Raw genomic sequence first — 111,460 nt, 5'->3', positions numbered from 1 at the left:
AGATCAAGCGCCGCAGCGGGCGCAAACAAATGACGCTGCCTAACGGGCAATCAGGGCAGCCGGGCAAACTGCTGAGGCCATGGGACGTGGCGGCCACACCGCTGCAACTGGCGCTGGCTAGGGGCCACCGGTGGCTGGCCATGCTTGAGTCCTGCAAGGTAAAGAACCTAACTGAAATTGCAGCGCTGGAGGGTGTCGACAACAGCTACGTGAGCAGGATGGTGAACCTGACAACGCTGGCACCTGACATCGTCGAGCCGATTCTGGAGGACGCGCTGCCGGACCACCTGACGCTGTTTGATCTTGCGGTGGATCCGCCTGCGCTGTGGGAGGAGCAGCGGTTACGGATTTCGTAAGACTGTAAAAGGATAGTGATGGCGACTGACTCAAAGGCAGCGAGAACCGTCTTTACTTTTGCCGCTCAACCGACTGCCCTCGGCCAAGTGCAGACATTTACGAAAGACTGCTCATAAGACTTGAATTTTGTGAACCCCCACAGCAGCTGGCTTCGAATTAAATAACTGTCCATGGCGCTGCTTTGAGCCTCTCATCAAGAAACTCAATGAGAGCCCTCACCTTTGGCAGCACAAACTTTCGTGTGGGATAGACCGCGTAAATCCCCAGCGTTGCTGCCTGGTACTGTGGCAGGACTTCCACAAGCGCACCGCGTCGCAGCTCTTCGTCAATCAAAAATGTCGGCTGAAGCTGGATGCCTGCTCCCTGCACACAAGCGGCGATGCAGCTGTCGCCGTTGTTTGACCAAAACCGAGGGCGTACCTTCACGCTCACTGGCCCATCAGGTCCTTCAAACTGCCACTGATCACCTGTGGCCAGGAGGCTGTAGCCCACCACATCGTGTGTAGCTAAATCAGAGGGATGCGCAGGCACACCTCTGCGCTCTAAATACGAGGGCGCCGCACACAGCACCAGCCGCGTAGCTGCGATCTGGCGCGAGATCAAGCTGGAGTCTTCTAAGCGCGCGATACGAATAGCTAGATCAAAACCTTCATCAACCAGATCAATCAATCGATCGGCGAGCTGGACGTCCAGGTTGAGCTGAGGGTGAAGGTCTAAAAAATCTGGCCACAAGGGCGCCATGTGCCGGATACCGAAGCTGACAGGCACGCTCACTTTCAGCAAGCCGCTGACAGAAACGCTGCGTGTGGTGATCTCGACCTCGGAGGCTTCAATGCTTGAAAGGATTTCGCGACAGCGAGCCAAAAAAACCTCCCCCTCGGGCGTCAGCGAGAGCCTGCGGGTGGTGCGATGCAGAAGTCGCACACCCAGTCGCTGCTCAAGTTCGGAGACATACCGCGAGACAGCGGCTTTGGACATATCTAGGCTGTCAGCCGCTCCAACAAAGCTGGAGGCTTCGACCACGGCCGAGAAGACGCGCATTTCCTGATATTTATCCATTGTTCCGATATTTTAGACAGTTCATTAATTTATCGCATGTTTATCTTTAATTCCGAACTCAATACAGTTGAGTCCATGCCCGCAGTGCGGGTCCAACCCAGAAAGGAAACATCATGAAAGTTCTCGTTATCGGTAGCGGCAACATGGCCGCAGGCTTCGTCAAACAACTCAGCGCCGCAGGCCATCAGGTCCGTGTTGCAGGTCGCGATCAGGCCAAAGCCCAGGCGCTGGCCAAAGAGCATGGCGCTAGCGCCGTGGATTTGGCGGTTGCGGCCCAAGGCATGGACGCTGTCGTGGTTGCAACCCCTTATGAACAAGCCGTTGCTGCCTTGCACAGCGTGGGCAACCTGTCGGGTCAAGTGGTCATTGACATCACGAACCCGCTGACGGCCGATTACATGGGCTTGACCCTGGGTCACAGCACCTCCGCAGCCGAAGAAATCGCCCGCGCTGTGCCTGAAATCGAAGTCGTCAAAGCCTTCAACACTGTCTTTGCCCAAGTGATGGCTGAAGGCGCCGATTTCCGCACAGGCCAGAAGGTCTCGGTGTTTGTCGCCAGCGATAGCGCACGCGCCAAGCAGACCGCATCTTCGCTGGCTGAAAGCATGGGCTTTCAGGTGGTCGACGCGGGTGGCCTGAAAAACGCTCGCTATCTGGAACCCTTGGCGGGACTGAACATTTATTTGGGCTATGGCGCAGGCCTTGGTACCAGCATCGCACCCACTTGGATTCGCAAGGCCTAAAAACTGTCACTTCAAACCATACCCAACCAAATTAAAGGAAACATCATGACCACTAATCTCAACATCACTTCACCTGTCTCGATCGTGCAGCGCGTGCTCTCGACCGATGACAGCCTGGCTCCCTTGGCCTTGCGCCTTGCAGGCGGTGCCATCTTTGTTGCCCATGGCGCACAAAAACTCTTTGGTGCTTTTGGCGGCTACGGCTTAGAAGGCACGGGCCAGTTTTTTGACTCCGTTGGCCTGAGCCCAGGTTACCTGATGGCCTTGCTGGCTGGCGCAGCCGAATTCTTTGGCGGCCTAGCGCTCATCATTGGATTGCTGGTGCGCCCGGCTGCTGCTGCGCTAGCTTTCGCCATGCTGATTGCCATTTTTGCGGTGCACTTCAGCAAGGGTTTCTTCCTTGACAAAGGTGGCTATGAATACGCCTTGGCGCTGTTCGCTCTGAGTGTTTCGCTGCTTGCCTCTGGTGGCGGTCGCGTATCCGTCGATCGTGTCTTGAGCACCAAGAGCGAATGAGAGCGAAAAAGAACGAGCCGACACATTGATCCATCTTGAACTGGAGTCTGAACATGAGCACGATGCCTTCTTTGTTTATCTCGCACGGTGCGCCTACCTTTGCCATGGAGCCAGGTCTGGCGGGTGCCCAGTTGCGTGCCTTGGGCCTGGCTCTTGGTAAGCCCAAAGCCGTGGTGGTGGTTTCGCCGCACTGGATGACACCAGGTGTTCAGATCACGGCCACTGAGAAGCCCCAGACGGTTCACGACTTCGGAGGCTTTCCGCGCGCGCTTTATGACCTGCAGTACCCCGCTCCTGGCTCGCCTGAATTGGCAGTTCAGATCCAGCAGCGACTTGCTCAAACGGGCATCACAGCGCAGCTGGATCTACGTCGCGGCCTGGACCATGGTGCCTGGGTGCCATTGATGCATCTCTTCCCCGAAGCCGATGTGCCCGTGGTTCAGGTGTCGATGCCATTCGATACCGACGAGGCTAAAGCATTCGCATTGGGGCAGGCACTCGCTCCGTTGGCCCAGGATGGTGTGCTGATCGTTGGCTCGGGCAGTCTCACGCACAACCTCTACGAATTTCGCACGGGTGAAGTGCAAGAGGCGAGCTATGCCAAAGAGTTTTCAGCCTGGGTAAGGCAAGCGGTGCAGAGTGGAGATATGACTCGCCTCGGTCAGACCATAGAACTTGCACCGCATGCAAAACGTGCGCATCCCACGACTGAGCACTTCCTGCCGTTGTTGGTAGCTGCTGGTGCAGCGTCTGCCCAAAGACCGGTGACCGTCCTCAACGGGGGAATTAGACACGGCGTGCTCGCGATGGAGTCGTATGTCTTTGGCCTGCAGTTAGAACTGGAAGTTTTGGAGAATGAACATGCATGAAGACTCAATCCTGATAGCTCACCCAGAAGCCTCAACTCAACTCGTTCTGTTGTTTCACGGTGTTGGCTCATCGGCGCGAGACCTCGCACCGGTTGGTCGTGCGTTGGCACAGGCTCAACCGCAGGCGACCGTTGTCAGCGTCGACGCGCCGCATCCACCCCAACTGGGTAGAGGCAAGGAATGGTTCTCAGTGGTGGGTGTTACTGAAGAAAATCGTCCTCAACGGATTGCGCAGGCCATGCCGATGTTTCTCGAGACGATCAGCCATTGGCAGCACAAAAGCGGGATTGTGACCTGCCCCCTTTAGCCGTACCACTGAATTAGAAGTTGGTCTGCAGGTTCAAGGTTATTCCAAAATTGGATGGTTGGTGTTTGCCGCAGCACATGAATTGATTCGGTGCTGTTGCGCGAATTGAGCCGGTGGTGTTGATTGGCGTTGAAAACTGATCAATTTCATTGAAGACCCACGGGATTGAATCGCCAATGAGTCTACTCGGGCGTGCAAATTCGTCTCGGCTGACCTTGCAAGCCAATGAAGCCGCAAAGACGAGTTTGCACACCTTGGCCAGATGCCTTCTCAGGGTCGACAGCATGATCGCGCGGCTGCAGTTACCGGCCTGGCCGGATGGCCGCTGTCGGCTCTGACCGTGAGATGGAAGTTCCGGCCACTTCCAGTCATACGATCGATCAGGAAATCGCCATGCGTAGGACCAGTTTCAGATTGCAGCCGCCCTAGGTTGAAGGCCGATAGAACCTGCTCATTCTCCAAAGCAGTCACTCACTGCTATTGCGACCTTGATAGCAACGAAGTTGTGCGTTACATGCCTGCGTAGTTGGGGCCGCCACCGCCTTCGGGCGTGACCCAGACGATGTTTTGCGTGGGGTCTTTGATGTCGCAGGTTTTGCAGTGCACGCAGTTTTGCGCGTTGATCTGCAGGCGGTCGGTGTTGTCTTCTGCTTTCACAAATTCGTACACGCCGGCGGGGCAATAGCGTGCTTCCGGCCCGGCGTACTTCGCCAGATTGATGTTCACCGGCACGCTGGCATCTTTCAGCGTCAGGTGGGCCGGCTGCTGCTCTTCGTGGTTGGTGTTGGAGACAAAGACGCTGGAGAGACGGTCAAAGGTCAGCTTGCCATCGGGCTTGGGGTAGCTGATCTGCGGCATCTCGGCAGCCAGTCGCAGCTTGGTGTGGTCTTTGACGGTGTTGTGCAGCGTCCAGGGTGGGGTGGCCACGCCGACCTTGGGCAGGAACCAGTGTTCCACGCCGGTCATGAGCTTGCCCATGAGCGGGCTCTTCTTGAACCAGTTCTTGAAGTTGCGGTAGGTCCAGAGTTCATCAAACAGCCAGCTCTTCTTGAAGCCTTCGGGGAAAGCAACCAGTTCGTCTCCCTGGCGGCCAGCGGCCACCGCCTCAAACGCCGCCTCGGCACAAAGCATGCCGCTCTTGATGGCGGCATGGCTGCCCTTGATGCGGGCTGCGTTCAGGAAGCCTGCGTTGCAACCGACCATGGCGCCGCCTGGGAACACAAGTTTGGGCAAGGCTTGCGGCGTGCCGTTGTTCAGGGCGCGTGCGCCATAAGAGATGCGCTTGCCGCCTTCGATGTGGGCCTTGATGGAAGGGTGGGTTTTCCAGCGCTGCATTTCTTCAAACGGCGACATCCACGGGTTCTCGTAATCGAGGCCGATGACATAACCCAGCGTGACTTTGTTGCCCTCGAGGTGGTACAGGAAGCCGCCGCCGAAAGCGTCGTCGTTCAGCGGCCAGCCGGCGGTGTGCACCACAAGGCCGGGCTTGGCTTTGTCGGCTGGAACTTCCCACAGCTCTTTGATGCCGATGGCAAAAGTCTGTGCATCGGTGCCTTCGTCGAGCTTGTATTTGGCGATGAGCTGTTTGCCCAGATGGCCACGCGCACCTTCAGCGAACACGGTGTATTTGGCGTGCAGCTCCATGCCAATCTGGAAGCTGTCCATGGGTTCGCCATCTTTGCCCACACCCTGGTTGCCGGTGGCCACGCCTTTGACGGAACCGTCTTCGTCGTAAAGCACTTCGGCGCCGGTGAAGCCGGGGAAAATCTCCACGCCCAAGGCCTCGGCCTGTTCGCCCATCCATTTGCTGACCGCGCCCAGGCTGATCACGTATGCGCCGTGGTTGTCGAAGTTGCGCGGCATCAGGAAATCGGGTGTGCGCTTGGCACCGGTCTCACTCAAGATCAAGAGGTCGTCGCCCGTCACCGGTTGGTTCAGTGGCGCGCCGAGTTCTTTCCAGTTGGGGAAAAGCTCGGTGAAGGCTTTGGGGTCCATGACGGCCCCGCTCAAGATGTGGGCGCCCGGCTCTGAGCCTTTTTCAAGCACGCAAACGTTGATCTCGCTGCCTTTTTCTGCCGCGAGCTGCTTCAAACGGATGGCGGTGGACAGGCCTGCCGGGCCACCACCGACGATCACCACGTCGTACTCCATGGCTTCGCGGGGACCGTAGGTGCTGAGGATGTCTTGTGGGGTCATGGAATCACTTTGGTTGGCTTGGGTGCTGCTTCAGATCCAACTGACCTGTGCGGTGAACATATAACCAGCTCCATAGATGGTTTTGATGATCTTCGGATTCTTGGCATCTTCTTCAATTTTTCGCCGAATGCGTGAGATCCGAACATCGATGGTGCGGTCCAAGGGCGAGAGGTCTCGCTGTCCCAGCAGCTGCTCTCTGGACAAAATCTGATGGGGGCGCTCGACAAATTCACGGAGCACCTGTGTTTCTGCCGTGCTGAGCAGGTGTTCGGTCTTGTCGGGGGCTTTGAGTGTGTTGGCTGCGCAGTCGAGCGTCCAACCCAAAAAATTGGCGTAGCGCCTGGTCTGGGTGCTGCTTGCCCGACCACCGACGGTACTTCGGCGCAGGATGCTCCTGACCCTTGCGACCAGTTCACGTGGTTCAAATGGCTTCAAGATGTAGTCGTCGCTCCCCATCTCGAGACCCATGACCCTGTCAAAGAGGTGTGAACGACCTGTGAGCACCAAGACGCCGCATTGTCCAAACGTGGCGATCTGTTTGATGAGCGAAGTACCGTCCATGTCTGGCAGGCCCAGATCGAGGATGCAGAGATCGGGGCATTCGATCCTCAGCTTTCTGAGAAAGGAAGCACCGTCTTGGAACCTTTGCACCAGGAATTCAAACGATTCAAGTTCACGAATCACGACGTTCGCTACGTCATCATCGTCTTCGACCAAATAGATCAGATGGCGGTTCGGCAGACCGATTTGTGGGTTGGACATAGGGTTCAATTTGAACTCGCTCCCAAGGCTGCGGCCAACTGGTCTTTCGTGAACGGTTTTTGCAATACCGCAGGAGCCCCTCGCTGAACCAGGATGCTGACATGCCCGCTCATCAAGACGATTTTGGCTATCCGACCCAGCTTGCGGGCGTGTTGCGTCACTTGCAGGCCATCAACCCCTCCGGGCATGGCGAAGTCAGACACAACGGCACTGATCCCGGGCGTTTGATCCAGTATGTCGAGGGCCTCTTTTCCATTTTCGGCCTCGATAACGGAATAGCCCATTTCAAGCAGATGCCGCCTGATGACCCGGCGAACATGGGCATCGTCGTCAACCAGCAGAGCCAACCCGATCGAGGTTTCTTCCGTTGGCAAATCGCTTTCCATATGGGGTTTTACAACGGCCAATGTGGCGCTGTCGGTTGGCTCATGCAGTGGAAGCCACAAGGCCACATCTGTGCCGTCGCCGGGCTCACTGATCACCTCTATCGTCCCACCCGATTGGCGCGCGAATCCATACACCATGGACATACCCAACCCAGAGCCTTGCCCCAGGTTCTTTGTGGTGAAAAATGGTTCAAAAACCCGCGCCCTAGTTGCAGAGTCCATGCCACACCCATCGTCCTGAACAGATACGCGAACGAACTTGCCTATTGGAAGCGCCAGGGCGGCGGCGCGATGCGCGTCCAGGGTTTGGATACTGGTCTCGACTGAAATCTTGCCCCGGGATTCCGTGGCATCTTTTGCGTTGAGGATGAGGTTGAGCAGTGCGTTTTGTAGTTGATTGGCATCGATGTTGGTCAAGGCAGGAGATGCTTTCAGCGCATAGACCAGACTCAGCGTTTCGGGCAAGGTGTGGCGCACCAATTTATCAATGCTTTGAACACACTGGTCGATATCCACCAGACTGGTAGACATAGGGTGTTGCCGGGAGAACGACAGCAATCCTTTGATGAGGTCGGACCCACGCCGAGCCGCCTCCATGGCCGGGTCCAGGAATTCGGCCACGTGGTGCTTGACATCAGGTTGCTCGCTGAGCGCTGCGAGGTTGCCCAATACGATCGTCAGAATGTTGTTGAAGTCGTGTGAAAGTCCACCGGTCAGTTGCCCCAGCGCTTCCATCTTCTGGGCTTGCACGAGCATCTCGTGGGAACGCCTTTCCTGAGTGATGTCAAAAGTCAACTCGAAGCAACCAATGACCTCACCGGGGGACGCCATTTCAGGGATGAGTGTGGTGCGCGCCAGCTTCTTCACCCCGCCAATTGTCGTGATTTCATATTCAAAGGTAACCGCCACTCCATGCAAGGCCTGTTTGATGTATGGCTTGATCAACGAGTAGGTACCAATGCCCAGAAACTCACGCGCACTCACCCGCTGAGGCTGCGAGGGATCGATTCCGAACCAGTCGCGGTAGCCGCGGTTGATGAAGCGGTAAACCAGGCCCGAATCGAAATAGGCGATCAATGCCGGAATGGAGTCGGTGATAAGGCGCATTTGCGCCTCGCTGCGTTCCAGCGAACTGGCGAACTGCTCGTTCATCCGCAGAGCTTCCCGCAGCTGTTCATTGGAGGCCGTCAACTCGGCGGTGCGCTCTGCCACTCTGGATTCGAGCGAAGCGTTTTGCTTCCTGATCAAGACTTCTGAATGGCGTTCCTGGGTGACGTCGGAGTAGAGCGTCGCAAATCCATGCCCGGGCATGGGGAAACCGCGTATGCGCAGAGTCGTGCCATCGGGGCGCACGCGTTCGATGTCGTGGGGCAGAAATGCCCTGGCAGCCTCGACCCTCTTTCGCACCGCTTCTTCAAGATCGCCATCGCCGTATTCGCCTCGCTCGGCGTTGAAGCGGATGAAGCTGTCGAACGATGCACCATAGAAGCCCATGCCTTCAGGGAAACCCAGCAGGCGCAGAAATGCCTTGTTCCATGCGACGAGTTGCAAGTTTTCATCGATCAGCGTGAATCCCTGATCAATGAGATCAAGGCCTGCTTGCAGCGAATCATGGCGCCTGACGCCGGTATGGCCTTGCGCAACGGCTGAGGTGTTCACGTTGTCTCCTACCAGTCCGAAATCGCCTGGACGGTTCAAATTTTAGAAGTCGATGGGCGTCCTGTAGACGGCTGCAAACATTCGTCACATTTTGCACGCATTGCTGCAAACATCGTATCGGATCATGGCGGCCACACAAAGGTTACCGGGCTGGCAGGAAGTTCTTCCAGCACCGAGTGCCACGGAAACAAGCATGGATCGCAACAACCCCTACTCATTGGGCATGGACAAGAACGCCGCCAACTTCGTGGCGTTGTCTCCACTGAGTTTCATTGAGCGCGCAGCACGCGTCTATCCCGACCGCATGGCCGTGATTTACGGCAGTCGCCGTCAAACCTGGTTGGAGACCTTCACCCGCTGCCGTCGGCTCGCATCGGCCTTGATCGCGCACGGCGTAGGGGTCGGAGATACGGTCGCGGTCATGCTGCCGAATGTGCCCGCCATGCTGGAGGCCCACTTTGGCGTGCCGGTGACAGGCGCCGTGCTCAACACCCTGAACACACGGCTCGATGCAGAAGCCATCGCCTTCATGCTGCGGCACGGCGCCGCCAAAGTATTGCTGACCGATCGTGAGTTCTCCAAGGTCGTTTCAGACGCCATCCAGATGCTGGGCAGCGATGCGCCACTGGTCATCGAGGTCGAGGATGAAGAGGCCCCAGATGGCATAGCGGTTGGAAAAATAACCTACGAAGCGCTGTTGGAAGCGGGAGATCCTGCCTACCCTTGGTGTCTTCCGGCCGACGAGTGGGATGCGATCGCACTGAACTACACCTCGGGGACCACCGGCAACCCAAAAGGCGTTGTCACGCACCATCGGGGCGCGTATCTGAATGCCGCAAGCAATGTCATTTCCTGGCAATTGCCCCATCACGCCACCTATCTCTGGACATTGCCCATGTTCCATTGCAATGGCTGGTGCTTTCCCTGGACGATGGCGCTGATCGCTGGCACCAGTGTGTGTCTGCGCCGTGTCGATCCGGCGTTGATCTTTCCGTTGATCGCTGAGCACCACATCACGCACATGTGCGGTGCACCGATCGTCTACAGCACGCTCATCAATGCGCCGGTCGAACTGCGAAAAGGTATCGCCCACACCGTGCATGGACTCATCGCCGGAGCGGCACCCCCGGCCGCCGTGATCGAAGGGTGCGAATCCGCCGGCATCGATCTGACCCATGTGTACGGATTGACCGAGGTGTACGGGCCTGCTGCCGTGTGTGCCAAGCAGGAAAGCTGGCGCACATTGAGCATGGAGGAGCGCGCCCAGCTCAACGGTCGCCAAGGGGTTCCCTATCCCCTGCAGGAAGATGTGGCGGTGTTGGATCCGCTGACGATGCTGGCCGTTCCCGCAGACGGGGAAACCATGGGAGAGATCTTCTTCCGTGGCAATGTCGTGATGAAAGGCTACCTGAAGAATCCACAGGCCACACAAGAAGCTTTTGATGGCGGCTGGTTCCACACGGGCGATCTGGCGGTGATGTACCCCGACGGTTACGTGAAGATCAAGGACAGAAGCAAAGACATCATCATCTCCGGCGGCGAGAACATCTCGTCTATCGAGGTCGAGGATGCCTTGTGCCGACATCCTGCCGTGATGTTCGCCGCTGTCGTCGCACAGCCAGATGAAAAATGGGGCGAAGTGCCTTGCGCCTTCGTTGAGCTCAAACCGAATGCCACGGCGACCGAGCAGGAGATCATCGCGTTCTGCCGCACGCTGCTGGCTCGATTCAAAGTGCCCAAACACGTGGTCTTCGCGTCTTTGCCAAAGACATCCACCGGAAAAATCCAGAAATTCATTCTTCGCAGCCAGGTCAAGTCGACCGCCGCCATTGAATGATGACCCAGGCAATACAGATGACCCAAGAATTCATTCTCGAAACGCGGGGGCTCTCCAAGGAGTTCCTCGGATTCAATGCTGTTTCAGATGTGAATCTGCGGATTCGACGGGGCAGTATCCATGCCCTTATCGGCCCCAACGGCGCTGGAAAAACCACGGTTTTCAACCTGTTGACGAAGTTTCATTCGCCCAGCTTGGGGAATATCTTCTTCAATGGTGCTGATATCACAGGTGAAAACCAGATTCAGGTGGCGCGGCGCGGCATGATTCGTTCGTTCCAGATTTCGGCCACATTCAGTCATTTGACGGTAATGGAGAACGTGCGCGTCGCGTTGCAGCGCACCCGCGCAGACGCATTCAACTTCTGGTCATCCGAGAAGCGCCTAAACGTTTTGAATGACCGCGCCATGGAGCTGCTCGCCGAGGTCGATCTCGCGGAATTTGCCGACACTGTCACAGTCGAGATGCCGTACGGCCGCAAACGTGCTCTTGAGATTGCCACAACCCTCGCGCTGAACCCCGATTTGATGCTGTTGGATGAACCAACACAAGGCATGGGACATGAGGACGTCGGGCGCATCGTGGAGCTGATACGGAAGGTTTCAGCCAATCGCACCATTTTGATGGTTGAGCACAACCTTTCGGTGGTGGAGTCCCTTTGCAACACCATCACTGTGCTGCAGCGTGGCAGCGTATTGGCCGAAGGCGACTACGCAACGGTCTCCAAGGACCCCCGGGTGCTGGAAGCCTATGTGGGAGTTGAAGTATGAGCAGCGCGTTCGAACCCAGCGGCGAAGTGCTGCGTGTGACCGATCTTCATGCCTTTTATGGCGAATCGCACATCCTTCACGGTATTGACCTGCACGTCAACAAGGGGGAGTTGATCACGCTGTTGGGGCGCAATGGATCGGGAAGGTCCACCACGCTCAAAGCCATTCTCGGACTGGTGGGGCGCCGTACCGGTTCCATCATGTTCAACGGCACTGAAGTCACTGGCAAACAGCCACACACCATTGCCCGACTCGGATTGGGGTACTGCCCCGAGGAGCGCGGCATCTTCGCGGGACTGTCGACCGAAGAGAACCTGATGCTTGCGCCCGTGGTGGCCAGCGGCGGCATGACTTTGGACGAAATCTATGCGCTGTTTCCCAATCTGCTGGAGCGACGCAACAGTCCAGGTACCCGCCTATCGGGTGGTGAGCAGCAAATGCTGGCCATGGCCCGTGTGCTGCGCACCGGTGCCAAGGTCTTGCTGCTGGATGAAATCACCGAAGGATTGGCACCAGTGATTGTCAAAAAGCTGGGCGAAGTCCTTCGCATGCTGAAAACCAAGGGCTACACCATCGTCCTGGTTGAACAGAATTTCCGTTTCGCAGCACCTCTGGCAGACCGCCACTACGTGCTTGAACACGGCAACGTTGTGATGACGGTGCCGCAAAGTGAGTTGACAGCGCGCACCGACGAGTTGCACCAGCTCTTGGGCGTTTGACGGCGTCCTCTTCCCATTGAAAAAACCAGGAGATATTTGAATGAAACCCACACAAATCGCACAGGCTATTGGATTGACATTGGCTCTGGCCACCACTGCGCACGCGCAGGTTTCAGGTGGCGTCGTGAAAATCGGCGTGCTGACCGATATGTCGGGCACCTATTCCGACCTGACCGGCGCAGGCGCAGTGCTGTCCACCCAGATGGCCATTGACGACTTCATGGCCAAGGAAAAGCCCTCGTTCAAGATAGAGATGGTCAGCGCCGACCATCAGAACAAGGCCGATATCGCGGCCAACAAGGCGCGCGAGTGGTTCGAGCGCGACGGCGTGGATACCGCCACAGAACTGGTGACCACGTCCGTGGCGCTGGCAGTGATGAAGGTGGGCAAAGAGAAGAACCGCTTGTTGTTGATCAATGGAGCAGCTTCGACGCCCATCACCAACGAGCAGTGCAACGACGTGACAGTGCACTACACCTACGATACCTATGCACTGGCCAACGGCACAGCCAAAGCCGTGACCAAGCAGGGCGGCAAATCGTGGTTCTTCCTGACCGCCGACTATGCATTTGGTCAGGCACTGGAGAAAGATGCCTCGGCTGTGGTGACAGCCAACGGCGGCAAGGTTCTGGGTTCTGTGCGTCACCCGTTCCCGGGAACAGATTTCTCGTCATTCCTGCTTCAGGCTCAGGCCTCGGGTGCCCAGGTCATCGGTTTGGCCAATGCGGGCAGCGATACCACCAACTCAATCAAACAGGCCGCGGAGTTTGGTATCACACCCAAGCAATCCCTGGCAGGTTTGCTGATGTTCATTACCGATGTGCACTCGCTCGGCTTGAAATCGACACAAGGCATGTACTTGACCGATTCCTTTTACTGGGACTTGAACGACGAGACCCGTGCCTGGTCCAAGCGCTTCTTTGACAAGCAAAAGCAAATGCCCACCGGCATCCAGGCCGGACAGTATTCCTCCGTGTACCACTACTTGTCGGCCGTCAAGGCCGTCAATTCGGACGATACCCAGAAGGTCATGGCGCAAATGAAGAAGACGCCCATCAACGACTTCTTCGCCAAGAACGGGAAGATCCGTGACGACGGGCGCATGGTGCACGACATGTACCTGGCCCAGGTGAAGAAGCCTTCCGAGTCCACCAAGCCTTGGGACTACTACAACATCAAGGCTGTCATCCCCGCAGCGGAGGCCTTCCAGCCGCTGTCGCAGTCACGCTGCCCTTTGATCAAAAAGTAACCAGCTCATGCATGCCACCCCCCGATGCCGCGGCATCGGGGGGCTGGGCGTACGCGTCACGGACAAAGGAATCGGGTCATGGAAATTTTCGGCATACCTTCTCAGGTCCTTATGGGACAGCTGATGATCGGACTGATCAACGGTTCGTTCTACGCGGTTCTCAGTCTGGGGCTGGCCATCATTTTTGGTCTGCTCAACATCATCAATTTTGCCCACGGCGCCCAGTACATGCTGGGCGCTTTTGGCGCCTATCTTGGTATGAAATGGTTGGGTATCAACTATTGGGCAGCGCTGGTTCTTTCGCCCTTGGCGGTGGGTCTGTTGGCGGTCGTCATAGAGCGCGGCATGCTGCGGCATCTTTACAAGCTTGATCACCTGTATGGATTGCTACTGACCTTTGGACTGGCGCTCATAGCGGAAGGGATGTTCACCAACTTCTTTGGTGTGTCCGGTGAGTCCTATCCAACGCCAGAAATTCTCCAGGGCGGCGTCAACCTCGGCTTCATGTACCTGCCCATTTATCGGGCATGGGTGCTCGTGGCAGCGCTCACGATCTGTTTTGCAGCCTGGTACACCATTGAACGCACCAGTCTGGGCGCCACCTTGCGAGCAGCTACCCAGCGGCCGGATCTGGTTCAGGCGCTGGGCATCAATGTGCCCGTGCTGGTCACCTCCACCTATGCAGCCGGCGCTGCGCTCGCAGCTTTTGCTGGCGTGTTGGCCGCACCAATCCAGCAGGTCAACCCGATCATGGGTTCCAACCTGATCATCGTCGTATTTGCCGTGGTGGTGATTGGCGGCATGGGTTCCATCCTGGGGGCGATCGTGACCGGACTGGGTTTGGGCTTGATTGAAGGGCTGACCAGAGTGATCTACCCCGAAGCTTCTGCGGTGGTCATTTTCCTGATCATGGTTTTGGTCTTGCTGGTGAAGCCTGCAGGCCTGTTTGGCAAGCAAGCCTGAAAGATCTGCTATGAAAACCAATACTGTGAACCAGAACGATATCCGCGCCCTATGGATGTTTCTCGGCTTGATCCTGGTGGGTAGCGTGGCACCCTTTTTTGTATACCCGACACTTTTGATGAAGCTCCTGTGCTTCGCGTTGTTTGCCTGTGCATTCAATCTGTTGCTGGGGTTTGCGGGACTGCTGTCCTTTGGACATGCAGCGTTTTTTGGTGGATCGGCATACATCACAGGCTATTTGTGCCGCGATTTGGGTTTAACGCCAGAGCTGGGGGTGTTAGCTGGCGCCGTCTTTGGCGGTTTGTTGGGGGCAGTTTTTGGACTTGTGGCCATTCGCCGGGCAGGAATTTACTTCGCCATGATCACCTTGGGTCTGGCGCAGTTGATATTCTTTTTGGCGCTTCAGATGAAATTCACGGGTGGAGAGAATGGCATGCAAGGCATCCCGCGCGGCCACTTGTTGGGGGTGATTGACCTGTCCAACAACATCGCTATGTACTTTTTCGTCTTCACGATTTTCATGGCGGGACTCTGGCTGGTGTACCGAACGATTCATTCGCCCTTTGGTCAAATTCTGAAGGCGATCCGTGACAACGAAGCGCGTGCGATTTCTCTGGGTTACGACGTGAACCGGTTCAAGTTGCTGGCATTCATCATCTCAGCGTCGCTGGCAGGCCTTGCTGGTTCTACCAAGGCCCTGGTTTTCCAACTGGCATCCTTGGGCGACGTTCATTGGCACACCTCAGGCGAGGTGATTCTGATGACGCTGATGGGTGGTTTGGGCACCGTGTTGGGTCCGGTCGTGGGCGCTGCAACGATTGTGAGCCTGCAAAACATGCTGGCGGACAAAGTGGGATCGTGGGTCACGGTCATCATGGGAGCCCTGTTCGTGTTGTGCGTGTTGATGTTCCGCCGCGGCATCGTGGGTGAAATTTCAGCGCGCATGAACAAGCCCCGCTGACCCCTTTTAGAAGCCACAAGGACACACGCCATGAATGAACAGTTTGGTCACGACATCGAAGACTTGCAAGTCGGTATGCAGGCCAGTTTTGCAAAGACCATCACCGAGGCCGACATCGTGTTGTTTGCCGGCGTATCGGGTGACAACAATGCGATTCATACCAATGAAGAGTTTGCAGCCACCACCGCATTTGGTGGGCGCATCGCGCACGGATTTTTGACGGCCAGTGTCATTTCAGCGGCCATTGCCAACCGACTCCCCGGCCCTGGCACCGTCTACCTCGGCCAGCAATTGCGCTTTCTTGCGCCTGTGCGACCAGGCCAATCCGTGCGCGCGACCGTCACGGTGAAGTCGATCAATCTCGAAAAGTCCCGTGCGATGCTGGAAACGGTTTGCAAGGTGGGCGATTTGGTGGTGATCGAAGGCGAGGCCAACGTCATGACGACATCGATGGCCCGTAGGGTCAAAGCAGCGCAGGCTACAGCCAGCGCGATCGCCTGAGCGCTTGTTGGATTGCAGATCTTCTTTTTCAAGTCAGACCATGAAAATTCTTGTCCCCGTCAAACGTGTGGTGGATTACAACGTCAAAGTGCGCGTCAAGAGCGACGGCAGCGGAGTGGACATTGCCAACGTCAAGATGAGCATGAACCCGTTTGACGAGATCGCAGTCGAAGAAGCCGTTCGCCTGAAAGAAAAAGGCGTCGCCACCGAAGTGATCGCCGTGTCTTGCGGTGATACCAAGTGCCAGGAAACGCTGCGCACCGCCATGGCCATTGGTGCGGACCGCGCCATCCTGGTGGAAACCACAGAAGAGTTGCAGCCCCTGGCTGTGGCCAAACTGCTCAAAGCCCTGATGGACAAAGAGCAGCCCGGTCTCGTGATTCTGGGCAAGCAGGCCATTGATGACGACTGCAACCAGACCGGCCAGATGCTCGCCGCGCTGGCCGATCTGCCGCAAGCCACCTTCGCCTCCAAAGTGGAAGTGGCCGATGGCAAAGCTTCGGTCACCCGCGAAGTCGATGGTGGCCTGGAGACCTTGTCGATCACGCTGCCAGCCATCATCACCACCGATCTGCGCCTGAACGAGCCGCGTTATGTGACGCTGCCCAACATCATGAAGGCCAAGAAAAAGCAGATGGACATCATGAAACCCGAAGACCTCGGCGTGGATGTGGCCCCGCGCATCAAGACCCTGAAGGTCAGCGAGCCGCCCAAGCGCGGCGCCGGCATCATGGTGCCCGATGTGGCCACTTTGGTGGACAAGCTGAAGAACGAAGCCAAGGTGATTTGACATGACTTCTCTTGTTATTGCTGAACACGACAATGCCTCCATCAAGGGCGCCACGCTCAACACCGTCACGGCCGCTGTGGCTTGCGGTGGTGATGTGCATGTGCTCATCGCTGGCCACAACGCCGGCGAAGCCGCCAAGGCCGCTGCCGCCATCGCTGGTGTGGCCAAGGTGATCCATGCCGATGCCGCTTACCTGGAACACGGTCTGGCCGAAAACGTGGCCGCGCAGGTGTTGGCCATCGCGTCGAACTACAGCCACATCCTCTTCCCCGCCACCGCGTCGGGCAAAAACATCGCCCCCCGCGTGGCCGCCAAGCTCGATGTGGGCCAGATCAGCGACATCATCAAGGTGGACGCTGCCGACACCTTCGAACGCCCAATCTACGCGGGCAACGCCATCGCCACCGTGCAAAGCACCGACGCCACCAAGGTAATCACCGTGCGCACCACCGGCTTTGACCCTGCGGTCGCCACCGGCGGCTCTGCAGCCGTGGAGACCGCAGTGGCTGTGGCCGACAGCGGCAAGAGCACGTTTGTGGGCAGAGAGATCGCCAAGAGCGACCGCCCCGAGTTGACCGCCGCCAAGATCATCGTGTCCGGTGGTCGGGCCTTGGGCTCCAGCGAGAAGTTCGACGAAGTCATGACGCCGCTGGCCGACAAACTCGGTGCGGCGCTGGGCGCCAGCCGTGCCGCCGTGGATGCAGGCTACGCCCCCAACGACTGGCAAGTGGGCCAGACCGGCAAGATCGTGGCGCCCCAGTTGTATGTGGCCTGCGGCATTTCTGGCGCCATTCAGCACTTGGCTGGCATGAAGGATTCGAAGGTCATTGTCGCCATCAATAAAGATCCTGAGGCACCGATCTTCTCGGTGGCCGATTACGGTCTGGAGGCTGATCTGTTCGTGGCCGTGCCTGAGTTGATCAACCTCTTGTAATTACTTGCCGCATTTTTTGGAGTCGACACACATGAGTTACACCGCCCCCGTCAAAGACATGATGTATGCCATGGAAAGGCTCGCTGGCCTGCAAACCGTGGCTGCCTTACCGGGCATGGCCGATTTCGACCGGGACACCACCCAAGCTGTTTTGGATGAATCGGCCAAGTTTTGTCAGGATGTGGTCGCACCACTGAATTGGAAAGGCGACCAGCAGCCGAGCCATTGGGAAGATGGCAAAGTGACCACCACCCCTGGCTTCAAGGAGGCGTTTGCGCAATTTGCGCAAGGCGGCTGGCAAGGGGTGATTCACCCAGCTGAGTTTGGTGGCCAGGGTATGCCCAAATTGATCGCAACGGCCTGCTCGGAAATGCTTCAAGCCTCCAGCCTGTCATTTGCGCTGTGCCCCATGTTGACCGACGGTGCGATCGAAGCACTGCTGACGGCGGGATCGGATGAGCTCAAGGCGACCTTCCTGGAGAAGCTGGTCAGCGGTGAATGGACCGGTACGATGAACCTGACCGAGCCGCAGGCGGGCTCCGATCTGGCCGCCGTGCGCAGCCGGGCCGAGCCTCAGTCCGATGGCACCTACAAAGTTTTCGGGACCAAGATTTACATCACTTACGGTGAACACGACATGGCCGAGAACATCGTCCACCTCGTGCTGGCCCGTGTCCCTGGGGCACCCGAGGGGGTCAAGGGCATCAGCCTGTTCGTGTGTCCGAAATACCTGGTCAATGCGGATGGCAGCCTAGGCGCCCGCAATGACGCGTATTGCGTGAGCATCGAACACAAACTGGGTATCAAGGCCAGTCCGACGGCAGTGCTGCAATTTGGTGATCATGGCGGCGCAGTTAGCTATTTGGTTGGCGAAGAGAATCGCGGCCTCGAATACATGTTCATCATGATGAATGCGGCCCGTTTTGCGGTGGGCGTGCAGGGGATTGGCATCGCAGACCGCGCATATCAAAAGGCCGTGAGCTATGCGCGAGATCGTGTGCAAAGCCGAGACCTCGCGGGCTCCGTTGCGCCGGTGACCATCATTCACCACCCCGATGTCAAGCGCATGTTGCTCAATATGCGCGCCCACGTGGAGGGCGCGCGAGCACTGGCCTATGTGGCCGCCGCTGCTTCAGACATGGCGCACCACGCCCCGGATGAAGCACAGCGCAAACAGCAACAGGCCATCTACGACTACCTGGTGCCCGTGGTGAAGGGCTTTTCCACGGAAATGTCTATTCAGGTAGCCAGCTTGGGTGTGCAGGTTCATGGTGGCATGGGGTTCATCGAAGAAACGGGTGCGGCCCAGCACTACCGCGATGCGCGCATTCTCACGATCTACGAAGGCACCACCGCGATTCAGGCCAACGACATCGTGGGGCGAAAGACCGTGAGGGATGGCGGCGCAGTGGCGAAGTCCCTGTGCGCCCAGGTGGCCATGACCGAGGAGGACCTCGCTCTCCACACAGAGTTGGATTGCGCTGCAATGCTGAAATCGTTACGAAAGGGTCGAGAGGCCATGGAGCGGACCATTGACCACATCGTGGCCCACACCAAGACAAACCCTCAGGCGGTCTATGCCGGTGCAGTGAATTATCTGCAGCTGGTGGGCGTGGTGCTGTGCGGCTGGCAGATGGCGCGCGCCATGATGGCTTCGTTGGACCTTTTGGAAGAAGACCCTGCCTTTCATGCCGCCAAGGTGGTGACAGCGCGTTTCTACGCTGACGCTGTGTTGCCCACCGCCTCAGGACTTGCGCAATCCGTGATCTCGGGTGGCGAAACCATCGCTCACGCGCCAGTCGCCATGTTTTGAAATTTGGCCGGACAAGATCGTGTTTTAAGTGTTTGGAAAGGAATTGGTGCCATGAACGGTCAAATGATGCAAATGCCACTGTTGACATCGTCCCTGCTGGTGCATGCGGAACGCCACCACGGGGACCAACAAGTGGTCTCACGGCGTGTGGAAGGCGACATCCATCGTTATACCTACACCGATTTGGCGCGCCGCACGCGCCAACTGGCCAAAGCCATTGTTGCACTGGGACTCGGCGATGGAGTGCGTATCGGCACGCTGGCCTGGAACGGCTACCGCCACATGGAGCTGTACTACGCCGTCTCGGGTGCAGGTCGCGTGCTCAATACGATCAATCCCAGGCTTCACGCGGATCAAGTCACCTACATTGCAGATCACGCCGAAAACCAGGTGTTGTTCTTTGATCTGACCTTTCTCCCCTTGGTCGAATCCATCGCCAGTCGTGTCAAGACCGTGCGTCACTTTGTCGCCATGATTGACAAGGACCAGATGCCTGCAAGCACGTCTATCCCCAACCTGTTGTGCTATGAGGACCTGACCGCGTCACAGGATGATCAATTCACGTGGCCTCCATTGGACGAACAGGAAGCTGCGACGCTCTGTTACACGTCAGGGACCACGGGGAACCCAAAGGGCGTTCTGTACAGCCATCGCTCAACACTGTTGCATACCTTCGCCGCCGCGCTGCCCGACAGCCTCAACTGCTCGGCGTCGGATGCTATTCTGCCGGTTGTGCCGATGTTTCATGTAAATGCCTGGGGCCTCCCCTACGCAGCCTGCATGACCGGTGCAAAACTGGTGTTTCCGGGTGCGGGTTTGGACGGAAAATCGCTTTTCGAACTTTTCGAATCGGAGGGAGTGACCATGGCCGCAGGTGTGCCCACGGTCTGGCAAGGTTTGCTCAACCATGTGCAAGGTTTGGGATTGAAGTTCAGCACCATGCGCCGCACCGTGATCGGCGGTTCCGCCTGTCCGCCTGCGATGTTGCGTGCTTTCGAAGAAGACTACGGCGTGCATGTCATCCATGCATGGGGAATGACCGAGCTCAGTCCACTGGGTACAGTGTGTGCTTTCAAGGCCAAGCACCAAGCGCAAACGCCCGAGCAACGGCAAGCCGTTCAGGCAAAGCAGGGACGCGCCGTGTTCGGTGTGGACATGAAGATCGTGAACCCTGATGGCGATGAATTACCTTGCGATGGTCAACAGGCTGGTGACCTTTTGGTTAGAGGGCATTGGGTGGTGTCTCGGTACTTCAGGGAAGAAGGTACGGGCCATTTGCAGGACGGCTGGTTCCCAACGGGTGACGTAGCCAAGATCGACTCTGACGGCTACATGCAGATCACCGACCGAAGTAAAGACGTCATCAAATCGGGCGGCGAATGGATCGGGTCAATTGACCTGGAAAATATTGCGATGGCCCATCCTTCCGTAATGATGGCAGCCTGCATCGCAGCCAAGCACTCAAAGTGGGACGAGCGACCATTGCTCGTGGTAGTCAAGAAGCCCGGCGCAGTGTTGAGCAGAGAGGAACTGTTGGCCTTCTACGACGGCAAGATTGCCAAGTGGTGGACGCCAGATGATGTGGTGTTCGTTGACACCATTCCATTGGGAGCCACCGGCAAGGTACTCAAACACCGCCTTCGCGATCAATACGAGAACCACTTACTCAGAAGTGCCTGAATTCTCCCTGTTTGACCTGATCCGGTGGCGTAAGGCCCCTCTTCTACCACCTCATGGCAATTCTTCGCGCAGCACTTAGTCAACTTCGCAATGCTCAAACTCAATGGGAAAACATCTCGATGAAAACCGCCGAAACCGCTAGAGAAGTCGTCGTCGTCGCAGCAGCCCGCACCGCCATTGGCACCTTTGGCGGCAGCCTTAAAGATTCACCACCCACCGCGCTGGGCGCCCTCGTTGTCAAAGAAACGCTGGCCCGCGCCGGCGTGGACGGCAAAGACGTCGGCCATGTGGTGTTTGGCCACGTGGTCAACACCGAACCGCGCGACATGTACCTCTCGCGCGTGGCCGCGATCGACGGCGGCTGTGCTGAAACCACGCCGGCCTACAACGTCAACCGCTTGTGCGGCTCCGGCCTGCAGGCCATTGTCAACGCCAGCCAGAGCATCTTGCTGGGAGATACCGACATTGCCATCGGCGGCGGCGCCGAGTGCATGAGCCGCGCGCCCTACGCCAGCCTGGCCACGCGTTTTGGCGCACGCATGGGCGACACCAAGATGATCGACATGATGGTCGGCGCCCTGCACGACCCCTTCCACAACATCCACATGGGTGTCACAGCCGAAAACGTCGCCACCAAATACGGCATCACGCGCGAGATGCAAGACGCCCTCGCCGTGGAAAGCCACAACCGCGCTCAGCGCGCCACCGAAGAGGGCCGCTTCAAAGACCAGATCGTGCCGGTGATGTTGAAGAGCCGCAAAGGCGAAGTGAGTTGGGCCACCGACGAACATTTCCGCCCCGACTGCAAGCCCGAAGACATGGCCAAACTCAAGCCGGTGTTCGTGAAAGAAAACGGCACTGTGACCGCTGGCAACGCCTCGGGCATCAACGATGCGGCTGCGGCCGTGGTGTTGATGGAAGCCGGCGCGGCGAAGGCCCGTGGCGCCAAGGCCATGGCGCGTCTGGTGGGCTATGCCCACACGGGTCTCGATCCCAAAATCATGGGTGTGGGCCCGATCTCGGCCACGCAAGCCGTGCTCAAGCGCACCGGCCTCTCCGTCAATGATCTGGATGTGATCGAAGCCAACGAAGCCTTCGCGGCCCAGGCCTGCGCCGTGACCAAGGAGCTGGGTCTGGATCCGGTCAAGGTCAACCCCAACGGATCCGGCATTTCGCTCGGCCACCCCATCGGCGCCACCGGCGCGCTGATCACGGTGAAAGCGCTGTACGAGCTGGAGCGGGTCAAGGGCCGCTACGCCCTGGTGACGATGTGCATCGGCGGCGGCCAGGGCATTGCGGCCATCTTCGAGCGCTGTTGATTGGCGTTGAAAACTGAGCCACTTTGATGGGAATTTGCATCCAAATTTGAGCCACTTCATTGGCCTATCCTGCTCATTTTTTGAGCAAGGGTGGCCGGGAGTGATCAACGTGGGAACTTTGAGTAAATTGCGCCGCCTCGTCTTGCGAGATGGCCTGTCAGTGCGTCAAGCCAGCCTCAGGCTTGGAATTTCAAGAAACACGGCCACCAAATGGCTCAGCGAGCCTGAGATGGTTGAGCCCCAATACCCTGTTCGGCAGAGCGCAGCCAGTGTGCTGGACCCGTACAAGGAGCAGCTTGTCACTTGGCTCAAAGCCGACAGCCACCGCAACAAGCGCGAGCGACGTGGCGTCAAGGCCTTGTATGAGGCTTTGCGCGCCATGGGCTACGGCGGTAGTTCGACGCCGGTGTACCGGTTTGCCCGGCGTTGGAAGCATGAGCAAAGCCATGCGCCCAAGAACGTGGGGTTTGTGCCGCTGCACTTTGAGCTGGGAGAGGCCTTCCAGTTTGACTGGAGCTGTGAGTACGCCTTCATTGGGGGGTTGCGCCGTCGATTGGAGGTGGCGCACATCAAACTAGCCGCCAGTCGGGCGTTCTTACTGGTGGCCTACTTCACGCAAACCCATGAGATGCTGTTTGACGCCCATGCCAGGGGCTTTGCTGTGTTTGGCGGCGTGCCCAAACGGGGCATTTACGACAACATGAAGACGGCGGTGCACAAGATTGGCAAGGGCAAGCAGCGCAGCGTCAACGCGCGGTTTGAGGCGATGACGGGACATTATTTGTTTGATCCCGAGTTTTGCAACCGTGCGGCTGGGTGGGAGAAGGGCATCGTCGAGAAGAACGTGCAAGACCGCAGGCGAGGGGTGGTTCGCGAGGTCACTGAGCGGCGCTGGAGCAGTCTGGCCGAGCTCAATGACTGGCTCCAGCGTGCCTGCCAAGATGCCTGGCAAGAGTTGGCACACCCAGAGTGGCCAGAGCTGAGCATTGCCGATGTTTGGCAAGATGAGGCGAGCCGCTTGATGCCTTGCCCCAAGCCCTTTGATGGGTACGTTGAACAACCGATTCGGGTGACCTCTACATCGCTGATTCAATATCAACGCAACCGCTACAGCGTGCCTTGCGAGTGGGTGCATGGGGTGGTGAGTTTGCGCGTCTACCCGGAGTACTTGTTGGTGGTGGGGCTCGATGGGCGCAGTGTCCGGTTGGAGCGTCACTTTGGGCGGGATCAAACCATTTACGACTGGCAGCACTACACTGCCTTGGTCGAGCGCAAGCCCGGGGCGTTGCGCAATGGCGCCCCCTTCAGGGAAATGCCCCAGCCCTTGTTGGAGTTGCAGCGTCAATTACTCAAACACCCAGGAGGGGACCGGGTGATGGCGCAGGTGCTGTTGGCGGTGAACTTACACGGGCTTGAAGAAGTATTGGTGGCCACCGAGTTGGCACTGCAGGCGGGTCGGGTGAGTGCCGAGCACGTGCTCAATGTGATTGCCCGGCTTAAGGAGCCTGCGCCTGCGCGCCTGGAAATCAGCACACCCCTGCAACTGAACACGCCTGCGCTTGCCAACTTGGAGCGCTATGACGCTTTGAGAGATGAACAGGAGGCGCGCCATGAGTGATGTGGTCGATGGGCTCAAATCATTGAGTCTGCATGGCATGGCCAGCGCTTGGCCGGAGGTTCTGGGAACGGCCAGGATCAAAGCGCTGGACCATGATGAGGTGGTGTTGCACCAACTGATCAAGTCAGAGGCTGCACAGCGCGAGGTGCGTTCCATGGCCTATCAAATGCGCATTGCCCGCTTCCCCGCGCACCGGGATTTGACAGGGTTTGACTTCGCGCAGGCGCATGTGGACGCGAATCTGGTCAAGCAGTTGCATGAATTGCAGTTTGTGGACTCGGCACACAACGTGGTGTTTGTGGGTGGACCGGGCACGGGCAAGACGCACTTGGCCACCAGCCTTGGGGTGCAAGCCATCCGCGCCAAGGGCAAGCGAGTGCGTTTCTTCTCCACGGTGGAACTGGTCAATGCCTTGGAGCTTGAGAAATCTCAGAACAAGCACGGGCAGCTGGCCAATCGCTTGATGTATGTGGACTTGGTGATCTTGGATGAGATGGGGTATCTGCCGTTCACCCAATCAGGGGGCGCGTTGCTGTTTCATTTGCTGTCCAAGCTATACGAGCGAACCAGCGTGGTGATCACGACCAATCTGAACTTCTCGGAGTGGGCCAATGTATTTGGCGACGCCAAGATGACCACGGCGTTGCTGGACCGGCTCACGCATCACTGCCACATTGTTGAGACGGGCAACGAGAGTTGGCGCTTCAAGCACTCGCAGGCGGTCAGCCTGAAGGGTAAACAATCCAAAACGAAAGGGGGCAAAAGCACCGAGCAGCTAAACTTATCCACAACCGAATAAGCCAATTCTTTAAAAAAAACCAGTGGCTCAATATTCGATGCAAACACTGGCTCAGTTTGTCTGGCTAATCAACACACAAAGGCTCAAATCAGCCAATACCTACCTTGTGTAGATATCCGCATACCACCATCAGCAAAAGCGCCACCAGCGCCAGCACCCAACGACGAATCGCATGATGGCAACAACATCATCAGAGTCAGGGATTGCGAGTTATACGCTGCCGACTTCGATCCTGATACAGGTGAGTTTTACAAAAAGCCAAGCTCATCACCGTCGGCAAGACACCATGCAGACAACTGGGTAAGTGGTGAGATAAAACGGCTCAAAGGTTGATGTGAAAAGGACCGCACATCCTGAGGAGGTGTGCGTGCTCAATAAACAATTCGGGTTTATTTCCAAGATGGAGCATGACCATCCTGTCTTGAAGCCAGATGGCGCGTTTACTGATCAATGCGACACATCATGATTGGCAAACGTGGGTCCTTGTGAGGAAATTAGGTTTGAGGGGTATTCTTGCCCCTTGTCAAAAACAGCGACAAGAGTAATTAATGTATCTTTTAATTGATCTCAGACAAATCAAAACAAAAGCGACTTGGCGTCCACAACTTTAAGTCCCTATCAACTGTTGAGCTGGCAACGCTACCCCTATCCTGGCCCTGCAAATAAAAGCGTCTTCCAGTTGTACAACCGTCTTTGCCAATTTCTACACCTGTCGTAACTTGCATTGGCGTTATCAACATCATTTGTTGAGCGGCAGATAGAACTACACCTACTTCACCTGATTTCAACTGAATCAACCTAAATCTTTGACCTTTGATAAAAGTTTGTCCGTCAGCATATGACACGTTTTGCTTCAATGGGATCGTTCTGATGACTTTGGAATCAACGAACTCCGAAACGCTGGCGCATCCAGTAATCAACATGAAGATCATTAAAAGACAAGACTTCATCGCAGACATAGGCGTTATCCTTTATTTCAATGAAGGTTACAGCAAGCAGAGTTGTGTGGCAAAAATATTCGGTCAGCTTTTGTGCGTACCCTCATGCCTGGGGGACAAACAATCGACTAGGTGTGGCTAAAAGTGTGGCTAAAAACAGAGTTTTTGCCGACAAAGAAAAACGGGTCACACCCTTGTGAGGCGTAACCCGTTGATTTCATTGGTCATAAATGGTCGGCGTGGCGGGATTCGAACTCGCGACCCCTTGCACCCCATGCAAGTGCGCTACCAGGCTGCGCTACACGCCGACAAGACTTGAATTATAGCCTGAATCAGGGCCTATTCAGACGGTTAGAAGGGCACGAATTTGCAAAAGCTCGTGATGCACCATCAAGTCCGAAGCCAAACCTGAACGAGTTGGCTGATGGGTTTCGATGTTGACCGTAGGTTCTTCTTGCGGCAAGTCTGCAGAAACTTCAATGTCAGCGCTGTTGTCTTCAAGCATTTCATCCAGAAAGGCACCCGAGCGCATGAGCTGGCGCTCGCTCTGGGTCAATTCCAGCAATTTGTTACGTGCTCCGCTGATGGTGAAACCCTGGTCGTACAAGAGACCACGAATTCTGCGAATCATCATCACTTCGTGTCGCTGGTAATAACGTCGGTTGCCCCGACGCTTGACCGGACGCAATTGTGTGAACTCCTGCTCCCAATAGCGCAAAACATGTGGCTTGACGCCACACAGCTCGCCTACTTCACCGATGGTGAAGTAGCGTTTAGCTGGAATGGCGGGAAGCAAACTGTCCATGAGTGACAAAGAGTTAACTGAAAAACCTTGAAGCTTACTGCAAGTTCGTTCACCTCGTCCAGCCCATATTGGGCTTGGCACATGAACGACCTCAAGGAGGAGATCAGGAAAGGCCAAAACACGATCTTAAAAAACAAAAAAGCCTAAGTAGAAATCTACTTAGGCTTTTCATTTTGGCGGAGTGGACGGGACTCGAACCCGCGACCCCCGGCGTGACAGGCCGGTATTCTAACCAACTGAACTACCACTCCTGGTAGCTGTAACTTTTGTCAGACTGCTTGTGCAACTGACCAAGTGCTACAAAACTTGGCGACCCTACGGGGATTCGAACCCCGGTACTCACCGTGAAAGGGTGATGTCCTAGGCCTCTAGACGATAGGGTCATAACCTGGACTGATTCTTTCGAATCTTCTCGACACTTTGGTGGAGGTAAGCGGGATCGAACCGCTGACCTCTTGCATGCCATGCAAGCGCTCTCCCAGCTGAGCTATACCCCCTTTGGCTTAACTTCTAACAACCATCGTTACCGCTGTTTGCTTTTTTGTTTTGCCTCGTTGGTGTCGAGACTTGAATTATAGACAGGTTTTTAAGCGTTTTTCAAGCTGGCGATAATTTTTTCTCTTTGGCTCAAAAAAAGTACCGCATCGAGCGAAGGTGTCTGTGCCGTACCCATCACCAAGACGCGCACGGGCATGGCCAGTTGGGGCATCTTGAGGCCGGTTTCGGTCAATGTAGCCTTGATGGCTGCGGCAATCGAGGGCTTGTCCCATACACAAGTGGCCAGTTTGTCGGCCAGCAGGGCCAAGGCGGGCTTGACGGCGTCTGTCACGTGCTGGGCTTTTTCTTCAGCATTGGGCACCACGTCCAGATAAAAAGCCGAGATCCATTGGGCCAAAACCACCAGCGTGTCGCAGCGGTCCTTGAACAAGCCGCAAATGCTGTCCAGGCGCTCATCGGCCACCACACCCAGTTTGGCCAAAAATGGTTGAACCTGCAAACCCAACTCACCATCAGGCAAGGCCTTGAGGTGCTGGGCGTTGACCCATTTGAGTTTGGCTTCGTCAAACTGTGCGGCGCTGCGGCCCAAGTGGTCTAAGTTGAACCACTCCAAAAACTGGGCGCGGCTGAAAATTTCATCGTCGCCGTGGCTCCAGCCCAAACGCGCCAAGTAGTTGACCATGGCATCGGGCAAATAGCCTTCATCGCGATACGCTGTCACAGCTTTGGCACCGTTGCGCTTGCTCATCTTTTCACCCTGCTCATTGAGCACCGTGGGCAAGTGGGCATAAACCGGGGGCTCTTGGCCCAGGGCTTTGAAGATGTTGATCTGGCGCGGCGTGTTGTTCACATGGTCATCGCCACGGATCACATGGGTGATTTGCATGTCAATGTCGTCCACCACCACGCAAAAGTTGTAGGTGGGCGTGCCATCCGGGCGAGCAATCACCAAGTCGTCCAATTCGTCGTTGCTGATCTCGATGCGGCCTTTGACCTTGTCATCCCAAGCCACCACACCGCCAATGGGATTTTTGAAACGCAGCACAGGCTTCACACCCTCGGGAATCGCAGGCAGGGTTTTGCCATCGGCGGGACGCCATGTACCGTCGTAACGGGGCTTTTTCTTGTTGGCCATTTGACGCTCGCGCAGGGCGTCAAGCTCTGCCATGCTCATGTAGCAGGGGTAGACATGGCCTGCCGCAATCAAGTCGGCCAGCACCGCTTTGTAGCGGTCCATGCGTTGCATCTGATAGAAAGGGCCTTCGTCATGGTTCAACGCCAGCCAAGCCATGCCTTCGATGATCACATCCACCGAAGCTTGGGTGGAGCGGTCCAGATCGGTGTCTTCGATGCGCAAGATGAAGTCGCCGCCCGTGGCGCGAGCAAAGGCCCAAGGGTACAGGGCCGATCGGATGTTGCCCAGGTGAATGAAACCGGTGGGCGATGGGGCAAAACGGGTGCGGGTACGTGTAGGAGTCATATCAAAGGGTATCGAGACCACGGGAGAGGTCTTTTTGGATGTCTTGTGGGTATTCAAGGCCAACGGCCACACGAATCAGGCCCTGGCCAATGCCAGCAGCTTGCCTCTGGGCCTCGGTCAGGCGGCCGTGGGAGGTGCTGGCTGGGTGAGCCACCATGGTTTTGGTGTCACCCAAGTTGGTGGCCAAAGAGAGCATTTTCATCTGGTCCATCACATGGAAAGCGCGTTGACGTGAGGCATCAGGGCCATCGGCTTTCACCTCGAATGACAAAACCGCGCCGCCCAGGCCAGACATCTGGCGCATGGCCAAGTCGTGCTGCGGGTGACTGGCCAAGCCGGGGTAAAACACGCGCGACACGGCGGGGTGTTTTTCCAGCCATTCGGCCAAGATTTGCGCACGGGCGCTCTGCGCCCGCATGCGCAGGTCCAAGGTTTCCAGACCTTTGAGCACCACCCAAGCGTTAAAGGGGGCGAGCGTCATGCCCCCGCTTTTGAGCACCGGCAAAAACTTCTCGGTGATCATTTGCTGCGGCGCGCACAGCGCCCCGGCCATCACGCGACCCTGACCGTCCAAATATTTGGTGCCCGAATGCATGATGATGTCGGCGCCCATGGCCACAGGGCGCTGCAAGGAAGGCGTGGCAAAACAGTTGTCCACGGCAAACAGCGCCCCTGCGTTGTGTGCGATGTCGGCCAGCGCCTGGATGTCGCACACCTCGGTCAGGGGGTTGGTCGGGGTTTCGGCAAACAGCAAACGTGTGTTGGGTCGAACCGCCGCTTGCCACTCTTTCAAGTCGGTTTGCGAGACAAAGCTGGACTCCACGCCGAACTTGGCGAGGTCCGAGCCAATCAGCTTGATGGTCGAGCCAAACATGGAGCGAGAGCACACCACATGGTCGCCGGCTTTGAGCAAGCCCATGCACATCATCAAGATGGCGGACATGCCCGAGGCCGTGCCCATGGCCGCTTCGGTTCCCTCCAGAGCAGCAAGACGCATTTCCATGCTGGCCACCGTGGGGTTGCCGTAGCGGCCGTAGGTATAGCCCTCTTCGTCACCTGCAAATCGGGCAGCGGCGGCGGCGGCCGAGGGTTGCACGTAGCCGCTGGTCAGGTACAAAGCCTCGGAGTTTTCTCCATACTGGCTGCGCTCCACGGCGGCACGCACCGCCAGGGTTTCGATGTGCAGGTCGTCAAATCTTTGAGCGTCAGTCATGGCGGGTACTCACACGCTGGCGTTGGGCAAAGCCAAACGCGAATTGTCGTCATCGCCCTCTTCCACCTGGAGTCGGGTTTCGTTCAGGCGGGTGATGTCGTCGATGGAAATATCGCCCGTCACGTACACGCCGTCAAAGCACGAGGCATCAAAGTTTGACAAAGCCCCTGCAGCATTGACACGCGCTTGCGCCACGGCAGTTTTCATGGCGTCCACATCCTGGTAAATCAGGGCGTCGCAGCCAATGATCTCGCGGATCTCTTCGATGCTGCGGCCATGCGCGACCAGCTCTTCTTTGGTGGGCATGTCGATGCCGTACACGTTCGGAAAGCGCACGGGTGGCGCGGCACTGGCCATGTAGACCTTGCGGGCCCCCGCGTCACGCGCCATTTGCACGATCTCACGGCTGGTGGTGCCGCGCACGATGGAATCGTCCACCAACAGCACGTTGCGGCCTTTGAATTCGCTCACGATGGTGTTGAGCTTTTGGCGCACCGACTTTTTGCGTACCGCCTGGCCCGGCATGATGAAAGTGCGGCCCACATAACGGTTTTTGACAAAGCCTTCGCGATAAGGGATGCCCAGCAGATGCGCCAACTGCGTGGCGCTGGGGCGGCTGGACTCGGGGATGGGGATGACCACATCGATGTCGCTGGGCGGTACGGTGGAAATCACGCGCTTGGCCAGCGTCTCACCCAAGTTCAGGCGGGCTTGGTAAACAGAGATACCGTCCATCGTGGAGTCGGGTCGGGCCAAGTACACGTATTCAAAAATGCAGGGGCTGAGCTGCGACTTCTCGGCACATGGCTGGGTATGCAACTGGCCATCGAGATCGACAAAAATGGCCTCACCCGGGGCCACATCACGGTCAAACTGGTGGCCTGTGCCGTCAAGCGCCACCGACTCGCTGGCCAGCATGATGGAGCCATCTTCACTGCGGCCCATGCACAAGGGGCGGATGCCATGGGGGTCGCGGAAAGCCACCAGACCATGGCCTGCGATCAAGGCGATCACGGCGTATGAGCCTTTGACACGGCGGTTAACACCACGCACGGCCTCGAACACATCCACCGGTTTGAGAGGTAAACCGCGAGTGGTTTTCTCTAACTCGTGGGCCAGCACGTTGAGCAGCACCTCGGAGTCGCTCTCGGTATTGATATGGCGGTGGTCGTTGGAAAACAACTCGGCCTTCAAGGCGTGCGCATTGGTCAAGTTGCCGTTGTGCACCAGCACCAAGCCAAAAGGAGCATTCACATAAAACGGCTGAGCCTCTTCTTCGCTGAAGGCGTTGCCCGCTGTGGGGTATCGCACCTGACCCAAGCCGCAATTGCCAGGCAGGCTGCGCATGTTGCGGGTGCGGAACACATCGCGCACCATGCCTTTGGCCTTGTGCATGAAAAATTTGCGGTCCAGTTGCGTGACGATGCCTGCTGCATCCTGGCCCCGGTGCTGCAGCAGCAGCAAGGCGTCGTAAATCAACTGATTGACCGGTGCGTTGCTGACAACGCCGACAATTCCACACATACTTTAATTCCGTTCAAAAAATCGAACCGCCCGAAAACGCTTAAGGCAAATAATCGACAAAGGCTTGAGGCAACAAAGGTTTGAGGCCTTTGAGTGCGAGGTCCAACCAGGACGAACCCACAGCACCACGCCACCAGTCCTCTTGCGACAAGCCCAGCAGTTGCAAGACCACCGTCAAGGCCAGCAAGAGCACCACGCCGCGCGCCAAACCAAAAATACCGCCGAGCGCCCGATCCACCGGCCGCAATCCCACGGTTTCCACCAGTTTTTTGACCAGCCAGGAGATCAATCCGGCTGCAAACAAGGCGGCAACAAACACCAAGGCAAAAGCCACCGCGTACTGCACCTGGGCGGCGGCTTCTTTGAGAAAAGGCAAAAAGGCCACGGCATCGGCGGCAAACCACTGCGCCAGGATGAAGGCAGCCAGCCAGCCCGCCAAAGACAAAACCTCGTAAACCAAGCCACGCCACAGACCCACCAACATGGAGGCCAGCAACACCGCCAACAAAATCCAGTCGGTCAGGGCGAGGGCCACGTCAGATCCTCAAAACGGCCGCTGACAAGTCGAGTTTGCGAACTTTGGCCGCAGCTTTGTCAGCCTCCTCGCGGCTGCTGAAGGGCCCCACCCGAACCCGTGTCGTGGATTTGCCGTCATTGGTGACCACTTGCGTGAAAGTGCTCAAGCCTGACTGCTCCAATTTGCGGCGAACTTCGCGCACTTTGGCCAGGTCACTGAAAGCACCAACCTGCACCACATGGCGCTCACTTTTGGCTTCAGGAGGCTTGCCTTCGAGCAAGGCTCGGGCTTTGTTGCCATCGTCTTTGGGCTTGGCCACAGGCTCGGCCTTCACGGTTTTGCTGGGGGCGGGCTTGACTTCCTCCTTGACCACGGGCGGCTTGGACGCAGGCTGTTGCACGGGCTTGGGCTCATCCGCAGGCGCAGGCTTGGCGGCCAGAACCACTTCCTCTTTCGCATCCAAGCCCTCTTGCGGGGGCAAAGGTTTCGCATCGGGCAACAAGGGTTTGGCAGGACTGGCATCAGCAGGCAGGGCCTTTGTCACGGCCATAGGGGCACTGGAAGGGCGATCCGGAATCAAAATCGGGGTGTTCACTGCGACCGGTCGCGGCTGCGTGTCAAACATCAAAGGGAAACCGAGAACGGCCAGTAGCACCAAGACCACGGCACCGATCAGGCGGTGGCGGGCACGGCGACGCACCAACTCGATGCTCTCGCCGGCTCCGGGCGCGACCGTTTCGGCCGAGGCTGGAGATGAGGCCGCTTGACCCGGAAAACGGAACTTGAAAAACGCCATGGCAGGTGCTCAGGGGCTGAGGTGTTTGGCTTGCAGACGCGGTATGCCGTCTTTCAAAACACCGCCCACGGTATAGAAGGAGCCAAAGACCACGATTCTATCAGCCGGGTCTGCTGCTTCGATGGCCGCCTGCAGGGCCTGCATGGGGTAGGCGTGCACACTCGACGCGGTGTCGTTGCGGGTGTTTTGCGCTTGCCAGGCCTGCTGTAAATCAACCGCTTTGGCGGCCCGAGGCAAAGGCAAATCGGTGAAATACCACTTGTCCACCATCGGGTTGACCTTCTGCAGCATGGGCAAGAGGTCCTTGTCGGCCATGGCCCCCAGCACCGCGTGGGTGGTGGGGTAAAAGCCCATGGCGTCGAGGTTGGCTGCCAGCGCTGCCACCGAATGCGGGTTGTGCGCCACGTCCAGCACCAAAACAGGCTGGCCCGGCACGATCTGAAAACGCCCGGGCAGTTCCACCATGGCCAGACCGTTGCGCACCGCTTGGGCCGTGACGGGGATGCGCTGGCGCAAGGCGTCCAACGCAGCCAGCACGCCCGAGGCATTGATCAGTTGGTTGGCCCCGCGCAAAGCCGGATAGGCCATACCGCTGTAGCGGCGATCGCGCCCCGCCCAAGCCCATTGCTGTTTGTCGCCTGAAAAATTGAAATCCCGGCCAAACAACCAAAGCTCAGCCCCCACGGTGGCGGCATGGTCGATCACGCTTTGCGGCGGCACCGGGTCGCTCACAATCACAGGCCGCCCGGCCCGCATGATGCCGGCCTTCTCAATGCCAATGCTCTCGCGGTCTTTGCCCAAAATGGCCATATGGTCCAAGTCGATGCTGGTGATCACCGCGCAATCGGCGTCGATGATGTTCACCGCGTCCAGGCGGCCGCCCAAACCGACCTCCAATATCGCCACCTCCAAGTTGGCGCGGGCCATCAGGTGCAAGATGGCCAGTGTGCTGAACTCGAAATAAGTCAGGCTCACATCGCCACGCACCTCTTCCACGGCCGCAAATGCCGCGGCAAAGTCCTCGGCCGAAGCCGATTCACCATGCAGGCGGCAACGCTCTTCAAAATGAACCAGGTGCGGCGAGGTGTAAACGCCTGTGCGGTAACCGGCTTGCAGCAAAACGGCTTCGAGCATGGCGCAGGTTGAGCCCTTGCCGTTGGTGCCCGCCACCGTGATGACTGGGCAGTCAAAACGCAAATCCATGCGGTCGGCCACGGTTTTCACGCGGTCCAGCCCCATATCAATGGCCACGGGGTGTAACTGCTCGCACCAGTCGAGCCATTCCTGTAGAGTCTTCATAGGCGGCGATTGTCGCCCAGTCTTGTCACTTTCCATTTGATCAAACCCCCATGGACCCCATTGTTTACGGCATTCCCAACTGCGACACCGTCAAAAAAGCCCGCACCTGGCTCACCGACCAGGGCTTGAACGCGGCATTTCACGATTTCAAAAAACAAGGCGTGCCCGAGGCGCAGCTGGACAACTGGCTGAACGCCGTGGGCTGGGAAACCCTGCTCAACCGCAAAGGCACCACTTGGCGCAAGCTGGACGCTGCCGTGCAAGCGGGCGTGAAGGACAGTGACAGCGCCAAACAAGTCATGCTGGCGCATGCCAGCACCATCAAGCGCCCGGTCATTGCCTGGCCCTGCGGCCAAGTGACCGTAGGCTTCGCGCCTGACCAGTGGCCAGCCTGATCCCTCAAGGGTCTTTGCATAGCGCTGCTGTTACCCAACTTTACAAACCGCTCATCGCTATTTAACCTGGCGCTGCCTACACTGAGCTCACCTTCAACAACCTGGGTATCGGCCATGAAACAGCTCGTCATCTCTTGCACCCTGGTGGGCTTGGCCGCCTGGGCTCCTGCTTGGGCCACGGCACAGGAGGTCGGCCAAGTGCTCTCGCGCAGCGCGGTCATGCAACAAGTGGCCGTGCCACGCCAGACCTGCACAGCCTCCCCTGCAGTAGTGCATTCTTCTTCCGGGGCCGGTGCCTTGATGGGGGCCATTGCCGGCGGGGCCATGGGCAACGCGGTGGGCGACGGCTCAGGCCGGGCTTTGGCCACCATGATCGGCATCGTGGGTGGTGCCATGGTGGGTGACCGCATCGAGGGATCTGGCCAGTCCAGCCTACAAAATCACACCACCTGCACCACCCAGACGGTTTATGAAAACAGGCTGGTGGGCTACGACGTGGTCTATGAATACGCAGGCAAACAGTACAGCGTACAACTGCCTCAAGACCCGGGCCCCACCCTTGCTCTGAACATCTCGCCCGTAGGTCAAGCCTTGCACAGCGCCACACCACCCCCAGTGCAACACGCCACTGTCATCCACACGCCTGCGCAAGTGGTTTATGTGCCCGCACCGGTTTACCGAACCCGACCCCCCGTGTACACACACATTGACCTGAACTGGAGCCGTCCTCGTGCGGTGGAGCATCGCACGGTGATTCGGCAGCCCGGTCACCGACACCCCTCGGAGCGCGCACATGGCCCGCGCTACAAAGTTCGTGAGGACAGGCAACACTGGCGCTGATCACAAAGGCATACCGAACAAGGGATCGGGTGACCTAAAATATAGGGTTTGAAACACGGGCGCGGCCGATGGCCGCGCTTTTTTGCGAGCCTGACCAGACCCGCCCACCCTTGCCAGCATCAGCCATGACCACCCAAACCATCGACGGCGTCTCCGTCAACACCCAAGCCAATGTTTACTTTGACGGCAAATGCGTCAGCCACGGCCTGACTCTGGCCGACGGCACCAAACTGTCGGTGGGCGTGATCTTGCCCGCCACCCTGACCTTCAACACCGGCGCCCCTGAAATCATGGAATGCGTAGGCGGCTCCTGCGAATACAAGCTCGACGGCAGCACCGAATGGGTCAAGTCCAGCGCGGGCGAAGAGTTCAGCATTCCCGGCAATTCCAAGTTCGAGATCCGTGTGACCGAGCCTTACCACTACATTTGCCACTACGCCTGAGTCAAAGGCTGAACGGAACCTCATGAGCACCATCCTACAAAACCTGCCCAAGGGGCAAAAAGTCGGTATCGCCTTCTCAGGCGGCCTGGACACCTCTGCCGCCCTGTTGTGGATGAAGCAAAAGGGCGCCCTGCCCTACGCCTACACCGCCAACCTGGGCCAGCCTGACGAGTCGGACTACAACGAGATTCCCCGCAAAGCGATGGAATACGGCGCTGAAAAAGCCCGCTTGGTCGACTGCCGCACCCAGCTAGCCCACGAAGGCATTGCCGCTATCCAATGCGGTGCTTTCCATATCTCAACAGGTGGCATCACCTACTTCAACACCACCCCACTGGGTCGCGCAGTCACCGGCACCATGCTGGTGGCCGCCATGAAGGAAGACGATGTCAACATCTGGGGTGACGGCAGCACCTTCAAAGGCAATGACATCGAGCGCTTTTACCGCTACGGTTTGCTGACCAACCCGAGCCTCAAGATCTACAAGCCTTGGCTCGACCAGCTGTTCATCGACGAACTGGGTGGCCGCGCCGAAATGAGCGCCTTCATGACCGCTAACGGCTTTGGCTACAAGATGAGCGCCGAAAAGGCGTATTCGACCGACAGCAACATGCTGGGCGCGACCCACGAAGCCAAGGACCTGGAAAGCCTGCAAAGCGGCATGAAGATCGTCAACCCCATCATGGGCGTGGCGTTCTGGAAGCCCGAAGTCGAGGTCAAGGCCGAAGAAGTGAGCGTGCGCTTTGAAGAAGGCATGCCCGTGGCGTTGAACGGCGTGGAATACGCCGACCCGGTCGAGCTGTTCCTCAAGGCCAACGAAATTGGCGGCCGCCATGGTCTGGGCATGAGCGACCAGATCGAAAACCGCATCATCGAAGCCAAGAGCCGCGGCATCTACGAAGCCCCCGGCATGGCGCTGCTGCACATCGCCTACGAGCGCTTGGTCACCGGCATCCACAACGAAGACACCATCGAGCAGTACCGCATCAACGGCCTGCGCTTGGGTCGCCTGTTGTACCAAGGCCGCTGGTTCGACCCACAATCCATCATGCTGCGCGAAACCGCCCAGCGCTGGGTAGCCCGCGCCGTGACCGGCACAGTGACGCTGGAGCTGCGCCGTGGCAACGACTACAGCATCCTGAACACCGAGTCGGCCAACCTGACTTACGCCCCAGAACGTTTGTCGATGGAAAAAGTGGAAGACGCGCCGTTCAGCCCGCTCGACCGCATTGGCCAGCTGACCATGCGCAACCTCGACATCGTGGACACCCGCGCCAAACTGGGCATTTATGCCCACGCCGGCCTGCTGTCGGTGGGCGAAGGTCCGCACATTTACAAGCTGGACGGCAGCGGTAAGAAGTGATGTTTTGCTGCCCCCAATGAAAAACGGCCTTCGGGTCGTTTTTTGTTGTCTTGCTTGGTTTTTGGTGTTTTCCGCCTTGTCACTGCGGGCAGCCGGCCAGCCTCATACTCGCTTCGCTCGCCAAATCGGCTGGTCCGGCTGCCCGCAGTGACAAGGCTGCGTGGCCTGAATCAATCGGACCCAGAACTACCGCTAGTCACTTCAAGCTGACTACGCGTTAGCGCTCGACGAGCAGCGAATTTCGCTTCAACCTCTGCTGCGAGATGTAAATTTTCAGCATGTGCCGATTCAAGCCCCGCACGAACCTGCTGACAAAACCAGGCGTCATGAACGACTTCCTGCTGATCAGGGACTGGGAGTTGCATAAAGTCTTTCAACAACGATTCATGCATGCGCAATCAGCGTGCCGATTGCCTTGCGTAAGCCTCTAACTCCAACGGCGACCGGGCATAGCCCATCATTTCCAATTCCGCCAGATAACGTCGCAAAAAAGCTTCTCGCCCTAAACGATCGTGCTGAGCAACATGCACCAATTCATGCGCAATGACCGTCGGGTTATCCGCCAATTTCGGCTTGAGCATGATGGCATATCCCATGGCACGCCCACCTTCCAATGCCCCACCCAAACCCAATTTCTCGGCCTCAGTGGCCAATTCGTGATTCGATGGCATTGGGAATTTTTCAAGCACCACAATTCGAACATTTTCGGGAAACTTCACCCCCAAGCGTTGTGCAAGCGCCTTCTCTTGACTCGAAAGCATGCGCCCCTGCGCAAGCATCTGGCGCTCAACCTCCTCATACCACGCCAAAGTCAGGGGATAAAACCTGTCCAGCTTGGCCTGCACAGCACTGGGCGGATGATCCAAAGCACGCAACTCAGTTTCACTGGGTTTACGCACCACCATGCAGGCCGTCAGCACGCCACACAACCCCAGTAAGAATAGGCGCTTGGTTAATCGATGAATTGACATTGACCGCATCAGGCCCTCTAAAGTTAATTAAAAAGAAATCATAACCTGACCACCGATCTGGAAAATGCAATCCCTTGAAGCAAGAGCTGAATGCGCAGATGACACGTAGCGACGGGTTGGGGCCTGAGCGGATCGGCCGATTTGGCGAGCGAAGCGAGTTATGAGGCCGACCGCTCAGGCCCCAACCCGGCGCGGAACACCACCACAGAAGCAAAAATCAAATCACAACCGGCTCAGGCTCCAGACGAATCCCAAACCGCTCATACACACTGGTCTGAATCGCCTTGGCCAAAGTCATCACCTCGCCCCCCGTACAAGGGTTCTCTCGCCCACCCCGGTTGACCAGCACAAGCGCCTGCTTTTCATAGACGCCTGCGTGGCCCACGGTCTTGCCTTTCCAGCCACACGCGTCAATCAGCCAACCTGCGGCCAACTTGATGCTGCCGTCGGGCATGGGGTAGTGCACCACTTTGGGCTCGCGGGCGATGATGTCGGCGCATTGCTCAGGCGTCACGCTCGGGTTTTTGAAAAAGCTGCCCGCGTTGCCGATCACCTGCGGATCGGGCAATTTGGCCCGGCGGATCGCCACCACCCAGTCAAAAATCTGCCGGGCATCGGGACTGTCGATGCCCGTCTCGGCCATCTTGCGCTCCAAATCCAGGTAGCCCAGCTCGGGCCTCCAGTGCTTGGGCAGGGCAAAGCGCACCCGCAAAATCACCGCCCTGCCCGCCAAGCCCAAGCCATCGGCGGCGCCGCAAGCATGCTTGAACACCGAGTCTCGGTAACTGAAACCGCACTGCGCGGCGTTCAGGCTGAACAACTCGCCCGTGAACATGTCCATCGCGTCGAGGGAATCAAAGCGATCTTGCAGCTCCACCCCGTAAGCACCGATGTTCTGAACGGGTGATGCACCCACCGTGCCGGGAATCAGGGCCATATTTTCCAGACCCGGGTAGCCATGGTCCAAGGTCCAGGCCACCAGCGCATGCCAGTCAACGCCCGCACCCGCCTCAATCAGCCAGTGTTTATCGGTCTCACCCACCAGGCCAATGCCCGGCACCTCCATCTTGAGCACCAAGGCCTTGACGTCCCCCGTCAAAACGATGTTGCTGCCGCCGCCCAACACCTGTCTTGGCAAGCTGGCCAGTTGCGGGTCGGCCAGCACAGCCAACAGGTCCGCTTCGGAGCGCACGCGCACCAAAGCCTGGGCTTTGGCGGCGATGCCAAACGTGTTGTACGACTGCAGGGGGACATTTTTCTCAAGGAACATGGGAGAATTGTCGCATTCTCAACCTTTGATTTTTACCCCCATGCCCTCGTTTGATACCGTTTGCGAACCCAATATGGTCGAAGTGCGCAACGCCGTTGACACCTCTGCCAAAGAAATCGGCACCCGCTTTGACTTCAAAGGCACCTCCGCTGCCATCGAACTCAAAGACAAAGACATCACCATGTTTGGCGATGCCGACTTTCAGCTCACGCAGGTCGAAGACATCCTGCGCAACAAGCTCACCAAACGCAATGTGGATGTGCGCTTTTTGGACATTGGCAAAGTCGAAAAAATCGGCGGCGACAAGGTCAAGCAAGTGATCAAAGTCAAAAACGGCATCGAGACCGAAGACGCCAAGAAGATCACCAAACTGATCAAGGAAAGCAAGCTCAAGGTGCAGGCGTCCATCCAGGGCGATGCAGTGCGCGTGACCGGTGCCAAGCGCGATGACCTGCAGGCCGCCATGGCCCTGCTGCGCAAGGACATGACCGAGCTGCCGCTGTCGTTCGACAACTTCAGGGATTGATGCAACGGGGGCAAGCCCTCGCTTCCTATCCGACTGGAAGGAAGTTATTGCCTTTGACCGCTATGGATACCCGGTCAAGCCGGGTATGACGGCCTGACAGCCTAAAAATCAGGCAGGCTCGTCCAAAAAGCCACCCGAGCGCAGCGTGACCACGAGGGTGTCGCGCCATCCGCCCTCCAACTCGGGCTGAATGGGGGTGGTTTCATGGATGACGCGGCTGTCGTCCAGCAGCAGCACCGACCAAGGCTCGCTCAGTGTGAAGCGCTGGCCTTGGGGACTGTCCATGTCGAACACCCGGGTCTCGCCCCCTTTGATGCCGTGGCGCCCCACCAAAAACACAGCCACCCAGTTCACGCCATCGCGGTGCGCACCTTCGGGCGTGGGCCGGCCAATGCCGTCGGTGGTGTCGATGCGGAACTGGTGGGCTTCGGTGAACCAGGTCTGATCGCCCTGCGCGGCTGAGGCCACACGGCCCAGCCAGCACAACACTTTTTGCCATGCCGCTTGTTGCACCACCTCGGACGACATCGGCTCAAACCAGCGCTGCATGCCGCCGTGCAAAGCGTTGTAAGACAAGGGTTGCCAATGGGCACGGTGCGGCATAGCCAACGTCTTGTTGGCCGTGACTTCAAAACTGGCGTGACGGCGGCGGCGATAGCGCCCTCCATCTTTGAGGTACTGGTCAGGGGGCAAATCGCTCCAGCTGGATTCGAGTGCTTGCAAATCCGCCATCGGGACACCCGTCAAAGCGCAGACACTCGCGGCATCGAGCACGGCAAATCCTTGCTCCGCCAAAGTGGCGTTGAGCTGCTGGGGTGCGGTCAAAGGAGGCTGCAGCGTTTGTTGGGGCATGAAAACGTCCAAGAATCAGGCAAAGGCTGCAAGCATAACGCGGACCCAAGCCGATCTTGGCCGGTCGTGCAAGCGCTGCGTTAAGCGTGCCCAATGGAAGGCATGGACCCCGGAACAAGTCCGGAGTCACTGGCTCAGAGGGCCTGGCGAGACAATTTCCAGGCGTTGAGGTTTCAGGCGTAACGCTGACTGGCCAGCTTGGCGCCTTCGGCCAAGGCCTTGAGCTTGGCCTCGGCCACGGCACGGCTCATGGGGGCCAGGCCGCAGTTGGTGCAAGCGATCAGGCGGTTTTTGGGCACGAACTGCAAAGCACGGCCAATGGTGTCGGCGATTTCTTCAGGCGTTTCGATGGCCGGGTTGGCCACGTCGATCACGCCCACCATCACGTCTTTGCCCTCCAACAGCTTCATCATCTCCATGGGCACATGCGAGTGCATGCACTCGAGGCTCACTTGCTGGATGCTGCTCTTGGCCAGGGCCGGGAACACTTTTTCGTACTGACGCCACTCGTGGCCCAAGGTCTCTTTCCACTTGTTGTTGGCTTCGATGCCGTAGCCATAGCAAATGTGAACGGCCGTGGTGCAGGTCAGCCCGCGAGCAGCCACCTCCAGCGCCTTGACGCCCCAGTCAGCGGCTTCTTCCATGTAGACGTTGAATGCCGGCTCATCGAACTGGATGATGTCTACGCCATCGGCTTGCAGCGCCAGCGCTTCTTGGTTGAGCAACTCGGCAAAGGCCATGGCCATCTTCACCTTGTCACCGTAAAAGCGGTCAGCCACCGTGTCCACAATCGTCATCGGGCCGGGCAAGGTGAATTTGAGTTTCTTTTTGGTGTGGGCACGGGCCAGTTGGGCCTCGAAAGCGTGCACACGGCCCTTCAGGCGCAGCGGCGCAATGACTTGCGGTACCTGCGCGTCGTAGCGGTTGTTGCGGATGCCCATGGTGACTTTGTTCACAAAGTCGATGCCTTCGACCTGCTCCACAAAACCGTGCACAAAGTGCTGACGGGCTTGTTCGCCGTCACCGATCACGTCCAGGCCTGCGTCTTCTTGGGCCTTGATCCACAGCAGCGTGGCGTCGGCCTTGGCTTGCTGAAGCTCGGGGCCCTGGGTGGTCCACTGGGGCCAGAGTTTTTCGGTTTCGGCCAACCAAGCGGGTTTGGGCAAGCTGCCAGCAATTGCGGTGGTGAACATGTCAAAGATCCTGAGGGTTTAAAAATCAAAGCGGAGAGTTTGCCGCCAATTCAAATTCTTGGGCGAGCAGCTCGTAAGAGCGCATTTGCGCTGCAGGGTCATGCGTCCAAGTGATGACCACCAGCTCTTGCACCTCCAAGCGCACGGCCAGTTGGCGCAACTTACGGCCCACCGTGGCGGCCGAGCCGATCAAGGCCCCCTCACGCAGGCGCTGCAGCGCAAACTGCTCGGCCGGGCTGTAGTCTCGGGCCGCTTCTTCGGGTGGCAACAGCGCCCCGATGCGGCCCAAGTTGCGGTCCATCTTCCAGCGGGCACGGCTCTCGAACAGGCGCAGTGCTTCTTCGTCGGTGTCTGCGGCCAAGGCCCAGACGCACAGCGCGGCGTGGGGCTTTTGCAGCGTTGCGCTGGGTCGGAAAGTTTCGCGGTAAATCGGCAGGGCTTCGTCTGCGCCCTGACCGTCGGTGATGAAGTAGGCAAACGCATAAGGCAGGCCCAGATGTGAGGCCAGCTGGGCGCCATAGTCCGAGCTGCCCAGCATCCACACGGTGGGCGTGGTCTCTGACAGCGGGTAGGCGAACACGTTGTGTCCCGGGTGGCCGGGTGGGAGGTTGTGGCCACTCACCCAAGCTTGCATTTCCATGACCTGCTGCGGAAAACGCTCGGACGCATGGCGATCGGGGTTGAGCAACTGCGCGGTACGCCCGTCGCTGCCCGGGGCGCGACCCACACCCAGATCGATGCGACCGGGGGCCAGGGCATCCAGCACCCGAAACTGCTCGGCCACCTTGAGCGCCGAGTAATGCGGCAGCATCACGCCAGCGCTGCCGATGCGGATGCGCTGGGTGCGTGCAGCAATGGCGGCCATGAGCACCTCGGGCGCTGTGCCCACGATGCTGGGGTGGCTGTGGTGCTCGCTCACCCAAAAGCGGTCATAGCCCCAAGCCTCGGCCTTTTGCGCCAGTGCCAAGGTTTGTCGGATGGTCGCGTCTTGGCCGCGCCCGGAGGCAGCGGCCGATTGGTCAAGGATGGAAAGTCTGAGGCTCATTCGGGTGTGGATGGGTACATGGGCTCAAGACTTAGCAGGTGCGCCCAAGGCGGCCATTTCGGCCTCTTGCAGTGCACGCCACATGACTTTGCCGCTGCCGCTCTTGGGCAGAGCGTCGACAAAACTCACGGCGCGGGGCATTTTGTAAACGGCCATGTTCTCACGGCACCAGTCGATGATGTCCTGCTCGGACACCTTGCCTTTATGGTCTTGCCGCAAAACCACCACCGCCTTGACCGACTCGCCACGGTAGGCGTCTCGGGTGGCGATGATGCACGCCTCTTGAATCGCTGGGTGGCGAAACATCAGCGCTTCGACCTCGGCAGGCCAGACCTTGAAGCCGCTGGCGTTGATCATGCGCTTCAAGCGGTCGGTCATGAAGAAGTAACCCGCTTCATCGACCCGACCCATGTCGCCCGATCGGAAAAACCGAAAGCCGTCGCGCTCAAAAAAAGCCGCCGCAGTCTCCTCTGGCCGCTTCCAATAACCCTTGAACACCTGCGGGCCGCTGATCACGATCTCGCCCGACTCACCCGTCGGCAACTCGGCCAGGGTCTCGGGGTCCACAATGCGCGACTCCACGCTCATGAAAGGGATGCCCAAGCACTGCTTCTTGGGCGCATCAGGCGGGTTGGTGTGTGAGGGGGCTGCGGTTTCAGTCAGGCCATAACCCTCCACGTACCGCAGGCCAAACTGGTCCAGCAAACGCTGGGCCACGGCCTCGGGCATGGCCGCGCCGCCGCCGCCAATGTAGACCAGACTGCTCAGGTCATAACGGTCCATGTTCGGGCTGCCCAGCAAGTCAATCACCATGGTCGGGATGTTGGTCCAGTGCGTCACGCCCCATTTCGAGATCAAATACCCCGCCACATCGCGGTCCCAGCGCGGCATGACCACGAGGCTCGCGCCCAGCAAGATGCTGGTGTGCATGACGCTCACCATGCCGGTGATGTGGAACATGGGCACGACGCACAAGGTCACGTTTTCTGGTGTGCCGTTGCCCCACAAGCCGCTGGACATGGCGTTGTGCATGATGGTGCCGTGCGTGTGCATGCAGCCTTTGGGCAAGCCGGTGGTGCCGCTGGTGTAAGGCAAGATCGCCAAATCGTCGGTTTGCGACTGGGGCGGCGGCATAGCCACAGAGGGCTGAGCCATGAGAGCAGACCAAGCATGCACCTGGCCTGAGCTCAAAACCGGCAAGTCACGCAGAGGCAGCAACCATGGCCGCCAAGCCTCGGGCATGTCTTCAGGACCCACAGCCGCGGGATCAAACACATCGGTGAATTGCGTCACCACCAAGTGTGTCAGGCGCTGCGCCAGGGGCAAGGACTCACTGGCCTGTGCCAGATCAGACGCCAAATCTGCCGTGGTCACCGCCAACCGGGTATCCGGGTCGGTGATGTAGTGCTTGAGCTCTTCGGCTCGGTTCATCGGGTTGACCGGAACCACCACCGCGTCGATGCGCAAAATGGCAAAGTGCGTGATCACCAACTGCGGACAGTTTTGCATGTCCAACACCACGCGGTCCCCGGCTTGTACCCCCAAAGACTTGAGTTGCCCCGCGAACTGTTCTGCGCTGGCCATCAACTCGCGGTAGGTCCAAACCCGGCCCATGAACACGAGAGCGGCTTTCTCGGGGTATCGCAGGGCACTGATTGCCAGGTTCATCCACAAAGAAGTGGTAGGCGCATTGATACTCGCGGGCAGGCGAGCAGGCCATACAGCAGCGTGAGCGGACATCGAAAGGTCTCCTGTTGTTGGGCGTCATATTAAGGGTGCACCTGACTGGCCGACGCATGGCGTTTGTCGCGGATGGGACCATCCCTCAGCACAAAGAAGAACGGTTTCTTGATTTATTCCTTTTAATTTGTTTCAAGTTGTTGCGACAACGATAAAAAAGTACTCTTTTTAAGTCATTTGGTGTTTTTATCACTAAAATACAGCCATGCAAACACACCCCACACCCGACACGCCCGAAGACTACTGTGGCACCACCTACGCAGCCAAATTGCTGGGCTTGTCGGTGGGAACGATCCAGACTTTGGTGGAAAAAAACGAACTTCAAGCCTGGAAGACACAAGGCGGACACCGCCGCATCTCCATGCCCTCGATTCGTGAGTACCAGAAGAAACACAACATGCTGATGAGTCCCGGCGAAACCCGTGAATACAGGCTGCGGGTTTTGCTGGTTGAAGACGATCCCGTGACCAGAGACATGGTGCGCGACTTCTGCAACCGCTGCGAAATGCCCGTGGACTGCACGGCCATGTCCTCTGGACTCGAGGCCCTCATTGACATGGCCAGCATCCAGCCCGATGTGCTCATAGCCGATCTGAACATGCCCGGGGTGGATGGGTTTGAACTGCTGCGTACCCTCAAACATTCAGCCCAATTTCAACGCATGACCAGTCTGGTCATTTCAGCCTTGTCACAAGAAGAAATTGCAGCCCGAGGCGGCCTGCCCGAAGGCACCATCTTCATGGCCAAGCCTGTGAACATGCAATGGTTCAATGGCTTTTTCACCGCTTTGATCGCAGGTAGAAAGCTGGAGCACCAGACCGCTTGAGTCAATGTTGATGCCCCTAAAATTAATACATTTTGTTTCAATTTAAACCATAAACCCCTTCGCAAGCCGATTGCGCTTTCCCAAAATAAACCGCACTGCACATTTTTGCAGTCAACCAAAGGAGCGCCGACATGTGGAAGAAAATCGCAGGTGTATTGCTGACCCTTGGCTTCGCGGGACTGACCTGGGCCCAACAAATTGATTTGAACAAAGCCAGCGAGGTCGAACTCGATGCCCTCAAAGGCGTTGGACCGGTCCTGACCAAGGAACTGATGAGCGAGCGCCAAAAAGCGCCCTTCAAAGACTGGGAGGACGCGACCAGCCGTGTCAAAGGGCTTGGACCCCAAAAGGCCAGCAGCTTGTCTGAGCAAGGTGTGCGGGTGCAAGGCAGTGCTTACTCAGGCAAAGCCGCAGATAAAAAACCGGTCAAGTCTGACAAGGACGGCGAGAAAAAAGCCAAGGATGTGACCAAAGACAGCGCCAAAGCGACCGCCAAGAGCGCCGATGCCCATGCAGGCAAAGCGCCCCCTGCCAAGAACTGACAGGGCGTGAACTTGTTTCGGGCAGACAAGTCTGCCCGAAACAAGACCTCAGCCTTGCCCGAAGCCCCCCCCGCCGGGCGTGTAAATCTCAAACACATCCCCCACCTGCATCTCGACCTGGCCAATGTGCGCCATGTCATCGACGCGGCCGTCGTTGCGCACCACGCGGTTGATGCCCGGCAAGCCACCGCTGCCGCCAGCCATTCCAAAGGCCGGGTGCACACGACCATTCGACAAAATGCCCGCCGTCATCGGCTCCAAAAAGCGCACCCGGCGCACACCGCCGTCGCCGCCTCGCCAACGCCCCGCGCCGCCCGAGCCTTGACGGATCGCGTAGCTTTCCAGCCGTACCGGGAAGCGAAATTCCAGCACCTCCGGGTCGGTCAAGCGTGAATTGGTCATGTGGGTTTGCACCACCGAAGTGCCATCAAAACCACCCACCAACTGCCCTTGTGCGTCGTATTGCCCACCCGCGCCACTGCCCCCCGAAATCGTTTCGTAGTACTGCACCCGTGCATTGCCGAAGGTGAAATTGTTCATGGTGGGCTGGCTGCCCGCCATCACTCCCAAAGCGCCAAACAGGGCGTTGGTGATGCAAGTCGAGGTCTCCACATTGCCCGCCACCACCGAAGCCGGTGGGTTGGGGTTGAGCATGGAGCCCTGGGGAATGATGACCTTGAGCGGTTTCAGACAACCGGCGTTCAGCGGGATGTCATCCTGCACCAGGCTGCGGAACACGTACAGCACCGCCGCCATGCAGACCGCACGCGGCGCGTTGAAGTTGTTGGGCAACTGGGCGCTGGTGCCGGTGAAATCGATCTCGGCCGTGCGCTCAGAAGCATTGACGCGCACCGCCACCTGAATCTGCGCCCCGTTGTCCAGCGGCAAGGTGAAAGCGCCGTCCTTCAAGCGCGTGATGACGCGACGCACGGATTCCTCGGCGTTGTCCTGCACATGGCGCATATAGGCCTGCACCACATCCAACCCAAACTGCGCCACCATGCGGCGCAACTCCTGCACGCCTTTTTCGTTGGCAGCAATTTGCGCCTTCAGGTCAGCCATGTTCTGCGCCGGGTTGCGCGAGGGGTATTCGCCGCTTTGCAGCAAGGCCACCATTTCGGCCTCGCGCAGGTGCCCACCGTCGACCAATTTGAAGTTGTTGATCTGCACGCCCTCTTCTTCGATGCGCGTCGAAAACGGCGGCATGGAGCCCGGTGTCAAGCCGCCCACATCGGCGTGGTGCCCGCGTGAGCCCACATAAAACACCGGCTCAGCGTGTCCGTCCAGATAAACCGGCGTGATCACGGTAATGTCGGGCAAATGTGTGCCGCCGTGGTACGGGTCATTGAGCACAAACACATCGCCCGGCTGCATGCGGCCTTGGTTCTCCTTGATCACGGTCTGGATGCTCTCGCCCATCGAGCCCAGATGCACCGGCATGTGCGGCGCGTTGGCGATCAAATGGCCTTCGGCACTGAACAGCGCACACGAAAAATCCAATCGCTCCTTGATGTTGACCGAGTAGGCCGTGTTTTGCAGCTGCAGCCCCATCTGCTCAGCGATGTTCATGAACAGGTTGTTGAACACCTCCAGCAGCACCGGGTCGGCCTGCGTGCCCGCCGCGTGCTGCACCGCCCGCGCCTGCATGCGCACCAGCAATAAATGGTCGAGAGCCGTCAGCCGTGCCTGCCAGCCGGGTTCCACCACCGTGGTGGCGTTTTTCTCAGCAATGATGGCCGGGCCGTCGATCACATCGCCCGGGCGCATGTCCTCGCGCACCACCAGCGCGGCGTCTTGCCACTCGGCCACACCTTGCGCGTTGGCGGCGTAGACACGCACCGTGTCGCGGCGGGGCACTTCGCGTTCGGGCTGCAAGGTGTTGACGGCCTCTTCGGGCGCGTCACCGGGCAGCACCGCCTCCACCGACACGGCTTCGACCACCAGGGCCTTGCCCTGCATCAAAAAGGCAAAGCGCTGGCGGTAAGCGGCTTCAAAGCCCGCCACCAACTGGGCCTGATCGCCCCAGGGCACCACCAGCGCCGAGTCGGTGCCTTCGTAGCGCAAATGCACACGTTGGCGCAGCTCAATGCGGTGAGCGCTGGCCGCGTCCCCACCCATTTGCGCCAACAAAGCCTTGCGGGTGGTCTCGCCCAAGGCCTGCAAGCGCTCGGCCATCAAAGGCATGGCCGCTGCGTCCAAACGGCGCTCCATCGACTCTTCACGCATCACGTTCTGGTCGGCCAAGCCCATGCCATAGGCCGAGAGCACACCCGCCAGCGGGTGCACCAGCACCTGCGACATGCCCAGGGCATCCGCCACCAAACACGCATGCTGCCCTCCAGCACCGCCAAAGCACTGCAAGGTGTAGCGCGTCACGTCGTAACCCCTCGCCACAGAAATCTTTTTGATCGCATTGGCCATCTGCTGCACCGCGATCTGGATGAAACCGTGCGCCACGTCTTCGGCAGCGCGGCCAGTCTGCGTGGCCAGTTGCGCAAAGTGCCCGCGCACCACCTCGGCGTCCAGCGGCTGGTTGGCATCGGGCCCAAACACCGACGGGAAAAACCTCGGCTGCACCTTGCCCACCATCACGTTCGCATCGGTCACGGCCAGCGGTCCGCCCCGGCGGTAACTGGCCGGGCCGGGGTTGGCCCCCGCGCTTTGCGGGCCGACGCGAAAACGCGCCCCGTCATAGGCCAGCAGCGAGCCGCCGCCTGCCGCCACGGTGTGGATGCTCATCATTGGCGCGCGCATGCGCACACCCGCCACCTGGGTTTCAAACTCGCGCTCAAACTGCCCGGCAAAGTGCGACACGTCGGTGGACGTGCCGCCCATGTCAAAACCAATCACCTTGTCGTGGCCTGCCAACTGCGCTGTACGGGCCATGCCCACAATGCCCCCCGCTGGGCCGCTCAAAATCGCGTCCTTGCCCGCGAACACCTTCGCGTCTGTGAGGCCGCCCGAAGACTGCATGAACATCAACTTCACGCCCGGCATTTCGCTGGCCACCTGGTCCACATAGCGGCGCAAGATGGGCGATAAATATGCATCGACCACCGTGGTATCGCCCCGGCTGACCAGCTTCATCATCGGGCTGGTCTGGTGCGAGGTGCTCACCTGCGTGAAGCCCACCTCACGCGCCAAGCGTGCCGCCGCTTGCTCGTGCGTCGTGTGCCGCCAGCCGTGCATGAACACGATGGCCACCGAGCGCACACCTTGCGCAAAACTGTTCACCAATTGGGTGCGCAAATGCACCTCGTCAAGCGGCAACAACACCTCGCCGTCCACCGCCACGCGCTCCTGCGCCTCGACCACAGCGCTGTAAAGCAACCCCGGCAACACGATCTGGCGGTCAAACAAACGCGGGCGGTTTTGGTAAGCGATGCGCAGCGCATCACCAAAACCCTTTGTGGTCACCAGCAGCGTGGCTTCGCCCTTGCGCTCCAGCAGCGCATTGGTGGCCACGGTGGTGCCCATCTTCACGCACTCGACCTGCTCGGGCGTGACCGGCTCTCCAGCTTTCAGGCCCAGCAAATGGCGGATGCCTGCCACCGCTGCATCGCGGTATTGCTCGGGGTTTTCAGACAGCAGCTTGTGCGTGACCAAGGTGCCGTCGGGGCGCTTACCCACCACGTCGGTGAAGGTGCCGCCGCGGTCGATCCAGAATTGCCAACGATTTTTGCCAGCGGGTGTGATGGTGGGTTCGGTCATGGGTCGCTCAACAATCAGAATCAATAAAAATCAGGGTCACAACGAAGCCGCAGCACGCGCGGCCTGGTCGTACATGCCCGAGAGCACACGCAGCAATCGGGCCAACTCGCCAATGTCGCGGTTCAAGCCATCGTCGGCCTTCAAAGCGTCGATCAGGCAGCTCTCACGGATCTCGCGGTAGCGCTGCACATAAGCGCGCCCTTCGTCGGTCGCTGCATAGGTCACGTCTTTGCCATTTTTTTGCGACACCACAACGCCCAAGCCTTGCAGCTTTTTCAGGGCGTAATTCACCAAATGCGTGTCTTCGATGTTCATGATGAAACAGATATCGGCCAAGCGTTTGTCGCGGGCACGGTGCGTGACATGGTGCAGCACCAGCACATCGAGCGGCGTCAAATCCTTCAGACCAGCAGCCGCCATGCAGTGGATGATCCAGCGGTGAAAAGCATTGCCCGCCACGATGAGACCAAACTCGAACTCGCTCATCTCCGCGCTGTCTTGCGAGACCAGATGAGCCGAGGACACGATGGGGCTGGCGGCTGAGGTGCTCAGGGAATTTTTGCGCGGCATGGGTTCTGTCAAGGCTGGAGAATTGAGAAAGTCTATGTCCGATGTCGACAATTTGCCAACAATTTGTTGACGTTAAGGGAAAACACCGAGCACGGATTGGCTCTGGCTTGCCTACAGTGGGCACCAGACAGATGCATCCGATGCACGCGTGAAGCGGGCACCTTTCTTGCACTGCCCAGTGAACCGTTCATTTCCATCTTTCACAGGAGTTCTCATGCAACGTCGCGCCCTTCACCTCAGCTTGCTGGCTGGCCTGCTCGCTGTTTCCGGCTTCGTCTCAGCCCAAACCAAGTGGGACTTGCCCGCCGCTTACCCGGCCACCAACTTCCACTCGGTCAACCTGAACCAATTTGCAGCCGACGTGGACAAAGCCTCGGGCGGCAAACTCAAGATCACGGTGCACCCCGGTGCCTCGCTGTTCAAAGCCCCAGAAATCAAGCGCGCCGTGCAAGGCGGCCAAGCCCAGATCGGCGAAATTTTGCTGGCCGCTTATCAAAACGAATGGCAGATGTTTGGCGCCGATGGCCTGCCCTTTTTGGCCACAAGCTACGACGACTCGGTGAAGCTTTACAAAGCCCAGCGCCCCATTCTGGAGAAGAAGCTTTCAGAGCAAGGCATGAAGCTGCTGTACGCAGTGGCCTGGCCGCCTCAGGGCATTTACAGCAAGAAGCCCATCCAAAGTGCCGCCGACCTCAAGGGCAGCAAATGGCGCGCCTACAGCCCCTCCACCTCGCGCATTGCCGAACTGGTGGGCGCGCAACCCGTCACAGTGCAAGCGGCTGAGCTCTCGCAGGCCTTGGCCACTGGCGTGGTTGAAGCCAACATGACTTCTGGCGCCACGGGCGTGGACAGCAAACTGTACGAGCACCTGAAGTACTACTACGACGTGCAAGCTTGGCTGCCCAAAAACGCCATCATCGTCAACAAGAAGGCCTTTGACGCGCTCGACAAATCCACCCAGGACGCCGTGGTCAAAGCGGCAGCAGAAGCAGAAACCCGGGGCTGGGCTGCTTCACAAAAGGTCAACACCGACACCATGGCCGTCCTCAAGGCCAATGGCATGACCATCCAGGCACCGTCTGCCCAACTGAAGGCCGACATGCAAAAAGTGGGCGCAACCATGGTCAAAGAATGGCTGGCCAAAGCCGGCCCCGAAGGCCAGGCCATGCTGGACGCTTTCCGTAAGTAAGCCCACCCAGCCCCCTGGTGCTCACTGCGCGCACCAGGGGTTTTTCTTTGACTCGGAATTTTCCAGATGCGAAAAACCCTGAACGCCGTCTACGAGGCCGCGGCCTGGATGGCGGCTTTGCTCATGATCGGTGTGCTGCTGATGGTCTTGCTGTCCATCGTCAGCCGTTTGCTGCATTTCCATGTGCCTGGCACCGATGCTTATGCCGGTTATGCCATGGCGGGGGCTGGCTTCATGGCCTTGGCGCACACGCTCAAACGCGGCGAGCACATTCGGGTCACGCTGATTTTGGGCCGCCTCAAGGGCCTGGCACGGCACCGACTGGAACTTTGGGCGCTGACAGTGGCGTCGGTACTGTCCTTGCTGCTGAGTTTTTTTGCTTGGCGACTGGCATGGCAATCGCATGTGTTTCACGACATTTCAACGGGCAGCGATGCCACACCGCTGTGGATTCCTCAAATTTTGATGGGGCTGGGCAGCACGGTGTTGTCGCTGGCTTTTCTGGACGAATGGTGGCTAGAGTGGCGTGGCCAACGCGCCCACGGCCAGGAGGCGGGTCATGAATGATTGGCTGATCACCTCGCTGCTCATCGTGTCGCTGTTTGCCCTGCTGGGCAGCGGTGTCTGGATCGGCCTGACCTTGGCGGGCGTGGCCTGGATCGGCATGGAGCTTTTCTCCGCCCGCTCGGCGGGTGATGCCATGGCCTTGACCATTTGGGGCTCGGCCAGCAGCTGGACCCTGACGGCGTTGCCCTTGTTTGTCTGGATGGGCGAGATCCTTTTCCGGACCAAGCTCTCCGAAAGCATGTTCCGCGGCCTGGCCCCTTGGGTCAACGCCTTGCCCGGTCGTTTGCTGCACACCAACATCTTGGGCAGCACCATCTTTGCGGCAGTCTCTGGCTCGTCAGCGGCCACCTGCGCCACCATCGGCAAGATGAGCATCCCCGAGCTGACGCAGCGTGGCTATCCAGCCGACAAGATCGTCGGTTCTTTGGGCGGTGCCAGCACTTTGGGTCTGCTCATTCCCCCCTCCATCATCATGATCGTGTACGGCGTGGCGGCTGAGGTATCGATTGCCAAACTCTTCGTGGCAGGCGTGATTCCGGGCCTGCTGCTGGCCGCCCTGTTCAGTGGCTACTTGATGGTTTGGGCCTTGCGCCACCCCGACCAAGTGCCAAGCTCCGACGAACGCATGAGCCTGCGGGAGAAACTGAGCGAGTCGCGACATCTGATCCCCGTGGTCTTGCTGATCGGCGGGGTCATTGGCACCATTTACACCGGTATTGCCACCGCCACCGAAGCAGCGGCAGTGGGCGTGGTGGGGGCTTTGCTGCTGTCGGCGGCTCAAGGCTCGCTCAACTGGGCCACTTTCCGTGATGCGCTGATGGGGGCGACCCGGCTTTACTGCATGATCGCGCTGATCCTGACCGGTGCTGCTTTCCTGACCTTGTCCATGGGTTACATCGGTTTGCCCCGGCACCTGGCCGAATACGTGACGGCCCTGCAGTTGTCGCCCGCCGTACTGATCGTGGCCTTGGCCTTGTTTTACATGTTGCTGGGCTGTTTTCTCGATGGCATTTCCATGATCGTGCTGACCATGGGCGTGATCTTGCCCACCGTGACTGCGGCCGGGATTGACCTGCTGTGGTTTGGTGTTTTTGTGGTCATCGTGGTCGAGATGGCTCAGATCACGCCACCGGTGGGCTTCAACCTGTTTGTGCTGCAAAGCATGACCGAGCGACAGATCACCTGGATCGCTCGCGTCTGCCTGCCCTACTTTTTGCTCATGGGCCTGGCTTTGGCATTGTTGTGGTGGTTTCCGGGTTTGGCCACCTGGCTCCCCTCACGCATGTGATGAAGCTGTCACTGCATCCAACCCAATTCACCCCACATGATCCTCTAAGATAGCCCCTTGTTCGGCCGATGCTTGCGCCGAAGTCTTAGAGGATTGCTGTGTTCAAAAATGTGATGGTTTACCGCATCGGTGAGGGCTTTTCGCCCACTCTGGCCGATGTGCAGGCGGCGCTGGAGCCGGTGCAGTTTGTGGAATGTGGCGCGAGCCAGGACAAGTCGATCGGCTGGGTGCCGCCGCGTGGCGAGGCCCACGGCCCCTTGGTTGAGTCCGTGGCCGGGCAGTGGATCCTGAAACTCATGATCGAGTCCAAGGCGGTGCCGGGCAATGTGGTGCGGCGCAAGGCAGACGAACGCATCGCCGAAATCGAAGCGGCCACCGGACGCAAACCTGGCAAAAAAGAAAAGCGCGACCTGATGGACGACGTGCTGCTGTCGCTGCTGCCACAAGCCTTTGCCCGTCAATCCACCGTGCTGGTGTGGATGGACCTGGAAAACCGCCGCTTGGTGCTGAATGCAGGCAGCCAAGGCAAGGCCGACGAAGTCATGTCGGCGCTGATGAACGTGATGGGTGGCCTGTCCGTGTCGCTGATCCAGACCGTCACCTCACCCCAAGCGGCGATGACGCAATGGCTTTTGGCCCCAACCCCGGACGAATGGCCAGCCGACCTCACGGTGGAGCGCGAAACCGTGCTCAAGTCCACTGGCGAAGACGCCGCCAGCGTGCGCTTTACCCGCCACCACCTGGCCAACGACGATGTGCGCAAGCATGTGCTCGAAGGCAAGCTGCCCACCCAGCTGGCGCTGAGCTGGGACGGGCGTGTGGCCTTTGTGCTGACCGATACCCTGCAGCTGAAAAAAGTGCAGTACCTTGACGGCGTGATGGACGAATCGGGCACCGACAAAAACGAAGACCGCTTTGACGCCGACGTGGCCTTGTCCACCGGCTTGCTGGGGCCGCTGATCGACAGCCTGATCGACGCCTTGGGCGGCGAAATGGAACTGGGTGTGGCGGCTGCCGACCCGGTGCCGAGCACCACACGCACCGTGCACAATTCAACCGTCAACACGGGCGCTGCCGCAGCGGACGAAGAAGACCCACCGTTTTAAAACCGTTCATCCACAGCCCAAAGGAACCACCCCATGCTCACGGTGATTGCGATTTGCATAGGCGCTTGTGTGGGGGCGCTGTCGCGCTGGCAACTGGGCTTGTGGCTCAACCCCGCCAGTGCCGGCCTGATGCCCCTGGGAACGCTGGCCGCCAACCTGATCGGAGGCTATCTGGTGGGCGTGTGTGTGGGCGTGTTCCAGCAACTGCCCGACCTGGATCCGGTCTGGCGACTGGCCCTGGTCACCGGCTTTTTAGGCGCCCTGACCACTTTCTCCAGCTTCTCGGCCGAAGTGGTCGCCATGCTGCAACAAGGCCGCTACGCCTTGGCGGCAGGCACCTCCGGTGTTCACCTGTTCGGCTCGCTTGCACTGACCTTGTTGGGTCTCAAGTCGGTGGCGATGTTCTGGGGGCGGTGATTCTCTATCCACCACCTCGCTGCATCGTCAAATCAAAGCGCTTCATGAAGCGCTGACGCGCATCTTCTTCCACGCCCACAAACACAAAAGACACGGCCAGCCGCTGCAAGCGCAGCAGTGCGATCACACGCGGAGGCAGGATGCGCCATTGCAGCAGCAGGTGGCCTTCACCGATGAGCACGCGTGCTTGGCCTGTACCCAGCTCAAAGGCGTGCACGCCCAAGGCGCGGGGCAAGGCGCACAGCCATTCTCCTTCGGTGGTGCCCATGTCGCGCTCGAAGCGCTCGGGGTAGTAGGACTGCATGGGTCGGGTTTCCGCTTACGCTGAGTTCAACCACCGGCCACTGGGGGCCAAATCGCCAGCACATCGCCTTCGACCAAGGTGGTGGTGCCTCGGTCTTCGGGTTTGATGTATTTGCCATTCACCAGCACCAGATGCACGAGCTTCGGGGGCATGCCAAAGGGCTCGATGATCTGGCTGATGCTGGATTCCTGCGCCACATCCAGCGTAACCTGGTTGCTGCGCCGGGCTTCGGGGGGCAAGTAATCGGTCAGCGTGGCAAACAGTTTGAAAGTGATGTTCATGCGCAGATTGTCGCTTCAGCGGCGGCGTGCGTCTTGCGCACCGCTCCATCGCCCTTGACCCTGTGCGCAATCAAGGTAAGCGTCCACCAGCTTGGTCGGGTCGTGCATCAGGCGGTCTTTCCAGTCGCCCAAGTGCACCTGGCCTTCGACCAGGCCACGCATCACGCCCACATGCTCAGTCCAGCCCACGCTGTTGCAACCGACCATCACATCGTCCTTGAACTGCAGGCTCAGGTGACGACCTGCGGCCTTGTCGGTCAACACGGCCGACTGGCCATCGGCCACGCCTTCCCAGTTGCCAAAACTGGTGGAGATCAAACCCAGGGTGTCGAGCACGTTGATTTGTGTGACGCCTTTGAGCTCGGTCTTTTGGCCCAACATGTTGAGCGCGGCCACGCGGGCCTGCTCGGCGGCGTTGGGCTGGATGGCACTCACAATCGTTTTGCCGCTGACCATGTCAAAAGCTTCGGCGCAGTCGCCTGCGGCATAAATGCCGGGCACATTGGTTTGCAGGTGCTGGTCGGTCAACACGCCTTGCAGGCAGGTGATGCCGCTGTCCTTCAAAAAACCAATGGCCGGGCGCACGCCCGTGGCGCTGATGACCAGATCGGCCTCGACGGTTTGGCCGTTAGAAAGGCGCACTTGCAGCGGGCCACCCGCTTCGTCAGAGGCCAAGCCCACCGCGGAAGCCAACTTGCCAAGCAAGCCTTTTTCTGCACCTTGACTGATGGCCTCGACCTTGGTGCCGGTGAACACCTGCACGCCTTTGGCCTCGCACCAGTCGCGGATCATGCCGCCCGCCACCGGGCCCATCATGCGGGGCACCATGCGGTCACCCATTTCCACCACGCTCAGCTTGACGCCACGCGCCGCCAGCGCTTCCATGATGATGCAGCCAATGAAGCCTGCGCCCATTTGCAGCACACGAGCCCCAGGCTTGGCCAGCGCCTGAATAGCGCGGGCGTCTTCCAGCGTCCAACAAGGGTGCACGCCGGGCAGGTCCATGCCGGTAATCGGTGGGCGCACGGGTTGGGAGCCGGTCGCAATCAACAGCTTGTCAAAAGCCAGCGACTGGCCGTTGTCCAGATGCACGGTTTTACCTGCAGCGTCCACTCGCGTCACCTTGGCTTTGACTTGCGTGATGCGCAAATCGTCAAAGTGGGTGGCGCTCTTGCGCAGGTAGGTGCCCTGCTCTTCGATGTTGCCAATCAACAGATAGGGGATGGCCATGCGCGAATAAGGCGCATCGGGCTCGTCACCCACCAGGGTGATGGTGTCGGCGGGGGCGTGCTTGCGCAGGGTCTCGGCGGCGATGACGCCTGCAGGGCCTGCGCCCAAGATGACGTGGTGGGTCATGAAACGGACTCCAGAAACAGGTAGCGGCCCGCAGGCCGCTTGATTTCCTGTAGAAGCGCACCCCTACGGTGAAGGCTTCACGAGCAGGCGCTCGCTCCTACAGGGGCAAGGTCACAAGCCCAGACGTTCCCGAGTGGCCGATGTCGGACGGCCTTCGCCATCCCAGCCGCGGGCGTCGTAGTACTTGGGCAACATTTCGTCCAACTTGCTGACCATGCCTTTGCCGGGGCCGGTTTTGGCGGCTTCGTTCATCAGGCGCTTGGGCAGGTTGTCGTCGGCCTTGGTGAAGCCAGCGGCGTTGTTGAAATCGCGCTCCATGTTCCAGATGCGCTCGCCGATGTGGTTCAAGTGCTCCATGGTGAACTCTTCACCGCAAGCGGCTTGCACCTGAGGGGCCACGTCAGCCAAGGTCCAGGCAAAGCTGGTGAACACACAAATACCGGCCGAGTCAAAGGCGGCTGTCGCGTCTTGGAAGGCCTTGACCAATTCGGGCTTGCCTTCGTGCTCGGTGGGCTCGGTCTTGACCGGGATGCCCAGCACTTCAGAGGCGATGGTGTAGCCGCGCAGGTGGCAAGCACCACGGTTGGACGTGGCGTAAGCCAGGCCAATGCCTTGGATCACACGACCGTCATAGGCCGGGAATTCCTGACCCTTGACGCTCATGGACAGGTCGGGGTGGCCGTATTTGGCGGTGAGGCGCTTGGAGCCCATGCCAATTTCTTTGCCAAAACCGACGCCCTTGGCCGTCATGTCGACAAACTCGCACAGCGCTTCGGCCGAGCCAAACGGGGCTTCCACACCGATTTGCTCTTTGGTCAGCACACCCATTTCGTACAGCTCCATCACGGCACCGATGGTGGCACCGAAGCTGATCGGGTCGAAGCCTTCTTCGTTGCAGATCATGTTGGCGTATTGCAGGGCTTCGAGGTCTTTCACGCCGTTGGCTGCGCCCAGCGCCCAAGCTGCTTCGTACTCCAAGCCGCCGTTGGCGCCCCAGTACTCAGGCTTGTTTTTGACCGAGAAGTGTCCCTCGTCCATCTTGCTGATGCGGCCGCAGGCGATGGTGCAACCAAAGCAAGCTTGGTTGGTCACCAGGTGCTTTTTGCCATCGGTCTCACGGGGCGTGACCATGGCTTCGGCCGAGATGTCTTTGGCGCTTTCAAACTGCACATCGCGGTGGTTGCGAGTGGGCAAGCCGCCCACTTCGTTGATCACGTTCATCAGCACCTGGGTGCCGTAAGCGGGCAGGCCCTGGCCGGTGACCGCGTTGTCGGCCAACACCTTTTTGGCCGCCTTGGCCGCAGCCATGAAAGCCTTGGGGTTGTGCATATTGCCCACACCCTTGGTGCCGCGCACCGCAATGGCTTTGAGGTTTTTGCTGCCCATGACGGTGCCCACGCCCGAGCGGCCAGCCGCACGGTGCAAGTCGTTCACCACGGCGGCATAGAGCACGCCGTTTTCACCGGCCTTGCCGATGCTGCAAACGCGCAGCAAGGGGTCTTGCAAGCTGGACTTGAGGATTTCCTCGGTCTTCCAGACGCTTTGGCCCCAGAGGTGGCTCGCATCGCGCAGCTCGGCTTCGTCGTCGCTGATGTGCAGGTAAACCGGCTTGGCCGATGCGCCCTCAAAAATGACCATGTCCCAACCGGCCATTTTGAGCTCAGCGCCCCAATAGCCACCCGAGTTGGAGCAAGCGATCGCACCGGTGAGTGGGCTCTTGGTGATGACGGTGTAGCGGCCACCGGTGGAGGCCATGGTGCCGGTCAGTGGGCCCGTGGCCCAGACGATTTTGTTGTCAGCCGACAGCGGGTCGACTTTGGGGTCGATCTCGCTGATCAGGTATTTGCTGCCCAAACCGCGCGAACCCAGGTAGGCCTTGGCCCACTCCATGTTCAGCGGTTCGGATTTGACGGTGCCAGCCGTGAGGTTGACGCGGAGAATTTTTCCAGCCCAAGACATGTTGATGCTCCTAGTGGGGGGATTTAAGAGGCCGAGGGCTGATTGCCCAACTTGTCGGCCCACTGCTTCATCTTGTCGATGCCGGTCCAGTTGGCGTCCACGAAAGTGATGGCGCCAGTTGGGCAAGCGTCGGCGCAAGCCGGATCGCCACCGCACAGGTCACACTTTTGCACCTTACCGGTCTCTTGCACATAGTTGATCGTGCCGAATGGGCAAGCGATGGTGCAAACCTTGCAGCCCACGCAGGTGGACTCGTTGACCACTTTGGCGCCCGTGGCTTTGTCCACGGTGATGGCTTCGACTGGGCAGGCATGCAGGCACCAGGCCTCGTCACACTGGGTGCAGGTGTAGGGCACTTTTTTGCCAGTGTGGTGGAAGTCAAACACCTTGATGCGGGATTTGGAGGTGGCGTATGTGCCGTAGTTCTCAAAAGAACAGGCCATTTCGCACTGCAAGCAGCCGGTACATTTGTCCGGGTTGATGTGCAGGACTTTCTGCATGTGTATCTCCTGTGAGGTGACGGACTTCTCAAGCCCGCGCTTATGAATCAGAATGCATAGCCATTGTTGGCGCAACGCTCTGCAAACCGCTCCGGATTAACCCTAGGTTTATCAGGGTTGACGCAAAAATTCTCAGCTTGATACACATCTGACATGCCCCAGACCACCCACCACAGCGACCGCCTGCAACGGATCGAACAAGCCCGCGACTGGGTGTTTCAGGGCCAACCCGCGATCCCAGGCAGTGGTGTGTCGCCCTGGATTGCCCAATCTTGGCAGCGCTGCCTGTCCATGGGCCTGCAGCCGAGCCAGGCGGTCGGTTTTGACGCCATCTCGGCCCAGCACATGCGCCGCGTGCAAGAAGCCAGTCGTCCCTTGGTGCAAGCGGCCCAGCCGGTGCTGGCCGAGCTGGCGCGGGCGATTGCCGACATCCGCTATTTCGCAATCCTGACCAATGCCCAAGGCATCGTGGTCGATGTGCACGGCCCGGTGGACCGGCAAGACCGCCGCGCCGAGGTGATCGCCCGTGTGGGGGTGGATTTGTCCGAAAAAGCCGTGGGCACGACTGCCATCAGCGCCGCCCTGACCGAATTGCAGCCTGTGTGGTTGCACCGTGGCGAGCATTTCTTTCAGGACACGGGGGTCTACAGCTGCGCCGGGGCGCCGGTTTTTGGCCCGGATGGCCTGTGCGCGGGCATGTTGGACTTGACTGGCATCGAGACCACCGAGCGCCCTGCCCTCAAACACCTGGTGCGCCGCTCAGCCCGCAGCATCGAAAACAGCTGGCTGCTGTCCACTGATCACGCCCTGGTGCTGCGCCTGAACTGGCCCGGCAACCAACCCGGCGACGACAGCGATGGCCTGATCACACTTGACCACAACGGCCAAATCGTGGGGGCGAACCCCACGGCGCGGCAAATGCTGTCCATGTCACCGGGAACCGACGGCCAATCGCAGCACGCCAGCGAGGTGTTCGCCTCGCCTTGGGAAAACCTGTTCGACGCAGCCAGTCGACAAGCCGGGGCACAAGAGTTGCCACTGTGGTCGGGCCTGCGTTTGCAAACCCAGGCCCTGCGCTCGGGCTCCCGCCCAGCATCCGCGAACAGCACGAAGACCCCAGAACGTGCTCAGGCGATGGCCAAACCCCTGAAGGATGTGCAGACCGAGATCATCCGAGCAGCCGTCCAGCAAGCCCGAGGCAACGTGGCCGAAGCCGCTCGCAGCCTGGGCATCAGCCGCGCCACGGTTTACCGCAAACTTAGCCTGCCCAGAGTCTGATCACTTGCCCGCGTTCGGGAAGAACAACTGCTCTCCACCGATTTTGTAGTCGGCAATCACACCTTGACCTGCGGCCGAGGTGATCCAGTCCACAAACTTCTGCGCATCGGCCTGCTTGACGTGGGCGTGCTTGGCTGGGTTGACGACCATCACGCCGTATTGGTTGAACAGACGTTGGTCACCCTCCACCAAAATGGCCAAATCAGCACGGTTTTTGAAGTTCAGCCAAGTGGCGCGGTCGGCCATGACATAAGCACCGGAAGACGCGGCGATGTTCAAAGCCGGACCCATGCCGCAGCCGCACTCTTTGTAGCCACCGCCTTTTTTGTCGGCCAAGTTGGCCATCTTCGAAAAACGCAATTCGGCCGCGTGTGTGCCGCTCTTGTCGCCGCGCGACACAAAGGCGGCGTTGCCAGCCGACAACTTGGCCAAGGCCGCCACAATGTCTTTGCCTTTGGTGGCGGCCGGGTCGGCCTTGGGGCCAATCAAGACAAAGTCGTTGTACATCACAGGCAAGCGCTTGATGCCAAAGCCATCGGCGACAAACTTGTCTTCGGCCACCTTGTCGTGCACAAACACCACATCGGCATCCCCACGCCGCGCCATGTCCAGCGCCTGGCCTGTGCCCAGGGCCACCACCTTCACATCCAACCCGCTGACTTTCTTAAAGGCGGGCAAGAGGTGCGCAAACAAGCCCGACTGCTCAGTCGATGTGGTGGAGGACATGACGATGGACTGGGCTTGCGCCCACACCGAGGTGGTGGCCAATACCGCACACACCAAAGCGCGACGGGTCATAGAAGATGGAAAGGTCATGAAAGTTCTCCTTGAACAAAAGCATGGGTTGCCGGGCTGTGTTCAGCCAGCAGTTCGGGGTTGAAAAAATCGGTCACAGGCAAATCGGCCATCACTTGACCGAACTCCAGATAAATGACGCGGGTGGCCAAGCGCTTGACTTGGCCCAGGTTGTGGCTGGCCCAGACCAGGGTCAGCGGACGCTCTGGCGCACAGGCAAATTCGGCCATCAAGGCTTCGACTTCGCGTTTGGCGTGCGGGTCCAGGCTGGCCGTGGGTTCGTCCAGCAGCAGCACATCGGGCTGGCGTGCCCAGGCGCGGGCCAAAGCCAAACGCTGCTGCTGCCCGCCCGACATCTGGCGGCCGTTTTGCTGCGCCACTGACAACAATCCCACGCGCTCCAAGGCCTGCAGAGCGAGCACCTTGGCAGCGGCCCAAGACAGACCGCGTGTGCGGTCCAGCCACAAGCCCAGCGCCACGTTGTTCTGTGCCGACAGGCGCAACAAATGCGGCCTTTGGAAGAGCATGGCCTGGCGCACTCCCGGCGCTTGTTGCAGCTGGCCTTGCGTAGGAGGCACCAGTCCATGCATGGTGCGCAGCAAAGTACTTTTGCCCGAGCCATTGGCACCCACCAGGGCCACGCGCTCGCCCGCCTCGATGCGCAAGCTCACGCCCGTCAAGGCCGCCTGCGCCCCCAATTGCACGCTCACCGCCTCCAGACCGATCTGTGTGGCGATCATGGCTGCACCCCGAAGGTTCTGCCCTCAGGCGCAGGTCGCGTGTTGCGCCGCTCACCCCAGAGGCGTAGCCCCGCCACCAACGCATTGAGCAACAGCACCACCGCCAGCAAGACCATGCCCAGCCCCAGCGCCAGCGGCAAATCGCCTTTGCTGGTCTCCAATGCAATGGCGGTGGTCATGACCCGCGTGAAGCCATCGATGTTGCCGCCCACAATCATCACCGCACCCACCTCCGAGATGGCGCGGCCAAAAGCAGTCACGCCAATGGTCAGCAAGGCCAGGCGTTCGTCCCAGGCCAGCAGCAAACTGCGCACCCAAGGCCCAGCACCGAGTGATGCCCACTGCTCGCCATGCTGGCGCTCCACGTCTTCGACCACTTGGCGCGTGAGCGCGGCCACCACGGGCACCACCAAAATGAACTGGGCCAGCACCATGGCCTTGAAACTGAACATCCAGCCCAAAAAACCCAATGGCCCGGTGCGCGACAGCAGCAAATACACCACCAGGCCCACCACCACCGAAGGCAGCGCCAGCAAAGTGTTCAAACCCACCAGCACCGCGCCCCGCCCCCGAAAACGCGACACAGCCAACCAAGCCCCCAGCACTACACCAACGCCATAGGCCAGCAGGCAGGCCGTGGCACTCACGGACAAAGACCGGGACACCACCACCCACAGGGCAGGGTCAAAGGAAGAGATGAGCTTCAGCGCCGTCAAGGCGCTGTCAGTGAAAGTGTTCATACAACGCTTTGGATGCTAAGGGACATGCACAGGCCCATGCATCAGGAGTGTCCACTATGAACCGTTTTGCATAGGCCGCACCCGCACCATGTTGATGACTTGAGCACCAATACGGGCGTCCACAAAAAAACCCGGAGATCCGGGTTTTTTTGTGATGTAGGCAGACCCACTTATTGCTTGTTGGCCTTCATGTCGGCTTCAAGCGCCTTGGCTGGGTCATCCTCAGTCGCCTCCTCACTTTCGGGCTGAAGTTCGTCGGCTTGTTCGTCCTGAGACTGGTTTTCAGCCTCAAGCATCTGCTCCAAAGCCGCGTCTGCATCAATTTTGACACCCTCTTGGATTCCACCGGTCACCAAGTTCGGGAAAGCAATGATGCTCGCCACCATGATCAACTGGAGCACGATGAAAGCGATCGAGCCTTTGTAGATCTCTGTGGTCTTGACCGCAGCGATGTTCTCGCCCGTTATGCGGTCTTTGTAATCGTTCTTGGGAGAGACACTGCGCAAATAAAACAAAGCAAAACCAAAGGGCGGCGTCAAGAAAGAGGTCTGCAGGTTCATCGCCACAATCACGCCAAACCAGATCATGGCTTGATCAGCGGTCATCCCGGGCACCATGCCGGGCAAGATCTTCTCAGCCACAGGGGCCAAGATTGGGATGACGATGAAAGCGATTTCAAAGAAATCGATGAACATGCCCAAAATGAAGATCAGGAGGTTCACCACGATCAAGAAACCGATCGCTCCCCCGGGCATGTCCAGGAACAGATGCTCCACCCAGATGTGGCCATCGGCCGCGTTGAAGGTGAAGCTGAAGACCGTGGAGCCAATGAGGATGAACAACACAAAAGAAGCGAGCTTGGCCGTGTTCTCCAAGGCCTGATTCATCAAGGGCATGCTCAAACGGCGCTTGCCGATGGCCAGAATCAAGGCACCCAAAGCCCCCATGGCACCGCCTTCGGTGGGTGTGGCCACACCCAAAAAGATGGTGCCTAGGACCAAGAAAATCAGGATCAGCGGCGGCATCAAAACAAAGGTGACCTGCTCAGCCAACTTGGACAACAGGCCCATACCCGTGACCCGATTGAACACCGCCAAGGACAAGGCCACCAAAGAGGCGACAGTCATTGACATGATCACGACTTCGTCTGCAGGGGCCGCTTGGGTGCGCTCCATCCAAGTCATCATGATGGTGTCATGCGCCGAGGTCCAAGCAAAACCCACCACAGTGCACAAAATCAGCAAGAACAACAGCGAGACATGGCCCGACTTGCCATTGGGCTCACGGTAGATGCGCGCCTCCGGCGGCAAGGCGGGCACCATGGCTGGCTTGAAGATGGCGACGCCGATGATGAACAACACATACAGGCCCACCAGCAACAAACCCGGCAGCAAAGCACCGGCGTACATGTCGCCCACAGAGCGGCCCATTTGGTCAGCCAAAACGATCAACACCAAAGACGGCGGCAGCGCTTGTGCCAAAGTGCCAGAGGCCGTGATGGCCCCCGTGGCAATGACCCGGCTGTATCCGTATCGCAGCATGATGGGCAGTGAAATCAAGCCCATGGAAATCACGGCAGCAGCCACCACGCCTGTGGTCGCTGCCAGCAAGGCACCAACCAAGACCACGGCAATCGCTACGCCGCCGCGAACAGGACCGAACACCTGCCCAACGGTTTCCAGCAGGTCTTCGGCCATGCCAGATTTTTGCAAGATGATGCCCATGAAGGTGAAAAACGGGATGGCCAGCAAGGTGTCGTTTTGCATGATGCCAAAGATGCGCAAAGGCAAGGCTTGGAACAACGAAGGCGGGAAAATGCCAGCCTCCATGCCGATGAAACCGAAAGCCAAGCCGCATGCGGCCAACGCAAATGCAACGGGGAATCCCGTCAGCAGCAGCAGCAGCAAGCCGCCAAACATGATTGGCACAAAATTGATTGCCAGAAAAGTGGTTTCCATCAACGTGCTCCCTGCGCTTGCTCTTGTGCCAGCTTTTCCAACGCCAGCAATTCTTTTTGTTCGTCAGACATGGCTTCTTCGGAAGACAAAACGTCTTCACCCTGACCCATCAAAAATGACAAACGCTTGATCAACTCCGACACACCTTGCAGCATGAGCAAGGCAAAGCCGGCAGGCACCAGCGCATAAACAGGCCAGCGGATGAGGCCACCTGCATTGGAAGACATTTCACCCGTGTCGTAGGCCTGAACGAACAGCGGCCAAGACAGGTAAATGCAAATGAGGCAAAAAGGAAACAAGGCCAACAAGATGCCGCCTACATCGATCCAATTGCGGGTGCGCGGACTGAGCATGCCGGAGATGAAATCAATGCGCACATGCGAGTTTTTCAAAAAGCCATAACCCGCCCCCAGCATGAACACCGCAGCAAACAAATACCACTGAACTTCAAGCAAGGCATTGGAGCTGAGATCAAAGGCCTTGCGGACGATCGCATTGCCTGCGCTGATCAAAGTGGTGACCAAAATCAACCAGGTGGTGAGTTGCCCAACGGTTTGATTCAAGCGGTCAATTCCGCGTGAAATCATCATGAAAAAAGACATGGCTTACTCCGGAAAAACAGGGGCCATTGTAGGACCCTGCAGACATTCAAATACCGAAAAACGTGAAATGCGAGGGTGATATTTTTGGCAATGTCGTGGAAGTCATTTCAGGGGCTTGTAAATTGAGGGTTAACCCTGTCACCTGCCCGCTGGGTTTTGAATGTCCACCACGGCAACATGCTGCGCAAAGACTGGACCTGACCTGTCCACGCCGATGGGGTGTAACCCGGCATGGACTGCAAATGGGCTTGCCATGCCGCGCTGTGCAGGAGCCGCCGCAGCTGCTGGACCGGCGCTGTCTCCAAGGCCGAGGCCAGACACACCAACCAATAGTGCTCTTGTGACAAGGCCACAAAATCCAGACCTTGCACATGTGCAGCACTGGCAATGCCCAATCCCGCATCGGCCTGCCCGGACGCAATACAGGCGGCCACAGCGGCATGTGAATTTTCTTCGTGGTCGTAGCCCGTCAAGTTCGCTGCTGCCAAACCGGCTTCTTCCAGGCTCTGGTCCAACAACAAACGTGTGCCTGTCCCCACACTTCGATTGACAAATCGAACACCGCTTTGAAAAAGATCACGCACCCCCTGCAAGCGCCGTGGATTGCCTGGGGCCACCATCAAGCCTTGCTCGCGTGTGGCGAAACCCATCAGCTTGTGCAGCCCAGGCTTGAGCAAAGGCTTGTAAGTGCGCGCCACCAAAGATTGCGCGCCAGGCTGCCACGGCGCATGAAACCCGGCCACATGACAACGCCCCTCGTTCAAGGCACGGATGGCATCCACGCTGCCACAAAAACGAAGATCCAAATGCAATGACTGCGCCGCCGCCGTCTCGCGCAACCCGACCAGCGCGTCGTCATGGCTGGCAAAAATCGGCAAGACTTGGTGGTCGGGGTCGAAGGCCACGGCGAAAGTTTTTTCGAGCTCCGCTTGGAGCGCACTGATTTGAGGCGCCAAACGGGCTTGCGCTTGTCGCTCGGCCCACAACAATTTGTCTGCAAAGCCCGACAGCCTTGCTGCTTGGCCTTTTTCCCAAAGAATCAAGGGCTGCCCCATGGCTTGCTCCCAGCGCTTGAGCTCACCCCACACATGCCGATAAGACAAATTCAGAAACTTGGCCGCCCCCGCAATAGAGCCCGCATGGCGCACGGCCTGCAACAAATCCATGAGCGGGTTGCGCAACGGGCTTTGGCGGTTGCGCGCCGCCTCACGGCTCTGAGGCTGCCATTGGTAAGAAAGATCGATGTGCTGCATGAAAGTGTGCCTGAGGGGCATGGGCGCTGTGCACCGCTCAAAACAAAAGGCCCCGAAGGGCCTTTTGCAGTGCGGTCGTGCGCGGCTGAATTACAGCTTGGCCGATTGCATGAAGTTGTCGAAACGGGCTTCGGTGAAGCGGAACCACTGGTTGGCTTCTTTGCGGAAACCAGCGTAGTCGGCGTAGATTTTTTTCCAGTTGGCGTTTTTCTCGCCAATCTCTGCGTACAAAGCCTCGGACTCTTTGAACGCCGCGTCCATCATGTCTTTGGGGAATGGGAACAACTTGGCACCACCTGCCACCAGCGTCTTGAGCGCTGCCGCGTTGCGGGCGTCGTAACGGGTTTGCATGTCGTTGTGGGCGTAAACCGAAGCGGCTTCCACAATGGCCTTGTACTCGCTGGACAGGCTGTCCCAAGCTTGCTTGTTGATGTGCAGGTCCAACTGAGGACCGCCTTCCCACCAGCCTGGGTAAGCATAGTACTTGGCCACTTTGTAGAAACCCAGTTTCAAATCGTCGTATGGACCCACCCACTCGGCAGCGTCGATCGTGCCTTTTTCCAAGGCTTGGTAAATTTCACCGCCTGGAATGTTCTGGGGCACACCGCCAATGCGGGCAACCACTTTGCCACCGAAGCCGCCGACACGGAACTTCGTGCCTTTGAACTCGGCCAGCGACTTGAAAGGCTTGCGGAACCAGCCACCCATCTGGGCACCTGTGTTGCCCATGGGGAAGTTCACGATGTTGTAGTTGCTGTAGAACTCGCGGAACAGCTTCAGGCCGTTGCCCTGGTACATCCAGGCCGACATCTGGCGGCTGTTCAAACCAAAGGGAATGGCGCAACCCAAGGCAAATGTCTCGTCCTTACCGAAATAGTAGTAAGGCGCGGTGTTGGACATTTCCACGGTACCGTCTTTGGTGGCATCGATGGTGCCGAATGCGGGCACCAATTCACCGGCCGCATGGGTCGTGATTACGAATTTGCCGCCGGTCATTTCCTTGACCTTGGCTGCGAACACATCGTTCACACCAAACAAAGTGTCCAGCGCCTTGGGGAAGCTGGATGTCAGACGCCAGCGCAAGGCGGCTTGAGCGTGAACGGCAGGTGCAGCACCCGCAGCCAAAATACCGGCAATGCCAGCGTTTTTAATGACGGAACGACGATCCATAAGAGGACTCCTGTTGAAAGATTAAAAACATGCCCAGGTTACCTGGGCACTGACCCACAAGTCGAACCGTATTGTAGGAAGCTGCAGAACCCTTAAAGACAGGGGTTTACCCTTTTATTGGGGATAGAAATTCAACAAAGTTGAGCCAACAACAAAATATGAAAGTTTTTCACGACCTGTTGAATTGAATTAAATCGGGCCAGCGCTGACGGATAGACGCCTCAATACCCGCCGCATCCAAGCCTTGCAAAGCCAAGAGCTTGGCCGGATCGCCGTGTTCGATGAAAGTATCGGGCAAGCCCAGATGCAGCACCGAGCGCTGCAGGTTCAGCTGCTGCAAGGCTTCGCCCACGGCGCTGCCCGCACCGCCCATGATGCAGCCCTCCTCCACCGTGACCAAACGCTCATGGCTTTGTGCGACTTGGGCCAACAACTCCACATCGAGGGGTTTGACCCAGCGCATGTTGACCACCGTGGCGTTGAGCTTTTCTGCCGCTTGCAATGCGGGCGCCAGCAAAGTGCCAAAAGCCAAAATGGCCAATTTCTCACCTTGTCGACGCACTTCACCTTTGCCAAAAGGCAGGGTGTCCAGATCTCGGCCGGGATCGGTGCCTACGCCCGCACCACGCGGATACCGCACCGCCACCGGGTGGTTTTGTGCATATGCGGTGCTCAGCAGTTGGCGGCACTCGCGTTCGTCGGCCGGGCAGGCCAGACTCATGTTCGGAATGCAGCGGATGTAGGCGATGTCATACGCCCCCGCGTGAGTGGCCCCGTCGGCACCCACCAAACCGGCGCGGTCCAGCGCAAACACCACAGGCAGGTTTTGCAGCGCCACATCGTGGATCAACTGGTCATAGCCGCGCTGCAAAAAGGTGGAATAAATAGCCACGACAGGCTTGAGGCCTTCGCAGGCCATGCCTGCGGCAAAGGTCACGGCGTGCTGCTCAGCAATACCCACGTCGTAGTAGCGCTTGGGAAAGCGCTGATGGAAAGCCACCATGCCCGAGCCCTCGCGCATCGCAGGGGTGATGCCCACCAGGCGCATGTCTTTCTCGGCCATGTCGCACAGCCACTGGCCAAACACCTGGGTGAAAGTGGTTTTGGCGGGTGTGGCCGAAGGCACCAGGCCCACACTCGGGTCGAACTTGCCGGGGCCGTGGTAAGCCACCGGATCGGCCTCCGCCTTCTCGTAGCCTTGGCCCTTTTTGGTGACCACATGCAAAAACTGCGGGCCGTCCAGGTGCTTGATGTTCTCCAGCGTCGGGATCAGCGACTCCAAGTCGTGCCCGTCGATCGGGCCGATGTAGTTGAAGCCGAATTTCTCGAACAGCGTGGCGGGCACGACCATGCCTTTGGCATGTTCTTCCAGGCGCTTGGCCAACTCAAACAGAGGCGGTGCGTTTTTCAGCACGTTCTTGGCCCCGGCCTTGGCCGCCGAATAAAAACGTCCGCTCATGAGCTGGGCCAGGTAGCGGTTGAGCGCGCCCACGGGCGGGCTGATCGACATGTCGTTGTCGTTCAGGATCAGCAGCAGCTTGCACTCTTCAACACCCGCGTTGTTCAGGGCTTCGAAGGCCATGCCAGCGGTCATGGCGCCATCGCCGATCACCGCGATCGAGTGGCGCGACTCGCCTTTTTGGCGGGCCGCCAAGGCCATGCCCAAAGCGGCCGAAATACTGGTGGACGAGTGCGCCGTGCCAAAGGTGTCGTATTCACTCTCGTCGCGGCGCGGAAAGCCCGACAGGCCGCCGAATTGGCGCAGCGTGGGCATGCGGTGGCGTCGACCCGTGAGGATTTTGTGCGGGTAGGTCTGGTGGCCCACATCCCAGACGATGCGGTCTTCCGGGGTGTTGAAGACATAGTGCAAAGCCACCGTCAACTCCACGGTCCCCAAGTTGGAACTCAGGTGGCCCCCTGTTTTAGAGACGTTGTCCAGCACGCAGTGGCGCAACTCATCGGCCAACTGGGGCAAGTCGGCGCGCTGCAATCGGCGCAGATCGGCCGGGGCATCGATGGTCTTGAGCAAATCGTTCATGTCAGTTGTTTCTTTCTACCACCATGGCGGTGAGCGCACGCAGCGCAGCCAAACGGCCCTCGGGCAAGCCGGTGTTGGCCAGCGCCTGCATGGCCTGAGCCGCCAAGCTGTCGGCATACGCCTTGGCCGCTTCCAGCCCCATGAGGGCCACATAAGTGGGCTTGTCGGCCGCTTCGTCCTTGCCTGCAGTTTTGCCCAAGGTGGCCGAATCAGCGGTCACATCCAGCACATCGTCCACCACCTGAAAGGCCAGGCCCAAGGCCTCGCCGAAGCGCGTCAAAGCCGCTTGTACCGGTTCGGGCACGCCCGGCACACAAGCCACGCCCATCTGAACGCTGCACAGCAGCAGCGCCCCAGTTTTGAGGCGATGCATCTGACGCAACTGGTCTTCGCTCAAGCGCTGACCCACGCTGGCCAAGTCGATCGCTTGGCCCCCAGCCATGCCTTGGTAACCCGAAGCGCGAGCCAGCAAGCCCACACAAGCGGCTTGCACCGGCGCAGAGACGCTGCCATCCAGCGGTGTCAAAAATTCAAAGGCCAAGGTCTGCAAAGCGTCACCCGCCAACAGGGCTTGGGCTTCGCCAAACTGCACATGAACCGTGGGTTTGCCGCGCCGCAGCACGTCGTTGTCCATGCAAGGCATGTCGTCGTGCACCAGCGAATAAGCGTGGATCAGCTCGATGGCACAGGCCGCATTCAGGGCTGCTGGGCTACTGGCCTCGTTGCCCACGGCCTCAGCGGTGGCCAGCACCAGCAAGGGGCGCAGGCGTTTGCCACCGTCCAACACAGCGTAGCGCATGGCCTGGCCCAATGCGGCAGGCGATTCGGCCACGATACCAGCCGACAAAGCTTGCTCCACCCGTTCAAGATGCGGTTGCATCCAAGCCTTCAAGTCCACACTCATGCGCCGCTCCAGGGTTTGAGTTGCCCGCCGTCCAGCACCTGGATCTGATCTTCCACCGCCTTGAGCTTGTCGCGGCAAAAAGCCAGCAAAGCCGCGCCGCGCTGGTAGCCCGTCAAGAGCTGGTCCAAAGGCATTTGACCCGATTCGAGCTGGCCCACCAGGGACTCCAACTCTGCCAGCGCCGCTTCGTACGTGGCGGGCAGGGGGGCTGCCGGGGCATCAGCGGGGTCGGTGGGGGCGGCCTTGGGCATGGTGAGTTCCGGATGAAAAAACCCGATTTTAGGCCTTAAGCCTTGGCTGAGCTGACAGCTGGCCTTGTCAAGTCCACAAGACGGTGATGGGCGAAGCTGCACGCGGGCCTGCGAGCACAGACCTTGAATTTTTCAAGGCTTGTGAAGTTCAATTCAACAGGGGTTACCCATCGGGGTAGAATCCGATTTCATCGGCAGGTTTTCCCTGTCATTTTTTTGCGCCGTTTTCTCAGAATTCGTCGCTTTGTCCCTGCCCCTTCATAGGGGGAGTCTCTAGGTCAGGTCACCCATGTCTGATTTAAGTCTTCAACTGCAGCAGGCCGCAAGCCAACTACCAGTTTCCACTTATTTCGATGAAGCGCTGTTCCAGCGCGAATTGAACACACTCTTCCGGCAAGGCCCACGCTACGTGGGCCACCAGCTGGCCGTCACCAACCCGGGCGACTTTTACGCCCTGCCCCACGAGGCGCAAGGCCGCGCCTTGGTGCGCAACGCCCAAGGCGGTGTCGAGCTCGTCTCCAACGTCTGCCGCCACCGTCAGGCCGTGATGCTGAACGGCCGGGGCAATTTGCAAACCCAGCAAAAGGGCAGCGCAGGCGGCAACATTGTTTGCCCGCTGCACCGCTGGACCTACTCGCCCAGCGGCCAGTTGTTGGGCGCACCCCACTTTTCGCACGATCCTTGCCTGAACCTGAACAACTACAAGTTGCAGGAATGGAACGGCCTTTTATTTGAGGATAACGGCCGCAACATCGCCGCTGACCTGGCCGGCATGGGCCCGCGGGCCCAACTGAGCTTCGACGGCTACGCCCTCGACCGGGTCGAACTGCACGAGTGCAACTACAACTGGAAGACCTTCATCGAGGTTTATCTGGAGGACTACCACGTTGGCCCCTTCCACCCGGGGCTGGGTCAGTTCGTCACCTGCGATGACCTGAGCTGGGAGTTCAAGGAACACTATTCGGTGCAAACCGTGGGCGTGTCGGGCGGCTTTGGCAAGCCCGGCTCAGAGGCTTACAAAACCTGGCACGAGGTGCTGCTCAAATACCGCAACGGCCAACTGCCCGAGCGTGGCGCTATCTGGCTGACGTACTACCCGCACATCATGGTCGAGTGGTACCCGCATGTGCTCACGGTCTCAACCCTGCACCCAATCAGCCCGAACAAGACGCTCAACATGGTGGAGTTTTACTACCCCGAAGAGATCGTCGCCTTTGAGCGTGAGTTCGTTGAGGCCCAGCAAGCCGCCTATATGGAAACCTGCATCGAGGACGACGAAATTGCCGAACGCATGGACGCAGGGCGTAGAGCGCTGGTGGCCCGTGGCGACAACGAAGTCGGCCCCTACCAAAGCCCCATGGAAGACGGCATGCAGCACTTTCATGAGTGGTACCGCCAGCAAATGAAGAACCTCTGAAGCCCGTCCGGATGCAAGCCTCCTGGATGATCCTGGCGTCGCTGTTTTTTGCGACGATGAGCGTTTGCATCAAATACGCTTCCGAGTACTTCCACACCTTTGAGTTGGTGTTTTACCGGGGCGTGGTCGGGGTCGTGCTGATGGCTGCCATTTGCCGCAGCCAAAGCGTGGCTTGGCGCACCCCCATCCCGCTCATGCACGTTTGGCGCTCGGTGATCGGCGTGTCCTCGCTCACCGCTTGGTTTTACGCCATTGCCCATTTGCCCTTGGCCACCGCCATGACCCTCAACTACATGAGTGGCATTTGGGTCGCGGCTTTTTTGGTGGGCGGCACCCTGGTCATGGGCCGGGTCCAAGACAGGGTCCGCCAAGGCCCGGTGGTGCTCACGGTCATCGCAGGCTTTGTGGGCGTGGTCATGATCTTGCGGCCCACCATCGAGCAAAACCAGTTGTTCGCGGGTGTCATCGGTCTGCTCTCGGGTCTGGGTGCGGCGCTGGCCTATATCCAGGTGGCGGCGCTCGGCCGCTTGGGCGAGCCCGAGGCCCGCACTGTGCTGTATTTTTCCGTCGGCACCACCCTCACCGGTGCCGTGGCCATGCTGTTTGTGGGGCCCAGTGCCTGGGTCTGGCCGCATGCCTGGTGGCTGCTGCCGATTGGCTTGCTGGCCGCGCTGGGCCAGTTGAGCATGACCAAAGCCTACAGCAGCGGTGCGACCTTGGTGGTGGCCAATTTGCAATACTCGGGCATCGTGTTTGCAGCGTTGTACGGCTTGTTTTTATTCGGTGACCAGATTCCCCTGATCGGCTGGGCCGGCATGGCCCTGATCATTGCGAGCGGCGTGGCCGCCACCGCCTTACGCAACCGGGCACGGCCCCCTGCCCAAAACCCTTGAACGGAGACTTCTGCCATGTACCCCTTGTTGATCACTGCCACGCAATTGCAAGCACTGCAGACCCAAGGCACGCCCTGCGCCGTGCTCGACTGCAGCTTTGACCTGATGAAACCCGAACTGGCCGATGGTTTTTTTGCCAGTGAACGCATCGCAGGGGCCTTGCCTGCGCACCTGGACAAAGACCTCAGCACTCACATCCCAGGTCAAGCCGCCAATGGCGGACGCCACCCCTTGCCGCAACGCGAGATCGTGGCGCAGTGGCTGGGCAGCCTGGGTCTGCACAACGGCATGCAAATCGTGGTGTACGACCGCAACAAGGGCCACTACTGCGGCCGTTTGTGGTGGATGCTCAAGTGGCTGGGGCACGAGGCCGTGGCCGTGCTCGACGGCGGTCTGCAAGCCTGGAAAGACGCAGGCGGCGGCTTGGACTCAGGGCCTGTCCCACCTGCCGCTCCAGCCCGTTTCGAGCTGAAAACGCCGCTGCGCCAACTGGTGCTGACCGATGCGGTCTCGGCCGCCTTGGGCCAAGCCACCCAAACCGTGGTCGACGCCCGAGCTGGCGCCCGTTACCGAGGCGAAGTGGAGCCGCTGGACCCAGTGGCAGGCCACATCCCTGGCGCGTTGAACCGCCCTTTCACCGAGAACTTCACCGAAGACGGGCGCTTCAAGAGCCCAGAGCAGCTGAGGGCGGAATGGAGCCAGTTGCTGGCGGGCCGTTCGGCCACCAGCGTGGTGCACCACTGCGGCAGCGGCGTCACGGCCGTGCCCAATCTGATCGCGATGGAATTGGCCGGGTTTGGCCCCACGGCCCTGTATGCGGGCAGCTGGAGCGAGTGGTGCCGCACGCCCGGTCTGCCGTGCGCCAAAGGCTGAATTTGTAGCAGCGCACTCCGTGCGCGATGGGCGAGGCACACGCCCGTTTGAACCACCCCGTCAGTGCTGGTGCCCCGCCAAGGCGCTGACGATGACCACCATGCCGATGCCCACGCTCAGCCAAAGGATCTGAGCCGCTGTTTCGCGGGCTGACAGGCGCTTTTGCAATTGGGGAATCAGGTCAGCCAAGGCCACATACACAAAGCTGCTGCTGGCCACCACCAGAAAATACGGCAGCCAGTCGTGCAGCGCATCAACCAACACATAACCCACAGCTCCGCCCAAAGCTGTGATGGCCCCTGCCATGGACACCTTGACGATGGCTGCTTGGCGGCTGCTGCTGCCTTGGCGCAGCACCGCCAGATCGCCCATGTGGTGAGGGATTTCGTGGGCCAGCACGGCCAGCGCGGCAATCACGCCCAAGCGCATGTCGGCGATGAAGGCTGAAGCAATCAAGATGCCGTCGCCAAAACAGTGCACGCTGTCACCCGCCAACACGGCCCACTGACCTCGGCGTGGCTCGTCGTGGGCATGGGTTGGGTGCGCATGCCCATGATCGTGGCCATTCCCGTGATCATGGCCATGCCCATGCTCATGCCCGTGGTGCCAGAGTTCGGCTTTGTCGAGCAGGAAAAAAAACAGCAAACCCACCAGCAAAGTCATGAACAGCTCGTGCGCGCCGGCCTCGCTCTCGAAGGCCTCAGGCAAGAGGTGTAAAAACGAAGTCGCCATCAAGGCCCCAGCGGCCAAGCTCAGCATGTGCTGGGTGTAGCGGCTCAAGATGCCGAAACTCAGCCAAGCCGCCACCCAGACACTGCCAATGCCCGCCACCAAAGTGCCCACCAAAATCGCCAATAAAGTCATCGTGTTTCCCGGGGTGCCATGCACCCCAAAACAAACCGCCCCGAAGGGCGGTTTCTAAGGCCCTCGTCCCAAAGGACGGTTTTTGGGGCCTTCGCCCCAAAGGGCGATGTTTGCATTCAAAAAAATCAGGCCACGCCGTTGCGCTTGAGCCAAGCCAGCAAACGCTGCCAGCCGTCTTCAGCAGGTCCCTTGCGGTAGCTGCCCCGGTAGTCGGCATGGAAAGCGTGCGGGGCCTCAGGATAAACCACAAACTCGCTGGATTTGGCCCCTGCAGGCCCTTTGGCCAGTTCAGCTTTCATCTTATCAACCGTGTCAAGGGGGATGCCCGTGTCGGCCGCGCCGTACAAACCCAGCACGGGCGCCTTGAGGCTGCCGACCAAGGCCAACGGGTGCGTGGGCGTTTGCGCTGTGGCATTGCCCACCAAACGGCCGTACCAAGCCACACCCGCCTTCAGTTTGGGCTGGTGCGCCGCATACAGCCAAGTGATGCGACCGCCCCAGCAAAAGCCAGTAATGGCCAATTTGTCGGTATTGCCACCATTGGCTGCAGCCCAAGCCACGCAGGCGTCCAGATCAGTCATGACCTGTGCATCGGGCACTTTGGAGATGATTTCTGCTTGCAGTTTGGCAATTTCGCCGTACTCATTGGGGTCGCCCTGGCGCACAAACAGCTCCGGTGCGATGGCCATGTAACCGGCCTGAGCCAGGCGACGCGTGACGTCGGCGATGTACTCGTGCACACCAAAAATTTCAGAAATCACCAGCACCACGGGTAAACCGGTCTTGCCCGCAGGCGCGCTGCGGTAGACGGGCATCTTGAAACCATTCACGTCAATGGTCACTTCGCCAGAAACCAAGCCTGTGGAAGGCGTTTTAATGGCCGTTTGCGCCATGATCGGCACGGCAGCCGCCGCATAACCCACGCCCAAAGCTGCTTTCAAAGCGGTGCAACGAGTGGCGCCAGTCGCATCAATGCGCCCACCCAGCAGGGCTTGAGTGTCTTCAATCAGGTTGGGGTTCAAAGGAGGCCTCCTTGGTCATGCCGTAAAAAGGGCTTTATCTTGGCACAGTCGCTACGGACTTGCACCAGGGTGGAGATTTAAACTGTCACCATGTCTGAATCCGCCCTGCCTGTCCTTTATTCGTTTCGCCGCTGCCCCTACGCCATGCGGGCCCGGCTGGCCCTGCTCGCCAGCGGCGTGGCCCACGAACACCGCGAAGTGGTTCTGAAGCAAAAGCCTGCTCACATGCTGTCCCTCTCGCCCAAAGGCACGGTGCCGGTTCTGTGGCTGCGCAGCACGGCAGGCGATCGGGTACTGGAACAAAGTCTGGACATCATGCAGTGGGCGCTGCGCGAGCATGATCCTCTGAAATGGCTGCCCCGCTCAGAGGTGGCCATGCAGGAGGCCTTGGCGCTGATCGCATACAACGACGGCCCCTTCAAACAACAACTGGACCGCTACAAATACCCCAACAGATCGGGTCTGGACAGCGGCGCGGCCGACCGCGATGCAGCGGCGCTGTGGCTGCGTACGCTGGATGGGCAGCTGCGCGCACAGCCTTTTTTGGCTGGCGGGCACTTCGGCTTGGCCGATGCCGCGGTAGCCCCTTTTGTGCGTCAATACGCCCACACCAATCCGACCTGGTTTGCTGGGCAGTCCTGGCTTGCCTTGGCGAAGTGGCTGGAGGATTTTGAAGCCTCAGCGCTGTTCGCCGCCATCATGCACAAGCACACACCCTGGCAAGAACCGTTATCGATGCCGTAGGCGCGGTCTCTCACCTCGAATGATGAAGCACGTTGCTCTGATCGCGGTCGGAGACCGCTCCTACAAGGGCAGGCTCAGCCTTGGCAAGCACCGTGATAGACATTTGTAGGAGCGGTCTCTGGCCGCGAATGATGTGGCACGGCGCTCTGATCGCGGTCGCAGACCGCTCCCACAGGAGCAGGCTCAGTGGGCCTGTTCCCAGTTCGGACCAAAGCCCACTTCGGCCAGCAGGGGCACCTTCAGGTCGGCCACACCGGCCATGATGCGTGGGATCTCGGTGCGCACCCATTCCACCTCTGATTCAGGCACCTCAAACACCAGTTCGTCGTGCACCTGCATGATCACTTTGGTGGCCTTGCCTTGTTCGTCCAGCGCATTTTGCACCGCCACCATGCTCAGCTTGATCAGGTCGGCCGCTGTGCCCTGCATGGGGGCGTTGATGGCGGCGCGTTCGGCCCCGGCGCGGCGCGGGCCGTTGGGGCTGTTGATCTCGGGCAGCATCAGGCGGCGGCCAAACACGGTCTCCACATAACCCAGCGCTTTGGCTTGCTCTCGGGTCGCGTCCATGTAGTGTTTGACCCCCGCAAAACGCTCAAAGTAACGGGTGATGTAGTTCTTGGCGGCGGTGTTGTCGATGCCCAGCGCCTTGGCCAAACCGAATGCGCTCATGCCGTAAATCAGCCCGAAGTTGATGGTCTTGGCGTAACGGCGCTGCTCGCTGGTAACGGTGTCGGGCGTCGCGCCAAACACCTCGGCGGCCGTGGCTTTGTGCACGTCCAGCCCTTCGTGAAAGGCCTTGAGCAAGGCCGCGTCGTCGCTCAGGTGCGCCATGATGCGCAGCTCGATCTGGCTGTAGTCGGCACTCGCAATCACACAACCCGCCGGGGCCACAAAAGCCTCGCGCACCTTGCGCCCTTCGGCGGTGCGCACCGGGATGTTTTGCAAATTGGGCTCGTTGCTCGACAGGCGGCCCGTGACGGCCACGGCCTGCGCGTAATTCGTGTGCACACGGCCCGTGCGCGGCAAGGCCAGCTGCGCCAGCTTGTCGGTGTAGGTGCCCTTGAGCTTGGCCAGGCTGCGGTGCTCCAAGATGCGGGCGGGCAGCGGGTAGTCTTCGGCCAATTTCTCCAGCACCTCTTCGTCGGTGCTGCGCGCGCCGGTGGCGGTTTTTTTGATGACGGGCAGGCCCAGCTTGTCAAAAAAGATCTCCCCCAACTGCTTGGGGCTGCTGAGGTTAAAGGGCTGGCCAGCGATCTCGTAGGCTTCTGTTTCGAGCTGCACGATGCGCTCGCCCAGCGCCTGGCTTTGCGCCGCCAGCGTGGGCGCGTCGATCAGCACGCCGTTGCGTTCGATGCGGTAGAGCGCTTCGCTGGTGGCAATCTCCAGCGCGTAGACATACTTCAGGCCCGCATGCGCCTCGATTTGCGGCCACAACGCCAGGTGTACGTCAAAGCATTGGTCAGAGTCTTCGCACGAATAATGCGCGGCTTTGTCCACGTCCACCTGGGAAAACGGAATCTGGTGCGCACCTTTGCCGCACAGGTCTTCGTAAGTCACACCTTTGCGGCCCACATGGCGCTCGGCAAGACTGGAGAGGCCGTGCGGTTTGTGCACTTCGAGCACGTAGCTTTGGAGCATGGTGTCGTGGGCGTAGCCCTGCACCTCGATGCCGTGGTTGGCAAACACATGGCGGTCGTATTTGATGTTCTGACCCAGCTTGTGGCGGGCCGGGTTTTCGAGCCAGGGCTTGAGCTTGGCCAGCACATCGGCCAAAGGCAGTTGCTCGGGCGCACCCGGGCCGTTGTGGGCCAGCGGAATGTAGGCCGCCTCGCCGGGCTTGACGCTCAGCGAAATGCCCACAATCTCGGCGCGCATGGCGTCGAGCGAAGTCGTTTCGGTGTCGATGGCGGTCAGCGGCGCTTGTTCGATGCGCGCCAGCCACTGCTCGAAAGTGGTCCAGTCGTTGATCGTGGCGTAGTTCAACACCAGAACGTCATCGCGATGCCGTAGGTCTGGGTGTTCTGCAGATTGCCGCGCTTCGCTCGCAATGACGGCCTCAGAAAAACTGGCGCTGGGCTCGCCAAACAAGTCATCCATGCCCGTGTCTTTGGGTTTGGCCGCTTTGGCTTTGGCCGCAGGCGCAGGCATAACCCCACCGAGCGACTGCACCAGACCTTTGAAACCATAGGTCTGGTAAAAATTCAGCAACTTGTCCTTGTCGGGCTCGTGCAGGTGCAAGCTGGCCAGCGACGGCAAATCGGGCACCCAACCGTTCAAATCACAATCGGTTTTCATGCTCACCAAGGCGCGGCCCTTGGGCAGCCAGTCCACCGCTTGGCGCAGGTTCTCTCCCGCCACACCTTTGATGTCATGGGCATGCGCCATCAAGTTGTCGAGCGAGCCGTATTCCATCAGCCACTTGGCGGCCGTTTTGGGGCCGACCTTGGCCACACCAGGCACGTTGTCCACCGTGTCGCCCACCAGGGTTTGGTAGTCGATCATGAGCGAAGGCGGCACACCAAACTCGGCCGTCACGCCCGCCACATCACGCACCTTGCCGTTCATCGTGTCGATGATGGTGATGTGCTCGTTGACCAACTGGCTCAAGTCTTTGTCACCGCTCGACACCGTGACTTGGATGCCCTGCTGCGCCGCCACGTGGGCCAGTGTGGCGATCACATCGTCGGCTTCCACCCCCGGCACGTCCAGCACCGTCCAGCCCATCAGGCGCACCAATTCGTGGATCGGCTCGATCTGCGTGCGCAAATCGTCGGGCATGGGGCTGCGGTTGGCCTTGTACTCGGGGTACAGCGTGTCACGGAAAGTCGGGCCCTTGGCATCAAAGACACACGCGGCATAGACGGTGGGCACATCCTTGCGCAGCCGCTCCATCATGTTGATCATGCCGCGAATCGCCCCGGTGGCGGCGCTCGTCGGGTCGCCCGGCACGGCCCGCAGATCGGGCATGGCGTGGAACGCGCGGTACAAATAACTGGAGCCGTCCACCAGCAACAAGCTGGGTTTTGTGGCGGATGGGGCCACATTGGGGGCCGTGGTGGGGGCGGTGTCAGGGGTGTTTTCGCTCATCCCCCGATTGTGCACGGCCCCACCACCCCCAGCCGGGCTGACCGGTTCGGTCAACCCTCGATATCGGGCTCCACCAAATGGGCCAATTGCGCCAGCGACTCCTGCCAGCCGAGGTAACACATCTCCAGCGGAATCACATCCGGAATGCCCGACTGCGCGATGCTGAGTTCGGTGCCGCACAGCACCGGCTTGAGGCTCACCGTCACTTCGAGCACCCCCGGCAGGTTCGGGTCATCGAACTGGTCTGTGTAGCGGATCAGCGCGTTGGGCACCAACTCCAGGTATTCACCGCCAAACGAATGGCCACTGCCCGTCGAAAAATTGCAAAAGGACATTCGAAAAGTGCCGCCCACACGCGGCTCCATGTGGTGCACCTTGCAGGTAAAACCATAAGGCGGCAGCCATTTGCTCATCGCATCGGCATCCAGAAAGGCCCGGTACACCTTATCGGGCGAGGTTTTCAGCACGCGGTGCAAACGAACGATGCGGTCGACTGGGCTGTCTGACATGGGTAACTCCTGTTTGAGGTGAGTGTGAAGCGAGGGAAGTTACCACGCGCACCGGGGTGCTCAGGCTGCAGATCACACATCGCCGCCGCCTACAATCACGGCTTCAATACACCCTCCGGCCAGCCTACAGGCCCACCGATTGCAACCATGGCGGTATTCACCGAAGTCACCGAAACCCAGGCCAACGACCTGATGCAAGCCCTGAACCTGGGCCAGCTCACCGCTTTGCGCGGCATCGAAGGCGGGATTGAAAACACCAACTACTTCGCCACCACCGACCAAGGTGAGTATGTGCTCACCCTGTTCGAACGCTTGACGCACGAACAGCTGCCGTTTTATCTGTTCCTGATGAAGCACCTGGCCGGGCGCAGCATCCCGGTGCCCGATCCAGCCGCCAACCGCGACGGCGATGTGCTGCACACCCTGTGCGGCAAACCTGCCGCCGTGGTGAACAAGCTGACCGGCAAAAGCCAGCTGCAGCCCCAGGCCGTGCACTGCGCCGCCGTGGGCGACATGCTCGCGCGCATGCACTTGGCCGGGGCCGACTACAACCGCAGCCAGCCCAATTTGCGCGGCCTGCCTTGGTGGAACGAAACCGTGCCCGTGGTGCTGCCCCACCTCGATGGCCCCCAAGCCGCCTTGCTGCGCAGCGAACTGGCCTACCAAAACCACATCGTCGAAGGCCCAGCCTTCTCCGCTCTGCCCCGTGGCCCGGTGCATGCCGACCTGTTCCGTGACAACGTGATGTTTGACGGCGATCAGCTGACGGGCTTTTTTGACTTTTATTTTGCGGGCGTGGACACCTGGCTTTTTGACTTGGCCGTGTGCCTGAACGACTGGTGCATTGACCTGCCCACGGGTGTGCACGACGCAGCCCGAGCCCAGGCCATGGTGCAGGCCTACAACCGGGCACGCCCCTTGGCAGGCGCCGAGCGCGAGTTGCTGCCTGCCCTTTTGCGCGCAGGGGCTTTGCGCTTTTGGATTTCGCGCCTGTGGGACTACCATCTGCCCCGCGAAGCGGCCATGCTCACTCCGCACGATCCAACCCATTTCGAACGCGTTTTGCGCGGCCGTGTGCAACAACCCGTTTCCTTGTCCGACCTCGTCTGAACACCATGAATTTGAAAATCGTTCCCGCCAAAACAGGCCTCAAATGGGTCAGTCAAGGCATGACCACCTTCTGGCGTCAGCCGCTGGCCCTGTCCGGTTTGTTCTTTTTGTTCATGGCCACGGTGTCGATCGTGTCCATCGTCCCTTTCGTGGGCGGCGCATTGGCCCTCATCGTCTTGCCCCCGCTGACGCTGGGCATGATGGCTGCAACGCAAATGGCTTCAGAAGGCAAGTTCCCCATGCCCAGTGTGTTGTTTGTGGCCTTCAAAGACGGGCCTCACCGCAAAACCATGTTCCATTTGGGTGGCTTGTACGCGGTGATTTTTTTGGTCGTGATGTTCCTGTCCACATTGGCCGATGGCGGCACTTTTGCCAAGGTCTATTTTGGCGGCGCTGCCATGACGCCCGAGGTGGTCACAGCCGACTCGTTCCAGACCGCCCTGTGGGTGTCCATGTTGTTTTATGTGCCGCTGTCCATGATGTTCTGGCATGCGCCTGCCTTGGTGCACTGGTACGGCATGCCCGCGGTCAAAAGTCTGTTTTTCAGCTTCATGGCCTGCTGGCGCAACCTCAAGGCCTTTGTGGTTTATGTGTTCGCCTGGGGTGTGGTTTTCATGTTGACCGGTGTCCTGGCGCTGCTGATTTCCAGCCTCATGGGCAATCCGGGCCTGATGACGGCCACCTTCATGCCCTTGGCGCTGATGGTGGCGGCCATGTTCTTCACCTCCATGCTGTTTTCGGTGCGCGACTGCTTCTCGACCGATGTCTACGACGAGCCGCCCGCCAGCGCGGATCGGCCCGAGTAAATAGCTCAGCAGCTCAGTGGTGGTGGCCGTGCGCCCCGTGTGCGTGGCGGTGCGTCACCTCCTCGGCTGAGGCCGCCCGCACTTCCATCACCTTCAGGCTCAGCGTCAGGTGCTGCCCAGCCCAAGGATGGTTGCCGTCGAGGATCACCTTGTCGCCCTTGATTTTGAGCACATTGAACACTTGCTCTTGCCCATCGGGCGTGCGCCCACGCAGCTGACCACCCACTTTGACCCCGGGTGGAAACTCGCTTTTGGGGATGGTCTGCACCAAGCTCTCGTCGCGCTCGCCAAAGGCATCAGCCGGGGCCAGTTTCAAAGTGGTGCTAAAGCCCACCTCCTGGCCTTCGAGCGCGGCTTCGATTTTGGGGAAGGTGTTGTCATAGCCGCCGTGCAAATACGAGGTCGGCTCTTGCGCCTTGTCCAGCAACTGGCCTTGGGCATTGGTCACTTTGTACTGCATCGTGACAACGGTGTCTTGGGTGATTTTCATGGAGACCTTCAGAAAAGAAATAGGACTCAAACCACGGTGAGTTTGGCCACGCTCAGCGCCAGCCATTTCACGCCGTGGCGCGGGAAGTTGACTTGGGCACGGGCATCGGCCCCCACGCCCTCGACGGCCAGCACTTTGCCCTCGCCAAACTTGGTGTGGAACACGTTTTTACCCGCAGTGATGCCGTGCTCAGGCTCGGCTTTTTGCACCGGCACAGGCGGACTTTTGTAGGTTTCAGTGCTCAAGCTGCTTTGGCCCCATGCGGGCCGAGCGTGGCGGTTGAAGGCCGGGGTTTGCGGCCAGCCGCCGCCTGCGGTGCTGGCGCCACCACCGCCTGCAGAGCCAAGGTTAGAGAAGCCGCCATTTTTGGGCGTGACCCACTTGAGGCACTCCTCGGGCAACTCTTCCAGAAAGCGGCTTTTCAAGTTGTAGCGGGTCTGGCCATGGAGCATGCGGGTTTGCGAATGGCTGAGGTACAGACGCTTGCGCGCGCGGGTGATGGCCACGTACATCAAGCGGCGTTCTTCCTCGAGCCCGTCAAAGTCGTTCATGGCGTTTTCGTGCGGAAACAGGCCTTCTTCCAGACCCGTGATGAACACCGCGTCAAACTCCAAACCTTTGCTGGCATGCACGGTCATGAGCTGCACCGCGTCCTCACCGGCTTGCGCTTGGTTGTCGCCGGCTTCGAGCGAGGCGTGGGTCAGGAAAGCCGCCAAGGGGCTCATGGTGACGCCGTCTTCGCCGAACTCGCTGCCCAATCCCACCATGGACTGCCGCGCTTCGCTCGCAGTGACATCAGGGGTGCCATCGCGCGCACCAGCCCCATGATCGCGAGCACCTACCCCATCATCGCGAGCACCTATCCCGTCATCGCGAGCGAAGCGTGGCGATCCATCTCCTGCGGCCGTCAAGCCCTGGCTGGCCGGGCTTTGCGACAGACCCTGCGGCAGGGCCACCGCGCTGCGGCCAAAGCCTTCTTGAGTGACAAAACTCTCGGCGGCGTTGACCAATTCTTCCAAGTTCTCGACCCGGTCCGCGCCTTCTTTTTCGGCGCGGTAGTGTGTCACCAAGCCGGTCTTGTCCAGCACCAAGTCGATGATCTCGCGCAGTGTGAGACCTTCAGTCTGCTCGCGCAGCACATCCACCATGGCCACAAACGCCGCCAAATTGGCCCCCGCCTTGCCGGTGGTGGCGCTCACCGCGTCGTGCAATGAGCAGCCTGCGGCACGCGCCGCGTCTTGCAGCTGCTCCACACTGCGTGCACCGATGCCGCGCGGCGGAAAGTTGACCACCCGCAAAAAGCTGGTGTCGTCGCTGGGGTTCTCCATCAGGCGCAAATAGGCCAGTGCGTGCTTGATTTCGGCCCGTTCAAAAAAGCGCAAACCACCGTACACGCGGTACGGAAAACCGGCGTTGAACAGCGCGGTTTCCAGCACCCGGCTTTGGGCGTTGCTGCGGTACAGCAGAGCCACTTCCTTGCGCTCAAAACCGTCTTGTTTGACCAATTGGCGAAGCTCTTCCACCAGCCACTGCGCCTCGGCAAAGTCAGACGGTGATTCGACCACCCGCACCGGCTCGCCCGCACCCTGGTCGGTGCGCAGGGTTTTGCCCAAACGGGTCTTGTTGTGGCTGATCAGGTGGTTGGCCGAGTCGAGGATGTTGCTGAAGCTGCGGTAGTTTTGCTCCAGCTTGATCTGGTGTTGCACCTGGAACTCGCGAACAAAGTCGGCCATGTTGCCCACGCGCGCCCCCCGAAAGGCGTAAATGCTCTGGTCGTCATCGCCCACGGCCAAGATGGCACACTCACCCCCTTCGCCTGGCAGCCCGGCCAGCTGTTTGAGCCAGGCGTATTGCAGTTTGTTGGTGTCCTGAAACTCGTCCACCAAGATGTGGCGGAACCGGCGGCGGTAATGCTCGCGCACATGCGCGTTGTCGCGCAGCAATTCATAAGAGCGGAGCATCAGCTCACCAAAATCCACCACGCCTTCGCGCTGGCATTGCTCTTCGTACAGCTGGTACAGCTCCACCTTGCGGCGCGTCTCGTCGTCGCGCACCGTCACATCGACCGGGCGCTGCCCGTCTTCTTTGCAACCAGAAATGAAATACTGCAACTGCTTCGGGGGGAAGCGGTCTTCGTCCACATTGAACTGCTTGCACAGCCGCTTGATGGCCGACAGCTGGTCTTGCGTGTCCAAAATTTGAAACGTCTGCGGCAAACCCGCCAACTGAAAATGCGCCCGCAAAAACCGGTTGCATAGCCCGTGGAAGGTGCCGATCCACATCGCGTTCACATTGACCGGCAGCATGGACTGCAAACGCAGCTTCATCTCCTTGGCGGCCTTGTTGGTGAAGGTCACCGCCAAAATGCCGCCGGGCGAAACCTGCGAGGTTTGCAAGAGCCAAGCGATGCGGGTGGTCAACACCCGGGTTTTGCCAGAACCAGCGCCCGCCAAGATCAGCGCGTGTTCGGGCGGCAAGGCCACGGCGCGGTGCTGCTCGTCATTGAGTTGGGCCAGCAGAGGCGACGAAGTGTTCGGTGGGGAATCAGACTGCATAGGCCTCGATTGTAGGAACACCTTGAAACCTGAATGCCCGGATGGCTCGGCTGAGTCGAAAGTGATTCAACCTTCAAGACACCAAGACCAAAACCGGTGCATACAATTGACGGATCGGCTCCTTCAATTTCCACCATCGAAGAAACATGCGATTCAAACAGATTTCAGCGGTCTCCTTTTGCGTCTTCTTTCTGTCGGCCTGCGGCGGCGGGGGCGGGGGCGGCAGTGCCCCAGACACCACGGCTCCCACCATTTCTGGTGTCAGCGTCAGCCCTCCCAGCAACGGACAAGTCACCTTGACCGCCAGTGCCAGCGACGCCACCGGAGTGACCGGCTACTGCTTCAAAACCGATGCCACAGCACCCTCGTCGTCAGACAGCTGCTTCAGCGCCAATGGAGCATTCACCACCGCAACGCCCACGACGCCCACCCGTTATTACGTGTGGAGCAAGGACGCGGCAAACAATCTCAGTGCCGTGTTTGAGCGAGTGGCTGGCGCTTGCTCTGCCGACGGTGTCACCGCCTCTCAAAGCAGCGCTTTGCCCACGGTGTGCGTTTCCACCAGTTTGGGCGAATTTGTCTTGGCATTGGAGTCAACCAAAGCCCCCATCACCACGGCCAACTTTTTGCGCTACGTCAACGATGGTTTTTACAGCCAGACAGTGTTCCATCGCGTCCTGGCCAATTTCATGATCCAAGGCGGTGGTTTTACTGGCGTTCCCATCAGCGGCGCCAATACCAAAGTTGGTACGCTTTACGACCCCATTGCACTCGAAACCACTTCAATTAGCGGTTTGAGTAATACAACTGGAACCATTGCGATGGCAAGAACCAATGTGCTTAACAGTGCCACCAACCAGTTTTTCATCAACGTTGTGGACAACACTTTTTTGAACACCAGCTCAGGGGGCTATGCCGTTTTTGGCACTGTGATTTCGGGCCTGAACAGCACGGTTCAAAGCATTCGAAACCTGCCCGTTCAAAGCAACGGGACCGAAATCAGCCAGCCCTTGACCCCTCCGGTGATCAACTGGGCATATCAGCTCAAATAAAACACGCAGCACCCACCCGGCCCAAATGGGCCAATAAGGCGTTTGTTGAATTTGGCCGCGACATGCGGGTACAATCAGCCACCGGGCCCAAGATTCTTGCGCCCGGTTTTTTTTGCCCTGAACTTGCAACGGGTTCACCACAGGGGCCAAAAAACCGGCCAAGCCAAGCGCTCACTCGTTCTTTCAACGATCCTCTTTGGAGCTTGGTTTTCTCATGGAAATTTTTGATTACGACAACATCCTGCTTTTGCCACGCAAGTGCCGCGTGGAAAGCCGTTCTGAGTGCGACGCAGGCGTCACCTTGGGCAGCCGCACCTTCCGTTTGCCGGTGGTGCCGGCCAACATGAAGACGGTGGTGGATGAAACCATCTGCCTGTGGATGGCGCAAAACAACTACTTCTACGTCATGCACCGCTTTGACCTGGACAACGTCCAGTTCGTGCGCGACATGCACGCCAAAGGCGTTTACGCCTCGATCTCGCTGGGTGTCAAAGCCCCGGACCGCGCTACGGTGGATCAGCTGGCCGCCGAAGGTCTGGTGCCCGAATACATCACCATCGACATCGCCCACGGCCACGCCGACAGCGTGCGCGACATGATTGGCTACATCAAGGCCAAGCTGCCCACCAGCTTCGTGATCGCGGGCAACGTGGCCACACCCGAAGCCGTGATCGACCTGGAAAACTGGGGCGCTGACGCGACCAAAGTGGGCGTGGGCCCCGGCAAGGTGTGCATCACCAAGCTGAAAACCGGTTTTGGCACGGGCGGCTGGCAGTTGTCGGCGCTCAAGTGGTGCGCCCGCGTGGCGACCAAGCCGATCATTGCCGACGGCGGCATCCGCAGCCACGGCGACATTGCCAAGAGCATCCGCTTTGGCGCGAGCATGGTCATGATCGGCTCGCTGTTCGCTGGCCACGAAGAATCGCCCGGCAAGACGGTGGAGGTCGATGGCGCAATGTTCAAGGAGTACTACGGCTCAGCGTCTGACTTCAACAAGGGCGAGTACAAGCACGTGGAAGGCAAGCGCATTCTGGAGCCGATCAAGGGCAAGCTGGCCAACACGCTGATTGAGATGGAGCAGGACGTGCAAAGCTCGATCAGCTACGCCGGCGGCACCAAGCTGATGGACATCCGCAAAGTGAACTATGTGATCCTGGGCGGCGACAACGCGGGTGAGCACCTGTTGATGTGAGCGTTGTCCGCGCTTGCACAAAAAAAGGGGAGCCATGGGCTCCCCTTTTTTGACCGTTGGCATGCTTGCCGACGTGACTTCAGAGTTCAGCGCAAAGCCCCCAGCGCCAGCATCAAGCCACTGAGCACCAACAAGGCGCAAATGATTTGGCGCAGCCGTGCCACGGGCACGCGGTGCGACACGCGGTGGCCCAACCACACACCGGCCAGCGCCACGCCGATCAGTACCGTCCAGCGCTGCCAGATCCAGTCGCTGGACAAACGCCCCTCCCAAGCCATACCCAGCAACACCGTGGCCGCCGCCACCGCAATGATCAAGGGCGTGCTGGCCCGCATCTGCTGCACATCCGACAAGCGGCGGCTCAGCCAGGCCACCACCAAAGGGCCAGCGGTGCCGAAAACCATCTCCACCAGGCCGATGGCAGCCCCGACCGGCCAGGCCCAAGCGGGTGCGGCGGTGGAAGCTTGAGACGCCTTCGGCCGCAAGGCATTGACACCCACCCCGGCCACATACGCCCCCAGCAACAGCAGCGGCCAGCGGCTGTTCATGTGCTGCACCAGCCACAAGCCCACCAGCGTGCCCAGCACCATGCCGGGCAACAGGCGTCGCAGCTCGCGCCACTGAACCTGCCGCCAATTCAGCCCGCTGTGGAAAGCGGAAGCGGGCACGTCCATCAGCAAAGTCAGCGCCACAACTTCAGGCAAGGGCCACTGCCAAGCCAACAAGGGCACGATGACCAGCGCCGAGCCAAAGCCCGTCAACCCCAGCACCGTGTAACCCAACAAAACCACCCCGATGGGGTAAAGCCATTCCTGCATCCTGATTCCCTTTGGAGCGTCAATCGGTCATGTGTTTTTGGACAAATTCGCGAAACACCGCCAGGGCAGGTAACTCGGTGCGACCGACCAGCGTGATGAGGCCCAGCCGAGCCTGCCCTTGCAAAGGCATTTGCATGGGCAGCTCCATCAAAACCCCTTGGGTCATGCCCTCGCGCGCGGCCCCGACAATGCCCAAATAAATCGCATCGGTCTGCCCCACCACATCGAGCAAGCTGGCGATGTCTTCGCACTGCAAGGTGGTCATTTGTGCCGGGTTGGCCTGCGGGCCGTAGTGGTCCACCAGCAAGCGCGCCACTTCTTGTGACAGCGGGATCGAGGCAATGGGGTAGGCCAGCAGGGCGTTAAAGGGTGCACCCTCGGGGTAGAGACCCAGCAGTGGGTGTCCCTGGCGGCACACAAAGCCGGCCCGCATCTCCACCACATGCGCCACATTCAAGTCACGTGCGGCATCCACCCGACGCACGTCCACCACCAAGGCGTCGAGTTGCCGCTCGCGCAGCTGGGTGAGCTGCAACTCGGTGGAGCCCCGCGACACCGACACCTGCACCGTGGGGTGGTGCTCTGCCATGTAACGCAGCCAGGGCGTCATCAGCATGGCCCCGGGCCCCGAGCCCAGCCCCACCCGCAAACTGCCCAAACCACCTTGTTGCAACAAAGCCGCGCCCTGCCGAAGTTCTTGTGCCTCGTGCACGATGCGCCGCGCCCGTTCCAGAACCGACAGGCCCAGCGGGGTCAGCTCGTTTTTTTTGCCCACACGGTCCACCAGCGGGCCGCCCAGGTCTTCTTCGAGCACCTGGATGCTGCGGCTGAGCGCCGACTGGGTGATGTGCAGTTTTTCAGCGGCGCGGCTGAACGATCCGGTCTCGGCCAGCGCCAGCCAGTGCTCCAGGTGCTTGAGGTTCATTTATTCACTCAATGAATGAAAACAAGAAAAATAATGCATTGAACACATCCTAAGCCGGTTCCTAATATGCGTCAAAGGCCGATGTCCGGCCAACCACCCCCAAGAGGAGACAAACCCATGAATCACCGCACTTTGCTCAAGGGCCTGCTGGCCGCCGGTTTGACCAGCCTAATGGTGGCCCAAGGCGCTGCCGCCCAAAGCTTTCCCAACAAGCCCGTCACCCTGATGGTGCCCTACCCCGCTGGCGGCCTGTCTGATGTGATCGCCCGCACCATCAACACCACGCTGGCCAAGCACCTGGGCCAGCCCGTGCTGGTGGAAAACTTAGGCGGTGCCAGCGGCGGCATTGCGGCCCAAAAAATCCTGAACAGCCCGGCCGACGGTTACTACATCTTCCAGGGCTCGCCCAACGAACTGGTGCTGGCCCCGCTGGCCAATGCCGCCATCAAATACAAGAGCGAAGACTTCCGACTGGTGCAGATGATCACCATCAACCCGATGGCGATGCTGGCCCGCAAGGACCTGCCCGCCAACAACGGTGACGAGCTGATCGCCTATGCCAAAAAAGCCGCCGCCGAAGGCAAACCGCTGACATTTGCCAGCGTGGGGCCAGGCTCCATGTACCACCTGCTGGGCGAGCACATGTCCAAGATCACCGGCATCCCGATGACCCATGTGCCTTACAAGGGCGGTGCACCGGCCTTTCAGGACATGATGGGCGGTCTGGTCGATGTGTTCATGACCCCCTATGGCAAGGGCCAAGTGGCCTTGGTCGACGAGGGCAAGCTCAAGGCCGTGGCTGTGCTGTCTGCCGATCACCAAGACCTGTTCAAAAAAGCGCCACCGCTCAATGACAGCAAAGCCCTCAAAGGCTTTGTGTTTGACACCTGGTCGGGTTATTTCGTGCACAAGGACACCCCCGAAGCGGTGGTGCAGGCCCTGAACAAGGCACTGGGCGAAGTCGCCAACGACCCGGCCATCCGTGCCGCGCTCGAAGCGCAGGCCATGGTGGTGCCCCGCCCACAGGCGCTGCCCGCGCTGGCCAAGGTGTACAGCGACAACACGGCCAAATACCGTGCCATCGCCAAATCGATGAACCTGCAACCCCAGTAAAGCGCAAGGCCTGGCCATGAACACCCCTACCGAAGCTTTTTTGCACGACAAACTACATGCTCTGCAGGCGCAGGCGGATGCGTTCATCGCGGTGCGCCGCGACATCCACCGCCACCCCGAGATGGGTTACCAGGAGTACCGCACCAGCGACCTGGTGGCCGAGCAGCTCAGCGCCTGGGCCTATGCGGTCAAGCGCGGCCTGGGCGGCACGGGCGTGGTGGGGCAAATCAAAAAGGGCACGGGCAGCCGCAGCATCGGTATCCGCGCCGACATGGACGCGTTGCCCATTGATGAGGCCACGGGCTTGCCCTATGCCAGCTGCAACGTGGGCGTCATGCACGCCTGCGGCCACGACGGCCACACCGCCATGCTGCTGGCCGCAGCCAAGCACATTGCCCAAGATGCCGAGTTTTCTGGCACCGTCAACCTGATCTTCCAGCCGGCCGAAGAAGGCCTAGGCGGTGCCAAAAAGATGATGGAAGACGGACTCTTCACGCAATTCCCCTGCGACGCCGTGTTTGGCATGCACAACATGCCGGGCCACCCGCAAGGCCAACTGGTGTTCCGCGATGGAGCGGCCATGGCGTCCTCGGACAACGTGACCATCACCATCGAAGGCACGGGAGGCCATGGGGCGCTGCCGCACCGCGCGGCCGACCCGGTCGTGGCGGGTTCCGCCATCGTCATGGGCCTGCAAAGCATCGTGGCGCGCAACGTCGACCCGCAACAAGTGGCCATCATCACCGTTGGGGCTTTTCATGCGGGCGTGGCCAACAACGTGATCCCGCAAACAGCCACGCTACGCCTGAGCGTGCGTTCGCTGGACCGTGACGTGCGCGTGCTGCTTGAAAAACGCATCACCGAGCTGGTCCATGCACAGGCCATCAGCTACGGTGTGCAGGCCCACATCGACTACCAGCGCGGTTATCCGGTGCTGGTCAACCACATCAGAGAGACCGATTTTGCGCGCCAAGTGGGCGTGGAACTGGTGGGTGCAGCCAACGTCACGCACCAAGGCCCTGCGCTGACGGGCAGTGAAGACTTCGCCTTCATGCTCGAAGAGGTGCCCGGCTGCTATTTGCTCATCGGCAATGGCGATGGGTCAGGTGACGGCCACGGGGCTTGCATGGTGCACAACCCAGGCTACGACTTCAACGACCAGAATGTGGCCGTGGGCTCGGCCTACTGGTCCTTGTTGGTGGAGCGCTTTTTGCCTGTCCAAGGTTAAATATTTCTGGCCGGGCTCAGGGTCAGAGTCCTCTTGGCCAAAGCCTGCACAAAGACGCTGCGCAAGCCTTTCTCCGAGGATTCGAGGCCCCCAAGCCCCTGCCCGCGCCAACACACAGACGGGTCTGAGACAATCGGGTGCTGAATATGTCCGATCTCATCCAAACCGTTTTGATTTACGCCCTGCCGGTGATCTTCGCGATCACACTGCACGAGGCTGCCCACGGCTACGCTGCGATGCGCCTGGGTGACAACACCGCGTCCATGCTGGGCCGTGTCACGCTCAACCCCATCCCGCACATCGACCCGGTGGGCACCATCTTGCTACCGCTGCTGCTTTACTTCAGCACCAGTGGTGCATTTTTGTTTGGCTACGCCAAACCGGTGCCCGTGCGCTTTGACCGACTGCGCCAGCCCAAGCGCGACATGGTTTGGGTCGCCCTGGCCGGGCCAGGCGCGAATCTGGTGCAAGCGCTGCTGTGGGGCGTGCTGTTTTACGTGCTCACAGGCAGCGGCGTCACCGAGCGGTTTTTCATCGAGATGTGCAAGGCCGGCATGCTGACCAATGTGGTCATGTTCGCCTTCAACCTCTTTCCGCTGCCGCCGCTGGACGGCGGGCGCATTCTGGTGGGTGTGCTGCCCTGGCGGCAGGCGGTGCTGGTCTCGCGCTTAGAGCCCTGGGGCTTTTTCATTGTCATGGCCTTGGTGCTCACCGGCCTCATCAGCGCCTGGTGGATGCAACCCCTGATGGGCCTGACCTTTGACTTTTTGAAGCTCACCCTCAGCCCACTGGCCGCTTTGTTGCGCTAATTTTTGACGCTGAATTTTTTCGATTGCCTGCTTTTCCCATGAACTCCAAGACCCGCACCCGCGTTCTCACCGGCATCACCACCACCGGCACCCCCCACTTGGGCAACTACGTGGGCGCCATCCGTCCCACGGTACAAGCCAGCCGCGACACCAGCACCGATGGCTTTTACTTTTTGGCCGACTACCACGCGCTCATCAAGTGCGACGAGCCCGCACGCATCCAGCGCTCCACCCTCGAGATCGCCGCCAGTTGGATCGCCTCGGGGTTGGACCCGGACAAAGTCACCTTTTACCGCCAGTCGGACATTCCTGAAATACCCGAACTCACCTGGCTGCTGACCTGCGTGACGGGCAAGGGCGTGCTCAACCGTGCCCACGCCTACAAGGCCGCTGTCGACAAAAACAACGCCGCCGGCCACGACCCGGACAGCGACGTGACGGCGGGTCTGTTCATGTACCCGGTGCTCATGGGCGCGGACATCCTGATGTTCAAGGCACACAAAGTCCCCGTGGGCCGCGACCAGATCCAGCACATCGAAATGGCCCGCGACATGGCTTCGAGCTTCAACCATTTGTATGGCGAGCACTTTGTCTTGCCCGAAGCCGTGATCGAGGAGTCGGTGGCGCTGCTGCCGGGTCTTGACGGCCGCAAGATGAGCAAGAGCTACAACAACACCATCCCGTTGTTCGCACCCGCAGCGCAAATGCGCAAACAAATTTCGGCCATCGTGACCGACTCCAAAGCGCCGGGCGAACCCAAGGCCACCGAAGGCTCGGCCCTGTTCCAGATTTACCAGGCCTTCGCCAGCGCCGAAGAAACAGCGGCCATGGCCCGCGCTTATGCCGACGGCATCGGATGGGGAGACGCCAAGCACATGTTGTTCGAGCGCATTGACCGCGAAATCGCGCCCATGCGCGAGCATTACCAAGCCCTCATCGACAACCCTGCCCAGATGGACAAAATTTTGCTAGCCGGGGCCGATAAAGCACGCCAATTGGCCACGCCGTTCATGCGCGAGCTGCGCCACGCCGTGGGCCTGCGTGCCTTGTCTTCGGGTCATGCCGAGTCGGTGACCAAAGAAGTGAAAAACGCACTGCCAAGCTTCAAGCAATACCGCGAAAAAGACGGCCAGTTTTATTTCAAGCTGGTGGATGCCAAAGGTCAGGTTTTGTTGCAAAGCCTGGGCTTTGCCTCGCCCAAAGAGGCCGGGCAAACCATCGCCCGATTGCAAACCGAAGGGCCGAACGCTTTGGCCTCACTCCATTCAGTGCTTGAAACCACATCGGAAACTGCGGATTCTTTGAATGAAATTTTGAACCTTTTGATGACTTCTTACGCTGCAAATCAAAAATGATTTTGTTATTTTAAACAAAAAAGCTAGCAAAATTCCCTTTAAACTGATATCCTCATACTTTCAGTTTAGCGCGGAGATTAAAACATGACCGTTTACGTCATTGACGACCACCCCCTGATGCGTGACGCATTGACCATGCTGCTCCATCGTGTCAAACCAGGCCTGAAAATCATCCCGATTCACAAACTGAACGTGGTTGAGTCGACGGTTGAAAAAAATGGCGCGCCCGAACTGTTTTGCCTCGATCTGCAGTTGCCAGACACCTTGGGCATGTCGGGCGTGCAGGTCCTCAAGGCCAAGTATCCAGACATCCCCTTGGTGGTCGTGACCAGCTCCAGCGCGAGCGAGTATGAGGCGCGTTGCTTGGAAGCAGGCGCCGATGCCTTCATTGAAAAATCCGACAGCCCGGCCCAAATCATCGCGTCGTTGCGCAACCTTTTGGTGACCGAGGAGCAAGCCGCGATTGAAGACGCGGCTACGCCCGCCGGCCCCACCAAACTGTCCAAACGTCAAAAACAACTGATCCTGATGCTGGACCAGGGCCTGTCCAACCGCGACATCGCCGAAAAACTGGACATCAGCGAGCACACGGTCAAGGTGCACTTCTGGCGTCTGTTCCGTCGCTTGGGCGTCAACAGCCGCACACAAGCGCTGCACTTTGCGCGTACCAACGGCTGGTTGGGCATTTAAGCAAAATCTCATGCCCGTTGTTTCGATCACCTTGCTGCCGGGCTACGACCCGGACACCCAGCACCGCATGGTCAACCGCGTGGCCAATGCGGTGCGTTCGGTGATCGCAACACCCGAGGCGGGCACCACGGTGTTCATCAACGAGGTCAGTACCTACCGGCGCGACGGCAAGGTGTTCAGTGGTGGCCGCGCAGCACACCCAGTGGCCTCAGACGTGGTGAAGTCTTTTTTGGAAGCCATGCAAGAGCGCGACATGGCCAAAGCGCAAAGCTTCTTGCACCCGGACTTTGTCATGTGTTTTCCGGGTGGCGTCACCATGCGGACCCTGCCCGAGTTGGTCTCTTGGGCGCAGCAGCGATACAGCACCATTCGCAAAGACTACGCGCAGTTTGAAGAGAGTTGGCAAGGCGATGCCACGGTGGTGTTTTGCCACGGCAACTTGCAAGGCACTTGGCTCAATGGCTCGTCTTTTGAGGGCATCCGTTTCATTGATCGGATGGAAGTGCGTGATGGCCTGATCACACGCCAGGATGTGTGGAACGATCTGGCCGAACACCGCAAAAGCTGAGCCAGTCCTCAGTCTTTGTCTTTGTTGATGATGTCGGGGGTCACGGCATCGACCACATTGACCACCGTTTTTGCACCATAAACCACCGTCGAGGCGGCCACATCGGCAATGGCCAAAACCGTGCATCCTTGCAACAAAGGCAAGGTCAAAATGGCGGCGATCAAGATCCTGGTGTTCATGATTTTTCTCTTCGCATCTCAGATGCGTCCATGAAAATTGGGCTCAACACCTTCTTTTTTACTGGGTATTGCGCCAGAAAAAAACCCCACATGGCGCGCCATGCGGGGTTGATTTGGCGGAGAGGGAGGGATTCGAACCCTCGGTAGGGTCGCCCCTACGCCTGATTTCGAGTCAGGTACATTCGACCACTCTGCCACCTCTCCTGATTCGGTGTCGTTTGTCGAAGCCGATATTCTATCAGGCCCGAAGGGTCTCCAAACCACCCAAATAGGGTCTCAGCACCTCAGGCACCGTGACAGAGCCATCGGCGTTCTGGTAATTCTCCAAAACCGCCACCAGCGCACGGCCCACGGCCAAGCCCGAGCCGTTCAGGGTGTGCACCAACTCGTTCTTGCCTTGTGCGTTTTTAAAACGCGCTTGCAGGCGGCGCGCCTGAAACGCTTCGCAGTTGGAGACCGAGCTGATCTCGCGGTACGTGTTTTGGGCAGGCACCCAGACTTCCAGGTCATAGGTCTTGCTCGCACCAAAGCCCATGTCGCCCGTGCACAGGCTCATCACGCGGTAGGGCAAGCCCAGCTTTTGCAACACCGCTTCGGCGTGGCCCGTCATGGCCTCCAGCGCTTCGTAGCTTGTGTCGGGGTGCACAATCTGCACCATCTCGACCTTGTCAAATTGGTGCTGACGGATCAGGCCGCGCACATCGCGCCCGCCACTGCCCGCTTCAGACCTGAAGCAAGGGGTGTGCGCCGTGAGCTGGATGGGCAAATCGCTCTCAGCCAAGACTTCGTCGCGCACGACGTTGGTGAGCGTCACTTCGGATGTCGGAATCAGGTACAGCGCCTGGTTTTCTTCGCCCTCTTGGCCGCCCTTGTTGGCAGCAAACAAATCTGCCTCGAACTTGGGCAGCTGGCCCGTGCCGCGCAGCGTGTCTGCATTCACGATGTAGGGCGTGTAGCACTCGGTGTAGCCATGCTCGGTGGTCTGCACATCGAGCATGAACTGCGCCAGCGCCCGGTGCAAACGGGCCACCGGGCCGCGCATGAAGGTAAAACGCGAGCCAGTCAGCTTGGTGCCGGTGGCAAAGTCCAAGCCCAGCTTTTCGCCGATGTCCACATGGTCCTTGAGCTCGAAGTCAAAACTGCGCACCGTGCCCCAACGGCGTACCTCGACGTTGCCTTCTTCACCCGCACCCACAGGCACCGACTCATGCGGCAAGTTGGGCACAGCCAGCAGCAGGTCTTGCAGCTCGGCTTGGATCACTTCCAGGCGCTGCGCCGAAGCGTCCAGCTCGTCCTTGATCGCGCCGACTTGCGCCATCACGGCATCGGCCTCGGCGTGCTGGCCCTTGCCTTTGAGCATGCCAATTTGTTTGGACAAGCTGTTGCGCTGGCTTTGCAGCTCTTCGGTTCGGGTCTGGAGTGTTTTGCGCTCACCCTCCAACGCACGAAACGCCTCCACATTCAAGAAAGGCTGGGGATTTTTACGGGTCTGCAAACGCGCGACAACGGCGTCCAGGTCTTTACGGAGTAGAACAATATCAAGCATGGGGGGATTGTAGTGAGCCCGTTTACGGCGATTGCGGGGTATCCAGTTTCAAACCCTTGGGCAACGGAAACTTGATGGTCTCCTGAATGCCGTCGAGCGTGCGCACCGACACCGCACCCATAGCCCGCAAACGCGCAATCACCTCTTGCACCAGCACATCCGGGGCCGAGGCACCTGCTGTCAGACCCACTTTTTGTGTGCCGTTAAACCAAGCCTCTTGCAAATCCGCTGCACTGTCCACCATGTAGGCGGGTGTGCCCAATCGGTCGGCCAACTCGCGCAGGCGGTTGCTGTTGGAGCTGGTGGGACTGCCCACCACGATGACCACGTCCACCAGCGGGCTCATCAGCTTGACGGCGTCTTGGCGGTTTTGGGTGGCGTAGCAAATGTCTTGTTGTTTGGGCTCGCGCACCTGAGGAAAACGGGCTTTGACCGCCGCCACGATCTCGGCGGCGTCGTCCACGCTCAAGGTGGTTTGCGTGACCACGGCCAACAAATCGGTCTGGCCAGGTTGCACCTTGGCCACGTCTTCCACGTCCTCCACCAAATGGATGCCGCTGTCGAGTTGGCCCATGGTGCCTTCCACCTCGGGGTGGCCCTTGTGGCCGATCATGATGAATTCGTAGCCCTCTTTGTGCAGCTTGGCCAGCTCCACATGCACCTTGGTGACCAACGGGCAAGTGGCGTCAAAAATCCGGAAGCCGCGTCGCTCAGCCTCATCCTGAATCGCACGGCTGACGCCGTGAGCGCTGAAAATCAACGTGGCCCCGGGCGGCACATCGGCCAGCTCTTCGATGAAGATGGCACCTTTTTCCTTCAGGTCATTGACCACGTAGGTGTTGTGCACGATCTCGTGGCGCACATAAATCGGACGGCCAAACTTGGTGAGCGCATGCTCCACGATGTCGATCGCCCGATCCACCCCAGCGCAAAAGCCACGCGGCTCGGCCAACAGCACTTCAGATGTCATCACAGCACCCCAATCAGTTCGACTTCAAAGGTCACAGGCTGACCGGCCAGCGGGTGGTTGAAGTCAAACAACACCGCGCCCTCCTCGTTCACTTGCAAAACTGTTCCAGCATAAGAGCCCAGACCATCTGGTGTGGGAAATTGCACCACATCACCCGCCGCGTATTTTTCGGTCGGATCGCCCAACTCGTTGAGTAGCTTGCGCGCCACCCACTGCTGCATGTCGGCAATGTGGTCGCCAAAGGCCTCACCGGCCGGAATTTCCATCACCACCCGTGTGCCTTCGGCCAGGCCCAGCAAGCGCTGCTCCACGGCTGGCGACAAGGTGCCCGAACCCAACGACAAGGTGGCGGGTTTTTCGTTGAAGGTGTTGATGATGTCCCCCTGCGGCCCGGCCAGGCGGTAGTGAAGCGTCAAGAAAGAACCAGGTTCGACAATGGACATAAGGGTTTTCGTGGTTGCCGCCTCAGCGGTCAAACGGGCATAAAGAAAGCACTATTGTAAAAAGCCCGGCCAACCCGCTCCAACAAAGGGGCAAGCGTGACCGATGGCTGCTCCAGGGAGGGGCTGTCCAATGAGCATCAAAGACTTGCCAGCCGATGCGCGCCCGCGCGAAAAACTGCTCGCCCGTGGCCCGCAAGCCCTGAGCGATGTGGAACTCTTGGCCATCTTGTTGCGCACGGGCATAGCGGGCAAAAACGTGTTCCAGCTGTCCGAAGAACTGCTGGGGGAAGACGGCATCGCCGGCTTGCTCAACGCCACCGTGCAGTCGCTCAAAAGGGTCAAAGGTCTGGGCCCGGCCAAGCAAGCCGAGCTGCTCGCTGTCTTCGAGATGGCCCGCCGGGCACTCAGCCAGCGCCTCAAAGAGCGCGAGGCCTTCCACACGCCGGGCGCGGTCAAGCAATACCTGCAGTTGCAACTGGCCCACAAACATCACGAGGTCTTTGCCGTGCTGTTTCTGGACAACCAAAACCGCATGCTGGCCATGGAGGAGCTTTTTCGCGGCACGCTCAGCCAAACCTCGGTCTACCCGCGTGAGGTGGTCATGCGCGCCCTGCACCATCAGGCCGCGGCCGTGGTGCTGTCGCACAACCATCCCAACGGTTCGGTCCAGCCCAGCCGCGCCGACGAGCACCTGACCCAAACCCTCAAGGCGGCATTGGCGCTGGTCGATGTGCGCGTACTCGACCACATCATCGTGGGCCAAGGTCAATCGCTGTCGATGGCAGAGCAGGGCTTGATGTAGCCACCTTGTCTGGTCGTGGCTTTGCTGAAACGCTGGGTGGCTGGGTGGCTGGGTGGCTGGGTGGCTGGGTGGCTGGGAGAGTGCATCAAATTTAATAACACCGTCATTGCGAGCGAAGCGCGGCAATCCATGCCTTGCAGCCAATACATCGATTGCTTCGTTCCTCGCAATGACGGCTACATATTCGCTCCTCGTAATGACGGCTAAATCTTCGTTCCTCGCAATGACGGCTACATCTTCGTTCCTCGCCATGCCAGCCAAATCTTCGTTCCTCGCCATAACAGCCAAATCTTCGTACCTCACGATGACGGCTGGTTCTGCACGCCTCGTCATCACAGGTGATGGGCAGTGCCCCCTGATCACAACCACCGTCACTGCGAGGAGCGCAGCGACTTGACCGTCCATGTTGAATGGTGCAGCCAGTAAACTCACCTCTTTCAATTTCAGCGCCCACCATGTCCCACTACCACCTCTACGCCATCGGCAACGCCTTGGTCGACACCGAATACGAAGTCTCTGACGAACTGCTGAGCGCCATGGGCGTGAGCAAGCGGCACATGACGCTGATCGACACCCCCCAACGCGCTGAACTGCTCACACACGTTCAAGGCCTGCATGCCCGCCGTACGGGTGGCGGCTCAGCCGGCAACACCGTGGTGGCCCTGGCCCAATTGGGCGGCAAGGCTTTTTACTCATGCCGAGTAGCCGACGACGAGCTGGGCGCCTACTACTCCCAAGACTTGCAGACCAATGGCGTGGCGACCAACCTCACCCACACCCGCCCAACCGTTGGCCAAACCGGCAGCTGCATGGTGCTGGTCACCCCAGACGCCGAGCGCAGCATGTGCACCTTTTTGGGCGCCACCTCGCAATTGGACGCCAGCGCCTTGCACCCCCAAGACATCGCCAAGTCCAAAATTTATTACATGGAAGGCTACCTGGCCGCTTCGCCCACGGGCCTGGAAGCCGCCGTGCAAGGCCGCCAAATCGCCACCGAGCAGCAAGTGCAAACCGCGCTGACATTGAGCGATGTGAGCATGATCAACTTCTGCCGCCAAGGCCTGGAAGCCATGATCGGCGACGGTCTGGACTACCTTTTTGCCAACGAAGAAGAAGCCCAAACCTGGTGCGGCACCACAGATCTGGACACCATCATCGGCCAGTTGTCGGCTTTGGCCAAAACCGTGTGCCTGACACGGGGCCCCAAAGGCTGCATCGTGGTGCAAGGCCAGCAGCGCATCGAAGTGCCCGCCGTGCCCACAAAGGCGGTGGACACCAACGGCGCAGGCGACATGTTTGCCGGCGCCTTTTTGTACGGCATCACCCACGGCCAAAGCCCAGCGCAAGCCGCCGCATTGGCCAACCGCGCAGCCGCTGCGGTGGTCAGCCAGCACGGTAACCGCTTGACCGCCGCCCAGTTGCAAACCATTGCCGGCCAAGCGGCAAGCGCCCCTTTGTAGGAGCCCACCCCTGTGGGCGATGGCTTGCAGGGTGAGTTCCACGCCCATCGCCCACAGGGTGGGCTCCCACAAAAACCATGCCTTGCCTGTTGCTTCATCGGGCGGGATCAATCCGTCTGGATCAGGCCATCCACCACCTGGATGGTCTTGTCGCAGCGCCTGCCCAGCTCGGGGTTGTGCGTGACCAGCAACACGGTGGTGCCCTGCTCTTGGTTGATGCGGCGCAGCAGCGCAAACACCGCATCTGCACTTTTCGTGTCCAGGTTGCCGGTGGGTTCATCGGCCAAGAGCAAGGCCGGGTTCATGGCCAAGGCCCGCGCCAAAGACACACGCTGCTGCTGCCCGCCGCTCATGTTGCCCGCCATGTTGTTTTTCCAAGGCGTGAGGCCCACGCTCTCCAACAAGGCTTCGGCCCGCTCACGCATGGCCTGATTCGGGAACCCCGCCGCGCCGAGCAGGGGCATCATCACGTTCTCAAGTGCCGTAAAGGCCGAGATCAGGTGGTGGTACTGGAACACAAAGCCAATGTGATGCCCCCGCAAGCGCGTCAGGGCTTGGTCGGCCAGCAGGGTGGTTTCTTCGCCCGCCATCTGCAACAAGCCCGAAGTAGGCCGGTCCAGCAAACCGATGATGTTGAGCAAGGTGCTCTTGCCCGAGCCCGAAGGCCCCATCACCGCACAAAAGTCGCCCCGGTTCAGCGTCAAGTCAATGCCGTGCAGCACCTCGGTCTCGATACCGGTGCCCACGTTGAAGGCCTTGCGCACGCCTTGTAAGCGCACCACCACATCCGCGCTAGCCATGGATGGCCTCCACCGGGTCCAGACGCGCCGCCCGCAAAGCTGGTGCGTAGGCCGCGGCCAGGCCTGTCAGCGTGGCCAGTCCGAGCGCCACCGCAAACATCACCGGGTCAAGCACCAGCGCAAAGAGCGGCGTGCCATCGGCATTCAAGGCCAAGTGCTGCCACAGCACCAGCCCCAAAGCGCCCACGACGCAGCCCAGCACCGCACCACCCCAGCCCAGCAAGCCGCCTTGCAGCAAAAACACGCGCAGCACCTGCCCGCGTGAAATGCCCATGGCCCGCAGGATCCCGATCTCGCGCGACTTTTGCACCACCGACACCACCAACACACTGGCAATGCCAAAGGCCACCGACAGGCCCACAAAAAACCGGATGGCCGTGTTGGCGGTGCTTTGCGCACTCACCGCTGCAAAAAACTGTGCCCCGGTCTTGATCCAGCTGTCGGCCTGCACACCGGTGACCGCCTGAATGCGCTGGGCGATGACTTCGGCCGCGTACACATCACGCACCGTGACTTCGATGCTGGTCACCCCGCCCAGCAAGCCCAACAGGCTTTGGGCGGTGCGCAGCGCCACAAAGGTGATGCGCTGGTTGGCCCCCTTGTTGCCCAGATCAAACACGCCGCTGATGGTCAAGGTGGTGGCCAGTCCCGCCGCATTGGTCACGCGCAGCTTGTCGCCCACATCCACCCCCAGGTCGTTGGCCAAATCGGTGCCAATCAGCATGTCTTGCCCCGTCAGGCGTGGGGTGCCACGCACGATTTTTTCGGGCAGCTTGACGATCTGAAAATACCCCTCGGGCTCCACCCCCGTCAGACCGATCGCCCGGCTGGCACTGCCGCGCACCGCCAGTGCCGAGCCACCGACCACGGGCGAGACCACCGTCACATCGGGCATGTCGCGCACCGTGGAGATCAAGGACTGCCACTGGTCAATCGACTTGAGCCTTTGCAAAGGCGGCTGCACGATGGCGGCATTCACCTCGCTGGGCGTGGCCGTGTGCAAAGTGCGGGTGCGCTCTTGGGGCGGCAAAAGCTGAATGTGCGCCTGCGCCGAGAGCACCCGCGCAATGAAGTTGCCCTGCAAGCCCTCCATCAGCGCCGACATGAACACGATCACGCCCACCCCAATGGCCACGCCCACCAGAATGAAGACCGTCTGCATGCGGCCTTCACGCAAAAAGCGGATGGCCACAATCCATTCAAAGGGCACCCAAGGCTTGAACATGCTGCGGTCCAATCAAGATGGCGCACGCACGCGCTGGCCTTGGCGCAGCGCATTCGACAAGCCCTCAGGCACCAGAATCACAGCGTCGCCCTCGCGCAAGCCGTCCAGCACCTCGACCCACGCGCCACCCCGCAAGCCCAGCCGCAACGGGCGGCGCACCGCATGGCACGCATCGCGCAGCCACACCCAAGGCGCAGCCCCGTTGATGTCGTTGACGTGCCCCACTTGCAAGGCCAACACCTGCGCTTTGCGTGCCACCACCAAGTCCACCGACACGGTCATGTCCTGCCGCAGGTTGGGCTGCGGCTCTGTCACATCAAGCTTGACCTCCACCGCGCCGGTCTGGGCATTGATGCCGGGGTTGATGTAGGCCACCTGGGCCTTGAATTTTTGCTGCGGGTAGGCATCGGCTGAGGCCAGCGCCTGTTGCCCCAATGCGATCAAACGCAGGTTTTTTTCATCGATCTGCACCACCAACTGCGTGGCCCCTTCGGGCGACAAAGTCATCAAGACCTTGCCCGCTTGCACCACATCGCCCACCTCCACGCTGCGGCCAATCAGCTGACCGCTCACAGGCGCTTGGATCACCGCATAGCGGGCCTTGGCCCTGACCCCTTCGGCGTTGGCCTGCGCCTCGGCCACAGCGCCCACAGCCAGGCTGTGCTCTGCGCCGCCCGTCTGGGTCGAGGCCACTTGTTTTTGCGCAGCCAACACTTGGGCTTCGGCCAAGGTCAAAGCCTTGCGCGACTCGTCCAGCGCCGCCTGGCCAATGAAACCCTGCTCGAACAAAGCCAAACTGCGCTGCCCGCTGGCCCGCGCCGCGTCCAAACCGGCCTGGGCCTGGCGCAGCATTTGCTGCGCCACCGGCCCTTGTAAGTCGGTCAACTGCCGCAGCCTGCCCTTGGCCTGCATCACCGCCTGCTCGGCCTGCCGCTGGGCAGACTCCAGCTCGGTGCTGACCAATTCAATCAGCACATCACCCGCTTTGACGCTCTGCCCTTCGGCCACAGGCACGCGCGCCACGGTGCCGGTGATCTGCGCGCCCATGTCCACCCGGTGCGGCGTCTCCACCCGGCCACTGGCCACCACGGTTTGCAGCAAATCGCGGCGCTGCACCGCCTCGGTCTGCACCAGTGGCCCCACCCACCAACGCAGTGCGGCAGCGCCCAAAAAAAGGAACAGCAAGCCCCAGAACAATTGGGCGATGCGTGGGCGAATCCAGGTCCAAACAACATTCATGCGGCCCATTCTGGGGACCGGTGCGGTTCATGCCCATGATCCACGTCAAGATCTGATCATGTGCAGGCTGTGTGTCAGGCAACTGAGCAACAATGAGGCTTGTGTGCTCTCTCCCCTCTTTATCCCCATGAAAAAAATCCTGCTTTTGGGTTCTGGTGAACTCGGCAAAGAATTCGTCATCAGCGCCAAGCGCCTGGGCTGCCATGTGATTGCCTGCGACAGCTATGCGGGTGCGCCCGCCATGCAAGTGGCCGATGAATCTGAAGTGTTCAGCATGCTCGACGAGGCGGCTTTGCGCGCCGCCATCGCACAGCACCAGCCCGACCTGATCGTCCCCGAGATCGAGGCCATCCGCACTGAAGTGCTGCTCGACGTCGAAAAGCAAGGCTTTGAAGTCATCCCCAGCGCCCGCGCGGCCAACCTGACCATGAACCGCGACCGCATCCGCGACGTGGCCGTGGGCTTGGGTGTGCGCACCGCGAAGTTCAGCTACGCCGACTCGGCCGCCGAGCTGCTGACCAAAGCGACCGAGATCGGTTTCCCGGTCGTCATCAAACCGGTCATGAGTTCATCGGGCAAAGGCCAGAGCGTGGCCAAGACGGCCGCCGACGTGCAAGCCAGCTGGGACTACGCCTGCGCGGGCATGCGCGGCGACCGCCAAAAGGTCATCGTCGAAGAATTCATCCACTTCGAGTTTGAAATCACCCTGCTCACGGTGCGCCAGCGCAACGGCCAAACCCTGTTTTGCCCGCCCATTGGCCACGTGCAAGAGCGCGGCGACTACCAATACAGCTGGCAGCCCCAGAGCATGAAGCCTGAGCAAATCCAAGCCGCGCAAGACATGGCTGAAAAAGTCACCACCGACTTGGGTGGCGCAGGCCTGTTTGGCGTGGAGTTTTTTGTGACGAAAGACGAAGTGATCTTCAGTGAGCTGAGCCCCCGACCACACGACACGGGCATGGTGACGCTCACCAGCCAGAACCTGAGCGAGTTTGACCTGCACGCCCGCGCCATTTTGGGCCTGCCGATTCCCCGCATCGACTGCGTAGAAGGTGCCAGCGCCGTGGTGCTGGCCGACAAAGACGGCACCCACCCCACGTTCACAGGCGTGGCCGAAGCCCTGAGCGAGCCCGGCGTGGACGTGCGCATCTTCGGCAAGCCGACCACACGGCCTTACCGCCGCATGGCGGTGGCGCTGGCCCAAGGCCCCAACGCCTTGCAACGCGCCCGCGACGCCGCAGCCAAAATTTCGGTGAAGGTGTGACTGCATGAGCACCATCCTCGTCACAGGCGGCGCAGGCTACATCGGCTCACACACGGTGGTGGAACTGTTGAACGCAGGGCACCAAGTGTTGATCGTGGACAACCTGTGCAACAGCAGCATTGCTGTGCTGGAACGCATCCAAAAACTGGCCAATCCCAACTTCCGATTTGTACAAGCCGATGTGCGCGATGGCGCAGTGCTCGACCGACTCTTTGCCGAGCAGCCGATCGATGGCGTGATCCACTTTGCGGGCCTCAAGGCTGTGGGCGAGTCGGTGTCTCAGCCTGTGCGTTACTTTGACAACAATGTGGGCAGCACCCTGGCCCTGCTGCAGGCCATGGACCGGGCGGGCGTGCGCCGCATCGTCTTCAGCTCGTCCGCCACCGTGTATGGCGACCCCGAACAGGTGCCCATCTCCGAGAGCAGCCGCCTGCAGGTGACCAACCCCTATGGCCGCACCAAACTCATGTGCGAAGACATCCTGCGCGACCTGCAGGTGTCGGACCCACGCTGGCAAGTGGCTGTTCTGCGCTACTTCAACCCGGTAGGCGCGCACATCAGCGGCACCATTGGCGAGCACCCCAGCGGCATCCCCAACAACCTGATGCCCTACATAACCCAAGTGGCCGTGGGCCAGCGTGAATTCCTGAGCATCTTTGGCCGCGACTACCCCACGCCCGACGGCACGGGCGTGCGCGACTACATCCATGTGGTCGATCTGGCGCAAGGCCACTTGGCGGCGCTCCATTACCTGCAACAGCGTCAAACCAGCATCACCGTCAACCTGGGCACCGGGCGCGGGGTGAGCGTGCAGGAGTTGGCCGACACCTTTGCCCGCGTGACCGGCGTGCCTGTGCCCTACCGCTTTGTAGAGCGCCGCCCGGGCGATGTGGCGGCTTGTTATGCCGACACCACCCTGGCGCGTGAAGCCCTGGGTTGGCAGGCACAGCTGGGGGTCGAGCGCATGTGCCAGGACGCCTGGCGATGGCAGTCACAAAATCCCAAGGGGTATTGAAACTTTCGGGACATCGAACACAGCCCACCAAGCCTGCCATCCAAATGGTCGGGCTTGGTTAAGCGGTCGCGCTGCTTGAGGCACGCCAACAAAAACCCCGGGCCACCAGCGTTTGTATCTTTGGCTATGATGAACAAATGCGTAAACCGTGGATTTGGCTGATGCTACTGTTGTTGCCCCTGAGGCTGTGGGCCGGTGTGTCCATGGTCCAGAGCGACTGCCACAGCCTGACGACTCTGAACGCGCAGGTCCAAATGGCCCAACACGACAGCCCTCTTGGTGTCCAAGCGGTTCACGGTGACCATGGCCACCAGGCCATGCCGGAGCCCGCGACAAAACACCAAGCCACCGCAAGCCATGAAGGCTCAGGCTGCATCGCCTGCGCACTTTGCCACCTCAGCGCAGATCTGCCCAGCTCGACTCTCCAACTGCACGCGCCTACGCCCACTGGCGCGCCCGGTGCCTTGCCCACAAGCTTAAGCGGCCACGTCTGGCCGCCTCTCACCAAACCCCCCATCGCCTGAAGACCTTGGCCTTCGTGCGCCTGTCAAGGACCCGGCTCGGGTCTGATGGGCGCTGTTCCATGCGTTTCAGGAGTCTCCATGCCTCTTTATTTCCCGGCATTCGCGGCGCTTGCCCGTGCGCCACTGCCCAGGCCAATCTGTCGGCCAGAGCACAAGCCTTACAAAGGCCATTTGTCTTTACCCGCCGCTTGGTCTGGGCTGTTCACGCCCATTCCACTCGCACCATTCCAATGCCTGAGCGCTTGCGGGCTGGCCCTGGCCTGCGGCATGGCGGTGGCCCAGACCACGACACCAGACCATCTTCACCACAAGGCAGCGGCCGCCAGCGCCACGGTCCATTCGCCAGCGCACCGCTGGTCAGAGGCCAACGACACGGTGGGTCAATTCCAACGCGGCCACATCGACCTGTTGCGCTGGGAGCAACGCAACAATCCCCTGACCAACCCAGCGGACAACACAGGCACTCGCGCCGCGCCACTGAGCCTGGAGCAAGCGCTGCGCATGGCATTGCAAAACCAGCCGCGCTGGCTAAGCCGCGAGGGCATGAGCCCACCAGAAAGGGCCCAACTGAACACCGCCTACCAAGAGCGTGTGCTGCAGGTGCGCCGCGCTTGGTTCGAGGCGGTGACTTCACACCAATCGGCCCAGTACAGCCGACAAATTTTGCAAGCCGCAGAAGCCGGGGCCGAGTTGGCCGAACGCATGGCCCGCATCGGCAACTGGAGCCGGGCCCGCCAAATGCAAGAGGAGCTGCTGCTCTGGGATGCCCGCACGCGTGTGCAAAACGCCGATCTGCAGGCCTTGCGCAATGCACTGGCCTTGTGGCAACTGACCGGCGACCCCCTACCCGATGCCGATGCAGGTCAGGGCCCACAGACGCCGCCTGCGACTGGCACAAGCGGGTCGGATCCCACCACAGAAAAGCCAGAGGCACCCAACCTGCTTCAGGCGCTGCCCGGGTGGTTGCGTCTGCCACCCCTGCCCCACTTGCCCCCACCCGAAAGCAGCCCACTGGCGACGCTGGAGGCACGCACCCTGGCTGCGCACCTGCCTTGGTCTGCGGCCCAAGCTCAAGCCCAACGCATGTTGACCGGGCAACATGCCCGCAGTCTGGCGCAGGCGCGCCTGGCCATGGCACAAGCCAGCCCAGCCCAGGACGCTGCTCAGGAGGCCAGCCGCTCGCTCGGCCAACCCAAGTTGCCTCAATTGTCCAACCGAGCACCCTGGAGCCACAGCGCTGAAGCGGCTCTGCAAGCCCAAGCCGATGCCGATGCATGGCAGCGGCAAATTCGTGCAGACGTGCGCGTGGCCCATGCGGCCCTGCACAACGCACTGACACACGCCGCTCAAAGCCGCCAGGAAGTGCTGCGCTTGCACACAGCTCTGCAACAGGAAAACCTGCTGCGATACAACGGCATGCTCAGCAGCACTTGGGAACTGCTGGCCAGCGCCCGCCAACGCATCCAGACCGTGGACGCGGCGCACCAAGCGCAGCACCAAGCCTGGCTGGCCTGGGCCGATCTGCAAGCCGTCCTCAGCGGCCTGCCCTACACCGGGCGACCTGGCGCTGCCACCTCGCCCTCCACCACGCCACCTGCAGGACACTGACCATGCAACGCCGAAATTTTTTCCAAAAAGCCATGACTGCCGCGGGCACCATCGCAGGGGCCGCTGTCGCCACCCATGTCGTCAGCCGCAGCGCACTGGCGGGCTTGCCCGAGCCCATCATCCAGACCTCTACAGACACTGCCGCGCCCTGGACACCCCCAGGGGTCACCGGCGCAGGTCGCCCCTACAACCCGGTCGTCACCCTGAACGGCTGGACCTTGCCCTTTCGCATGAAGGACGGCGTCAAAGAGTTCCACTTGGTGGCCGAACCGGTGGTGCGCGAGATGGCGCCGGGCTTTGTGGTCAACATGTGGGGCTACAACGGCCAAAGCCCAGGCCCCACCATCGAAGTGGTCGAAGGCGACAAAGTCCGCATCTTTGTGACCAATCAACTGCCCGAACACACCACCATCCACTGGCATGGCCAGCGCCTGCCCAACGGCATGGACGGCGTGGGCGGCCTGAACCAAAAGCAAATTCCAGTGGGCAAGACCTATGTGTACGAGTTTGAGGCGCGCAGGCCGGGCACATTCATGTACCACCCGCATGCCGACGAGATGACACAAATGGCCATGGGCATGATGGGCCTGTGGATCACCCACCCCAAGGGTCAGCACCCACACATCGCCGAGGTGGACCGCGATTACGCCTTCTTGCTCAACGCCTTTGACGTGACCCCGGGGGCCCAAACCCCCAACGTCAACACCATGCTGGACTTCAACATCTGGAGCTGGAACAGCAGGGTGTTCCCAGGTATCAGCCCCCTGGTCGCACGCCTGAACGATCGGGTGCGTGTGCGTGTGGGCAACCTGACCATGACCAACCACCCGATCCATATCCACGGCATCGAATTCGAAGTGACGGGCACCGACGGTGGCCCTGTGCCCAAAACCGCGCGCTGGCCCGAGGTCACCACCGACGTGGCCGTGGGCCAGATGCGGCAGTTGGAGTTCATCGCCGACGAGCCCGGTGACTGGGCCATGCATTGCCACAAGAGCCATCACACCATGGGGGCCATGGGCCACGATGTGCCCACCATGATCGGTGTGGACCACCGAGGGCTGGTGCAAAAAATCCAGCAACTCATCCCCGACTACATGGTCATGGGCGAACGCGGTATGGCCGACATGGGCGAAATGGAAATGGAGTTGCCTGACAACACTTTCCCCATGATGACCGGTACCGGGCCCTACGGTCCCATTGAGATGGGCGGCATGTTCACCACGCTCAAGGTGCGGGCCGAGCAAAAACCGGGCGACTACAGCGACCCGGGCGATTACAAGCAACCGCCCGGCACACGATCCTTCGAATACACCGGACCGGTGGCGGCGACACCCCGTGCGCCGCGTGCACCGAAGGCTATCAGCCAGCCGACTGCGCCAGCTTCTGGCACGGCGCGCAAACCCCAAGGACACGGGCACCACTGAGGCCCGTCATGGGGCACTCGCCACTTTCACCAAACAGGACACACCATGAACACCGCATTGAACACCACACTCTTGAGCATCGGCCTGCTGGCTCTGCCCTTGGCACAAGCCCATTCACCCTCTGCGCACAAAAATCACCCCACCGCCTCCACCGCACCCGCCGCACCCGCCGAGCAAAAGGCATGGGGCATTGCCGGCAATCCGAAAAAAGCCTCTCGCACCATCGAAATCCGCATGACCGACGACATGCGCTTGAGCCCCAACCAAATCCAGGTCAAATTGGGCGAGACCGTGCGATTGGTCGCGGTGAACGCGGGCAAGGTTTTGCACGAGATCGTGATTGGCACGCCGCAAGAACTCAAAGCGCATGCCGAGATGATGAAAAAGCACCCCGGTATGGAGCACGACGAGCCGTACATGGCGCATGTGGATCCGGGCAAAAAAGGCGACATCGTCTGGACCTTCAACCGCGCAGGCAGCTTTGAATTTGCCTGCCTGATTCCGGGCCATTTTGAAGCGGGCATGATCGGCCGCATCACCGTTCAGTAAGGGAGCTACGCCATGAAAACCCCCCAATCCACTGCCTTGCCCCGCCGTCAATGGCTGGTCGCCGCGACCGTGTTGGCCCTCACCGGTTTTGAGCGCACCGCCATGGCGCAAGCCACCGCTGTTCAAGTCTGGAAAGACCCCAACTGCGGCTGCTGCCAATTGTGGGTCGAGCACCTGCAAGCCAGTGGCTTCAAGGTCGAGGTGCGCGACGTTGGCAACACCGCCGCACGCAAGCGCTTGGGCATGCCCGAGCAACTCGGCTCCTGCCACACCGCCACCGTCGGCGGCTACGTCATCGAGGGCCATGTGCCCGCCGCTGACATCCACCGACTGTTGAAAGAGCGACCCGTGGCGCTGGGCCTGTCGGTGCCCGGCATGCCCATTGGCAGCCCCGGCATGGATGGCCCCGAGTACAAAGGCCGCAAAGACGCCTATGACGTGCTGCTGGTGCAAAAAAACGGCAGCAGCAAAAGCTTTCAGCACTACCCCGGGCTGCGCCGCATGGCCCAGCGTGATGGTCTGCAGCGCGTGAGCGATGACGCGGCTGCGCTGCCATGGGCCACCGCCGAAGTGCGGCGCATCGACAAGGCTGCGGGCAAAGTGGCACTCAAGCACGGCGAGATCAAGAACCTGGACATGCCGCCCATGAGCATGGTGTTTCAGATGAAAGAGCCCACCCAACTCGACACCTTGCAAGTCGGCCAAAAAGTGCGCTTTCAAGCGGTGCAGGACAAAGGCGCTTATTGGGTGGTGAAGATCGAGCCAACGGCCCTTTGAGCGCAGCGAGCAGGCCTTGATTCAAGGTGCCGTTTCAGAGTGTCGTTTCTTGGCTGTCCTTTGCTGGGGCTGTCGTGTTTTGGCTAGACCCCCGCTGAACACCCTGCGACAATCGAAGGCATGAACTCACACGCCTTCGCCCCCCTGCAAAACGACACCTTCCTGCGCGCCTGCCTGCGCCAGGCCACCGACCACACGCCCGTGTGGCTCATGCGCCAAGCCGGACGCTATTTGCCCGAGTACTGCGCCACACGGGCCAAGGCCGGCAGCTTCATGGGGTTGGCCACCAACGTCGACTACGCCACCGAAGTCACACTCCAGCCGCTCGAGCGCTACCCGCTCGACGCGTCCATTCTGTTCAGCGACATCCTCACCGTGCCCGACGCCATGGGCTTGGGTCTGTCTTTTGCCCAGGGCGAAGGCCCGCGCTTTGCCAAAAATGTGCGCAACGAAGCCGCTGTGGCCGAACTGGCCGTGCCCGACATGAACAAGCTGCGCTACGTGTTCGATGCGGTCACGTCGATTCGCAAGGCCCTGAACGGCCGTGTGCCGCTGATCGGCTTTTCCGGCAGCCCCTGGACGCTGGCGTGCTACATGGTCGAAGGCGCTGGCTCCGACGACTACCGGCATGTGAAGTCCCTGATGTACAGCC

General features: G+C 59.7%; 107 protein-coding genes, 5 tRNA genes and 1 pseudogene (1 of these 113 cut by a window edge). 56 read left to right on the top strand and 57 right to left on the bottom strand.

Annotated features, from left to right (window positions below; genetic code table 11):
- Positions 1 to 356: the 3' portion of a LacI family transcriptional regulator gene (locus B9Z50_RS11855; protein ID WP_108364616.1), read on the top strand. Its footprint begins 85 nt before the window's first position; only the last 356 of its 441 coding nucleotides appear in the window; its start codon lies off the left edge, out of view; its stop codon occupies positions 354 to 356.
- Between the two features lie 157 nt (positions 357 to 513).
- Here the strand turns inward: B9Z50_RS11855 and B9Z50_RS11850 are convergent, their stop codons facing one another.
- Positions 514 to 1,416 (bottom strand): LysR family transcriptional regulator, encoded by a 903-nt coding sequence (locus B9Z50_RS11850; protein WP_108364614.1) that lies wholly within the window; start codon positions 1,414 to 1,416, stop codon positions 514 to 516.
- Between the two features lie 113 nt (positions 1,417 to 1,529).
- Between B9Z50_RS11850 and B9Z50_RS11845 the strand changes: the two genes are divergently transcribed.
- The 4 genes from B9Z50_RS11845 to B9Z50_RS11830 are packed head-to-tail and all read left to right on the top strand — an operon-like array spanning position 1,530 to position 3,851.
- Complete coding sequence (locus tag B9Z50_RS11845) at positions 1,530 to 2,159, top strand: NADPH-dependent F420 reductase (RefSeq protein WP_108364612.1); 630 nt, start codon at positions 1,530 to 1,532, stop codon at positions 2,157 to 2,159.
- A gap of 45 nt (positions 2,160 to 2,204) precedes the next feature.
- A complete protein-coding gene (locus B9Z50_RS11840; RefSeq protein ID WP_108364610.1) occupies positions 2,205 to 2,675 on the top strand; it encodes a DoxX family protein in 471 nt (156 codons plus the stop codon).
- 53 nt (positions 2,676 to 2,728) lie between these two features.
- A complete protein-coding gene (locus B9Z50_RS11835) occupies positions 2,729 to 3,544 on the top strand; it encodes a dioxygenase (RefSeq protein ID WP_108364608.1) in 816 nt (271 codons plus the stop codon).
- Positions 3,537 to 3,851, top strand: coding sequence for a hypothetical protein (locus tag B9Z50_RS11830; RefSeq protein WP_158270668.1), 315 nt, complete (start codon positions 3,537 to 3,539; stop codon positions 3,849 to 3,851). The genes B9Z50_RS11835 and B9Z50_RS11830 overlap by 8 nt, the downstream gene beginning before the upstream one ends.
- A gap of 13 nt (positions 3,852 to 3,864) precedes the next feature.
- On the opposite strand, the gene B9Z50_RS17615 is transcribed toward B9Z50_RS11830, so the two are convergent.
- From B9Z50_RS17615 to B9Z50_RS11815, 4 genes are all read right to left on the bottom strand, one after another.
- Positions 3,865 to 4,137 carry a hypothetical protein gene (locus tag B9Z50_RS17615; RefSeq protein WP_158270667.1) on the bottom strand — a complete coding sequence of 91 codons (273 nt, stop codon included), beginning with the start codon at positions 4,135 to 4,137 and terminating at the stop codon, positions 3,865 to 3,867.
- A 224-nt stretch (positions 4,138 to 4,361) separates the two neighbouring features.
- A complete protein-coding gene (locus tag B9Z50_RS11825) occupies positions 4,362 to 6,047 on the bottom strand; it encodes an electron transfer flavoprotein-ubiquinone oxidoreductase (protein WP_108364604.1) in 1,686 nt (561 codons plus the stop codon).
- Between the two features lie 30 nt (positions 6,048 to 6,077).
- Positions 6,078 to 6,809 carry a response regulator transcription factor gene (locus B9Z50_RS11820; protein WP_108364602.1) on the bottom strand — a complete coding sequence of 244 codons (732 nt, stop codon included), beginning with the start codon at positions 6,807 to 6,809 and terminating at the stop codon, positions 6,078 to 6,080.
- 5 nt (positions 6,810 to 6,814) lie between these two features.
- A complete protein-coding gene (locus B9Z50_RS11815; RefSeq protein WP_108364600.1) occupies positions 6,815 to 8,854 on the bottom strand; it encodes a PAS-domain containing protein in 2,040 nt (679 codons plus the stop codon).
- 193 nt (positions 8,855 to 9,047) lie between these two features.
- On the opposite strand from B9Z50_RS11815, the gene B9Z50_RS11810 reads away from it, so the two are divergent.
- The 14 genes from B9Z50_RS11810 to istB all read left to right on the top strand — a co-directional run bounded on the left by B9Z50_RS11810 (position 9,048) and on the right by istB (position 24,807).
- The gene (locus B9Z50_RS11810; RefSeq protein WP_108364598.1) at positions 9,048 to 10,691 is read left to right on the top strand and encodes an acyl-CoA synthetase; all 1,644 of its coding nucleotides are present in this window, start codon (positions 9,048 to 9,050) and stop codon (positions 10,689 to 10,691) included.
- A gap of 17 nt (positions 10,692 to 10,708) precedes the next feature.
- The gene (locus B9Z50_RS11805; RefSeq protein WP_108364950.1) at positions 10,709 to 11,461 is read left to right on the top strand and encodes an ABC transporter ATP-binding protein; all 753 of its coding nucleotides are present in this window, start codon (positions 10,709 to 10,711) and stop codon (positions 11,459 to 11,461) included.
- Positions 11,458 to 12,180 (top strand): ABC transporter ATP-binding protein, encoded by a 723-nt coding sequence (locus tag B9Z50_RS11800; protein WP_108364596.1) that lies wholly within the window; start codon positions 11,458 to 11,460, stop codon positions 12,178 to 12,180. Before B9Z50_RS11805 ends, B9Z50_RS11800 begins: the two co-directional genes overlap by 4 nt.
- Before the next feature lie 40 nt (positions 12,181 to 12,220).
- The gene (locus B9Z50_RS11795; protein WP_108364594.1) at positions 12,221 to 13,429 is read left to right on the top strand and encodes an ABC transporter substrate-binding protein; all 1,209 of its coding nucleotides are present in this window, start codon (positions 12,221 to 12,223) and stop codon (positions 13,427 to 13,429) included.
- Positions 13,430 to 13,507: 78 nt separating this feature from the next.
- Positions 13,508 to 14,392, top strand: coding sequence for a branched-chain amino acid ABC transporter permease (locus tag B9Z50_RS11790; protein ID WP_108364592.1), 885 nt, complete (start codon positions 13,508 to 13,510; stop codon positions 14,390 to 14,392).
- Between the two features lie 10 nt (positions 14,393 to 14,402).
- The gene (locus B9Z50_RS11785; protein ID WP_199221731.1) at positions 14,403 to 15,353 is read left to right on the top strand and encodes a branched-chain amino acid ABC transporter permease; all 951 of its coding nucleotides are present in this window, start codon (positions 14,403 to 14,405) and stop codon (positions 15,351 to 15,353) included.
- Between the two features lie 30 nt (positions 15,354 to 15,383).
- On the top strand, positions 15,384 to 15,854 hold the full coding sequence (locus tag B9Z50_RS11780; protein WP_108364590.1) for a MaoC family dehydratase: 471 nt from the start codon (positions 15,384 to 15,386) through the stop codon (positions 15,852 to 15,854).
- Positions 15,855 to 15,894: 40 nt separating this feature from the next.
- Positions 15,895 to 16,644, top strand: a complete 750-nt coding sequence (locus tag B9Z50_RS11775; RefSeq protein ID WP_108364588.1) for an electron transfer flavoprotein subunit beta/FixA family protein — start codon at positions 15,895 to 15,897, stop codon at positions 16,642 to 16,644.
- Position 16,645: 1 nt separating this feature from the next.
- On the top strand, positions 16,646 to 17,578 hold the full coding sequence (locus B9Z50_RS11770) for an electron transfer flavoprotein subunit alpha/FixB family protein (RefSeq protein ID WP_108364586.1): 933 nt from the start codon (positions 16,646 to 16,648) through the stop codon (positions 17,576 to 17,578).
- A gap of 31 nt (positions 17,579 to 17,609) precedes the next feature.
- Complete coding sequence (locus tag B9Z50_RS11765; RefSeq protein ID WP_108364584.1) at positions 17,610 to 19,391, top strand: acyl-CoA dehydrogenase; 1,782 nt, start codon at positions 17,610 to 17,612, stop codon at positions 19,389 to 19,391.
- A 51-nt stretch (positions 19,392 to 19,442) separates the two neighbouring features.
- Positions 19,443 to 21,071, top strand: a complete 1,629-nt coding sequence (locus B9Z50_RS11760) for a 3-(methylthio)propionyl-CoA ligase (RefSeq protein WP_108364582.1) — start codon at positions 19,443 to 19,445, stop codon at positions 21,069 to 21,071.
- Between the two features lie 119 nt (positions 21,072 to 21,190).
- Positions 21,191 to 22,390: a beta-ketothiolase BktB gene (gene bktB, locus B9Z50_RS11755; protein WP_108364580.1), complete on the top strand. Its 1,200-nt coding sequence runs from the start codon at positions 21,191 to 21,193 to the stop codon at positions 22,388 to 22,390.
- A gap of 109 nt (positions 22,391 to 22,499) precedes the next feature.
- Positions 22,500 to 24,008 (top strand): IS21 family transposase, encoded by a 1,509-nt coding sequence (istA, locus tag B9Z50_RS11750; protein ID WP_108364946.1) that lies wholly within the window; start codon positions 22,500 to 22,502, stop codon positions 24,006 to 24,008.
- Entirely contained in the window at positions 24,001 to 24,807 is an 807-nt protein-coding gene (gene istB / locus B9Z50_RS11745; protein WP_199221730.1) for an IS21-like element helper ATPase IstB, read from the top strand. Before istA ends, istB begins: the two co-directional genes overlap by 8 nt.
- A gap of 557 nt (positions 24,808 to 25,364) precedes the next feature.
- Here istB and B9Z50_RS17450 read toward each other — a convergent pair.
- The 12 genes from B9Z50_RS17450 to folC form a co-directional block, all read right to left on the bottom strand.
- Positions 25,365 to 25,766, bottom strand: a complete 402-nt coding sequence (locus B9Z50_RS17450; protein ID WP_146183199.1) for a hypothetical protein — start codon at positions 25,764 to 25,766, stop codon at positions 25,365 to 25,367.
- A 210-nt stretch (positions 25,767 to 25,976) separates the two neighbouring features.
- Positions 25,977 to 26,053 (bottom strand) — tRNA-Pro (locus B9Z50_RS11735).
- Between the two features lie 35 nt (positions 26,054 to 26,088).
- Positions 26,089 to 26,550, bottom strand: a complete 462-nt coding sequence (locus B9Z50_RS11730; protein WP_108364574.1) for a MerR family transcriptional regulator — start codon at positions 26,548 to 26,550, stop codon at positions 26,089 to 26,091.
- A gap of 174 nt (positions 26,551 to 26,724) precedes the next feature.
- Positions 26,725 to 26,801: transfer RNA gene (locus tag B9Z50_RS11725), tRNA-Asp, on the bottom strand.
- Positions 26,802 to 26,857: 56 nt separating this feature from the next.
- Positions 26,858 to 26,933: transfer RNA gene (locus B9Z50_RS11720), tRNA-Glu, on the bottom strand.
- A gap of 38 nt (positions 26,934 to 26,971) precedes the next feature.
- Positions 26,972 to 27,047, bottom strand: a tRNA-Ala gene (locus B9Z50_RS11715).
- An 89-nt stretch (positions 27,048 to 27,136) separates the two neighbouring features.
- A complete protein-coding gene (gene gltX / locus B9Z50_RS11710) occupies positions 27,137 to 28,528 on the bottom strand; it encodes a glutamate--tRNA ligase (RefSeq protein ID WP_108364572.1) in 1,392 nt (463 codons plus the stop codon).
- Between the two features lies 1 nt (position 28,529).
- Complete coding sequence (locus tag B9Z50_RS11705) at positions 28,530 to 29,741, bottom strand: O-succinylhomoserine sulfhydrylase (RefSeq protein ID WP_108364570.1); 1,212 nt, start codon at positions 29,739 to 29,741, stop codon at positions 28,530 to 28,532.
- 9 nt (positions 29,742 to 29,750) lie between these two features.
- Complete coding sequence (gene purF, locus B9Z50_RS11700; protein ID WP_108364568.1) at positions 29,751 to 31,265, bottom strand: amidophosphoribosyltransferase; 1,515 nt, start codon at positions 31,263 to 31,265, stop codon at positions 29,751 to 29,753.
- A gap of 40 nt (positions 31,266 to 31,305) precedes the next feature.
- A complete protein-coding gene (locus B9Z50_RS11695; RefSeq protein WP_108364566.1) occupies positions 31,306 to 31,800 on the bottom strand; it encodes a CvpA family protein in 495 nt (164 codons plus the stop codon).
- 1 nt (position 31,801) lies between these two features.
- On the bottom strand, positions 31,802 to 32,578 hold the full coding sequence (locus B9Z50_RS11690) for an SPOR domain-containing protein (protein WP_108364564.1): 777 nt from the start codon (positions 32,576 to 32,578) through the stop codon (positions 31,802 to 31,804).
- Between the two features lie 9 nt (positions 32,579 to 32,587).
- Positions 32,588 to 33,877 (bottom strand): bifunctional tetrahydrofolate synthase/dihydrofolate synthase, encoded by a 1,290-nt coding sequence (gene folC / locus B9Z50_RS11685; RefSeq protein WP_108364562.1) that lies wholly within the window; start codon positions 33,875 to 33,877, stop codon positions 32,588 to 32,590.
- A 50-nt stretch (positions 33,878 to 33,927) separates the two neighbouring features.
- Here folC and B9Z50_RS11680 point away from each other — a divergent pair, with 50 nt between their 5' ends.
- The 4 genes from B9Z50_RS11680 to argG all read left to right on the top strand — a co-directional run bounded on the left by B9Z50_RS11680 (position 33,928) and on the right by argG (position 36,918).
- Positions 33,928 to 34,272, top strand: coding sequence for an arsenate reductase (locus B9Z50_RS11680; protein ID WP_108364560.1), 345 nt, complete (start codon positions 33,928 to 33,930; stop codon positions 34,270 to 34,272).
- 114 nt (positions 34,273 to 34,386) lie between these two features.
- A complete protein-coding gene (locus tag B9Z50_RS11675) occupies positions 34,387 to 35,112 on the top strand; it encodes a glycine zipper 2TM domain-containing protein (RefSeq protein ID WP_199221729.1) in 726 nt (241 codons plus the stop codon).
- Positions 35,113 to 35,237: 125 nt separating this feature from the next.
- A complete protein-coding gene (locus tag B9Z50_RS11670) occupies positions 35,238 to 35,555 on the top strand; it encodes a pyrimidine/purine nucleoside phosphorylase (protein WP_108364944.1) in 318 nt (105 codons plus the stop codon).
- Positions 35,556 to 35,577: 22 nt separating this feature from the next.
- Positions 35,578 to 36,918, top strand: coding sequence for an argininosuccinate synthase (gene argG / locus B9Z50_RS11665; protein ID WP_108364558.1), 1,341 nt, complete (start codon positions 35,578 to 35,580; stop codon positions 36,916 to 36,918).
- Positions 36,919 to 37,088: 170 nt separating this feature from the next.
- On the opposite strand, the gene B9Z50_RS17610 is transcribed toward argG, so the two are convergent.
- The 3 genes from B9Z50_RS17610 to murB all read right to left on the bottom strand — a co-directional run bounded on the left by B9Z50_RS17610 (position 37,089) and on the right by murB (position 39,159).
- A complete protein-coding gene (locus B9Z50_RS17610; RefSeq protein ID WP_158270666.1) occupies positions 37,089 to 37,310 on the bottom strand; it encodes a hypothetical protein in 222 nt (73 codons plus the stop codon).
- Positions 37,311 to 37,316: 6 nt separating this feature from the next.
- Positions 37,317 to 37,889, bottom strand: coding sequence for a hypothetical protein (locus B9Z50_RS11660; protein WP_146183198.1), 573 nt, complete (start codon positions 37,887 to 37,889; stop codon positions 37,317 to 37,319).
- Between the two features lie 217 nt (positions 37,890 to 38,106).
- Entirely contained in the window at positions 38,107 to 39,159 is a 1,053-nt protein-coding gene (gene murB / locus B9Z50_RS11655) for a UDP-N-acetylmuramate dehydrogenase (protein WP_108364554.1), read from the bottom strand.
- Between the two features lie 40 nt (positions 39,160 to 39,199).
- On the opposite strand from murB, the gene B9Z50_RS11650 reads away from it, so the two are divergent.
- Positions 39,200 to 39,685 carry a YajQ family cyclic di-GMP-binding protein gene (locus B9Z50_RS11650; RefSeq protein ID WP_108364942.1) on the top strand — a complete coding sequence of 162 codons (486 nt, stop codon included), beginning with the start codon at positions 39,200 to 39,202 and terminating at the stop codon, positions 39,683 to 39,685.
- A gap of 108 nt (positions 39,686 to 39,793) precedes the next feature.
- On the opposite strand, the gene B9Z50_RS11645 is transcribed toward B9Z50_RS11650, so the two are convergent.
- From B9Z50_RS11645 to B9Z50_RS11630, 4 genes are all read right to left on the bottom strand, one after another.
- Positions 39,794 to 40,537 (bottom strand): 2OG-Fe dioxygenase family protein, encoded by a 744-nt coding sequence (locus B9Z50_RS11645; RefSeq protein WP_108364552.1) that lies wholly within the window; start codon positions 40,535 to 40,537, stop codon positions 39,794 to 39,796.
- A 173-nt stretch (positions 40,538 to 40,710) separates the two neighbouring features.
- Positions 40,711 to 41,730 (bottom strand): methionine synthase, encoded by a 1,020-nt coding sequence (locus B9Z50_RS11640; RefSeq protein WP_108364550.1) that lies wholly within the window; start codon positions 41,728 to 41,730, stop codon positions 40,711 to 40,713.
- Positions 41,731 to 41,755: 25 nt separating this feature from the next.
- A complete protein-coding gene (locus B9Z50_RS11635) occupies positions 41,756 to 42,775 on the bottom strand; it encodes an LLM class flavin-dependent oxidoreductase (RefSeq protein ID WP_108364548.1) in 1,020 nt (339 codons plus the stop codon).
- A gap of 24 nt (positions 42,776 to 42,799) precedes the next feature.
- A complete protein-coding gene (locus B9Z50_RS11630; protein WP_108364546.1) occupies positions 42,800 to 44,515 on the bottom strand; it encodes a long-chain fatty acid--CoA ligase in 1,716 nt (571 codons plus the stop codon).
- Positions 44,516 to 44,720: 205 nt separating this feature from the next.
- Here B9Z50_RS11630 and B9Z50_RS11625 point away from each other — a divergent pair, with 205 nt between their 5' ends.
- Positions 44,721 to 45,341, top strand: a complete 621-nt coding sequence (locus tag B9Z50_RS11625) for a response regulator (RefSeq protein WP_108364544.1) — start codon at positions 44,721 to 44,723, stop codon at positions 45,339 to 45,341.
- Positions 45,342 to 45,472: 131 nt separating this feature from the next.
- Positions 45,473 to 45,883, top strand: coding sequence for a helix-hairpin-helix domain-containing protein (locus B9Z50_RS11620; protein WP_108364542.1), 411 nt, complete (start codon positions 45,473 to 45,475; stop codon positions 45,881 to 45,883).
- Between the two features lie 48 nt (positions 45,884 to 45,931).
- Here the strand turns inward: B9Z50_RS11620 and B9Z50_RS11615 are convergent, their stop codons facing one another.
- Both B9Z50_RS11615 and B9Z50_RS11610 read right to left on the bottom strand, forming a co-directional pair.
- Positions 45,932 to 49,594 carry a hydantoinase B/oxoprolinase family protein gene (locus B9Z50_RS11615; protein ID WP_108364540.1) on the bottom strand — a complete coding sequence of 1,221 codons (3,663 nt, stop codon included), beginning with the start codon at positions 49,592 to 49,594 and terminating at the stop codon, positions 45,932 to 45,934.
- A gap of 36 nt (positions 49,595 to 49,630) precedes the next feature.
- Positions 49,631 to 50,164: a winged helix DNA-binding protein gene (locus tag B9Z50_RS11610; RefSeq protein WP_108364538.1), complete on the bottom strand. Its 534-nt coding sequence runs from the start codon at positions 50,162 to 50,164 to the stop codon at positions 49,631 to 49,633.
- A 214-nt stretch (positions 50,165 to 50,378) separates the two neighbouring features.
- On the opposite strand from B9Z50_RS11610, the gene B9Z50_RS11605 reads away from it, so the two are divergent.
- From B9Z50_RS11605 to crcB, 5 genes are all read left to right on the top strand, one after another.
- Positions 50,379 to 51,353: a TRAP transporter substrate-binding protein gene (locus B9Z50_RS11605; RefSeq protein WP_108364536.1), complete on the top strand. Its 975-nt coding sequence runs from the start codon at positions 50,379 to 50,381 to the stop codon at positions 51,351 to 51,353.
- Between the two features lie 66 nt (positions 51,354 to 51,419).
- On the top strand, positions 51,420 to 51,920 hold the full coding sequence (locus tag B9Z50_RS11600; protein WP_108364534.1) for a TRAP transporter small permease: 501 nt from the start codon (positions 51,420 to 51,422) through the stop codon (positions 51,918 to 51,920).
- A complete protein-coding gene (locus B9Z50_RS11595) occupies positions 51,913 to 53,208 on the top strand; it encodes a TRAP transporter large permease (protein WP_108364532.1) in 1,296 nt (431 codons plus the stop codon). The genes B9Z50_RS11600 and B9Z50_RS11595 overlap by 8 nt, the downstream gene beginning before the upstream one ends.
- A 98-nt stretch (positions 53,209 to 53,306) precedes the next feature.
- Positions 53,307 to 54,314 carry a recombination-associated protein RdgC gene (locus B9Z50_RS11590; protein WP_233249843.1) on the top strand — a complete coding sequence of 336 codons (1,008 nt, stop codon included), beginning with the start codon at positions 53,307 to 53,309 and terminating at the stop codon, positions 54,312 to 54,314.
- Between the two features lie 33 nt (positions 54,315 to 54,347).
- Positions 54,348 to 54,731 carry a fluoride efflux transporter CrcB gene (crcB, locus tag B9Z50_RS11585; protein ID WP_108364530.1) on the top strand — a complete coding sequence of 128 codons (384 nt, stop codon included), beginning with the start codon at positions 54,348 to 54,350 and terminating at the stop codon, positions 54,729 to 54,731.
- Between the two features lie 4 nt (positions 54,732 to 54,735).
- On the opposite strand, the gene B9Z50_RS11580 is transcribed toward crcB, so the two are convergent.
- From B9Z50_RS11580 to B9Z50_RS11560, 5 genes are all read right to left on the bottom strand, one after another.
- Positions 54,736 to 55,035, bottom strand: coding sequence for a hypothetical protein (locus B9Z50_RS11580; RefSeq protein WP_108364528.1), 300 nt, complete (start codon positions 55,033 to 55,035; stop codon positions 54,736 to 54,738).
- A gap of 26 nt (positions 55,036 to 55,061) precedes the next feature.
- A complete protein-coding gene (locus tag B9Z50_RS11575; protein WP_108364526.1) occupies positions 55,062 to 55,316 on the bottom strand; it encodes a MoaD/ThiS family protein in 255 nt (84 codons plus the stop codon).
- A 15-nt stretch (positions 55,317 to 55,331) separates the two neighbouring features.
- Positions 55,332 to 56,672 (bottom strand): NAD(P)/FAD-dependent oxidoreductase, encoded by a 1,341-nt coding sequence (locus tag B9Z50_RS11570; RefSeq protein ID WP_108364524.1) that lies wholly within the window; start codon positions 56,670 to 56,672, stop codon positions 55,332 to 55,334.
- 111 nt (positions 56,673 to 56,783) lie between these two features.
- The gene (locus tag B9Z50_RS11565) at positions 56,784 to 58,631 is read right to left on the bottom strand and encodes an aldehyde ferredoxin oxidoreductase family protein (RefSeq protein WP_108364522.1); all 1,848 of its coding nucleotides are present in this window, start codon (positions 58,629 to 58,631) and stop codon (positions 56,784 to 56,786) included.
- Positions 58,632 to 58,654: 23 nt separating this feature from the next.
- Complete coding sequence (locus tag B9Z50_RS11560) at positions 58,655 to 59,131, bottom strand: 4Fe-4S dicluster domain-containing protein (protein WP_019427650.1); 477 nt, start codon at positions 59,129 to 59,131, stop codon at positions 58,655 to 58,657.
- 153 nt (positions 59,132 to 59,284) lie between these two features.
- Here B9Z50_RS11560 and B9Z50_RS11555 point away from each other — a divergent pair, with 153 nt between their 5' ends.
- Positions 59,285 to 60,409, top strand: coding sequence for a helix-turn-helix domain-containing protein (locus tag B9Z50_RS11555; protein WP_108364520.1), 1,125 nt, complete (start codon positions 59,285 to 59,287; stop codon positions 60,407 to 60,409).
- Here B9Z50_RS11555 and B9Z50_RS11550 read toward each other — a convergent pair whose 3' ends face one another.
- From B9Z50_RS11550 to B9Z50_RS11505, 10 genes are all read right to left on the bottom strand, one after another.
- Positions 60,410 to 61,207, bottom strand: coding sequence for a substrate-binding domain-containing protein (locus B9Z50_RS11550; protein ID WP_370463081.1), 798 nt, complete (start codon positions 61,205 to 61,207; stop codon positions 60,410 to 60,412).
- Positions 61,208 to 61,221: 14 nt separating this feature from the next.
- Positions 61,222 to 61,944 carry an ATP-binding cassette domain-containing protein gene (locus tag B9Z50_RS11545; protein ID WP_108364516.1) on the bottom strand — a complete coding sequence of 241 codons (723 nt, stop codon included), beginning with the start codon at positions 61,942 to 61,944 and terminating at the stop codon, positions 61,222 to 61,224.
- Positions 61,941 to 62,684: an ABC transporter permease gene (locus tag B9Z50_RS11540; protein ID WP_108364514.1), complete on the bottom strand. Its 744-nt coding sequence runs from the start codon at positions 62,682 to 62,684 to the stop codon at positions 61,941 to 61,943. Before B9Z50_RS11540 ends, B9Z50_RS11545 begins: the two co-directional genes overlap by 4 nt.
- Before the next feature lie 170 nt (positions 62,685 to 62,854).
- Positions 62,855 to 64,642 carry a TRAP transporter large permease subunit gene (locus B9Z50_RS11535; RefSeq protein ID WP_108364512.1) on the bottom strand — a complete coding sequence of 596 codons (1,788 nt, stop codon included), beginning with the start codon at positions 64,640 to 64,642 and terminating at the stop codon, positions 62,855 to 62,857.
- Positions 64,642 to 65,244 (bottom strand): TRAP transporter small permease subunit, encoded by a 603-nt coding sequence (locus tag B9Z50_RS11530; RefSeq protein WP_108364510.1) that lies wholly within the window; start codon positions 65,242 to 65,244, stop codon positions 64,642 to 64,644. Before B9Z50_RS11530 ends, B9Z50_RS11535 begins: the two co-directional genes overlap by 1 nt.
- A 107-nt stretch (positions 65,245 to 65,351) precedes the next feature.
- Positions 65,352 to 66,497 (bottom strand): substrate-binding domain-containing protein, encoded by a 1,146-nt coding sequence (locus B9Z50_RS11525; protein WP_108364938.1) that lies wholly within the window; start codon positions 66,495 to 66,497, stop codon positions 65,352 to 65,354.
- A 90-nt stretch (positions 66,498 to 66,587) separates the two neighbouring features.
- Complete coding sequence (locus B9Z50_RS11520; RefSeq protein WP_108364508.1) at positions 66,588 to 67,667, bottom strand: TRAP transporter substrate-binding protein; 1,080 nt, start codon at positions 67,665 to 67,667, stop codon at positions 66,588 to 66,590.
- Positions 67,668 to 67,836: 169 nt separating this feature from the next.
- Entirely contained in the window at positions 67,837 to 69,705 is a 1,869-nt protein-coding gene (gene dxs, locus B9Z50_RS11515) for a 1-deoxy-D-xylulose-5-phosphate synthase (protein ID WP_108364506.1), read from the bottom strand.
- A gap of 1 nt (position 69,706) precedes the next feature.
- Positions 69,707 to 70,609: a polyprenyl synthetase family protein gene (locus tag B9Z50_RS11510; RefSeq protein ID WP_108364504.1), complete on the bottom strand. Its 903-nt coding sequence runs from the start codon at positions 70,607 to 70,609 to the stop codon at positions 69,707 to 69,709.
- A complete protein-coding gene (locus B9Z50_RS11505) occupies positions 70,606 to 70,860 on the bottom strand; it encodes an exodeoxyribonuclease VII small subunit (protein ID WP_090043364.1) in 255 nt (84 codons plus the stop codon). Before B9Z50_RS11505 ends, B9Z50_RS11510 begins: the two co-directional genes overlap by 4 nt.
- A gap of 289 nt (positions 70,861 to 71,149) precedes the next feature.
- Here B9Z50_RS11505 and B9Z50_RS11500 point away from each other — a divergent pair, with 289 nt between their 5' ends.
- From B9Z50_RS11500 to B9Z50_RS11490, 3 genes are read left to right on the top strand one after another with little or no spacing between them, the layout of a single operon-like run.
- On the top strand, positions 71,150 to 72,277 hold the full coding sequence (locus B9Z50_RS11500) for an aromatic ring-hydroxylating dioxygenase subunit alpha (protein WP_108364502.1): 1,128 nt from the start codon (positions 71,150 to 71,152) through the stop codon (positions 72,275 to 72,277).
- Between the two features lie 11 nt (positions 72,278 to 72,288).
- Positions 72,289 to 73,170, top strand: a complete 882-nt coding sequence (locus tag B9Z50_RS11495) for a DMT family transporter (RefSeq protein WP_108364500.1) — start codon at positions 72,289 to 72,291, stop codon at positions 73,168 to 73,170.
- 15 nt (positions 73,171 to 73,185) lie between these two features.
- Positions 73,186 to 74,043 (top strand): sulfurtransferase, encoded by an 858-nt coding sequence (locus B9Z50_RS11490; RefSeq protein WP_108364498.1) that lies wholly within the window; start codon positions 73,186 to 73,188, stop codon positions 74,041 to 74,043.
- A 60-nt stretch (positions 74,044 to 74,103) separates the two neighbouring features.
- Here B9Z50_RS11490 and B9Z50_RS11485 read toward each other — a convergent pair whose 3' ends face one another.
- Together B9Z50_RS11485 and B9Z50_RS11480 are read right to left on the bottom strand one after the other, a co-directional pair.
- The gene (locus B9Z50_RS11485) at positions 74,104 to 74,907 is read right to left on the bottom strand and encodes a ZIP family metal transporter (RefSeq protein WP_108364496.1); all 804 of its coding nucleotides are present in this window, start codon (positions 74,905 to 74,907) and stop codon (positions 74,104 to 74,106) included.
- Between the two features lie 125 nt (positions 74,908 to 75,032).
- Entirely contained in the window at positions 75,033 to 75,929 is an 897-nt protein-coding gene (locus tag B9Z50_RS11480) for a dienelactone hydrolase family protein (RefSeq protein ID WP_108364494.1), read from the bottom strand.
- 90 nt (positions 75,930 to 76,019) lie between these two features.
- On the opposite strand from B9Z50_RS11480, the gene B9Z50_RS11475 reads away from it, so the two are divergent.
- Entirely contained in the window at positions 76,020 to 76,673 is a 654-nt protein-coding gene (locus B9Z50_RS11475; RefSeq protein ID WP_108364492.1) for a glutathione S-transferase, read from the top strand.
- 183 nt (positions 76,674 to 76,856) lie between these two features.
- Here the strand turns inward: B9Z50_RS11475 and polA are convergent, their stop codons facing one another.
- Positions 76,857 to 79,760, bottom strand: coding sequence for a DNA polymerase I (gene polA / locus B9Z50_RS11470; RefSeq protein WP_233249842.1), 2,904 nt, complete (start codon positions 79,758 to 79,760; stop codon positions 76,857 to 76,859).
- A gap of 50 nt (positions 79,761 to 79,810) precedes the next feature.
- The gene (locus B9Z50_RS11465; RefSeq protein ID WP_108364490.1) at positions 79,811 to 80,269 is read right to left on the bottom strand and encodes an SRPBCC family protein; all 459 of its coding nucleotides are present in this window, start codon (positions 80,267 to 80,269) and stop codon (positions 79,811 to 79,813) included.
- Positions 80,270 to 80,416: 147 nt separating this feature from the next.
- Here B9Z50_RS11465 and B9Z50_RS11460 point away from each other — a divergent pair, with 147 nt between their 5' ends.
- Together B9Z50_RS11460 and B9Z50_RS11455 are read left to right on the top strand one after the other, a co-directional pair.
- The gene (locus B9Z50_RS11460) at positions 80,417 to 81,379 is read left to right on the top strand and encodes a homoserine kinase (protein WP_108364488.1); all 963 of its coding nucleotides are present in this window, start codon (positions 80,417 to 80,419) and stop codon (positions 81,377 to 81,379) included.
- A gap of 5 nt (positions 81,380 to 81,384) precedes the next feature.
- Positions 81,385 to 82,185: a BPSS1780 family membrane protein gene (locus B9Z50_RS11455; RefSeq protein ID WP_108364486.1), complete on the top strand. Its 801-nt coding sequence runs from the start codon at positions 81,385 to 81,387 to the stop codon at positions 82,183 to 82,185.
- Between the two features lie 13 nt (positions 82,186 to 82,198).
- Here the strand turns inward: B9Z50_RS11455 and B9Z50_RS11450 are convergent, their stop codons facing one another.
- Both B9Z50_RS11450 and B9Z50_RS11445 read right to left on the bottom strand, forming a co-directional pair.
- On the bottom strand, positions 82,199 to 82,675 hold the full coding sequence (locus B9Z50_RS11450) for a peptidylprolyl isomerase (RefSeq protein WP_108364484.1): 477 nt from the start codon (positions 82,673 to 82,675) through the stop codon (positions 82,199 to 82,201).
- A gap of 26 nt (positions 82,676 to 82,701) precedes the next feature.
- A complete protein-coding gene (locus B9Z50_RS11445; protein WP_108364482.1) occupies positions 82,702 to 85,230 on the bottom strand; it encodes a UvrD-helicase domain-containing protein in 2,529 nt (842 codons plus the stop codon).
- Between the two features lie 146 nt (positions 85,231 to 85,376).
- On the opposite strand from B9Z50_RS11445, the gene B9Z50_RS11440 reads away from it, so the two are divergent.
- A complete protein-coding gene (locus B9Z50_RS11440; protein ID WP_108364480.1) occupies positions 85,377 to 86,282 on the top strand; it encodes a peptidylprolyl isomerase in 906 nt (301 codons plus the stop codon).
- Between the two features lie 214 nt (positions 86,283 to 86,496).
- Complete coding sequence (locus B9Z50_RS11435; RefSeq protein ID WP_108364478.1) at positions 86,497 to 87,474, top strand: GMP reductase; 978 nt, start codon at positions 86,497 to 86,499, stop codon at positions 87,472 to 87,474.
- Between the two features lie 86 nt (positions 87,475 to 87,560).
- On the opposite strand, the gene B9Z50_RS11430 is transcribed toward B9Z50_RS11435, so the two are convergent.
- Positions 87,561 to 88,292 (bottom strand): sulfite exporter TauE/SafE family protein, encoded by a 732-nt coding sequence (locus B9Z50_RS11430; RefSeq protein WP_108364476.1) that lies wholly within the window; start codon positions 88,290 to 88,292, stop codon positions 87,561 to 87,563.
- A gap of 19 nt (positions 88,293 to 88,311) precedes the next feature.
- On the bottom strand, positions 88,312 to 89,217 hold the full coding sequence (locus B9Z50_RS11425; protein WP_108364474.1) for a LysR family transcriptional regulator: 906 nt from the start codon (positions 89,215 to 89,217) through the stop codon (positions 88,312 to 88,314).
- Positions 89,218 to 89,334: 117 nt separating this feature from the next.
- On the opposite strand from B9Z50_RS11425, the gene B9Z50_RS11420 reads away from it, so the two are divergent.
- The 6 genes from B9Z50_RS11420 (at position 89,335) to B9Z50_RS11395 (ending at position 94,980) form a co-directional block, all read left to right on the top strand.
- Positions 89,335 to 90,330, top strand: a complete 996-nt coding sequence (locus B9Z50_RS11420) for a tripartite tricarboxylate transporter substrate binding protein (protein WP_108364472.1) — start codon at positions 89,335 to 89,337, stop codon at positions 90,328 to 90,330.
- A 16-nt stretch (positions 90,331 to 90,346) separates the two neighbouring features.
- Positions 90,347 to 91,558 (top strand): M20 aminoacylase family protein, encoded by a 1,212-nt coding sequence (locus B9Z50_RS11415; RefSeq protein WP_108364470.1) that lies wholly within the window; start codon positions 90,347 to 90,349, stop codon positions 91,556 to 91,558.
- A gap of 146 nt (positions 91,559 to 91,704) precedes the next feature.
- Positions 91,705 to 92,367 (top strand): site-2 protease family protein, encoded by a 663-nt coding sequence (locus tag B9Z50_RS11410; protein ID WP_108364468.1) that lies wholly within the window; start codon positions 91,705 to 91,707, stop codon positions 92,365 to 92,367.
- 38 nt (positions 92,368 to 92,405) lie between these two features.
- A complete protein-coding gene (locus B9Z50_RS11405; RefSeq protein ID WP_233249841.1) occupies positions 92,406 to 93,722 on the top strand; it encodes a tryptophan--tRNA ligase in 1,317 nt (438 codons plus the stop codon).
- An 84-nt stretch (positions 93,723 to 93,806) separates the two neighbouring features.
- Positions 93,807 to 94,412, top strand: a complete 606-nt coding sequence (locus B9Z50_RS11400; RefSeq protein ID WP_108364466.1) for a response regulator transcription factor — start codon at positions 93,807 to 93,809, stop codon at positions 94,410 to 94,412.
- A gap of 10 nt (positions 94,413 to 94,422) precedes the next feature.
- Positions 94,423 to 94,980 carry a nuclear transport factor 2 family protein gene (locus tag B9Z50_RS11395; RefSeq protein WP_108364464.1) on the top strand — a complete coding sequence of 186 codons (558 nt, stop codon included), beginning with the start codon at positions 94,423 to 94,425 and terminating at the stop codon, positions 94,978 to 94,980.
- Between the two features lie 8 nt (positions 94,981 to 94,988).
- Here the strand turns inward: B9Z50_RS11395 and B9Z50_RS17605 are convergent, their stop codons facing one another.
- The 5 genes from B9Z50_RS17605 to B9Z50_RS11375 all read right to left on the bottom strand — a co-directional run bounded on the left by B9Z50_RS17605 (position 94,989) and on the right by B9Z50_RS11375 (position 98,118).
- Positions 94,989 to 95,159 (bottom strand): hypothetical protein, encoded by a 171-nt coding sequence (locus B9Z50_RS17605; RefSeq protein WP_158270665.1) that lies wholly within the window; start codon positions 95,157 to 95,159, stop codon positions 94,989 to 94,991.
- A gap of 114 nt (positions 95,160 to 95,273) precedes the next feature.
- Positions 95,274 to 95,363 (bottom strand) — tRNA-Ser (locus tag B9Z50_RS11390).
- A 34-nt stretch (positions 95,364 to 95,397) separates the two neighbouring features.
- Positions 95,398 to 96,705: a serine--tRNA ligase gene (serS, locus tag B9Z50_RS11385; protein WP_108364462.1), complete on the bottom strand. Its 1,308-nt coding sequence runs from the start codon at positions 96,703 to 96,705 to the stop codon at positions 95,398 to 95,400.
- Positions 96,706 to 96,727: 22 nt separating this feature from the next.
- Complete coding sequence (gene ispH / locus B9Z50_RS11380; protein WP_108364460.1) at positions 96,728 to 97,675, bottom strand: 4-hydroxy-3-methylbut-2-enyl diphosphate reductase; 948 nt, start codon at positions 97,673 to 97,675, stop codon at positions 96,728 to 96,730.
- On the bottom strand, positions 97,675 to 98,118 hold the full coding sequence (locus B9Z50_RS11375; RefSeq protein WP_062403352.1) for a peptidylprolyl isomerase: 444 nt from the start codon (positions 98,116 to 98,118) through the stop codon (positions 97,675 to 97,677). Before B9Z50_RS11375 ends, ispH begins: the two co-directional genes overlap by 1 nt.
- Before the next feature lie 130 nt (positions 98,119 to 98,248).
- On the opposite strand from B9Z50_RS11375, the gene radC reads away from it, so the two are divergent.
- Entirely contained in the window at positions 98,249 to 98,920 is a 672-nt protein-coding gene (gene radC / locus B9Z50_RS11370; protein WP_108364458.1) for a DNA repair protein RadC, read from the top strand.
- A gap of 455 nt (positions 98,921 to 99,375) precedes the next feature.
- Complete coding sequence (locus tag B9Z50_RS11360) at positions 99,376 to 100,380, top strand: adenosine kinase (RefSeq protein WP_108364454.1); 1,005 nt, start codon at positions 99,376 to 99,378, stop codon at positions 100,378 to 100,380.
- A gap of 107 nt (positions 100,381 to 100,487) precedes the next feature.
- Here B9Z50_RS11360 and B9Z50_RS11355 read toward each other — a convergent pair whose 3' ends face one another.
- The 3 genes from B9Z50_RS11355 to B9Z50_RS11345 are packed head-to-tail and all read right to left on the bottom strand — an operon-like array spanning position 100,488 to position 103,644.
- On the bottom strand, positions 100,488 to 101,180 hold the full coding sequence (locus B9Z50_RS11355; protein ID WP_108364452.1) for an ABC transporter ATP-binding protein: 693 nt from the start codon (positions 101,178 to 101,180) through the stop codon (positions 100,488 to 100,490).
- Positions 101,173 to 102,405, bottom strand: coding sequence for an ABC transporter permease (locus B9Z50_RS11350; RefSeq protein WP_108364934.1), 1,233 nt, complete (start codon positions 102,403 to 102,405; stop codon positions 101,173 to 101,175). Before B9Z50_RS11350 ends, B9Z50_RS11355 begins: the two co-directional genes overlap by 8 nt.
- Before the next feature lie 12 nt (positions 102,406 to 102,417).
- Positions 102,418 to 103,644 (bottom strand): efflux RND transporter periplasmic adaptor subunit, encoded by a 1,227-nt coding sequence (locus B9Z50_RS11345; RefSeq protein ID WP_158270664.1) that lies wholly within the window; start codon positions 103,642 to 103,644, stop codon positions 102,418 to 102,420.
- Between the two features lie 58 nt (positions 103,645 to 103,702).
- Here B9Z50_RS11345 and purT point away from each other — a divergent pair, with 58 nt between their 5' ends.
- The 8 genes and pseudogenes from purT to B9Z50_RS11305 form a co-directional block, all read left to right on the top strand.
- On the top strand, positions 103,703 to 104,908 hold the full coding sequence (gene purT, locus B9Z50_RS11340; protein ID WP_255418375.1) for a formate-dependent phosphoribosylglycinamide formyltransferase: 1,206 nt from the start codon (positions 103,703 to 103,705) through the stop codon (positions 104,906 to 104,908).
- Between the two features lie 4 nt (positions 104,909 to 104,912).
- Positions 104,913 to 105,923: a UDP-glucose 4-epimerase GalE gene (galE, locus tag B9Z50_RS11335; RefSeq protein WP_108364446.1), complete on the top strand. Its 1,011-nt coding sequence runs from the start codon at positions 104,913 to 104,915 to the stop codon at positions 105,921 to 105,923.
- A 602-nt stretch (positions 105,924 to 106,525) separates the two neighbouring features.
- Positions 106,526 to 108,055 carry a hypothetical protein gene (locus B9Z50_RS11325; RefSeq protein ID WP_146183197.1) on the top strand — a complete coding sequence of 510 codons (1,530 nt, stop codon included), beginning with the start codon at positions 106,526 to 106,528 and terminating at the stop codon, positions 108,053 to 108,055.
- 2 nt (positions 108,056 to 108,057) lie between these two features.
- Positions 108,058 to 109,482, top strand: a complete 1,425-nt coding sequence (locus tag B9Z50_RS11320; protein WP_108364440.1) for a multicopper oxidase family protein — start codon at positions 108,058 to 108,060, stop codon at positions 109,480 to 109,482.
- A gap of 45 nt (positions 109,483 to 109,527) precedes the next feature.
- Positions 109,528 to 110,031, top strand: coding sequence for a plastocyanin/azurin family copper-binding protein (locus B9Z50_RS11315; protein WP_108364438.1), 504 nt, complete (start codon positions 109,528 to 109,530; stop codon positions 110,029 to 110,031).
- Positions 110,032 to 110,043: 12 nt separating this feature from the next.
- Positions 110,044 to 110,517, top strand: a pseudogene (locus B9Z50_RS17990) (DUF411 domain-containing protein); the annotation flags it as partial.
- 15 nt (positions 110,518 to 110,532) lie between these two features.
- On the top strand, positions 110,533 to 110,808 hold the full coding sequence (locus tag B9Z50_RS17985) for a copper-binding protein (protein ID WP_233249858.1): 276 nt from the start codon (positions 110,533 to 110,535) through the stop codon (positions 110,806 to 110,808).
- A gap of 120 nt (positions 110,809 to 110,928) precedes the next feature.
- On the top strand, positions 110,929 to 111,460 hold a 532-nt coding region (locus B9Z50_RS11305; RefSeq protein WP_304481683.1), incomplete at its 3' end, for a uroporphyrinogen decarboxylase family protein.

This window comes from Limnohabitans sp. Bal53, assembly GCF_003063355.1.
Lineage (GTDB): Bacteria > Pseudomonadota > Gammaproteobacteria > Burkholderiales > Burkholderiaceae_C > Limnohabitans_A.
The sequence above is the reverse complement of the archived record's forward strand: the minus strand, read 5'-3'. Positions and strand labels throughout refer to the sequence as shown.

What these genes read in the sequence shown, in the direction of transcription:
- B9Z50_RS11850 (WP_108364614.1), bottom strand. Translation starts at nt 1,416, where the DNA reads ATGGATAAATATCAGGAAATGCGCGTCTTCTCGGCCGTGGTCGAAGCC.
- B9Z50_RS11845 (WP_108364612.1), top strand. Translation starts at nt 1,530, where the DNA reads ATGAAAGTTCTCGTTATCGGTAGCGGCAACATGGCCGCAGGCTTCGTC.
- B9Z50_RS11840 (WP_108364610.1), top strand. Translation starts at nt 2,205, where the DNA reads ATGACCACTAATCTCAACATCACTTCACCTGTCTCGATCGTGCAGCGC.
- B9Z50_RS11835 (WP_108364608.1), top strand. Translation starts at nt 2,729, where the DNA reads ATGAGCACGATGCCTTCTTTGTTTATCTCGCACGGTGCGCCTACCTTT.
- B9Z50_RS11830 (WP_158270668.1), top strand. Translation starts at nt 3,537, where the DNA reads ATGCATGAAGACTCAATCCTGATAGCTCACCCAGAAGCCTCAACTCAA.
- B9Z50_RS17615 (WP_158270667.1), bottom strand. Translation starts at nt 4,137, where the DNA reads ATGCTGTCGACCCTGAGAAGGCATCTGGCCAAGGTGTGCAAACTCGTC.
- B9Z50_RS11825 (WP_108364604.1), bottom strand. Translation starts at nt 6,047, where the DNA reads ATGACCCCACAAGACATCCTCAGCACCTACGGTCCCCGCGAAGCCATG.
- B9Z50_RS11820 (WP_108364602.1), bottom strand. Translation starts at nt 6,809, where the DNA reads ATGTCCAACCCACAAATCGGTCTGCCGAACCGCCATCTGATCTATTTG.
- B9Z50_RS11810 (WP_108364598.1), top strand. Translation starts at nt 9,048, where the DNA reads ATGGATCGCAACAACCCCTACTCATTGGGCATGGACAAGAACGCCGCC.
- B9Z50_RS11805 (WP_108364950.1), top strand. Translation starts at nt 10,709, where the DNA reads ATGACCCAAGAATTCATTCTCGAAACGCGGGGGCTCTCCAAGGAGTTC.
- B9Z50_RS11800 (WP_108364596.1), top strand. Translation starts at nt 11,458, where the DNA reads ATGAGCAGCGCGTTCGAACCCAGCGGCGAAGTGCTGCGTGTGACCGAT.
- B9Z50_RS11795 (WP_108364594.1), top strand. Translation starts at nt 12,221, where the DNA reads ATGAAACCCACACAAATCGCACAGGCTATTGGATTGACATTGGCTCTG.
- B9Z50_RS11790 (WP_108364592.1), top strand. Translation starts at nt 13,508, where the DNA reads ATGGAAATTTTCGGCATACCTTCTCAGGTCCTTATGGGACAGCTGATG.
- B9Z50_RS11785 (WP_199221731.1), top strand. Translation starts at nt 14,403, where the DNA reads ATGAAAACCAATACTGTGAACCAGAACGATATCCGCGCCCTATGGATG.
- B9Z50_RS11780 (WP_108364590.1), top strand. Translation starts at nt 15,384, where the DNA reads ATGAATGAACAGTTTGGTCACGACATCGAAGACTTGCAAGTCGGTATG.
- B9Z50_RS11775 (WP_108364588.1), top strand. Translation starts at nt 15,895, where the DNA reads ATGAAAATTCTTGTCCCCGTCAAACGTGTGGTGGATTACAACGTCAAA.
- B9Z50_RS11770 (WP_108364586.1), top strand. Translation starts at nt 16,646, where the DNA reads ATGACTTCTCTTGTTATTGCTGAACACGACAATGCCTCCATCAAGGGC.
- B9Z50_RS11765 (WP_108364584.1), top strand. Translation starts at nt 17,610, where the DNA reads ATGAGTTACACCGCCCCCGTCAAAGACATGATGTATGCCATGGAAAGG.
- B9Z50_RS11760 (WP_108364582.1), top strand. Translation starts at nt 19,443, where the DNA reads ATGAACGGTCAAATGATGCAAATGCCACTGTTGACATCGTCCCTGCTG.
- bktB (WP_108364580.1), top strand. Translation starts at nt 21,191, where the DNA reads ATGAAAACCGCCGAAACCGCTAGAGAAGTCGTCGTCGTCGCAGCAGCC.
- istB (WP_199221730.1), top strand. Translation starts at nt 24,001, where the DNA reads ATGAGTGATGTGGTCGATGGGCTCAAATCATTGAGTCTGCATGGCATG.
- B9Z50_RS17450 (WP_146183199.1), bottom strand. Translation starts at nt 25,766, where the DNA reads ATGTCTGCGATGAAGTCTTGTCTTTTAATGATCTTCATGTTGATTACT.
- B9Z50_RS11730 (WP_108364574.1), bottom strand. Translation starts at nt 26,550, where the DNA reads ATGGACAGTTTGCTTCCCGCCATTCCAGCTAAACGCTACTTCACCATC.
- gltX (WP_108364572.1), bottom strand. Translation starts at nt 28,528, where the DNA reads ATGACTCCTACACGTACCCGCACCCGTTTTGCCCCATCGCCCACCGGT.
- B9Z50_RS11705 (WP_108364570.1), bottom strand. Translation starts at nt 29,741, where the DNA reads ATGACTGACGCTCAAAGATTTGACGACCTGCACATCGAAACCCTGGCG.
- purF (WP_108364568.1), bottom strand. Translation starts at nt 31,265, where the DNA reads ATGTGTGGAATTGTCGGCGTTGTCAGCAACGCACCGGTCAATCAGTTG.
- B9Z50_RS11690 (WP_108364564.1), bottom strand. Translation starts at nt 32,578, where the DNA reads ATGGCGTTTTTCAAGTTCCGTTTTCCGGGTCAAGCGGCCTCATCTCCA.
- folC (WP_108364562.1), bottom strand. Translation starts at nt 33,877, where the DNA reads ATGAAGACTCTACAGGAATGGCTCGACTGGTGCGAGCAGTTACACCCC.
- B9Z50_RS11680 (WP_108364560.1), top strand. Translation starts at nt 33,928, where the DNA reads ATGGACCCCATTGTTTACGGCATTCCCAACTGCGACACCGTCAAAAAA.
- B9Z50_RS11675 (WP_199221729.1), top strand. Translation starts at nt 34,387, where the DNA reads ATGAAACAGCTCGTCATCTCTTGCACCCTGGTGGGCTTGGCCGCCTGG.
- B9Z50_RS11670 (WP_108364944.1), top strand. Translation starts at nt 35,238, where the DNA reads ATGACCACCCAAACCATCGACGGCGTCTCCGTCAACACCCAAGCCAAT.
- argG (WP_108364558.1), top strand. Translation starts at nt 35,578, where the DNA reads ATGAGCACCATCCTACAAAACCTGCCCAAGGGGCAAAAAGTCGGTATC.
- B9Z50_RS17610 (WP_158270666.1), bottom strand. Translation starts at nt 37,310, where the DNA reads ATGCATGAATCGTTGTTGAAAGACTTTATGCAACTCCCAGTCCCTGAT.
- B9Z50_RS11660 (WP_146183198.1), bottom strand. Translation starts at nt 37,889, where the DNA reads ATGTCAATTCATCGATTAACCAAGCGCCTATTCTTACTGGGGTTGTGT.
- murB (WP_108364554.1), bottom strand. Translation starts at nt 39,159, where the DNA reads ATGTTCCTTGAGAAAAATGTCCCCCTGCAGTCGTACAACACGTTTGGC.
- B9Z50_RS11650 (WP_108364942.1), top strand. Translation starts at nt 39,200, where the DNA reads ATGCCCTCGTTTGATACCGTTTGCGAACCCAATATGGTCGAAGTGCGC.
- B9Z50_RS11645 (WP_108364552.1), bottom strand. Translation starts at nt 40,537, where the DNA reads ATGCCCCAACAAACGCTGCAGCCTCCTTTGACCGCACCCCAGCAGCTC.
- B9Z50_RS11640 (WP_108364550.1), bottom strand. Translation starts at nt 41,730, where the DNA reads ATGTTCACCACCGCAATTGCTGGCAGCTTGCCCAAACCCGCTTGGTTG.
- B9Z50_RS11635 (WP_108364548.1), bottom strand. Translation starts at nt 42,775, where the DNA reads ATGAGCCTCAGACTTTCCATCCTTGACCAATCGGCCGCTGCCTCCGGG.
- B9Z50_RS11630 (WP_108364546.1), bottom strand. Translation starts at nt 44,515, where the DNA reads ATGTCCGCTCACGCTGCTGTATGGCCTGCTCGCCTGCCCGCGAGTATC.
- B9Z50_RS11625 (WP_108364544.1), top strand. Translation starts at nt 44,721, where the DNA reads ATGCAAACACACCCCACACCCGACACGCCCGAAGACTACTGTGGCACC.
- B9Z50_RS11620 (WP_108364542.1), top strand. Translation starts at nt 45,473, where the DNA reads ATGTGGAAGAAAATCGCAGGTGTATTGCTGACCCTTGGCTTCGCGGGA.
- B9Z50_RS11615 (WP_108364540.1), bottom strand. Translation starts at nt 49,594, where the DNA reads ATGACCGAACCCACCATCACACCCGCTGGCAAAAATCGTTGGCAATTC.
- B9Z50_RS11610 (WP_108364538.1), bottom strand. Translation starts at nt 50,164, where the DNA reads ATGCCGCGCAAAAATTCCCTGAGCACCTCAGCCGCCAGCCCCATCGTG.
- B9Z50_RS11605 (WP_108364536.1), top strand. Translation starts at nt 50,379, where the DNA reads ATGCAACGTCGCGCCCTTCACCTCAGCTTGCTGGCTGGCCTGCTCGCT.
- B9Z50_RS11600 (WP_108364534.1), top strand. Translation starts at nt 51,420, where the DNA reads ATGCGAAAAACCCTGAACGCCGTCTACGAGGCCGCGGCCTGGATGGCG.
- B9Z50_RS11595 (WP_108364532.1), top strand. Translation starts at nt 51,913, where the DNA reads ATGAATGATTGGCTGATCACCTCGCTGCTCATCGTGTCGCTGTTTGCC.
- crcB (WP_108364530.1), top strand. Translation starts at nt 54,348, where the DNA reads ATGCTCACGGTGATTGCGATTTGCATAGGCGCTTGTGTGGGGGCGCTG.
- B9Z50_RS11580 (WP_108364528.1), bottom strand. Translation starts at nt 55,035, where the DNA reads ATGCAGTCCTACTACCCCGAGCGCTTCGAGCGCGACATGGGCACCACC.
- B9Z50_RS11575 (WP_108364526.1), bottom strand. Translation starts at nt 55,316, where the DNA reads ATGAACATCACTTTCAAACTGTTTGCCACGCTGACCGATTACTTGCCC.
- B9Z50_RS11570 (WP_108364524.1), bottom strand. Translation starts at nt 56,672, where the DNA reads ATGACCCACCACGTCATCTTGGGCGCAGGCCCTGCAGGCGTCATCGCC.
- B9Z50_RS11565 (WP_108364522.1), bottom strand. Translation starts at nt 58,631, where the DNA reads ATGTCTTGGGCTGGAAAAATTCTCCGCGTCAACCTCACGGCTGGCACC.
- B9Z50_RS11560 (WP_019427650.1), bottom strand. Translation starts at nt 59,131, where the DNA reads ATGCAGAAAGTCCTGCACATCAACCCGGACAAATGTACCGGCTGCTTG.
- B9Z50_RS11555 (WP_108364520.1), top strand. Translation starts at nt 59,285, where the DNA reads ATGCCCCAGACCACCCACCACAGCGACCGCCTGCAACGGATCGAACAA.
- B9Z50_RS11550 (WP_370463081.1), bottom strand. Translation starts at nt 61,207, where the DNA reads ATGACCCGTCGCGCTTTGGTGTGTGCGGTATTGGCCACCACCTCGGTG.
- B9Z50_RS11545 (WP_108364516.1), bottom strand. Translation starts at nt 61,944, where the DNA reads ATGATCGCCACACAGATCGGTCTGGAGGCGGTGAGCGTGCAATTGGGG.
- B9Z50_RS11540 (WP_108364514.1), bottom strand. Translation starts at nt 62,684, where the DNA reads ATGAACACTTTCACTGACAGCGCCTTGACGGCGCTGAAGCTCATCTCT.
- B9Z50_RS11535 (WP_108364512.1), bottom strand. Translation starts at nt 64,642, where the DNA reads ATGGAAACCACTTTTCTGGCAATCAATTTTGTGCCAATCATGTTTGGC.
- B9Z50_RS11530 (WP_108364510.1), bottom strand. Translation starts at nt 65,244, where the DNA reads ATGTCTTTTTTCATGATGATTTCACGCGGAATTGACCGCTTGAATCAA.
- B9Z50_RS11525 (WP_108364938.1), bottom strand. Translation starts at nt 66,497, where the DNA reads ATGCAGCACATCGATCTTTCTTACCAATGGCAGCCTCAGAGCCGTGAG.
- B9Z50_RS11520 (WP_108364508.1), bottom strand. Translation starts at nt 67,667, where the DNA reads ATGGATCGTCGTTCCGTCATTAAAAACGCTGGCATTGCCGGTATTTTG.
- dxs (WP_108364506.1), bottom strand. Translation starts at nt 69,705, where the DNA reads ATGAACGATTTGCTCAAGACCATCGATGCCCCGGCCGATCTGCGCCGA.
- B9Z50_RS11510 (WP_108364504.1), bottom strand. Translation starts at nt 70,609, where the DNA reads ATGAGTGTGGACTTGAAGGCTTGGATGCAACCGCATCTTGAACGGGTG.
- B9Z50_RS11505 (WP_090043364.1), bottom strand. Translation starts at nt 70,860, where the DNA reads ATGCCCAAGGCCGCCCCCACCGACCCCGCTGATGCCCCGGCAGCCCCC.
- B9Z50_RS11500 (WP_108364502.1), top strand. Translation starts at nt 71,150, where the DNA reads ATGTCTGATTTAAGTCTTCAACTGCAGCAGGCCGCAAGCCAACTACCA.
- B9Z50_RS11495 (WP_108364500.1), top strand. Translation starts at nt 72,289, where the DNA reads ATGCAAGCCTCCTGGATGATCCTGGCGTCGCTGTTTTTTGCGACGATG.
- B9Z50_RS11490 (WP_108364498.1), top strand. Translation starts at nt 73,186, where the DNA reads ATGTACCCCTTGTTGATCACTGCCACGCAATTGCAAGCACTGCAGACC.
- B9Z50_RS11485 (WP_108364496.1), bottom strand. Translation starts at nt 74,907, where the DNA reads ATGACTTTATTGGCGATTTTGGTGGGCACTTTGGTGGCGGGCATTGGC.
- B9Z50_RS11475 (WP_108364492.1), top strand. Translation starts at nt 76,020, where the DNA reads ATGTCTGAATCCGCCCTGCCTGTCCTTTATTCGTTTCGCCGCTGCCCC.
- polA (WP_233249842.1), bottom strand. Translation starts at nt 79,760, where the DNA reads ATGAGCGAAAACACCCCTGACACCGCCCCCACCACGGCCCCCAATGTG.
- B9Z50_RS11465 (WP_108364490.1), bottom strand. Translation starts at nt 80,269, where the DNA reads ATGTCAGACAGCCCAGTCGACCGCATCGTTCGTTTGCACCGCGTGCTG.
- B9Z50_RS11460 (WP_108364488.1), top strand. Translation starts at nt 80,417, where the DNA reads ATGGCGGTATTCACCGAAGTCACCGAAACCCAGGCCAACGACCTGATG.
- B9Z50_RS11455 (WP_108364486.1), top strand. Translation starts at nt 81,385, where the DNA reads ATGAATTTGAAAATCGTTCCCGCCAAAACAGGCCTCAAATGGGTCAGT.
- B9Z50_RS11450 (WP_108364484.1), bottom strand. Translation starts at nt 82,675, where the DNA reads ATGAAAATCACCCAAGACACCGTTGTCACGATGCAGTACAAAGTGACC.
- B9Z50_RS11445 (WP_108364482.1), bottom strand. Translation starts at nt 85,230, where the DNA reads ATGCAGTCTGATTCCCCACCGAACACTTCGTCGCCTCTGCTGGCCCAA.
- B9Z50_RS11440 (WP_108364480.1), top strand. Translation starts at nt 85,377, where the DNA reads ATGCGATTCAAACAGATTTCAGCGGTCTCCTTTTGCGTCTTCTTTCTG.
- B9Z50_RS11435 (WP_108364478.1), top strand. Translation starts at nt 86,497, where the DNA reads ATGGAAATTTTTGATTACGACAACATCCTGCTTTTGCCACGCAAGTGC.
- B9Z50_RS11430 (WP_108364476.1), bottom strand. Translation starts at nt 88,292, where the DNA reads ATGCAGGAATGGCTTTACCCCATCGGGGTGGTTTTGTTGGGTTACACG.
- B9Z50_RS11425 (WP_108364474.1), bottom strand. Translation starts at nt 89,217, where the DNA reads ATGAACCTCAAGCACCTGGAGCACTGGCTGGCGCTGGCCGAGACCGGA.
- B9Z50_RS11420 (WP_108364472.1), top strand. Translation starts at nt 89,335, where the DNA reads ATGAATCACCGCACTTTGCTCAAGGGCCTGCTGGCCGCCGGTTTGACC.
- B9Z50_RS11415 (WP_108364470.1), top strand. Translation starts at nt 90,347, where the DNA reads ATGAACACCCCTACCGAAGCTTTTTTGCACGACAAACTACATGCTCTG.
- B9Z50_RS11410 (WP_108364468.1), top strand. Translation starts at nt 91,705, where the DNA reads ATGTCCGATCTCATCCAAACCGTTTTGATTTACGCCCTGCCGGTGATC.
- B9Z50_RS11405 (WP_233249841.1), top strand. Translation starts at nt 92,406, where the DNA reads ATGAACTCCAAGACCCGCACCCGCGTTCTCACCGGCATCACCACCACC.
- B9Z50_RS11400 (WP_108364466.1), top strand. Translation starts at nt 93,807, where the DNA reads ATGACCGTTTACGTCATTGACGACCACCCCCTGATGCGTGACGCATTG.
- B9Z50_RS11395 (WP_108364464.1), top strand. Translation starts at nt 94,423, where the DNA reads ATGCCCGTTGTTTCGATCACCTTGCTGCCGGGCTACGACCCGGACACC.
- B9Z50_RS17605 (WP_158270665.1), bottom strand. Translation starts at nt 95,159, where the DNA reads ATGAACACCAGGATCTTGATCGCCGCCATTTTGACCTTGCCTTTGTTG.
- serS (WP_108364462.1), bottom strand. Translation starts at nt 96,705, where the DNA reads ATGCTTGATATTGTTCTACTCCGTAAAGACCTGGACGCCGTTGTCGCG.
- ispH (WP_108364460.1), bottom strand. Translation starts at nt 97,675, where the DNA reads ATGACATCTGAAGTGCTGTTGGCCGAGCCGCGTGGCTTTTGCGCTGGG.
- B9Z50_RS11375 (WP_062403352.1), bottom strand. Translation starts at nt 98,118, where the DNA reads ATGTCCATTGTCGAACCTGGTTCTTTCTTGACGCTTCACTACCGCCTG.
- radC (WP_108364458.1), top strand. Translation starts at nt 98,249, where the DNA reads ATGAGCATCAAAGACTTGCCAGCCGATGCGCGCCCGCGCGAAAAACTG.
- B9Z50_RS11360 (WP_108364454.1), top strand. Translation starts at nt 99,376, where the DNA reads ATGTCCCACTACCACCTCTACGCCATCGGCAACGCCTTGGTCGACACC.
- B9Z50_RS11355 (WP_108364452.1), bottom strand. Translation starts at nt 101,180, where the DNA reads ATGGCTAGCGCGGATGTGGTGGTGCGCTTACAAGGCGTGCGCAAGGCC.
- B9Z50_RS11350 (WP_108364934.1), bottom strand. Translation starts at nt 102,405, where the DNA reads ATGTTCAAGCCTTGGGTGCCCTTTGAATGGATTGTGGCCATCCGCTTT.
- B9Z50_RS11345 (WP_158270664.1), bottom strand. Translation starts at nt 103,644, where the DNA reads ATGAATGTTGTTTGGACCTGGATTCGCCCACGCATCGCCCAATTGTTC.
- purT (WP_255418375.1), top strand. Translation starts at nt 103,703, where the DNA reads ATGTGCAGGCTGTGTGTCAGGCAACTGAGCAACAATGAGGCTTGTGTG.
- galE (WP_108364446.1), top strand. Translation starts at nt 104,913, where the DNA reads ATGAGCACCATCCTCGTCACAGGCGGCGCAGGCTACATCGGCTCACAC.
- B9Z50_RS11325 (WP_146183197.1), top strand. Translation starts at nt 106,526, where the DNA reads ATGCCTCTTTATTTCCCGGCATTCGCGGCGCTTGCCCGTGCGCCACTG.
- B9Z50_RS11320 (WP_108364440.1), top strand. Translation starts at nt 108,058, where the DNA reads ATGCAACGCCGAAATTTTTTCCAAAAAGCCATGACTGCCGCGGGCACC.
- B9Z50_RS11315 (WP_108364438.1), top strand. Translation starts at nt 109,528, where the DNA reads ATGAACACCGCATTGAACACCACACTCTTGAGCATCGGCCTGCTGGCT.
- B9Z50_RS17985 (WP_233249858.1), top strand. Translation starts at nt 110,533, where the DNA reads ATGGCCCAGCGTGATGGTCTGCAGCGCGTGAGCGATGACGCGGCTGCG.